The following is a 115,343-nucleotide window of genomic DNA, read 5'->3' as shown; positions in this document are numbered from 1 at the left end:
GAGGCGCTCGCCGAACCGGGTCGGCGGCATTGTGGCGGGATCCGGCGCGAGACGCGGGGCGACCTTGGCAACCGTGCCCGCCGGGGCCGCGGAGCTCGTGGCCTCGGCCAGGCGTGCGATGCGGTCGTATTCTGCGCGGCTGTCCGCGGAGATGACCACACCATTGTCGATGGCCAGCTGCAGCAGCGCGTCCGGCTTAATCGCCGCGGAGAGGATGATCCGGTCCCCCGGCACGTCGCGTGCGAGGACCTGGCGCAATTCGTTCTCGCTGGCCACGTCCACGCCGTTGCCGGTGTCGCGGGCGGTGTCGGCGAACAGGAGCGCCTTGTTAGCCTTGCGGGCGTAGAACACCTTCGTCTCCACGCCTGCGGCCGCACCGGCATCGACGAGCTCTGCGATGTTCGCGGCCATCGGCGAAGGATTGAGCACGTTGACGGGGCTGCCATAGGCGTCGATGAGGTCGCGGCACGCCGAAGGATCGCCCAGCAGGGCATCGGACCATACGAAACGCTTCGGCTCCAGCGGCGGCATGCCGTGCACGCGCTCCGGATCCGCCATCGCGGCGCGGCTGACACGGTCGGCCCACTGGTCAACCACGTCGTGCTCTGAGCGGCGCAGCGTGTCGTGCCCCAGGATCAGGCCCTCATTCATGCGGCCGGCGGCGGCGATGTGCTTTTGCCCAACCAAAGTGCCGTCGCGCTCAACGTGCAGGGCGTTCGTGTCTGCAAAGCGCTGGCCGATGCCTTGCTCCACCAGCCGGCCCACCAGCGTCCCCTCCACCACGCCGGGCGGGGCGATGACAGAATCGATGACCACGGTGGCACCGACCTCCTCGGCCAACGCGGCCAGGTCTTCGTTGCCGCGGGACATGAGGTCGGGGCGGATGCGGTGAGCGTCGACAAGCTCGAGCACCTCGCGCGCGGACTCCGGCGGCGGGCCGAACGCGACGCGCTCCATGGTGCGGGTGAATGCGTCGAACTTCGCAGCGCCGAGGGTCGAGCGGCCGCCGAACGACGCTCGTCTGACCAGCGCATCATACGTCTCGCGGAAGGCGATCCCCACCGCGAGTGCGGGAGTGAGCGGCCGCGTTCCCTCCGCCGCGGCCAGCGACAACCGCAGCTCCGCAACCGGGTCGCCCGTGAAGTCGGAGCCGTCCAACACCGCGCGGACATCCGCCTCGGTGCCTTCCCCCTCAGCGGCCCCCAAGACGGCGAACGCGCATTCGGCCAGGATGTCCTTGAGCTCTTCAAGGCCGCCGCAGCGCTCGATTGCACGGGAAGCACGCTCGATCGCGGGTGCCGCCCGGCGCGCCTGCTCCCCGCCCAGGTAGCCCTTGACCTCCATGAACCGCCCGGAGCGCGTGACCGGGTAGAACACGCGTGCTTTGGCGTAGCGCACGACGTCGATGAAAGTCAGAGCGGCGCCGCGCACGAGGGCGACATCGTCCTCCCCCACCGCGTCCAGTTGGCTCGCCGGGTACGCCGGCGCGATCACAGGCAGCCCAGCGATGTCCTTGCCGGCCAACGACCCTGGCCACGTGTGCGCATGGCCGGTAGTGATGAGAGCCTCGCCGAAACGCTCCCCGTGCACGTCTACCCCGCCGTCGACGGGCACTACGTCCGTGACGTCGAGCGTGCGGAAGTCCGCGCTGCACTGCGGCGGCAGGTGCTCCGCAAAAGCCTCCCAGGATGCCGCGAGGTGGCGTCCCACCGCGTTGCGCGGCACGAACTTCCCGCCGAGCGCGTCCTGCGGGTCCAGCGCCCCCAGTTGCGTTTCGACGATCGATTTCGGCGCGTTGATCAACCACCGATCCGGAAGCCCGGGCTGGAACGCCCCGCGGGCGGACACTTCCGTGAGCGGAGCATCGTTGAACACCGTGAGATCGATTGCCGCGCCGCGCTGCCGGGCGCGCTCCATGAGCGCTTCCGCCGCCCACAAACCGCGGGGGCCCGCACCGATGATGGCTACCTTCATGCTGCTACGCCTCCGTTCCCAGCTTGTCCCCGAGCTTGTCCGCGACCCACTCGTCGTTGTACACGGTGTCCAGGTACGCGCGTCCGTCGTCGTGGAAGATGGCCACAATCTCGCTGTGTGCTTCCTCGGCAACCAGCTGGTGCACTGCGTGCGCCACCGCGCCGCCCGAAGCTCCTGGGACGAAGCCGGTAGACCGGGCGAGATCGCGGGCGGCGTGCACGGCATCGGCAGCCTCAACGCGGATCACCCGGTCCGGGTGCACCTCCCGCGACAAGTCCGGTACTACGCCGGCGCCGTAGCCGGGGAGAATGCGCTGGCCACGGGAACCGTCGAAAAGCACGGAGCCCTGCGCATCCACCGCAACGAGCTTGGTGGTGAAGCCGTGCTCCTCAATGTGGCGCTGGCAGCCACCGATGGTGCCGGTGGTGCTCACCGCAATCACCAGGACCTCCGGCGCGTGGCCGAGCTGGTCCACAATCTCCGCCATCGTGCCGAAATTGTGGGCGTCAAACGCCGCGCGGTTGGAGTATTGGTCCAGGTTCACGGCGCCGAGCTCCTCCTTCAGCTCCGCGACCTTTGACCGGCGCGCCGCCAACCAGTCGCCGGTGGCCGGGTCCGGCTCCGTCACCGGGTGGAGGGTGGCGCCCAGCGCTTCGATCATGCGCAGCGTGGCGGCGTTTGTGCGCACGTCCACCACGCAGTGGAATTCCCACCCGCCAGCGACAGCTTCACGCGCGAGGGCGACACCTAAGTTGCCGCTGGAGGATTCCACGGCCACCGCGCCGGGGTAGAGCAGGCCGCGCTGCGTGGCATCTGCAACGAGCGCGCGGGCAGTGCGGTCTTTTGCGCTGCCGCCGGGGTTGAAGGATTCGAGCTTCCCCCACACGCTCGTGCTTTTGCCGGCGGTGGTGAAGCCGCGCGAGAGGTCAACGAGCGGGGTGTGGCCGATCGCGCCGAGCACACCGCCCACTGCATGGTCGGGTGCCGTGGATACTGGGCCGTCAAAACTCATGCAACCCAGCTTATGCGAAAGTTTGAACGGGCCGCGCTAGAAGAAGGTCACGCCCTCCCTGGCCATCCACGCGCCGCGGCCGGTGCTCGCGTCCCAGCACGTCACGCCAGTCTCTTCCACCGCGCACACCAGCGGGCCGTTGTGCACCACCGTCCCGTACGGCACCACCTCCGGCGCGATAATGCCGCCCTGGCCGAGGCGCCCCTCCATGTACAGCGGCACATCCCCCTTGGCAAAGGAGTTGTGCTCGCGCACGTCAATGAACCATTTTGGCCAGCCTGCTTGGTCGTACCCCAGCATGCCGTCGCGCTGGTAGGACTCCACCCCGCAGTGCAGCATCGGGTCCGCACCCTCCGGCGACAGCTCGCAACCAATGTTGCCGCTCGGGGTCACGAACATTGCCAGTTCGCGGCCGAGGAAGTCGATGTACTGCACCGACTTCACTGGCCGGGCGTTCGCCGGCACCGGGCCGCCGGCACCCGGGTACGCCAGCGGGGCTCCGGGCACCCCGCTTGACGACGCTCCCCTCCCAGCCGCCCCGCCCCCACCCCGCGCGGGGGAAGTCGGGGCAACCGTCTCGGTCACGGTGGATACCGTGGTGGATACGGCGGGCGATTCGGACGAGGACGCAGCGGACGCAGTTGACGCTGCGGCAGATGAGGTCGCGGCGGCAGTGCCCGCGCTGGTGGCGGGTTCGGGCATGCTCGACGTGGTGGACTGCGAGGAGCAGGCTGCGAAAGACGCGGCGCCGGCCGCGAGCACGGCGGCGGCGAGGAGGCGCTGGATGTTCACACCCGCGATGGTAGCGGGGTTTGGCTCGGCGGGGGGCGAGCCGCCGGCACAGCACAATGCCCCCGGCCCGAAGACCGAGGGCTTGTGTGGTACCCCGTACGGGATTTGAACCCGTGTTACCGGCGTGAGAGGCCGACGTCCTAGGCCGCTAGACGAACGGGGCGCGCTCGCGTTTTTGCGACTTGTTTACAATAGGGGACGCAAGCTGCAGCGCACAAATCCGCAGGTGCAGACCGGCATTGGGCTATTTCGAACTCCCCGCCGGGGAGCCTTTGCGCGCCAGGGGCTGAGGCGCCTCTGTCGTCGCCGGCGCGGAAGTCACGGGTGTTGAGCGCTGGAACGCCTGCACACCGAGCGCCGGCCCGATCACGCGCCAGCTCTCCCGCATCGACTTTTCAAAGAGCCCCCAGCTGTGCGTACCTTCGACCAGCTCGAACCACTCTACGTCCAGCCCCGCCTGCCGCGCTTGGTCCACGAAGTACTTCGAGCACGCGTAGGAAGCGGCTTCGATGACCACCGGCGGGCCAATGCGTTCCGACGAATGCTTCGACGCGTCAATCGCTCCCGGCACACCCTGCGCGGAGGACACGAACAGTGCCGTGCCCCGCAGCGCGTCGAGGTTGAGCACCGGCGAGTGCGCCGTCCACGCCTCGTTGCCGGGCAGCCCCCACATGCGCACCGGGTCCGCGCCATTCATCTTCAGCGCGGACGAGGTGTAGATGCCGCCGACCGCGCCGCTTGTCGCCGGGCAGCCGGAGTAGGAGGCCGCGGCTACGAACCGCTGCGGATCCTGGCTGGCGATGTTGATAGCTGGGCCGCCAGACATGGAGATGCCGGCGATGGCATCGCGGCCCGTGCCGTGGAAGAGCTCATCCATCAGCGGCGGCAGCTCGCGCGTGAAGTAGGTCAGCCATTTGTTCGTGCCCGTCTTCGGGTCGTCCCGGTACCAGTCCGCCTGCATGGAGGACACCGAGCCGATCGGGGTGACCACGTTGACCAGCTTGTCCTGGAAGAACTCCTGGTACTTCGAGGAGTTGCGCCACGACCAGCCGTTCGCCGCGCCATCTGCACCCATGAGCAGGTAAAACGTCGGCCGCGGGGTCGTGTTATCCGGCCCGCCGGGCAGGATGACCTCGTTGCGCACCTCCCGGCGCATCGAGGGCGACCACACGGTGACCTCGTACACATCGTTCTCAATGTGCTTGATGCCGCGGAACTCCGCCGGCGGCGCGTCCGGGTCCGGGAAGGTGGGGCTGGCGTCAGTCAACCCGGAACTCGCGGCGGCGCCGGAGCTGCCCACGCCCTCATACATCGAGGAACCGAATATTCCCCCGCCTAGAATGGCCAGCACCAGCGCGGGGATGGCGAAGATGGAGGTGCTGGAGAGCAGACTCGAGGCAGCCCCCGGCACGCTCAGCGCGTCCAGGATGCTCGACCCGGACCTGCTGGGTTGGCCGGTGAAGACGGAGGACAGCGGGTTCACCGACGACAGCGAACTCATCAACGAAGACAACGGGCGCGACATGGTGATCCGCGTTATTCCACACCCAGGGCCGCGCCCAGCGTTTCCCAGCTGGCCACCAGCTCCCGGCGGAACAGCCCGTAGGTGTGCGTGCCCTCCTCGAACTCGTAGAACTCCACGTCCACCCCAGCAGCGCGGGCTTCGCTGAGGAAGTGGAGCGTGCAGGTGTAAGCGAGCTGCTCATCCGGCACCAGGAGGGCCTTCGGCGAATCTTCCACCTCAACGTCCGTATCGGACGGCACGCCGCGCGACGCGGTGAGGAAGACCTTCTTGCCTTTCAACCCCTCCACGTTGAGCACCGCTGAGTGCGCTGCCCACGCCGGGTTCCACGGTTCGCCCCACATGCGCTTCGGATCGCCCTTGTAGAACCTGGTGCCGGAGGACGCGAACGCCTGGCCCACAAGCCCGGTTGTGGACGGGCAGGACGAGTAGGTGCCGGCGGCGATGAAGCGGTCATCCAGCATCGCCATGCGCAGCGCCGGACCGCCCGACATGGAAAGCCCGGCGATGGCATCCTTGCCGGTGCCGTGGAACATATCGTCGATAAGCGGGGGAAGCTCCTTCGTGATGTACGTGGTCCACTTGTTGGTGCCCAGCTTCGGGTCTTCCTCCATCCAGTCGGCCTGGTGGTTGCCCTTGGAACCCTTGGGCGTGACGACGTTCACCTGCTTACCCGCAAAGAACTCAGCCGCGCCGCCATCCTTCCACCACGGCGTCTTCTCGCCGCCGCCCGCGCCGCCGAGGAGGTAATACGTGGGGCGTGGCTGGGTGTTATCCGGGCCGCCCGGCGGCAGGATGATGTCGTTGACAATCTCTTTATCCATGGACGGCGAGTAGACGGTGAGGGACCACACGTTGTCCTGGATATGGGTCAGTGAGCGGAACTGCGCCGGTGCTGCGTCCGCAGCCGGGAAGGTCTTGTCCACGCGGTGGCTGGAGCCCAGCGCGGTGGACGCTTGGGAACTGGTCTCAAACGCGAACTGGCCGTAGGCGATGCGGCCGATAATGCCGCTCATCAGCACACCGATGAGCACGATGGGGATCGCGTCCAACCGCACGCCCTCAAGGCGAGAGCTCAGCGACACCCTATCCGGGTTGCGCACAAGGCCGAGTTCCTTGGCGTTGATCGTTCGAGCTTGGGCAACGGCTCCCGCATTGGCGACGGTGTCAGTGTTGGCGACGGGCTCAGCGGGCGCGGCGGGTGCGGCCTGGGCGACGGGGTCGGCTACGCCCCCAGCACCGGCGGCGCAGGCGAGGGCAGTGCACAGCGCGAGGCCGCGGCGAGTTGAGGTATGCATGGAGCGAGCATAGCGAAAACCTCCGGAGTAACTATGCGTTATTTCCGGAGGTTTTTAACGTTGTACCCCGTACGGGATTTGAACCCGTGTTACCGGCGTGAGAGGCCGACGTCCTAGGCCGCTAGACGAACGGGGCATTAGGACACAAAACCGTTTTCGCAGTCTTGCTGCTGGCCTACCTGGACTCGAACCAAGAATGACGGTACCAGAAACCGTAGTGTTGCCAATTACACCATAGGCCATCGTTTTTCAGCTTCTACCTGGGCTGTTTTGCCCCTGCGCTCTGCTGAACAACGTGGATTACTATAACCACGCCCCGCGCAGGCGACCAAATCGCCTGCTCACGGGGCGAATTACAGCACTGTGAGCTACTGCCAGCTACTTCGCTGTAGCCTCGAACGGCGTTGCTGCGCGTGCGGCACGCAGGCGAGCGAGCGTCGATTCGCGGCCCAAAAGCTCCATGGACTCGAAGAGCGGCGGGGAGACTGCCTCCCCGGACACGCCAACGCGAAGCGCACCGAAGGCGACGCGGGGTTTCAAGCCGAGATCGTCGATAAGCGCCTTGTTCAGCGCGGCCTCGATGTTGGCGGTGGCCCAGTCCTCCTCGCCGATCGCCTCAAGCGCCGCGATACCGGCGTCCAGGGGCTCGATCGCTGCCTCCTTCAGGTTCTTCTTGGCAGCCTTTTCCTCCAGCACAAGGTCCTCATCCGCGGTGACGAGGAATTTGAGCAGGCCGTAGGCGTCCGAAAGCACCTTGATGCGCGTCTGCACCAGGTCCGCCGCGATAGCGAACTTGTCTTCCGGGTAGTCCGCCGGGAAGTCGGTGTACTCGGTCAGGTACGCGCGCAGGCGCTGCTTGAAGTCCTCCGGCTCAAGCATGCGGATGTGGTCCGCGTTGATCGCCTCCAGCTTCTTCTGGTCGAAACGCGCCGGGTTGCCCAGCACGTCGCTGACATCAAAGGCGTCGATGAACTCCTGCACCGTGAAGATGTCCTGATCCGCGGAGAGCGACCAGCCTAGAAGGGCCAGGTAGTTGATCATGCCCTCGGGGATGATGCCGTTGTCGCGGTGATTGAACAGGTTGGATTCCGGGTCGCGCTTGGACAGCTTCTTGTTGCCCTGCCCCATCACAAACGGCAGGTGGCCGAACTCCGGCGTGAAATCCGTGATGCCGATGCGCTTCAGCGCCTCGTAGAGCGCCATCTGGCGCGGGGTGGATGCGAGCAGATCCTCGCCGCGCAGCACGTGGGTGATGCGCATCAACGCGTCATCCACCGGGTTGACCAGCGTGTACAGCGGCGCGCCGTTGGAGCGGGCTACCACGTAGTCCGGCTGGGTCTCCGCCTTGAACGTCACCTCACCGCGGACCAGGTCGTTCCACGTCCAATCCTGCTCCGGCATGCGCAGGCGCCACACCGGCTTGCGGCCCTCTGCCTCGTATGCGGCGATCTGCTCTTCGGTCAGATCGCGGTCGAAGTTGTCGTAGCCCAGCTGCGGGTCACGGCCGGCCGCCTTGTGGCGCTCCTGCACCTCCTCGTTGGTGGAGTAAGCGGGGTACACCTCGCCAGCGTCGATAAGCTTCTGCAGCACATCCTTGTAGATGTCCATGCGCTGCGACTGGCGGTACGGCTCGTGCGGCCCACCCGTGACCACGCCTTCGTCCCACGTCATGCCCAGCCACTCAAGCGAGTCGATGATGGCCTGGTAGGACTCCTCCGAGTCACGCGCCGCGTCCGTGTCCTCGATGCGGAACACAAACTCGCCGCCGCTGTGGCGCGCCTGCGCCCAGTTGAACAGGGCGGTGCGCACCATGCCGACGTGCGGGGTGCCGGTTGGCGACGGGCAAAAACGGACGCGGATCTTTCCAGCTTCAGTCATGCGCCTCATGGTAGCGCGTGCTTTTCGACGTTCGCTTACCTCCTCTAGCGGGAGGGTTGCTGGGGTTGTGGGCCCCTGGCTTCCGGCGCCGGGGTTGCTGGGGTTGTGGGCCCCTGGCTTTCGGCGCCGGGGTTGCTGGGGTTGTGGGCCCCTGGCTTTTGGCGCCGGGGTTGCTGGGGTTCGCGCTCTACGCTTGAACCGGGCCCTGGGACATTGTCCCCGCGCTTGAACCGCCGCCGGCACCTAGGCCCTCTGTGCCTAAGCCCAGCCCCGGAACCTTGGCACCCCTGTGCCTAAGCCCAGCCCCGGACCCGGGCTTTTCCAGATGGTGAGACCCACTGGGTGAAGTAGTCCTCAAAAGGGCCGATCTCACCTGTCAGGTCTCACCATGTGGGTTTCACCCAGTTGGTCTCACCGGCATGCCGCCGCGGACGCCCAGGTCACCAGGTCCCTGCCCCACACCACAGCCGAGGAGCCCCGTCACCCTGAGCGTCCTCGGCCGCTCCCCATCCCCACAACCCAAGCCCCATACCCACAACCCACAACACCTGCCGCCCCTCACCCCGCGGATACACTGTTCCACCGTGTCACCCACTCCCCCGAGCAATGCGAACGATCAGACGGCGCACGCACAAACCGCGTACCCGCAGCGCCCTGCAAGCGCGCCAGACTTTCTGCTCTCCCGCGCCGCGGGGTCGGTGCGCACGCAGGGATCGACAGCCACGTTCACGGACGCGCGCGCCGCGCAAGAGGCATTGAACAGGGGGAATGCGGAACTGATTGTCGGTGCGCTGCCATTCGACGCCACCAAGCCTGCCGCGCTTACCGCCCCGGCCAGCATCATCCGCGAACCGGGGACGCTGCACCCCCACCCCTATTACCGCGAGGGTCCGGGTGCCGAACTCAGCGCCACTCTGACAGGCGTTGACCCGCAGCCGGAGGAGCATCTGCGCCGCGTCGCTGAGGCAGTCCGGGCCATCAGCGAGGCCCATACCGAAGCAGCCCATCTGAAAGCAACCCATGCGGAAGCGACCCATGCGGAAGCGACCCAAACCCCCGCACCCGCCACCACCCCTTTAGGCAAGGTCGTCCTCGCCCGCGCGGTGGACATCGCGTTCGACCCTCCCGTGGACCCGCGCCTCGTCGCCGCCAGGCTGATTGAGCTTTCTGCCTCCCGCGACGGCTTCATTGCAGATCTCTCCCCCGCCGGCCCGAACTACCGCGGCCACTTCCTGGTCGGCAGCTCTCCGGAGGTGCTGGTCAAACGCCTGGGCACCACGGTCACGTCCTACCCGCTGGCCGGTTCTGCGGCGCGCATTCACAACGACCCCGCCGCGGACAAAGCTGCCGGCCAGAAGCTCGCAGCGTCCGCAAAAGATTTGGACGAGCACCGCTTTGTCGTCGACCACATCCGCGAGCTCCTTGCCCCCCTGTGCACCCACCTGGACATCCCGGATCGCCCGATCCTGGAGCGCACGAATGAGATGTGGCATTTGGCAACACCGATCGTCGGCACGCTGCGGGAGCCCGCCCCCAGCGCACTGGAACTCGCGTGCCTGCTGTACCCCACCCCCGCGGTGTGCGGCACCCCGCCGGGCAAGGCATTTTCGCTTATCGACGCTACCGAGACCGACCGCGGCTTCTACGCCGGCGCCGTCGGCTACTGCGACGCGGCGGGCGACGGCGAGTACATGGTGGCCATCCGGTGCGCCGAGGTGAATGGCGACGGGACCGCGGCCCGCGCATGGGCAGGCGGCGGCCTCACCGCGGACTCGGACCCCCAGGCTGAGCTCGACGAGACGACGGCGAAGCTGCGCACCATCCTCGGCGCGCTGGGCCTGTAACGCTGGGCCGGGACGCTACGCGCGCTCGACCGGGTTGCCCAGGCGGCCGATGCCCGGGATCTCCACCTCGATGAAGTCGCCCGGCACCATCTCAGCGGTACCCGCCGGGGAGCCGGTGGCCATAACGTCGCCCGGCAGCATGGTGAAGGACTGGGTAACCCACTCCACCATCTCGCCGATGTTCAGGATCATCTGGTTGGAGTTGGAGTCCTGCTTCGTCTCGGTCTTGCCGTCGTGCGTCAGGTGCGCCTTGATGGGCAAGTTAGTGAAGTCGAACTTGTCCAGGTCCGTCTCAATCCACGGGCCGAGCGGGCCGAAAGAATCGATGCCCTTCGCGCGCGCCCACTGGCCGTCGGCGAACTGCAGGTCGCGGGAGGACACGTCGTTGATAATGGTCACGCCGCGGACCACGGACTTCCAGTCCTCAGCCTTGACGTTCTTGCACGGCACACCAAACACGACGGCCAGCTCGCCCTCGAACTCCACGCCGGTGGCAAACTCCGGAATCTTGATCGGCGCGCCCGGGCCGATCACCGCGGTGGACGGCTTGATAAAGATCGTCGGCGGCAGGTGCTCCGCGGACTGCTTGAACACTTCGGCAACGTGGTCCGCGTAGTTGCGGCCCACGGCAACAATCTTGGTCGGCAGCGTCGGGGCGAGGAGACGCACATCCTCCAGCGCCCATTCCTTGCCGGTGTATTCCGGCTCCGTAAACGGGGTGCCCGCGATAGCTTTCGCGGTAGTCCCCTCCTCGTTGATAACGGCGAAGGTCATGCCCTCCGGTGTCGCAATTCGTGCAAAACGCATGTGCACGAGCATACATGCGCCAACGGGCGCATTCCGCACACTTGGGCACATTCCGCACACGGAACGTTGGGCGCACCGGGGCCTTTTGCTTATCGACGCTCCCCCTTCTGCGCCTCCAACGCCAAATACAGCTCTGCGCAGGCAATGGCGTCCGTCAGCGCATTGTGGTTTTCATAGCGTGGCAGGTTGTAGCGCTCCCGCACACGCGCCAGCCGCAGGTCCTCGCCGCGCGGGTACGTACCCATCCGCTCCATGTGGCGGCGCTCCAGCGCGAAGGTGTCCACAACCTCGCGCTCCGGCAGCTTCCACTTCTCTCCGCGCACGTCCCGGTACAACTTGGCCAGGAAGCCGGTCTCCATCTGCGCGAAGTGCGCCAACAGGGCGCGGCCCTCAAAGGCGCGCTCGAACGCATCCAGCACCAGCGCGGGGTCTTGGCCGAGGCGAGCAACGTCATCGTCCGTCACGCCGTGGATGGTGGCGGAGTCGCCCACACTCGCACCGGCGAAGACGTAATATTCCGCGCCGGAAAGGTCGATGACCCGCCCGTTGACCGGGACCCACCCGATGGAAACCAGCTGGTCCCGCTCCGGTTTGAGGCCTGTTGTTTCGACATCGACGGCGAGAAAGGAGTCGTCGATAAGCGTGCGCCCCTGCGTGCGCCTGAAAAGCCCGCCGAGCACGTCACACCGCCCGAGTGGGGTACTTGTTTGCCAGCGCGTTCTGGAGGGACTTGATCACGCCGAACGCGTCGCGCAGCGCCGCACGGTCGCGTTCCGGGAGCTGCTTCGGGTCGATGTGGTAGTTGGGGCGCTCGCCCGCGCGGACCTGCGCCACTTGGTGCCGCATGGTGAGGTTGGCCAGGTACTCGTACGCGTCCAGCAGGTCGTGCGCACCCTTCTCGGACACGGTGCTCCCCGCCGAGGCACGTAGCCGCGCGATGGTATCCACCTCGCCGCTGCCCGCCGTGATGGCGTAGAGGCGGGCCATCTGCACCACCGCAGCTGTGCCGCCCTTCTTGATGTCCAAGGTGGATGCGTACTCCCCGGAACGCTCCACCACCAGGCCGCGGAAGAAGCCGATCGGCGGCTCGCGGAACGTCGCCAGCGCGGCAAGATGCGTGTGCAGCCGGCGCGAGCCCTGCGCGGACACCAGCGCCGCGTTGTGCACACGATCCACCATGTCGCGCCACCCGTCGCCAGCGCCGAAGATGGCGCGAAAGTCGAAGAACACCTGCGCGTGCAGCAGCGCGTTGGGCTCCGGGTTAGTCACCCAGCCGTGGAAGGTCTGGTCCCACTGCGCCTCCGTCATCCGCCAGTCCGGGTTGGACGCCATCATGTCGCCCGGACACAACGCCTGCCCCGCGCGCGCGAGGCCCTGGCAGATGAATTCCGCCAGCTCGGCGAAGTACGCGCCGTGCGCCGCCTCGTCGTACTCGTTGGACAGCACCAGCGCGTTGTCCTGGTCGGAGGCTGGTCCCATTTCGCCGCGGGCCTGGGAACCCACGGCCACAAAAGCGAAGGGCACGGGCGGGGGCCCAAGCTTGTCGACGGCAAGTTGGTACAACCTCCTCGCCACCGAATCCGCGATGGAGGTGAGCAGGCGCTGTGTCTCCGCAGCAGAGGCGCCGCGCTCGAAGAAGCGCACCGCCACTTCCGCCGCACGACCGTATGCGCCCTCCAGCTCCTCGAGCGTGCTGGTATCTACATCCGCCGCAAGGTAGATCGGGTCCGTGTGCATCAGCCGCATAATGTCGGAGGAGGTGACCACACCCGCGATGCCGTCCGGCCCCTCCACCGGCAGGTGGTGGATGCCAAGCTCACTCATCACCAGCATCGCCTCGAAGACCAGCGCGTCGGCGGGGATGGTGCGCACCGGAGACGTCATCACCTCGGATACAGGGCGGTCCGGATCAACGCGGCGGGCCACCACGCGGGAGCGCAGGTCCCTGTCGGTGAGGATGCCGGGGTGCTCGCCGCCGTGGATGACCAGGCAGGTCACTTTGTGTTCATCCATTGCCGCCGCCGCGTCCGCGATGGTGACAGTGCCCGCCCGCGTAATCAAATCCCGGCCGGCAATCAGCTCGCTCAGCGGGGTGCGCAGCATGTCCGCGGAGCCGGTGTCGCGCACCTCCGCCGCGGCGGCGCTGACACGCCGCGAGGCCGTCTGGAAAAAGCGCTCCAGGTCCGGGTGTTCCGCAAGGAGCTCCGCAAACGCGTCGCGCGGGAGCATGAGCAGGACGCTGTCCTCCACCGCCTGCATGAGGTAGCGGGACTCCGGTTCCCCGACCAGGGTGGAGTAGCCGAAGTTCAGCCCGGCATCACGGCGGTCCAGCAGCATGTTGTCCTCGCCCACCACGTCGACCGCGCCGGAGCGGATGATGTACAAGGTGTCATTCACCTCACCGGGCGAGAAGATCGTCTCGCCGCGGCGCACGTAGGTGATACCCATTTTGGCGGGCAGGGTCTGCAGCGTTTCCGCGGGCAGGTGGCTGAACGGCTCGTGCCGGGCGATGAAGGTGTAAACCTCGTCCAGTTCGACTGACATGCACTCACCTTATCGTGAGCAATGCCACTGCCGGGGCGTTTTTACTGGTAGCTCACAAACCAGGGCTTCGGGTCAACCGTGGCGTAGGTACCCTCCGGCGTGAACGTCGGCGTGTCCTCATCGATGAAGTTCTTCCACGCCATGAAGAAGTTCGGGTCCAGGCCCTGGCGCAGCGCATCCCACGTCTCAAACTTCTGGCCCGGCACGCCGTGGCCGTCCGCGTGCAGCACCCACGCCAGCTCCGGCTGGCCGGTGGCAATGTTCTCCCGGTCCGGGTACATGGCGAGCTGGAACTGGTGCAGGATCAGCATCTTCTGCGGCAGGTTGTTGTCGCGCACCAGCTGGGCCAGCCAATCCGCCACCTCATTGATCTCTGCCGCGCTTGCGCTGCCGATGCGGGACAGCGGCTGCTCCCCCGGGTTCAACTTCCACTCCGCATCCAGGGCCAGGCCGACGTTCGGCCGCTTCAACAGCTCTTCGTAGATCCTCGCTTGCTCCAGGAAGTTGCCCTGACCCGGCTGGAGGTCGATGACGGCGTAGCCGCCGGCATCAATAATCGCGTCGATGTACGGCACCAGGTCTTCCGCCGGGGTCTCGTTGGAGTAGTTGCCGTCCTCGCCTGGGAACTCGGAAGCGACGGAGGCGATCACCTCAAACGCCGGAATCACGGGCTGCTGTTCCAGCGGCTGGTACCAGGAGGCGTACTCTGCAGCCAGCGCCGCCGCTTCAGCCGGACCCTGCTCCCCCATCATGCCCAGCTCCGGGCCGTAGGGGTGGCCGTAGAGCGCAATCATGCGCCGTCCCGGGAACACCAGCCCGCCGCCGCCGGGCAGCTCGCCGTTCCCGGCCAGCTGCACGCGCGCGCTGTATTCCTCGTTGCTCCCGAACTGCCGGCCGAGGGCGAGGGTGTCCTGCTCGGTGACGGCACGCATGCTTGCCGACGTCTCCCGTGGATCCGCAATGCCCAGCACCTGCACCTCAGCTCCGGCAGCGCGGGCAGTTGCCGCACCGGCGCGCGACGTTTCCTCGGTGGCCATCACGGGCGGGAGCACCAGGTCGATCGGCTGCAGCGCCTCGAGCGCCGCGATTGCTGCGACATCGGCTCCGGCCTCCGCGGCGACGGGTTCGGTCGACGCGATTTCGTTCACGTCTTCTTCGTCTGCGTCACCCGGCACCTCGATGACGCGCTTCGCCCCGAGGCGGGAAATCTCTTCCTCTACTGTCTCTTCGCTGCCGGCGTGGCGCACCAGCATCGGCGCGCCGAGCTTCACCGCCACCGCAGCGGCCTGGAGCTGCGACTCACGATCCGCGTCAGCGATCACCACAACGTCCGAGGACTCGAACAAACGCTTCGACACCTCAATGCCGGTGCCGTCCGGATCCTGGATGACCTCCGGGCCCTCCATCGAGAGCGTTTTGGGGGCGGCGGGGGCGCTGGACTTTGTACCGTCGCCAAGCGAAAGCCCCCCATCCCCGCAGGAAGCGAGCGTGAGCCCCGCCACCGCAATGAGTGCGGCGGTGCGGGTGCGCTGGCGGACTGGACGGGAAGATGAGGGGCGGTAAACCATGCAGGGCAGACTAGCGCAAGGCGGCCGCGATGCGGTCACCGACATCGACGGTGCGTACTGCAGTGTTCCCGCGGGAGGCGACATCTGCCTCGACAGCCTCCTCGATGCGGGCGGCGTTATCCTCATCGCCAAGGAAGCGCAGCATCATGGCCACGGACAGGATCATCGCAGTCGGGTCCGCAATACCCTGGCCGGCGATGTCCGGCGCGGAACCGTGGACCGGCTCGAACATGGACGGCATCTCGCGAGAGGCGTTGATGTTGCCGGAGCACGCCTGGCCCACGCCGCCGGCCACGGCACCCGCAAGGTCCGTGAGGATGTCGCCGAAGAGGTTGTCCGTGACAATCACGTCGTAGCGCTGCGGGTCCTGGACCATGTAGATGGTCGCGGCATCGATGTGGTTGTAGTCCACCTCAACCTCGGGGAACTCCGCCGCAACCTCATCCACCACGCGCTGCCACAGGCCGCCCGCGTTGACCAGCACGTTGGTCTTGTGCACCAGGGTGACCTTCTTGCGGCGCGTCATCGCCAACTCGAAGGCGTAGCGCACCACGCGCTCCGCGCCGAAGTACGTATTCTGGCTCACCTCGGACGCAACCTCGTGCACGGTGCCCTGGCGGAGGGTGCCGCCGTTGCCGGCGTACAGGCCCTCCGTGCCCTCGCGCACCACGACAAAGTCGATGTCGCCGGGGTTTGCTAGCGGGCTTATCGACGTCGGGTACAAGCGCGATGGGCGCAGGTTGACGTAGTGGTCCAGCTTGAAGCGCAGCGGCAGCAGGAGGCCGCGCTCCAGCACGCCGGCCGGCACGCGCTCCGGATCGCCCACAGCACCGAGCAGAATCGCGTCGTGCTCCTTCAGGCTGTCCAGATCCGCGTCCGTGAGCAGCTCGCCGTTGCGCAGGTAGCGGCGGGCACCCAGGTCATACTCGGTGGTTTCCACATCGTCGCGGACGGTGTGGAGAACCTTCAGGCCCTCCGCCATAACTTCGGTGCCAATGCCGTCGCCGGCGATCACTGCAATCTTCATGGCGTAGAAGCCTAGCAGCGCTTACTCGTGCTCGATGATGTAATCGATGGTTTCCTCGATCGCCGCGATGACATCGTCGTCCTCGTAGCCGAGCGCTTCCTTGGTCTCGGCCGGATCGATGGAGAGATCCATTGCGCGCAGCTCGCCGGCGAGCTCCATCTTGATGCCGTGTTCCTTGCCCTCAGACTCCGCGTGCTGGTCAAGCTGCGCCATCTGCTCGCGAACTGCGTCGTACGGCATCTCCATGAGCTTGGTGTCCAGGCCCATCTTGTCGATGAACATCTGGTAGAACTCCGTGAACGGCAGGTTGTACTCGCTGATGGCATAGGTGCCGCGGTGCTTGCCCCGCTCCGCTGCGCCCACGGCTGCCTGCGCAACCTGCTTGACGGTGACCGCTGCGGTCTTGCCGCCCGGGTGGACCGGGAAGACCTCAGTCTGCTTCATCTGGTCGGAGAACATCTTCCACAGCGGCATGCGGCCCGGCATGTGGCCGAAGATGTACGGCAGGCGCAGCGAGGTTACGTCCATTGCGCCGTCACCCTCTGCGAAAGCCACCTGCTCCTGCATGAGACGGGTGAGCGGGTAGCCCTCGTGGATGAGGTCGGTCTCGTGCAGGCGCTCAGCGAACTCTGCGAAGTAGGAGCCGTAGACCACGAACTTCTCAACGCCGGCTTCGCGGGCAAGGCGCGCGAGACGTTGAGTGGGCAGCACGTTCGCCTCGTAGAAGAAGCGGGTTGCCGGAGCATCCGGCAGCACGCGCTCATCCGCGCCGATGGCGTAGAACAGCGCGTACACGCCCTCGAGCTTCTCGCGGATCTCCTCATCCGTCATCTCGTTCACGTCTGCGATGACGGAGTGCACGCTGTCCTCCAACCCGGCAAACAAGTCATCCGACGGCATATCCAACGCGACGGAGTAGACATCGTAACCGCGCTGCGCGAGCTCCTGCACGGTAGCGAAGCCGAGCAGGCCGGTTCCGCCGAGGACAACAGCCTTCTTTGTAGCCATGGTGGTCTCCTTACATGGATTGAAAACATGGGTTCCACATCCATTGTGGGAAACTCAATGACGGTTGTCAGCGCGGCCAAGCCACGGTATAGCGGGGGTATGCGAAAAGGCCCGGCTGGTCTGAAACGACTCAACCGGGCCCTGTGGAAGGGTACTGATTAGTCCAGATCGATTTGGATGGACTGCGCACCGATGGACTCGGCGATTTCAGCCTCGAGCTCTTCCGATACCTCGGACTCAACGCGGAGAATCAGGACGGCGCCGTCGCCCTTGGCTGCCTGGGTCAGGGCCGCCGCCTCGATGTTGATACCGGCGTCGCCCAGCTTGCCACCGACCTTGCCCAGCGCACCCGGGGCATCGGTGTAGCGCAGGAACAGGTTGCGGCCCTCTGCGCGCATGTCCACGCCGCGGCCGTTGATGCGCACGATCTTCTCCACACCTTCGAGGCCGGTCAGCGCGCCGGCAACGGTGGCAACATCGCCGTTTGCGCCGACAACTTGGACCTCGAGTGCACTGCGGTGGGCACGTGCCTCGGTCTCGGTAGCCACGGAGTAGTCCAGACCGCGGGATTCCGCGATCTGCGGCGCGTTCACGAACGTGACCTGCTCATCCACAATGCCGGAGAACAGGCCGCGCACGGCGGAAAGCCCCAGGGACTCAACGTTCTCGCTGGACAGCTCGCCACGTGCGGTCACCTTGAGGGACACCGGGGCGTCGTCCAACAGGCGGCCAGCCAGAAGGCCGAGCTTGCGGGCGAGGTCCAGCCAGCGAGCAACCTCCTCCCCGACCTTGCCGCCGGTGACGTTCACGGCATCCGCCACAAACTCGCCGGCCAGGGCCTTGAGGACGGAGTCAGCAACATCAGTACCCGCGCGGTCCTGCGCTTCCACGGTGGATGCGCCGAGGTGCGGCGTCATCACAACTTCCTCGAGGGCAAACAGCGGAGAGTCCGTGCACGGCTCGGTTGCAAACACGTCGAAGCCGGCACCGCGGATGCGTCCTTCCTTGATAGCGTCTGCAAGTGCCTGCTCATCTACCAGCCCGCCGCGGGCGGCGTTGATGATGATCTGGCCCGGCTTGGCCTTGGCCAGGAGCTCGCGGTTGAACATGCCCGCGGTCTCCTTCGTCTTCGGCAGGTGAATGGTGACAAAGTCCGCGCGGGCCATGAGCTCTTCAAGCTCCACCAGCTCCACACCCAGCTGCGCAGCGCGAGCCGGGTTGGCGTACGGGTCATACGCGATGATGGTGGTTTCGAACGCGCTCAGACGCTGGGCGAAGAGCTGACCGATGTGGCCGAAGCCGACGATGCCGACGGTCTTGCCGAAGATCTCCACGCCCTTAAACGCGGAGCGCTTCCATTCGCCGTTGCGCAGGGTCTTCTCAGCAGCCGGGATCTGGCGGGCGGTGGAGAGCAGCAGCGCGATGGCGTGCTCGCACGCGGAGTGGATGTTGGAGGTCGGCGCGTTGGCCACCATCACGCCGCGCTCGGTCGCCGCAGCGATGTCGACGTTGTCCAGACCGACGCCGGCGCGGCCGATGATCTTGAGGTTGGGAGCAGCCTCGATGACTTCGCGGTCCACGGTGGTTGCGGAACGCACCAGCAGGGCATCCGCCTCGGGGACGGCGGCGAGGAGTTCCTCGCGGTTCGGCCCGTCTACCCAGCGCACCTCCACGGAATCTCCGAGCGCTTCGACGGTGGACTGGGCAAGCTTGTCTGCGATGAGGACAACCGGTTTAGCCACGGGACAAACATCTCCTGCATAAAGGGGCGAAAGGTTTCCTCGGTTACTCTACTGCGCACCCCTGCGAGTTTCGCTACTACTGGCCCAATAATTTTCTTCCGCTTGCATAATCCTCGAAGCAAGCTCCTCGTCCGACCCGAACTGCGAGCCCAGCGCGATCAGCGGCTCATCCGCAAGTCCAGCCATGGCGAACAGAGCTTGCTCTGATTCGCGCGGGTCCGCATGATCCACAATGGTCACGTCCGCGCCGAAACTGCGAGCGTTTGCAATCGAAGGGATTGAGCTCTCCCGTGTAGCCACCACCACCGGCGCCATATGCCCATCGCGGCGGGACATGATTGGGAACGGCTTGGCTTGCGCACCCGGCATCACGGCCGGATCTGCCCAGGCAGCGCGCGCCCATGTCGGCTCCCGCGGATCCAGTCCCGCGACCGCCTCGGCCGCATCAGACGGCGAAGGAACCTCAGCCACGTCGAACCGCACCGCCATCATGTCGCCCAGCGCCTCAAAACCGCCGGGGTCGCGGTACACGCGCACACGCCCGGAGGTCTGCGCGACATTGACGTTGCCAACGGTTAAGACGGTGTAGGCCTTCAATCGCTCGATCTCGTGAGAAATCTCCTGGTGGCGCGCCGGGTCGTACACAATCATCGGTGCATGCGCCGCCACAGCGATAGACGCTGCCCGCAGTTGCGCCGCAATCGTATCGTCCGAGACCACCAGCGTCTCCGAGTTGGGGAAGAAGTGGCGCAGGCTGAGGATGCCTTGAGAGTCCTCAATCACCAGCGGGTGCTCCTCAAAACGGGTATCCACGTGGCGAGACTCGTTGATGGCTATCGCCTGCCCGAGCGGGCCAGGTTGCTGTTCGGGCGCACACCCGGCGGCTGCAACACCTATACCCGCGCTTAGCAGAAGCATTGCAGCACGGCGGTTAGCTCTCCGCATCAACCTGGTCTGCCATAGTGGTCGCGCCCACTTCGCGCTCATCACGATGGGTCTGACCCAGGTGCCCCGGCAGATCCCGGATCACCGGCTTGCCCACTGCGTATTCAACCACGCCGAGGAAGCGCTCAAGGCGGTCCTCCAAGAACGCTTCCCAATCGGAGCTCAGCAGGTAGCTCGGCTCCATCTCGTGGCCCGCAATGATGGCGTCAAACTCGGCGTCGTCCAGGAGGGACTTCGACTGCAGGCGCGGCAAGTAGCGCTTCGGCGGGTTGTTCTCCATCACCACTTCGGTGCGGCGGCCCATTGGCGTGCGATTGAGCACAGAATCCGCCAGCAGCGGATCTGCCCCGATGGAGGCGCAAAACGCCGGCGGGAAAACAGTGTTAAAGGACGGCTGCAGCTCTGCGTACGTTTCGCGGTCGAAGGGCTTGCCGGTACGCCAATCTCGCGCCCCGCGGGCCATGAGCAATGCGTACATGCCGCGGTACACACCACTCTCGCTCGTTGCGCTGAGCAGGCGGGATGCCGCGAACTTGGCATCCTCTACCGTGCTGGGAACAGTGTCTGTCTCCCCCAGCACCCACGGCGTGACTTCGGTGACATCCAGCCCAGCGCGGATGGTCGGGGCATGCGCGCCGTAGAGCTCGCTGAAGACACCGGACCAGAACCAGCAGTTCAAACGGTCGCGGGAGCGCTCCTGCTCCAACGCGCCCGGGTGTTCCGCGAGTCGCGCCAGGATAGTCGCAAGAGGCACAAGCTGGGACGTGTACGGCACCTGATCCAGCGAGAAAATGCAACGCTCCTGCAAAAACTCGGCCACCTGCACAAACGCGCCGGTCACCTCGTCCGCGTGCGCACGGTATTCATCCAGAGAAATGGTGAGGATGTCACCGCGGTGGCCGGTTGCGCGGCCGCGACGGCTGGTGATCAGGAGCGCCAGTGCGCGCAGGTACTCGATGCGCCCGATGCGGTCGAGTGCGGGGTACGCGCGCAACTGCTTCTCGACGTCCGCCCAGTGATCCGCAAGCACAAAATCCGGGTCCTGGGAGGCGAACATTGCGGTGAGGAGCTCGAAGACGTCCATCTGCACGCCCGCGGAGTTCGCGTGCGCGAAGATCTGCCCCACGCCGATCCGCGTCGTATCCCTGTCCACGCGGATAACGGGAACGTCGTACGCCGGCAGCCACCGCAGCACCTTGTGGTGGAATTCCTTCACTGCCTCCCGCATCGCGGGGTCCTCTGCGCTCGCAGCCATATCCACCAGGAGATCATTGCCCTCCTGCCACAGCAGTGCAGAAACCGGAACCACGCCGTAGCGCAGCATGTCCTCGCGGTTGGAAATGCCGCCGTCAATGCCTGGGCCAAAGTGCGAGCGCACCCGTCCTTCCTCATCCACAGCGAAGACGGATTCCACGGGCATCGGGTCGGACGCGACTGCCGCGCGCACATCGACGAAGAAGCGGCGGTTGATCGGCTCGCCGAGATAGTCCACCGTCGGGATCAAGCCCTTGCCTTTGAACGCGTGATACAGGGAGGTCAACCTCTGCTGCCCGTCGAGAAGCAAAAGCCCCGGCTCTGCCCCACCGATGTCCAGCCCAGCCAGCGGGCGCGGCCGGAAGCGCACCGGGGAGTTGCGGGTGTCCAGCGCCAAGAAGGAGCCCACGGGGTAGCCGCGCAGCACGGAGGTAATGAGTGTGCGAATGCGGTCAACATCCCAGATATATTCTCGCTGGAAATCGGGCAGCTGCAGCTCGCCGCGCTCTGCCCTGGCGAAAAGATCGATCAGTGAATAACTCGGCGTGGTAAACCCCATGCCACAAACTGTAGATCAGTTCTGGCAAATGCTCTCGTGATGAACGTGCTCAGGGCGCTCGAACTGGATCGTGGAATGGTCGATGCCGAGCGCCTTGAGCTGGGCTTGGGCGGTGTCCAGCAGCGCACCTTCGTCGGTCCCCTCAGCGACAACGATGTGCACGGTGGCCAGCACCGAGACACCGTCGAGCGACCATAAATGCAGGTCATGGATATCTGCGACCCCGTCAAGCCCCAGGAGCGCGGGCGCAACCTTGTCCGCGTCGAAGCCAGACGGCACCTGTTCCAGCAGCACGCGCGTGGAGTCCCGCAGCAGCTGCCACGCGCGCGGCAGGACCATGGCGGCGATAAGCAACGAGGCCACCACATCCGCTGCGGTAAAGCCGGTGAGCGCGATGACCACACCGGCGATGATGACAGCGAGCGAGCCCAGCATGTCCACCACCACGTGCAGGAACGCGCCCTCCACGTTGATCGAACTCTCGCGGTGGCGCGACAGCACCCACGCGGAAACCACGTTTGCCACCAGGCCGATCACCGCAACGATCATCATCGTTTGCGTTTCCACCTCAGCCGGCGACCGGAGCCTGCGCACAGCCTCCACCACAATTAGCACCGCAATACCGATCACTGTCGCGGCGTTCACCAGCGCCGCGAGCACCTCCACCCTGCGGTAGCCGAACGTTGCGGTGCCTGATGCTTTACGACGGCCAGCGAGCACCGCAAAGACAGCAATGATCAGACCGGTCGCGTCCGAGAGCATGTGCATCGCGTCCGCCACCAGAGCCATCGAGCCAGAAATCCACCCGCCAACAAGCTCCGCGAAGAACACCACGGAGGTGATGCTGAGCGCGGTAACGAGAGCGCGCAGCGGTGCGGAGCCTGCGCCATGGCTGTGGCTGTGGCTGTGGTCATGGTCATGATGGTTGGCGCCGTGATGGTTGGCGCCGTGATTATGAGAGTGCGCGACGTGCATGCGACCGAGCTTAAAGAGACTGACCCCTTATTGACAATTTATTGAAAATAAAATCCAACTAAGGTTCAACGTGCGTGACGTGCGGAAACGAGGATTTTTCCACGAAACTCTCAATATTGACTTGAAGTTTTTGCTCCAAGATTTGGTACGGTCGATTGTCGTTGGCCAACTGGCCAGAAATTTAGAACGAAAGGACCTTTCCCGTGACTACCCCTAACCCGAACGATCCGAACCGCAACATCGATCCGAAGAACCTGGATCCGAAGCTGGACGCAACCCACGAGACCACTTCCCGTCGCGTGGAGACCACCCCGACCACCGAGCACGTGACCACCGAGCGCACCACCACTACTCAGCCGGCTCGCGCTACCTCCGGCTCCACCGCTGTGACCGAGGAGAAGAACGGCGGCGGCTGGTGGAAGTGGCTGTTGGGTCTGTTCGCCGCCCTGCTGCTGGTTTGGCTGCTGTTCTCCCTGTTCAACAACAACGATGACGCTGCTACCCCGGCGACCTCCACCACCACCGCTGCAACCGAGGTTGTCTCCGAGACCACCACCGTTGAGAGCGGCACCGTGACCGAGTCCCCGGCTGCTGACGCAACCGTTTCCGAGACCGCGGTTGTCTCCGAGTCCGCAGCGCCGGCTACCAGCTAGTCGCTAGCACCGCAGCGCGGATTCGCTGGCGCTGATTTTAAGCGCCGACCTCAGCCCTCCCCCTTCGATTTGAAAGGGGCGAGGGTTTTTGCGTGCCCGCGTATCGCGTGCGGGATTTCTGCGTGTCGCGTGCGGGATTTCTGCGGGATCTGCACGGGCCTGAACAACGAAACGCCCGCCACCCCAGTACGGGTAGCGGGCGCTTATCGCAGGTAACGCTGGCAGATCGCTTACGCGGTCTCGTCCAACGGGTTCTTGACCCAGCTCATCATGTCGCGCAGCTGTGCACCGGTCTTCTCAATCGGGTGCTCGGCGATCTTGGCGCGCAGGCCCTCGAGCTCCTTGTTGCCGCCCTCGACGTTGGCCACGAGGCGGTTGGTGAAGGTGCCGTCCTGGATGTCCTTCAGGATGTCGCGCATGCGGTCCTTCGCACCCTCGTCGATCACGCGCGGGCCGGACAGGTAGCCGCCGAACTCTGCGGTGTCAGACACGGAGTAGTTCATGTTGGCGATGCCGCCTTCGTAGATCAGGTCCACAATCAGCTTCATCTCGTGCAGGCACTCGAAGTACGCCATCTCCGGCTCGTAGCCAGCCTCGGTCAGCACCTCGAAGCCGGTCATGATCAGGTCCTCCAGGCCGCCGCAGAGTACTGCCTGCTCACCGAACAGGTCGGTCACGGTCTCCGCCTCGAAGGTGGTCGGGATGACACCCGCGCGTGCGCCACCGATGGCGGCAGCGTAGGACAGCGCCAGCTCGCGGCCGTTGCCGTTCGGGTCCTGTTCCACAGCGATCAGCGCCGGCACGCCCTTGCCGTCCGCGAAGGTGCGGCGGACCAGGTGGCCCGGACCCTTCGGGGCGACCATGGCAACGGTGATGTTCTCAGCCGGCTCGATCAGCTTGAAGTGAATGTTCAGGCCGTGGCCGAAGAAAAGTGCGTCGCCCTCGTTGAGGTTCGGCTCAATGTCGTTCTTGAAGATCTCTGCCTGGGAGGTGTCCGGAGCCAGCAGCATGATCACGTCAGCCCATGCTGCAGCCTCAGCGTTGGACTTGACCTCGAAGCCGGCCTCCTTGGCCTTCTCCGCGGACTTGGAACCGTCGCGCAGGCCGATAACAACCTCGACGCCGGACTCGCGCAGGTTCTGCGCGTGTGCGTGGCCCTGGGAGCCGTAGCCGATGATGGCCACCTTCTTGCCCTGGATGATCGACAGGTCTGCGTCACGGTCGTACAGCACTTCAATAGCCATGAGTGGAACACTCACCTTTCCTATAGGTTGGGACGGTTGTTTCATATTATGGCACACCTGGGTGCGCCGATTTGTAACTAGTTGTTCTTCTTCGACGGTGCCATCGTCTTAGATCCGCGGGTCAGGGCCACCTGACCGGACTGGATCAGCTCCCGGACGCCGAACGTCTCAATGACATCCAGGAACGCGCGCAGCTTTGCCGGCGTGCCGGTTGCCTCAATCACCACAGAGTCCGGGGAGACGTCCACCACGCGGGCGCGGAAGATGTTGGCAGTCTCCACCACCTGGGCGCGGGTCTGGTTGGAAGCGTTGACCTTCACCAGCATGAGGGAGCGGGCGATCGTCGTATCGTCCTCCAGCCGAAGCACCTTGATCACCTGGATGAGCTTGTTCAGCTGTTTGGTGATCTGCTCGATGGCGTACTCCGAAGCATCGACCACGATGGTGAGGCGGTTAATGCCCTCGGTCTCCGTCTTCGCGGACACCAGCGAAACCAGGTTGTACCCGCGGCGGGTGAACAGCGCGGTAACGCGGGTGATAATGCCGTCTACGTCCTGCACCAGGACGGAGAGGATATTGCGGGTGTGTTCGTCTTCGTGCGCCATGGCTACTTCTCCTCTTCGGTCTGGTGCTGGTGGTGGTTCTGCGCTTCCTGGATCGCCTCAACAGTTGCATCGATGGCATCCGGGGACTCGCCCGCTGACTCATCCATGTCAAAGAAAGGGCGCATGCCCAGTGCGTACTGCATGTCCGAGTTCGAGGTGCCGGCAGCAATCATCGGCCACACCTGGGCATCCTCGCCCACGATGAATTCCACGACCACAGGGCGGTCGTTGATCTCGCGAGCGCGCTCGATCGCGGGCACGACCTCTTCGGCCGTGGTGACGCGAATCGCCTCCGCGCCGAGTGCCTCGCTGAGCTTGACAAAGTCCGGTACGTAGGCGGATTCGCCGCCGAGCTTGGTGTGGGAGTAGGTGCCCTCGTAGAACAGGGTCTGCCACTGGCGCACCATGCCCAAGTTTCCGTTGTTAATCAGCGCGACTTTGAACGGGAAACCCTCCAAGGCGGCGGTGGTGATTTCCTGGTTAGTCATCTGGAAGCAACCGTCGCCATCCACCGCCCAGACTTCCTTGTCTGGGCAACCGGCCTTCGCACCGAGGGCTGCCGGGATGGCGTAGCCCATCGTGCCCAGGCCGCCGGAGTTGAGCCAGTGGCGCGGGCGGTCGAAGTCGATGAACTGCGCGGACCACATCTGGTGCTGGCCAACGCCCGCAACGTAGATCGCCTCCGGGCCCACCACGCGGGACAGCGTCTCAATGACGAACTGCGGGGAGAGGGAGCCGTCCGACTGCTCGTCGTACCCGCGGGGGAAGCGCTCCTTGAGGTCCCCCAGGCGTGCAATCCACGCATCGATCTGCGGCGCGGCGTTTCGCTTGGCATCCCGGAACGCGTCCGTCAACTGTGCAAGCACGCGCTTTGCGTCGCCCACGATCGGCACATCAACAGTGCGGATCTTGCCCACCTCAGCAGGGTCGATATCCGCGTGAATCGTCTTCGCCAGCGGTGCGAAGGAAGCGGTGTCGCCGGTCACGCGATCGTCGAAACGCGTGCCAATGGCGATGAGCAGGTCCGCCTCCTGCAGGGCGCCGACGGCGGGGACGGAGCCGTGCATGCCCGGCATGCCCATGTACAGCGGGTGGTGCTGCGGGAACGCACCCAGCGCCATCAGCGTGGTCACCACCGGGATGCCGGTGAGCTCCGCAAACTCCAGGAGTTCAAGGTGCGCATTCGCCTTCACCACGCCGCCGCCGATGTAAAGGACGGGGCGCTCCGCCTGGGAGATCATCTTCGCTGCCTGGGAGATCTGACGGTTATGCGGCTTCGTGTTCGGCTTGTAGCCCGGCAGGTCCACCTCCGGCGGCCAGACAAAGGCTGCCTCATTAGCCTGGACGTCCTTCGGAATATCCACCAGCACCGGACCCGGGCGGCCCGTGGAAGCGATGTGGAACGCGGCGGCAAGCGCCTTCGGAATGTCCTCCGTGCGCGTCACCATGATGTTGTGCTTGGTAATAGGCATGGTGATGCCGCGGATGTCCGCCTCCTGGAAAGCGTCCGTACCGATCAGCGGAGAGCCGACCTGACCGGTGATTGCCACGATGGGCACCGAGTCCAGATACGCATCCGCGAGTGCGGTGACCAGGTTGGTCGCGCCCGGGCCGGAGGTGGCGATGCACACGCCCACCCTGCCGGAGGCCAGCGCGTAACCTTCGGCGGCGTGGCCAGCGCCCTGCTCGTGGCGAACCAGCACGTGGCGCAGCTTTGTCGCGTGCGCCAACGCGTCATACAGCGGGAGCACCGCGCCGCCCGGCAAGCCGAATACCGTGTCTACGCCGAGCTCTTCAAGGCTGCGCACCGTCGCAGCGGCTCCGGTGATGATGTCGGGCTGATTGGCATCTGCGCCCGAAGGCGCGCCGGGTGCGGCGGCCGCCTGGGGCTTGGCTGTAGTTGCCACGTTACAAATCTCCTTGCGTTGAAGAAGGGTGTACCGCTAGGGGTGCGAACTGAAAAATCCAGATCTCAAAACAAAAGCCCCCGAGTGAGCTGGTGAGCTCTCGAGGGCGCTTGTTCTGACGGCTTGGCAGTAGTGCCTGTCCGTTACGGCAAGCGCCGCATCGGAATTACTACTACTGCAAGTCGCATGCTGATCATGCGCTAGATCATACACATCACACAGCTGCGTGGAAGTAACTCGCCTAGTGTTTTATGCACTATGCCGTTGTCCTACATCTTCCAAGAAGTGTGGCGTTGGTTCGCCGACACCGGAATCAACCTTGTTCTGCTTCTCCTGCTGGCGCTTCTGGTGCCTAGGGCGGGCCGTTTTACCAAGCGCGTCCTGGCGCGGCGCGTGCGCGAGACCTCGGACCCGAACGAGGGGAAAACCCAGCTGGCCGTCACCGGCGTGGGCGTGTATATCCTGCAGCTGATCGCGTATTTCCTGATCTTCATCTTCTTCCTGCAGCAGGTGGGCTTCTCGCTTGCGGGCGCAGCCATCCCCGCCACCGTAGTCTCCGCCGCGGTTGGTTTTGGCGCGCAGAACATCATCGCGGACTTCCTGGCCGGCTTCTTCATCCTCACCGAACGGCAGTACGGCGTGGGCGACAACGTTACGTTCAAGGGCAACGGCCTGGACATCAACGGCGACGTCATCCAAATCACCATGCGCGCCACCCAGATCCGCACGTTGAACCAGGCGACGGTGACCATCCCGAACTCCGCCGCGCGAATCTACATCAACCAATCCAACTACTGGGTGAACGCGTTGGTGGTCATGCCTGTGCCCCTGGAGGGTTCCACCGGGGCCGAGGACGCGATCTCCCGCGCCGAACGCGCCACCCGCCGCGCTCTGGCCCGTCCGGACATCCATCACAACATCACGGGTGAACTGCAAGTGCACCCCGCCGTGGAAGTCAATCCGCCCACCGCCGCCGGTCTGCCGTGGACGGTGGACATGCGCTTCATGGTGCGCGTGGAGCCGCTGAGCCAGTGGATGGTGGAGCGCGCCATCCGCGTTGCCATCCTGGACGAATTCTGGGATGAATACGGCAGCGCCCGGGGGCTTCTCCCGCTTGCCGACGGCACTTCAAACCAGCGCCCAACCCCGTACGACCCCGCCTACCCGCCGACCGAGCGGATGGCACCCGTAGCGGGGCCCGAGACGGGTTCCGGCGCGGCGGATTCGGCGCCAGAAGATTCGGTCTCGGGAAGCTCGTCCGGCGGCGATCCCGCGGCCAGCGAGGACGATCCCGCTGAGACGGATGAGCCGCGCACCGTGTTCAACGGTTTGATGCGGATCAGCACAATGTGGTTGATCGTGGGGTTCACGGTAGCCCTCGTAGTCCGCGGCATGATGCTCGCGCCCGATGCGGACGACGCCGCCAATTCCGGCGTGCTGGCTCCCCCGCCGCGCACAACGGTGGCAACGTCGGAGGTGGGTGAAACGAACGTCGTCACGCAAACGCCCCGGAAGCAGACCCCGACGGTAGCGGAGACCTCCCCCACCCCGGCACCCAGCGCAACGACGGAGCCGAGCTCGAGCGCTACTAGCGCGACAGAGACGGCGACAGAGACGGTGCCGGAAACGAGCCGGGAGGCAGGGGCCGCCGTCCGGAGCCAGAACCCGTAACCCCGGGTACTAGCATGGAGCGCATGAGCGACGCGTCTACGGTTTTCCGCCCATCGAAAGAGCATGTCATCGCGATTGTGCTGATGACCGGCATCGCGCTCATCGGTATCGCCTGGGCCCCGCTCGTGCTCGGCTGGTTGCTTATCTTCCCGATTCTCGCGCTGGTGTGGGTATACAAGGCCACCACCACCGTCGGCGAAGACGGGGTGTCCATGCACTACGTGTTCCGCAAGGACGCGTCCGTGACATGGGAGGACCTAGCGGGCGTGAGCTTCCGCGGGTCCAAGGCACTCGCTACCACCAAGAATGGGACTGAGTACCCGATGCCGGGCGTGACGTTCAACTCGCTGCCCGAACTGGCTGAAGCATCCCGCGGGCGGATCACCGACGTGATCACCCAGGCTGAAGAAGCGGCGGACGGCAAGTACGAGATTATTGATAAGGAAGGCCGCGGCGTACTGCTCTCCCGCGAGGAGTACGACGAATATTTGCAGGCGCACCCGGATACCCCGGGCCCCCGCCCATCCAAGCCCACTGAAGGAGACAACCTGTGATCCCGCTTCGTTCCCGCGTCACCACCGTCGGCCGCCAGGCGGCAGGCGCCCGCGCACTGTGGCGGGCAACCGGCACCGAAGAAAAAGAGTTTGGCAAGCCGATTGTGGCCATTGTGAACTCCTACACCCAGTTCGTTCCCGGCCACGTGCACCTCAAGGAAGTGGGCGACATTGTTGCTGCCGCGGTGCGCGCGGCAGGTGGCGTGCCCAAGGAATTCAACACCATCGCTGTGGACGACGGCATTGCCATGGGTCACTCCGGCATGCTCTACTCCCTGCCCAGCCGCGAGATTATCGCGGACTCCGTGGAGTACATGTGCAACGCCCACACGGTGGATGCGATGGTGTGCATCTCCAACTGCGACAAGATCACCCCGGGCATGCTCAACGCGGCGATGCGCCTGAACATCCCGGCCGTGTTCGTCTCCGGCGGCCCGATGGAGGCCGGAAAGGCAATCAACGCCGGCGGTGTGGTCAAGCCGAAGTCCGACCTCATCGACGCGATCGCCCTTTCCGCGAATGATGCCGTGAGCGATGCCGAGCTTGACGATATTGCCAACCACGCATGCCCTACCTGCGGGTCCTGCTCCGGCATGTTCACCGCGAACTCTATGAACTGCCTCACCGAGGCTTTGGGCCTTTCCCTGCCGGGTAACGGCACGACGCTTGCCACCCACACCGCCCGTCGTGCGCTGTTCGAACAGGCTGGCACGAGGGTTGTGGAGCTGTGCGAGCGCTACTACGGCCAGGGCGACGAGGCTGTGCTCCCCCGCTCCATCGCCACCACAGAGGCATTCCAGAACGCGATGGCGTTGGATATGGCCATGGGCGGCTCCACCAACACCATCCTGCACATCCTGGCAGCTGCCCAGGAAGGCGAGGTGGACTTCGACCTCACCGACATCGACGAGCTTTCCCACCGCATCCCCTGCCTGTCCAAGGTGGCACCGAACGGCGAGGCCCACGTGGAGGACGTGCACCGCGCCGGCGGCATCCCCGCCATCTTGGGCGAGCTGCACCGCGGCGGCCTGCTGAACACCGGAGTGCACACGGTGGCGTACGACTCCTTGGACCAATGGCTGAGCGATTGGGACATCCGCGGCGGCAGCGCGTTGGACGAGGCAATTGAGCTCTTCCACGCCGCTCCGGGCGGTTTGCGGACGACGGAAGCATTTTCCCAGTCCGCCCGCTGGGAGTCCTTGGATACTGATGCTGCGAACGGCGTGATCCACGACGTTGAGCACCCAATCACGTCTGATGGCGGCTTGGTTGTCCTGCGCGGCAACCTCGCCCCGGACGGCGCAATCTTGAAGACCGCCGGTGTGGAAGAGGGGCTGTGGGAATTCTCCGGCCCCGCCCGCGTGGTGGATTCCCAGGAACAGGCAGTGTCCATGATCCTCGCCCGCGAGGTGCTGGAGGGCGAGGTTGTAGTGATCCGCTACGAAGGCCCCTCCGGCGGCCCGGGCATGCAGGAGATGCTGCACCCGACGTCCTTCCTCAAGGGCGCTGGCTTGGGTAAGAAGTGTGCCTTGATCACGGACGGCCGCTTCTCCGGCGGCACCTCCGGCCTCTCCATCGGCCACATCTCCCCTGAGGCTGCGCACGGCGGGCTGATTGGCCTAGTGCAAAACGGCGACACCATTTCCATCTCCGTGTCCAACCGCTCGCTGACGCTGGATGTGGATGAAGAGGTATTGGCTCAGCGCCGCGCCGAGATGGAGGCGTCCGAGAACCCATGGACACCGAACCGCGTCCGCGAAGTGTCCAAGGCGCTGCGCGCGTACGCCAAGATGGCGACGTCCGCGGACAAGGGTGCCGTCCGCCAGGTGGACTAAAGCGCCAGGGCTGAAAGCACCAGGGCCTCCAGCTAGGTAGTTCCTAGTTGGAGGCCCTGAACAGTGGCGCTGAGAAGATCGGTTGCTATACCAGTGGCGCGACCGGGTTGATGCCGGTGCCGAACCACCACACCACACCGGCAATGGCCAGGCCAACCACCAGCCAAATCCAGGAGGACGCAAGCGGGCGGCGCGCCCAGCTGCGGCCGCCGTCCACGCCGTAGAGGCCCGGGCCGGTGAACTGCAGCACGACGGCGATGGCGAAGAGCAGTACCGGCAGCCAGATGCCCGGGTTCCAGGTGAGCACATTCCACCCGATGCCGGAGGCGACAATGGCGTGCAGCGCCATAAACGCCGTCACTGCGACGGCAACTGCGGCTGCGACTGGGGTGAGCAAGCCGAGCACCAGGAAGACACCCGCCGCCAGCTGCAGCGTAGGCACCATAATGGCGAGGCCGTTGGCGTACGGGTAGGCCGCGAATGCGGTTTCCAAGCCAGCGATGCCGTCAGAGCCGCCGAAGCGGAAGAACGTGGTCAGCGCAGCAAGAATCAGGTATCCACCGAATGCCAGGCGGAGCAGAAGCAACCCGAGGTCGATGGTGCCACGCTTGGCTGCGGCAGTGTCCGCCGCCGGCTCGCTGACCACAGCAACCTCTTCGTAGGTTGGCTCAGCCGGTGCGATGTATTCCGGCTCAGCCGGCGGAATATACATCGGCTCACGGTCAAGCGCCACCGTCTCGCTCGTGGCAGCAGGCGTTGCCGCAAAGCTTGAGGTGTCCACACGGTCCTCAAAATTCACTGCTGTGGAGCCGCCAGTGGAAAGGACCTCGGTAGGTTCATTCACCCCAGCGCCGGACTGGGCCCCAGTCGGGGGCTGGTACGTGGGAACGTCAAATGCGTCAAAATCATCAGGGCGAGCGTCGCGCGTATTTCGTGCCATGCCTAGCAATCTATGCGAGTCTCGCGCTGCCTGCGTGGAAGGCTTTCGGCGCGCCCGTGGAGAAGTGCGCCAAGCTGAAGGTGTTCGGCCGGATTAGGACCCCAAAACCTGCAGTGCCTCACCGTCAAGGCGCATGGTGGACCAATCCCCCATGTCGTTGGCGCCGATCGAGGTGTAGAACCCGATCGACGGGGTGTTCCACTTCAGCACGGACCATTCCACCCGGCGGTAATCGTTTGCTACCGCAATCCTGGCCAACTCCTTCAGCAGCGCGGTGCCCAGACCCTTCCCGCGGGCTTCCTCGCGCACATAGAGGTCTTCGAGCCAGATGCCGTGACGGCCCTGCCAAGTGGAGTAGTTGAGAAACCACAAGGCCATGCCCTCAATGCGGCCGTCCACAACCGCAACATGAGCGAATACCTTCGGGTTGTCCGCAAAGAGGTGCTGACGCACGTCTTCCTCCGTAGAGGTGACATCCTGGGGTTGCTTCTCGTACTCGGCGAGCTCGTTGATCATACGGAAGATCTCGGGCACATCGGCTTCGGTCGCCGGGCGGATTGTCGTCATAGGTGGAAAGAATAGTGCTACAGGTCGTGGGATACAGTTTCACCCATGGAGCGCTTTCATTGGCTTGATGAGCATGATGCGGACGTGTGGGTGACCCTCTGGGATTTCATCACCTGGGTGCCGTCCCACCTGGATGAGTACCTGAAGCACACCGAAAAGATGGCACTCGTTGACTACCTGACCATGCTCGCCATCGCTCAGTCCGAGAATCGCCGCACCACCATGTCGCGCCTAGCCAACGCAACGCGGATGTCCCCGTCCCGGCTCTCCCATGTCATGGACCGGCTAGAAGAACGCGGGCTGACTGAAAGGTCCCGCAGCACAGAGGACAGGCGCTCCACCTACGCCTCGCTTACCCCCGAGGGTGTGGAGTTCATGGTGCGCGCCACCCCGAATCTGATTAACCGTCTGCGTACATCAATCTTTGAGGCTGTCACCACCGAAGAAGCCGATCAGCTCAAGGCAATCATGGGCAAGATCCTCGCGGGCGCGAAATAGTTCGAAAACCCTTTTCTGCCCCCACCGCGACCGTCCCCGGGGCGAGTCCTTCACCGCAAAGTGTTACCATCGGGCCCGTTTGAGACATCAACGTACGGGAAGGACCGCATCCGCATGAGCAAAACACTGAAGGTGGCGCTCGCCCTCGTTGGCCTCACGGTCGGCGCGGGCTTCGCTTCCGGCCAAGAAGTTCTCCAATACTTCCTCTCCTTCGGATACTGGGGTATCGTCGGCGCCGCCGTCGCTGGCCTTGTCATCGCAATTTTCAGCGGCTGGGTCTACCAGCTGGGTTCCTACTACCTGGCAGATGACCACAGTGCCGTGTTCAAGAGCGTGTCCCGCCCGTGGGTGGCGCGCTACATGGACGTTGCGACCATGTTCACGCTGTTCTGCATCGGCTTCGTCATGGTGGCTGGCGCCGGCTCGAACCTAGAGCAGCAGTTTGGTACGGCCACGTGGGTCGGCTCCGCGATCATGACTGTACTGTTGCTGCTTTCCGGTTTCCTGGACATTGACAAGCTGACTAACGTCATTTCCTTCATCACCCCACTGCTCATCATCTGCGTCCTCGGGGCGTTTGTGATCACGCTGATGAACATGCCGGAAACTTTCGAGGGCATCAACGAGCTCGCACAGACCAACCCCAGCGCATCGGGCACGTTCAACAACTGGCTCATTACCGCGCTGAACTACGCCACCCTGGTCCTTATCATGGACACCTCCATGATGCTGGTGTTTGCCGGCTCCCACATGAACCCGTCCCAGGCCGGCCGCGGCGGCCTGCTCGGCGGCATCATGTTCTCGGTGCTGCTGCTGATCCTGGTGTTCATCCTGTTCACCAACATGGAGCACGTTATCGGCGCGGACTTCCCGCTGCTCATGGTCTTTGACAACATGCACCCGACAATCGGCACCGCCGTCTCCATTGTCATCTACCTGATGATCTACAACACCGCGGTGGGCATGTTCTACGCGCTCGGTCGCCGCCTGAGCCACGACAAGGCGAACAAGTTCCGCCCGTACTACTTCGCCGTCGTCCTCGTAGGCTTCGCGCTGTCCTTCATCGGCTTCGCTGACCTAGTCGGCTGGGTCTACCCGGTGCTGGGTTACCTGGGCGTCATCCTCGCTGTGGTCATGGGTGTCGCGTGGTACCGCGACCGCCACAACATCAAGGACGAGACCGAGCGCCGTGAGCGCCTCGCAGAGCTCGCCGAGACGCAGCTCGACCCGGCTACGGGCGACCTGACTAAGTCGGAGCGCATCGAGGTCGAAGAGCTGGTCTCGGATTCCCACGTAGCAGACCAGGATCTTTGGCAGTCCGTGCAGGAAGAGGTCGCAGCTGACCTCCACGCGGATTCCTCCAGCGACTTCAACTTGAAGGATGTCCCCGCGCTCGATCCGGAGGCGAAGGAGTACGACGGCGCACCGGATACTTCCGGCGATGCAATCCACTGGCAGGCGTACGACGAGATGTACCGAACCGGTGAATTCCCTGCGGTTCAGCCGGACCAGGCACAGCCGAAGCAGTAGGGCTTTCGCCCCTCGGCCCAGCCGGCCGAGCCAGCCGGCTGAGAAACACCAGCGCCCCGGGAACCTATCCAAGGTTCCCGGGGCGCTGCTGGCTTCTTGCAGCTTACTGCGCCAGCTTCTGGGCGATGAGTTTGTTCACCTGGCCCGGGTCAGCCTTGCCCTGCGTGGCCTTCATCACGGCGCCCACAATCGCGCCGGTGACCTTGGTGTTGCCGGCGCGGTACTTCTCCACAATGTCGGGGTTGGCGGCCAGCGCTTCGTCGACGGCGCGTTCAATTGCGCCGTCGTCACGCACGACCTCGAGCCCGCGGGAGGCAACGACCTCGTCGACGGTGCCCTCGCCCGCGATGACACCGTCGATGGCCTGGCGGCCGAGCTTGGTGGTCAGCTTGCCTTCCTTGACCAGCTCAACGACGCGGGCGACGTCAGCCGGAGCAACGCCCAGCGCGTCGAGGTCCTTGCCCAGCTCATTGGCCTTGCCGTTGATGTAGCTCACCCACCACGCGCGGGCTTCGTCCGGGGTGGTGCCGGCTTCCACGGTGTCCACGATGAGGTCCAGCGCGCCTGCGTTGACCAGATCGCGGAACTCCTTCTCCGGCAGCTGCCACTCCTCCTGGATGCGCGCGCGGCGGACCCACGGCAGCTCCGGCAGGGTTGCGCGGATTTCCTCGACCCACTCCGGCTTGGCAATCACCGGCGGCAGGTCAGGGTCGTTGAAATAGCGGTAGTCGGAGGCCTCTTCTTTCGGGCGACCCTTGGAGGTGGTGCCGTCCTTCTCCTGGTAGTGGCGGGTCTCCTGGACAATTTCCTCGCCGTTCTCCAGCGCGGCGGCCTGGCGCTGCATCTCAAAACGCACGGCCTGCTCGACGGACTTCAGGGAGTTGATGTTCTTCGTCTCGGTGCGGGTGCCAAACTTCTCCTGGCCGATCGGGCGCAGGGACACGTTCGCGTCGCAGCGCATGGAGCCCTGGTCCATGCGGGCGTCGGACACGCCGAGAGCCTTCACCAGCTCGCGCAGCGCGCCAACGTACGCCTTGGCAACCTCGGGTGCGCGCTCGCCAGCGCCGATGATCGGCTTGGTCACAATCTCAATCAACGGAATACCCGCGCGGTTGCAGTCCACCAGGGAGGCGGTTGCGCCAGTGATGCGGCCGGATGCGGAGCCGAGGTGGGTCAGCTTGCCGGTGTCCTCTTCCATGTGCGCGCGCTCAATCTCCACACGCCACTCGGTGCCGTCCTCCAGCACCACGTCCAAGTACCCGTCGTACGCAATCGGCTCGTCGTACTGCGAGATCTGGTAGTTCTTCGGCTGGTCAGGGTAGAAGTAGTTCTTGCGCGCAAAGCGGGAGGACTCGGCGATCTTGCAGTTCAGCGCCAAACCGATCTTGATGGCCCACTCCACACCCTTAGCGTTAACCACCGGCAGCGCACCAGGCAGGCCGAGCGACACCGGGTCGATGTTGGAGTTCGGCTCCGCACCGAAGTGCGCGGAGGAAGTGGAGAACATCTTGGTCTCCGTGGCTAGCTCGACGTGCACCTCAAGACCCATCACGGGGTCGTACTTTTCCAGTACCTCGTCGTAATCCATCAGGTCGTACGCAGTCATGCTGGCCAGTCTACTTCCCCGCCGAACGCGCCCGCGCTACAGCTCGCCGCGCCGCGCTACCCACACGTACGCCGCAATCTTCTCGCGGCCCACAGCGAGGGCGTTGCCTATCGACGGCCCGTTACCCGCGTGAATCGTCCCCCACAGCGTGTCTCCCGGTTGGGCCGGCAATTCGTCGCACAGCAACTGCATGACCGCCGGGGCGAGGCCTTTCCCGCGAGCGTGATCGTCCAGCAGAAACTCGTACACCTGGAACCCACGCATACCCTTCGCATCGTCGCGTGCCGCGGCGATGATGCCTGCACGCTGACCGTCGACCTCCACCGCGCGCAGCGCGCCAGTTTCCGCGCAGCGCTCCAGCTGCTCCCGGGTCGCCGCCTCCGTCCATTCGTTGACGTCGGGATTGCTCTTGACCACGTTCGCCAGCACCTCGTCCGCGTACTCCGCAATCTTCTTAGGCTCCGCCGGGGTCAGACGCACCCGGTCTTGCTGCGGGCGCCGGGGACGCTCGCGCAACTCCGACACCAACCCGGCAATAATCCACTGATCCACATCCATATCCGCGGGTGCGTCCGCGTCAACCGGCAGGTCAAAACGGATCGCCAGCGGGCCGAATGCGGCGTACTCCCGATGCAGCTCCTCCGCGTATGTGTCCAAACCTCCGAGCTCCGGCGGCACCGATGTCGCAGCCACGTGCACAAACGGCTTCTTCGGATCCAAACCGAGGAAGCGGATGCCGCACACGCACCAGTTTCCGTCCTTGAACTCCACGCGCCGGTTTGCCCACGCCACCGCGTCCGGTACGACTGGCCCACCGAGCTCTGTCAGCAGATCACGGAACTCGGATCCGAATTCCTCGCTGCCTACGTGCTCCGCCTGCGGCCGCATCTCTTCCGTGGCCAGTACACGCCGCTCCTCCGGCCCGTACCACTCGCGCAGCCTGTCCGGCATCCACGCCTCGTACGCCTGCGCCATCTCATTCACCACGTCATTCGTTGCCATGCGTGCAAATCTAGCGCCCCCTTCCCCGCCGCCGCGGATACGGTGGGGGCACATGCTTGACGACGAAAGGTTCCACCCCAATGCTCAACCCCGAAACCACCAAGGCACTCATCCGCCTCGGCCTCGACGAGGACTTTGCCCACGGCCCGGACGCCACAACGGTTGCCACCATTGACGAAGATGCGCAGCTCACCGCCAATTTTGTACCACGCAAACCAGGTGTCGTCGCTGGGTTGGAGGTGATTGCGTGGACGATGCACGAGGTCTCAGAAGACATCCAAGTAACAGTCCAAGCAGCTGACGGTGATCGCGTGGAGCCGGGCGACATCCTCGCCACCGTCAGCGGCCCCGCCCGCGACATCCTGAGCGCAGAGCGCACGGCGCTGAACTTGCTCACCTACGCCAGTGGCATTGCCACTCAGACGTACCGCTGGACAGAGGCGCTTGCCGGCACCAACGCGCGGGTGCGCGATTCCCGCAAGACCCTGCCCGGCTACCGCGATCTTGCGAAGTTCGCCGTGCGCTGCGGCGGGGGCGTAAACCACCGCATGAGTTTGGGGGATCAGGTGTTGATCAAGGACAACCACGTGGCTTCCGTCGGCAGCATTGCAGAGGCGTACCGCCGTACCGTGGAGCAGTTCCCCGACATCCCCCGCGAGGTTGAGGTTGATGACTTAGCGCAGCTGCGGGCGGTGCTGGAGTTCTCCCCGGAACTCGTCATGCTGGACAACTTCTCGCCGGAGCTCACCCGCGAGGGCGTGGCGCTTCGCGACGAGCTCTCCCCCACCACCCGCCTAGAGTCCTCCGGCGGGCTCACCCTCGACGTGGCCCGCGCGTACGCGGAGACCGGTGTGGACTTCCTAGCCGTGGGCGGGCTCACCCACTCAGTCAACATCTTGGACATCGGCCTCGACGCCGTCGACTAGCGCTAGCGAGCCCGGTGGGAAGGCGGCTAGCGGGAGAGACGAGCCTCGAGCCCAGTCTTCACCTCGGGCCACTCCGTATCCAGGATCGAGTACACGCACGTGTCGCGCACGAGGCCGCTGGCCAGGATTTTGTGTCGGCGCAGCACACCGTCGAGCTTCGCTCCGAGTTTCTCGATTGCGCGCCGGGACTGCTGGTTCATGTAGTGCGTCCGAATCTCCACGCGCAAACAGCCGAGCTCTTCGAAGGCCCGGGTGAGCAGGAGGAGTTTCGCCGCCGGGTTGATGCTCGAGCCCTGGTGCTGGGCACCAACCCAGGTCGAGCCGATCTCCAGATTTCGGTTCTTCGAGTCGAGGTGCAAGTAGGTGGTCACGCCCACGGCGCGTCCGTCTGGGGCAACAATTGCCCATGCAACTCGGTCCTCCTCGGCGAGGAGGCGATCAATGTAGCCGGGCATCTCTCCCGCGGTGGGGACGTGGTCCTGGTACCACAGCGTGTGCAGGTCTCCCACCGCCTGGGCCAGATCTGGAGCGTGGTCCGGCGCGATCGGCTCCAACCGCACCCACTGGTTTGCTAATGAGGGGGCGGCAAAAAATTCGCTGCTCATCGCCTACGCAACCGTACCGGCTGCGGTGTTTCGGGTCCGCTGGTCCCTGGCGCGGAAGAACATCGCCAGCACCGCGCCGGAGAGGTTGTGCCAGACGGAGAACACGGCGGCGGGCAGCGCCGCCAGCGGGGTGAAGTGGGCCGCGGCCAAGGTGGCAGCCATACCGGAGTTCTGCATACCCACCTCCACGGCCATTGTGCGCGACGCAGTCTCCGGCTGACCGGTGAGCTTGCCCGCGAAGTAGCCGAGCACGTAGCCAAAGACGTTGTGCAGCATGACGGCGAAGAGGACGATCAGGCCAGCCTGCACAAGCTTGTCGCGGGAGCCGAACACCACGTTGGCAACGATCATGGAGATCGCGATCACGGAGATCCACGGCAACGCAGGCAGGATTGCCTCGACGAACTTCGGGGCGAACACGTTGATCAAGATGCCGAGGGTGACCGGGACGAGCACCATCTTCACGATGGAGATGGCCATCGCGCCCGCGCTCACCTCCATCTGCTGGCCGGCGAGCCACAGGGTAAGCAGCGGGGTCATGATCGGGGCGAGCAGCGTGGACACAGCCGTCATGGTCACGGACAAGGCGACGTCGCCGCGGGCCAGGTAGCTGACGACGTTCGAAGAAGTGCCGCCCGGAGCGCAGCCGACCAGGATGACACCGACTGCGAGCTCCGGCGGCAGGCGCAGAATCCACGTGATCAGCAGCGCCAGCAGCGGCATGATGACGAACTGGGCGATGACACCGATGAGCACGGGCAGCGGGCGCTTAGCAATAAGCGCGAAATCGCTGGCTTTCAGTGTCAGGCCCATGCCGAACATGACGATGCCGAGCAGCCAGGTGGTCCACCCGGAGATCGGCTCGATCACCGCGGGGGCGAAGTAGCCGAGCAAGCCGCCGATGATGACAAGGATTGGGAAACCGAGCGTGGCGACGAACGCCGAGCGGTCCTGTGCAGTTTGCGTATTATCCACGCCGGGGCATATTACACGGCATTTTGGGTGAGCGCGTCATAGGCTTCGCGGTAGCTTTGTGCGAGCGACGCCACGGTTTCGTGCGCGTTCAACCCCGAGGGATTGCCCACCACCCACACCCGGGTTGACCCGATCGGTTCTTGGGGGCCACGGGCTGCCCGCGGCCGTCGAAAAGCAGTCCTGTAGGCCCCAATACCTGCAACCATGAGCCCAGCGGGTTGGAAGTGCCGCACCTTGCCCAACAGCGCCTCGCCGCCGGCGCGCAGCTCGTCGTTGCTCAGCTCGCTCGCGCGGGGCGTGAACCGGTCCACGATGTTGGTGAAGCCGATGCCGGCAGCAGCGAGCATCGCCTCATCCTCCGGCGACAAACCCTCGGCGGCGTTAACCAGGTACGGCGTGATGCCGGCCTGGTGGAGGGCCGGCCAGAATCGGTTGCCGGGGTGCGCGAAGGGTGCGTCGACGGCCTCGGAGCGGGCGCCGGGGTTGATGCCCACGATCCACACCGCGGCGTCGGCCAAGTTGCGGTCGTGCACTTAGCCGAACATGCTGCGCGCGGTCTTGTACCTGGCCTCCGGCACCTGCTTGAGGTGGGCGACGGCGGATTCCAGCGGAACCAGGTCGATGTCCTCGCCGTGCAGCGCCACGCAGGTGTCAAAGTTGCCCTCGTGCGCCGCGCGGGCAGCGTGGACGCCGTAGCGGGTGGCTAGCACGCGGTCATACGCAGTCGGGGTGCCGCCGCGCTGGATGTGGCCGAGGACGGTCGTGCGGACGTCGTACCCAGTGCGCGCCTTGATCTCGTTGGCGATGATCTGGCCCATGCCGGTGAAGGTTTTGTGCCCGAACTCGTCCTCCTCACCCAGGCCGGCATCCATCGTTCCTTCCTTGGGCACTGCACCTTCGGCGACGACGATGATGCCGTACTTCTCGCCCATCTGGAAACGGCGCTCCATAGCTTTGCAGATGTCCGCGATGTCGAACGGCTCCTCCGGGATCACGGTGTAGTGCGCGCCGCCCGCCATGCCCGCGTGGAGCGCGATCCAGCCCACGTGGCGTCCCATCACTTCGACGATAAGGATGCGGTTGTGCGATTCCGCGGTGGTGTGCAGGCGGTCAATCGCATCGGTGGCTACAGACACAGCGGTATCGAAACCGAAGGTGTAGTCCGTCGCCGCAACGTCATTGTCAATGGTCTTCGGCACACCGACGACTGGGATGCCGTTGTCAGAGAGCCACTTCGCCCCCTTGAGCGTGCCCTCGCCGCCGATGGCAATGAGCGCGTCAATCCCAGCGTCGTGCAAATTCGCCTTGATCTGGTCGATGCCAGCCTTGAACTTGTCCGGATGTAGGCGGCCCGTGCCCAAGATGGTGCCGCCGCGCAGCAGGATCGAGTCAATGTACGCATCGTCATAGAGATCGACGCGGCGATCCTCCATCAGGCCGACCCAGCCGTCGAGGTAACCGACAACGGTCGATCCGTATTCTGCATTCGCCGTCCGGACAATACCGCGGATAACGGCATTCAGGCCCGGGCAGTCACCGCCGGAAGTCAACGTGGCAAGTCGCATAACTGCCAGCCTAGCGCTTGACCCCGACACTCGCCCGAGACGGCAGCAGCGCCGCGGACACAGCGCCGAGCACCATCGCCGCCGCGGGCACGACAACTGCAATCGGAGCAGTGGTTGCTACCTCGCCAGCTGCTAGCACCGCACCTGTTGCGGCCACCCCGAGGACGCTGCCAACCTGCCGGGCGGTGTTGTACAGCCCGGATGCGGCACCTGCGTCCGCGTCCGGGATGCCACCCAAGGTGAGCGCCGCGTTGGGCGCCCAGACGAAGGCGCTGCCCAGTCCGATAATGGCCGTCGCTCCGGCAAACCACCACGGACCCATGCCCAGAAACATCATGCCGGCGACTAAGCCAAGACCAGCCGCCTGGAGCACAAACCCGGCGACGCAGAGTGCTCGCGGGTCCCCGCTGTCGGTGAGCCTGCCGGCCACGGGCGTAGCAATCATGGCGACAACGCTCATCGGCACCGTGACCATCCCCGCACGCGAAGGCGTGGCGCCCGCGACAGTTTGCAACCAGTACATGAGCGGAATGAACATGCTGGCCACCGTGAAACCCATCGCAGTCACGCCGAACGTCCCCAGGGCGAACGTCCTGTTGCGCAGCAGCGCCAGCGGCAGGAAGCCCCGGTCGGTGCCGTTGCGGGCGGCAAGCACTAAGACCGCAAGGCCGATCGCGCCGATGAGGATGCCGGACCAGCTGCCGAACTGGATGCCGTGCACCAGCGCGCCGAGTGAGCCAAAGGACAGCGCCATGCCGATGACCGGCACGTTTGCAGTGCCTCGCCCACGCTGGGGCACCCAGGCCGCTGCCGCCACCAGCGACACCGCGCACAGGAACGCCTGGACAAAGAACCCAGCGCGCCAGCCAGCGCTGCCCACGATGGCGCCACCCAGCACCGGCCCCAACAAAGACGCGGCGGAGCCCACTACACCCCAGACGGCGAAGGCGCGGCCGTGCAAGCGATCGTCGAAAAGCTGGGGAATGAGCGCAAACGCCTGCGGGAGGAAGAGCGCGACTCCCGTGCCCTGGACGGCGCGGGCGACAACCAGGGAGCCGAATGACCATGATGCGCCAGCCAGGAGGAGGCCAAAAGCAGCGAGGCCGAGGCCGAGGAGGAAGAGACGGCGTTGACCGTACGCATCACCCAGTCGTCCTGCCGCGGGCATGGGTGCTACGGAACAGAGCAGGAAGATGCTGGTCAGCCAGACCGGGCTGTTGACCTCATATGGCAACAGCGGGGTGACCACGGGCATGAAGCCTTGGTCGAAGAGGACACAAAAATACCCCGCAGCAAGCGCCGCGAGGGTATTCCAGGGGTTGGCCTTAGCCTTGGCCACGTCCGGCCTCGAATGCGGCACCCACGCGGTAAATCCGATCGTCCTCGAACGCCGGGGCGATGAGCTGCAGGCCAACCGGCAGCCCGGTGTCCGGCGCCTTACCTGCCGGCACGGACATGCCGGGCAGGCCAGCCAGGTTCAGCGGCAGGGTGAACAGGTCGAAGTTGTACATCGCCAGCGGATCGTCCACCTTCTCCCCCAGCTTGAACGCGGTGGACGGGACGGCCGGGCCGGCAATGACATCGACCTGCTCGAAGGCGCGGGCGAAGTCCTGCGCGATGAGGGTGCGCACGCGCTGCGCCTGGAGGTAGTACGCGTCGTAGTAGCCGACGGAGAGCGCGTAGGTTCCCAGGATGATGCGGCGCTTCACCTCGGCACCGAAGCCCTCGCCGCGGGTAATCGCCATGACCTCCTCGGCGCTGTGCGTGCCGTCGTCGCCCGCGCGCAGGCCGTAACGCATGCCGTCGAAGCGCGCGAGGTTCGAGCTCACCTCAGACATCTGGATGATGTAGTAGGCGCCCATCACATCGTCGAAGCTCGGGCAATCCACCTCAACGATGGTTGCGCCCTGGCGCTCAAACTGAGCAAACGCTGCGTCGATGACTTCCTTCACGCCGTCCTGCGTACCAGGGCGCTCGAACTGCTTGATGCGGCCGATCTTCACACCGCTCAAATCGCCCTTCGCACCCTCCCGAGCGGCGTCGGCAAGCGCGGGCACAGGCTTATCGACGCTCGTAGCATCAAACTCATCATGCCCCGCGATGACCTCGTGGAGCAGCGCGGTATCCAGCACCGTGTTGGCGCACGGACCGACCTGGTCCAGGGAGGACGCGCAGGCGATGACGCCGTAGCGGGACACGCCGCCGTAGGTCGGCTTCACGCCGACGGTGCCGGTGAGCGATGCGGGCTGGCGGATCGAGCCGCCGGTGTCCGTACCGATGCCCAGCGGGGCCTGGCCGGCAGCCAGCGCCGCCGCGGTGCCGCCGCCGGAACCACCCGGCACGCGTTCCAGGTCGTGCGGGTTCTTCGTCTTCTTGTACGCGGAGTTCTCGGTGGAGGAACCCATCGCGAACTCGTCCAAGTTGGTCTTGCCCAGGATCGGGATGCCGGCCTCGCGCAGACGCTTAACGACGGTCGCGTCATACGGGCTCATGTACCCCTCCAGCATCTTCGACGCGGCGGTCGTCGGCGCGTCGGTGGTGACCAGGAGGTCCTTCAGCGCCAGCGGCACGCCGGCAAGTGCCGATGCCGGCGCCTCCCCGGCCTTGACCTGCGCGTCCACAGCGTCGGCAGCGGCGAGAGCTTCCTCGGCGCCGACGTGCAGGAACGCGCCGAGCTCACCGTCGGTCTCGGCGATGCGGTCCAGGAACGCCTGGGTGACCTCGCGGGAGGTGACCTCACCAGCCTGGATCATGCGGGCGAGCTCGTGCGCCGGCTTGGACACCAGGCCTTCAGTTGGCAGCGTGTACTCGGTCACTTACTCTCCACCCTCTCCAAGAATCTGCGGGACCACAAAGCGATCTTCCTCAACCGCCGGGGCTTGGTCGAGCGCCTGCTCCTGCGTCAGGGTGTCGCGCTTGACGTCCTCGCGCATCCCCGCCTCGATGGAGTGCGGGTGGCTCATCGGCGTCACACCCTCGGTATCGACCTGCTGCACCTTCGACACCGCATCAATAATAGTGTCCAGCTGCTGGGCGATGTTGTCGAGCTCGTCCTCATTCAGCGCGATGCGCGCCAGCCGGGCGATGCGCGACACCTCGTCGCGTGAAATCTCAGCCAATGTGATTCCAATCTCCTCGCATGGTTTGTGGCAACGGCTCTATATTACGGCACGGCTCCGGCGGCAGCTTCGAGCCCTGGGGCGGAGACGGATGTTATAAAAGGAGCCATGTCGTACCTGATCCGCGTGTCCCTCCCGGACGTTCCCGGCAGCCTCGGCGAGTTGGCCGAAGCGTTTGGGTTGGTCGGCGCGAACATCCAATCCGTCGACATCGTGCAAACCACCCCGGACGGCAGCCAGGTCACCGATGACATTGTGGTTGCCCTGCCCACCGGCACGATGATTGACACTGTTGTCACCGCCGCAGCCTCCATCGAAGGGGTGGAGGTTGATTCCATCCGCCCGTTCACGGGCCGGGTGGACCGCCGCGGCCAGGTGAAGATGCTGGCGCGCGTTGCGGCGCAGGCCAACAACCGCGAAAACGCCCTGGAAGAGCTGGTGGCAATGATGCCCCGCACCATGACATCTTCCTGGGCAGTCATCCTCCGCAACACGGCGGAGGGCATGGTGCGTGTCGCCTCCTCCCCTGCCGCGCCTGGCGACGACGGCTCGAAACCTCCCCGGCTGGAACTCGCTGGCCCGCGCGTACTTGATCCGGAGACCGAGGAATGGGTGCCCGAGGCCTGGGGCCTGTTGGACACCGCCCTGTGCTCCGCTCCCCTGCCCGGCACCGACCTCGTGCTGGTGGTCGGCCGCGTTGGTGGCCCGGATTACCTGGCCTCCGAGGTCACGCACATCGGCGATCTGGGCGCGATTATCGGCGCGATGCTGAGCTAGGGGTTGCCCAGTTCAGCTACAGCCGCCCCGGCTACTGCAGCGCCTCTGGGCCGCCGCTGAGAAGCGCCTTGAACTGCTCCTCGTTGAGGATGGGGCGGCCGAGTTCCTCCGCCTTCGCTGCCTTGGAGCCGGCGTTCTCCCCCACCACCACGTAGTCGGTTTTCTTGGAGACGCTGCCCGCCGCCTTGCCGCCGCGGGAGAGGATCGCCTCCTTGACCTCCTCGCGCGTGAAGTCCTCGAGCGTGCCGGTGACCACGACGGTCAGGCCGTCGAGGGTCTGCGGAAGGTCCTCGCCCGCCTCATCCTCCATGCGCACGCCTGCGGCGGCCCACTTGCGCACGATCTCCTGGTGCCAATCAACCTCGAACCAGTCCTTGAATGATTCGGCGATGATCGTGCCCACGCCGTCGGTGTCGGCGAGGTCCTCCAAACTGGCGTCGACAAGCGCCTGCATGCTCCCGAAACGAGCCGCAAGGGCGCGTGCCGCCGTCGGTCCCACGTGCCTGATGGAAAGGGCGACGAGGACGCGCCAGAGTTCTTTCTCCTTGGCGGATTCCAGGTTGGCAAGCAGCTTCTTGCCGGCGGCGTTGACCTGGCCGTCCTTTCGGGTGTAGGCCTGGGATTTTTGCAGGTCATCCTCGGTGAGGTCGAAGAGGCAGCCCTCGTCCTCGAGCACGCCGGAGGCGATGAGGTCGCGCGCGCCCTTCTCGCCCAACGCTTCGATGTCGAAGGCGCCGCGGGAGGCGAGGTACTCCAGGCGCGCGCCGAGCTGCGCCGGGCACGAGCGGGTGTTGGGGCAGCGCCAGTCCGCGTCCCCCTCCTTGGCGGGGGCGAGCTCGGTGCCGCACACCGGGCAGTCCTTGGGGAAGACGAACTCACGCTCGGTGCCGTCGCGCAAATCCGCCACCGGGCCGAGGACCTCGGGGATGATCTCGCCCGCCTTGCGGATGACCACCGTGTCGCCGATCAGCACGCCCTTGCGCTTGACCTCGTGCTGGTTGTGCAGGGTGGCCATGGAGACGGTGGAGCCGGAGACGAACACCGGCTCCAGCACTGCGAACGGGGTGGCGCGGCCGGTGCGGCCGATGGAGACAGCGATGTCGTTGAGCTTGGTGGTCACCTCCTCCGGCGGGTACTTGTAGGCCACCGCCCAACGCGGGGCGCGCGAGGTGGCGCCCAGCTCCCGCTGGGCGGCGATGCTGTCCACCTTGATCACCAGGCCGTCCATCTCGTGGATTGCGTCGTGTCGGTGGTCGGCCCAGTAGGCGACGGCTTCCTGCACCTCCGCGGCGGTCTCCGCCCGGCGCGTGTACTCGGAGACGGGAAAGCCCCACGCGGCCAGGGCCTCGTATGCCTCGTGCTGCGTTTCCGGTTCGAAGCCCTCGCGGGCGCCGATGCCGTGGCAGATCATGCGCAGCTTGCGCTTTTTCACGTCCTCCGGGTTCTTTTGACGCAGGCCGCCGGCGGCCGTGTTGCGGGGGTTGGCGAAGGGCTTGCCGCCTTCGGCGATACGTTGCTCGTTGAGCTCCGGGAAGTCCTCGGGGCGGATGAATACTTCGCCGCGGACTTCGACCAGCGGTGGGTAGTTGCCCTCGAGCTTGTGCGGGATGTCCGGGATCACCTTGGCGTTAGCGGTGATGTCCTCGCCCACGCGGCCGTCGCCGCGGGTGGCGGCGCGGGTGAGCTGGCCGTTTTCATAGATCAGGTCGATGGAAAGCCCGTCGATCTTCAGCTCGGTGAGGTACGGGCCCGGGGTTTTGTCCAGCCACTCCTGCATCTCCTCTTCAGAGAAGACGTTGTCCAGGCTCATCATCCGCTCGAGGTGGGTGACGTCCGCGAATGCGTCGCTGACCGGTGCGCCGACCTCCATCGTCGGCGACTCCGGCACAGCGAATTCGGGGTGCGCCTCTTCGAACTCCTGCAGGCGGCGGAAGAGCTCGTCGAACTCCGCGTCCGAGATGACGGGCTGCCCGTTGTAGTAGAGGTCCCGGTGGCGGCGCACCTCTTCCGCCAGCTCGTCCCATTGGCGGTGGAGGTCCTGGAGTTCTTCGCTCATGGGGAGCAAGTGTAGGGGCCTACTTAAGCAAAGAGCGCGAACACCCGAGAGGTGATGCTCGGCGCACCCTGGATGTTGGCGGGGCCGACGACGATCACGGCGCCGGTCGCGGGCACCTGGTCCAGGTTGTTCATCACCTCAACCTGGTAAATGTCCTGCTCTAGGATGTACAGCTCGCCGTAGAGGAAGCCCTTTTCTGCCGCTGTCACGCCGGCATCCGTATCCAGCGTTTCGTGGCCTACCGCGGCCACCTTGCGCTCCTCCACGAGGAACTTCAGAGCATCGAGAGACCAGCCGGGGGTGTGCTGCACCCCGTTTTCGTCGTGGTTCACAAACGCGGCGGGGTCATCCCAGCGGGAGTGCCAGCCGCTGGAGAACGCGACGAAGCTGCCTTCCGGAATTTCGCCGTGCTCCGCTTCGAATGCCTGGATAGCCTCCACGGTCACCTCATAGTCCGGGTTGCTCTCCACCTCGCTCTCCAGGTGCAGGACAAACAGGGGAAGGATGAGTTCGTCGGCTCCGATGGCGTCGACAAGCCTCTTGCCCTCGGCGAAGTGCCCGGGTGCGTCGATATGCGTGCCGTATGGGGTGGCAAAGGTGTATTCCTTGGCCCAGAAGCGGTGCTCCGCGATGGTGTTCACGGTGCGTTCCCGCATCGGCTCGAACGCCGGGAAACGGGGAATCTCCGCATGAACCTGGTGGGTGAGGTCCACACGCTGCGCGCCGAGGACCGTCTGCTGGAAGCTGTTCAACGTAGTCATACGTCTGACCATCCGCCAGCGCCGGCGGGCCGGGCAACCTTTGTATTCACCGGGGGCGGGCTCTTGCGCGGTGGATAGAATGGTGCGCATGGCTACCGCAGTAGGCTTCGATGCCTCACGCATGCTCTCGTTCGACCTCGAGACCACCTCCGCAAACCCGCGCGAGGCACGCATTGTCACGAGTGCGCTCGTGCGTATCGACGGTAGAGAGGTCCACGCCACCGAGACCATGGCGGACCCGGGGGTTGAGATCCCGGCTGAGGCAGCTGCGGTGCACGGGATTTCTACGGAGCGGGCTCGCGCCGAGGGGCGTCCACACGAGGAAGTGCTGCGGGAAACGGTGCAGGCAATTAAGGCTGCCTGGGACGACGGCCTGACCCTGATCGTGTTCAACGCGCCGTACGATCTGACGGTGCTGCGCCAGCTCACCGGTGATTTCACCGTGACTGGGCCGGTGTATGACCCGCTGTTGATTGACCGCGCGAAGGACCGCTACCGCAAGGGGTCGCGCCGCCTGGGCGACATGTGCGAGGTGTACGGCGTGCGGATTGATACCGCCCACGAGGCCACATCTGATGCCATGGCCGCCGCCCGCATCGCGTGGAAGCAGGTGCGCCAGTGGCCTGAGCTGACGCAGATGGATACCGGCGCGCTGATGGAGTTTCAGGCCGTCGAGCACTACAAACTGCAGGAGGACCGACGCCGCTACCTCGAAGGCCGCGGCAAGGATGCGTCCAACTGCTCCCCCAGCTGGCCGATGATTGGGTAGCGTCGGGCGTCAGCGGATCCCCTCCGCCATCTCGCGGGCGGCGCGGTAGCTCGTGGCGGTCTCGGCCAGGGTTGTGCCAGCCGTCGCGTATACATCGAGCGCACACTCCGCCGGGTCGAGCTGCAGCTCGTCGAACAGGCGCAGAAACGTGGCACGCGGCATGGCTGGGAACGCCACGCGGGATCCGCGGTCGAGCAAACGCGCGAGCTGATCTAGGTGCTGGTTGTCCGGGTGCTTGGCGGTCTGCCAGGGAACGTCGATAAGCAAAGGTGCGTTGAGCAGCGCCTCGAACGGTGCAAGCCGCTCCTCCGGCTCCGGGAAAGCGGGGATGGTTTCGAACTCCGTGGTGCCGGGCAGGGTGCCGCGCATGATGTCGGCCAGGCGCGGCTCGTCCAGCTGGAGCACGGTCGGGGCAAGACGCTTTTCGACGCTCCTTCGATGCGCCGCAACCGCCTCCACCAGCGCCTCAGTGATATCGCGGAGCGCGCCGGGGTCTGTGATCATGCGGTGGCCGTTGGCCATTTCGATCTCCGCTGCAAGCGTCCACGGGCCGACCAGCTGGGTTTTTACCTGCGTGGTTTTGCCCGCCCAGAGTTCCTCGAGGATGTCCAGGTCTCTCTCCAAGCGGTCCGTGTACATCGCGCGAGTGGACGGGCGGGGTGCGACGCGCCAGCCGCGCGGGCCCCGGTCGATCGGGATATCCAGCAGCGCCGCCGTGCGACCGACGGCATCCGAGCCGACCCCGCGTGCCGGAAGCTGTGGGATGTGCGGCAGCGGGGTCTCAGAGAGGATGATGTCCGCCGCTTCCTCGAAGTCCGCGGGCGTGGTGCCGGGGACCGGTCCGAGGCCGAACGCGAGCGGGGTGTGGCCGGTTGTTGGGGTGCGGCCGGTTGGTGGGGTGCGGCCGGGGGCTGGGGTGTGGGGTGCTGACACGGTTCGGATTCTACCGGTTGTGGTTTACGTTTCGCTTAAACACAATATGAGCGATCCGCCAGACTATGGACGCCCATTACCTTTGCCGGTCCGAGCGTTTTGTTACCCTTTTGTTACACATTTGTGATTGCGTTAGTGTCGGTTCTCCGAATAGGGTGGTCTTCAAACGCAGGAAGGGAGGTGGAACCATGAGCATCACGCAGCTTGTCGACGACGCACTGGCAGCAATGCGCGCGCTCGCAGACGCCATGGACGACCCCTCCAACCTGCATTTCGACGAGATACATGAGGATCTTGAAAGGTTTGAGAGCGTCACATCCCTCAAAGCTGCTACCGATGTGAGTTTTGCGTTTATCTGCGACAGAGACGGTGCAGGCAGACATGTCGGTGCCACCTACCCGAACGAATATCTGAAGCGAAAGCTGGGCCTGTCCAAGGCCGAGGCAGCCAGCCGGCTTAGCCGCGCACGGGACATGTACGGCCCGGAACCCGTTCCGGAGCCGGAGTCCGAGCCGGATGACCCCGCCACGCCGGGCGAGGAAACCACTGATCCGAACGAGGAAACGCCGTCTCAAGAGAAGTCGGACGAGGATCCGCAACCCACTAGCAAGGCGAAGACCCGTCGCAAGTCCCGGTCGGTGAGCGAGGAGAAGCAGCGCATCATCAACCGCGCGCTCGTTGACCTCACCGATCGCGCAGCGTGCGAGCGCCACCGCATTGTCGGCGAAGCTATGGCGTACGCGATTGATCACGCCCCCGAGGATGTCCGCCGCTTCACCGAGCGCCTGGTCAAGCAGGCGAATGCCGCGCACGCACCGATCGACCCCAACGCGACGTGGGACGCGCGGAGCATGAGCCAGCTGCGCGAGCGTTACGACGGCACCTTCGAGGGCACCGTCATCTTGCCGCCGGGCGACGCCGCACTTTGGGCCGCGCTGACCGAGTCGGGCAACGCGCCCGGCATCAACTTCGACGGTCCCTCCCAGGAGGATTCCCGCACCCCCAACCAGCGTCGTTATGACCAACTGCGCGCCATCTTGCAGTCGTACGAGAATGCACGGCAGTCCCAGCACCGCGGCGCGGCTTCGGTAGTCCTGTCTATCACGATGGACGACCTCGAAGATGCCACCTCCGACACCGCGTTTCCGACGAATACCGGCATCGACCTCACGGCTACCGACATTCTTCGTCTGGGGCTGAACGGTACGGACTTCATCGTCCAGTTCGACCGTGTGACCAACCTGCCGCTTTCCATGGGCAAGACCCGGCTTGCCACCGTTGCGCAAAGGATAGCGTTGCTGGCGATGCAGGGAGTGTGCGCGTGGACCGGGTGTTCCAAGCCATTCACCCAGGCAGAGATCCACCACATCATCCCCTACATCGAGGGCGGACCAACCGACATCGACAACCTCATCGGGTTATGTCGCCAACACCACGGCCATAACAACGACAGAAGGGATGGATCGGACGGCAGGCACCATGTGGACCGAGATCCCGAAAGCAATCGCGTCGGCGTCGTGGCACCGGACGGATCAATTGAATTCAACGATTCTCTGGGTACGCATGATTCGGCGGGCCACAAGCTACGGCAGCGCGCCGCGACTCGCCAACGCCCCGCGCCGACCGAGCCCGATCCACCGCTCTTTCCCGCACCGCCACCACCCGCGGCGCGTGGTCAGCATCCCCATGGCCCGAACACCCGGCACCCCGCGCATGTAGGCGGACAACCTGCATCTGCAGGGACCCCCTACTTTGACGACGAACCAATACCCGAACGCCCACCCGGATGGCCGTTCTAGCAGACGACCCGCAGCACCGGGCGCAGACGTGCCTTGGTTACGCGGTGCTGTGCTGCGCCGTGCTGCGTTGAATGGTGCCGTGGATCGAGTCCTGGCAACGGGCGCTTTCTCCCCCGTTCTACCCCTCCCCGGGGCGAACACTCAAACTACGCCGTGCCGCAGATTGTGCCCGAACCGAGCACGATATCACCCAGCCCGTCCGGGTCCGGCAAGTACAGCACCGCCGCCTGCCCGCGGGCCACGCCCTCGAGCGGTTCCTTCAGCTCGAGCACCATCTCGCCACCGTTGCCTGCCGCCACATCGACGGTCGCGGTGCAGCCGACAACCCCGCCGTGGGCGCGAATCTGGACCAGGGCCTTAAACCGGGTAGCCTCGCCCGTCCCAGCTCCAGCATCCGTCCCCGCTCCAGCATCCGTCCCAGCTCCAGCCTTCGTGCCCGCACTCGCGCCAACACCCGCACCCGCGCCCACCATCGCGGGGTGGAGGACTTTGAGGCGGTCGGCGGCGATCGTCGTAACGCGGAGAGCTTCGCGGGGACCGACGGTGACGGTGCCAGTCGAGGCGTCGACATCGGTGACGTAGCGCGGCTTGCCGTCGGCGGCCGGGACCCGGATGTTCAGACCCTTACGCTGGCCGATCGTGTACTGGAACGCGCCGTCGTGCTCCTTGAGCTCGCGGCCCTCCTGATCCACCACCATGCCCGGGCGCAGGCCGATCGAGCGGCCCAAAAACGCCTGGGTGTCGCCGTCCGGAATGAAGCAAATGTCGTAGGAGTCCGGCTTCGACGCGGTGCTAAAGCCGTAGCGCGCCGCTTCCTCCCGGATCTGCGGCTTCTCCGTGTCGCCGACCGGGAAGATGCAGTGGTCCAGCTCCTCGCGGGTCAGCACACCCAGCACGTAGGACTGGTCCTTGAGAGGGTCGGTGGAGCGGCGCAGGTGGCCGTCCGAGTCGATGCGCGCATAGTGCCCCGTCGCCACAGCATCGAAGCCGAGGGCGAGCGCGCGGTCCAGCAACGCAGCGAACTTGATCTTCTCGTTGCAGCGCAGGCACGGGTTCGGAGTCTCGCCGCGGGCGTAGGACCCGACGAAATCGTCGATGACGTCCTCTTTGAAGCGGTCCGAAAAATCCCACACGTAGAAGGGAATGCCCAGCTTGTCGCAGACGCGGCGCGCGTCGGCAGCGTCCTCGAGCGAGCAGCAGCCGCGGGCGGACTCCCGGGTCTGGCGCGCGTCCTTCGACAGGGCGAGGTGCACGCCGACGACGTCGTGGCCGGCCTCCACAAGGCGCGCGGCAGCGACGGAGGAGTCCACTCCCCCGCTCATCGCCACCAAAATTCGCATGGCAGCGCAGTGTACGCTGGGCAAACCATGGCGGCAAAAAGCGAGTTTCACGAGATCGATACCGGTGTCGCCGAGGTGCTGCACGAACCGGACGGCTCCATGGTGCTGCTGGTCAACGGGGTGCCCAGCTCCCACATCGTGCCCGGCGACCCGGAGCGGCTCGATTTCGAGTACATGCGCTGGATCGCCGACTTCCTCGACGCGGCCTACCCGGCCGGTGCCCGCCCGAAGGCGCGCCTGACCCACCTCGGCGGCGGCGCCTGCACCCTCGCGCGCTACTTCGCGCACGCGTGGCCGGGTTCGCGCAGCACCGTGGTGGAGATCGACTCGGAGCTGGCCATCCTCGCTCGCACGCTTTTCGACGTTCCCCGGGCACCCGCCGTGAAAATCCGCACCGCCGACGCCCGCGAGGCAACCGACGGCTTCAAACCCGCCACCCGCGACGTGATCATCCGCGACGTGTTCACCTCCGCCACTACCCCGCGCTCCCTGACCACGGTGGAGTTCTACCGCGCCGCGCGCACGAGCCTTGCCGACGACGGCTTCTACCTCGCCAACTGCGGCTCCCACGCCAACTTGAAGGAGGCCAAGGATGAGCTGGCCGGCATGTGCGAGGTCTGGCCGCACGTCGCAGCCATCGCGGACCCGCCCATGTTGAAGGGCCGCCGCTACGGCAACATCGTGCTCATCGGGGCGAACCGGCCGCTGGAGGCCTCGCCCGAGCTGACCCGGAACCTGCTTAAAGGCGCGGTGCCGGCGAAGTTCGCCCCCGAGGAATGGTGCCGCGCGCTGGCCAGGCAGGGCACGGCCCGCGGGGATGAGGGGGCGGCAAAGGGAACGTCGTAAAGCGAAAAGCCCCTACTTCGCGGCGTTGTCCAGGAGGATCAGCAGGTCGCCGATCTGGTACTGGCCCGCGATCATCTTCGCCAGGTCCTCGAGCGGCAGCTCGCCGCGGTTGGCCAGCTGCTGGACCAGGCCCGCGATGTTGCCGGCGTCGGTGGGGTTGAAGCCGGCTTGGGAGGCGGCGTCCGCAAGCTGGGAAAGCCCCAGCACGCCCGCGGCGAGGCCCAGAATAGCCAGCACGAGTTTGGTGTTGTCCTGCTCGAGCACGCGCAGCTCACCCGAGTCCGGCACCTGGAAGGTCTCCAGCACGCCGCCGCCCGCGCGCAGGTTGCCGGCCGCGAAGTCGCCCAGCTGCGCCGCGTTGCCGTTGAACAGGTTCATGTCCACCGGGGTGTTGATGCCGGCCACGCGCCCGGAGTCGCTGCGCTGCCAGAAGGAGAGCTTGTCCCATCCGCCCACCGGCCGCGGCGGCTGGTTCTGGTAAGCGGCGAGCCACAGCGGGTACGAGGTGAACGCGTTGGTGTTGTTCATGTGCTCGTACCAGAAGTAGCGGTAGGTGTAGATCATCGGCCGCTTGCCCGTGCGCAGCTCCAGCTCGTTGAGGAACACGGTGGTCCAGGCGGCGAGCGCGATGGGGCCGAGGCCCTCGTCTACCTCCAGGTCCAGCACCGGGGGCAGCGTGAGCGCCGGGCCGGCGTTGATCACGTCCGCGAAGTAGCGGGCCTGCGCGATCGGATCCTCCATCGGGCGCGCGTAGTGGTAGGCACCGACCTGCATCCCGGCGTCGGCGGCGGCGCGGGCGTCCTCGTCGTAGAACACGTTCTTCCAGCCCACGCCCTCGGAGGCCTTCACAAACGCGAACTGCTGCCCGCCCGGGCCCGCAACCGAGCGCCAGTTGATCGGCGCCCCGCCCGGCCGCTGGTGCCCCGCCACGTCCACCCCGGACACCAGCCCCGGCAATGTCAGCGCCGGCAGCGCCTCCGCGCGTTGCGGGACGACGGCCGCTACCAGCGCCAAGGTCGCTGCAACAAGCGTTGCGACGACAGCTTGAACACCACGAGGCAAGGAGAAAGAAGGCGATGAGAGGGCACGCATGGTCAGGAAGTGTAGTGCGCCGCCGTCCCATCATTCACATGCGACACACGCGTCACACGAGTTTCGCGTTCGCGCGGGTGGTGTGCGCTACAACCGCCCCACGGCGCGCGCCCGTTCCACCACCGCCGGCAGCTCGGCCACCAGCCGGTCCACGTCCGCCTGCGTCGTGGTGCGGCCCAGCGTGAGCCGCAGCGCGCCCATGCCTTCCTCCTCACCGATACCCATCGCCTCGAGCACCGGGCTGAGCTGCACCACACCCGCGGAGCAGGCGGACCCCGCCGAGGCCTCGATCCCCAACCCGTCCAAAAGCATCAGCATCGCGTCCGCATTCGCGCCGGTGAACATGAAGTGCGCGTGGCCGTCCAGCGCGGGCTCCGCGGTAGTCAAGGTTGCGCCCTGGATTTCCGCTCGCACCCGCGCTACCAAGTCGTCCCGCAGCCCTCGCACCCGGGCACGCTCCGCCTCCATTTCGCTCACCGCTTCAGCCAGCGCCGCCGCCGTCGCCGCCGCGGCCGCCACGTCCACCGTGCCGGAACGCAAGCCCCGCTCCTGGCCGCCGCCCACCACCAACGGCTGCGGCCCCGGCGATCGCTTCGCTAACAACCACATCAGCGCGGCCACCGCGGCCGGCCGATCCAGCGCGGCAAGATCCGCCACGTGCCCGTCCCGGCCCGCATCCACCGGAACCTTGCCCACGGCCTGCACCGCGTCGACGTGCAGCGGGGTGCCTGCGGCCGCGGCGCGCTCGGCGGCCTGGGCAACGGGCTGGATCGCGCCCGTCTCGTTGTTCGCCCACATCAGCGCGGCCACCGCGGCCGGCCGATCCAGCGCGGCAAGATCCGCCACGTGCCCGTCCCGGCCCGCCTCCAGCCACGCAACCTCCGCGCCGGCAGCCTCCAGCGCCCGCACCGACTCCAGCACCGCTGGGTGCTCAATCGTGCTGGCCACCACGCGCTGCGGCGCGCCCGCAGCCACCCGCGCCGCGTAAAGACCGCGCACCGCGATATTGTCCGCCTCGGTGCCGGAGCCAGTGAACACCACCTCCACCGGGTCCGCGCCCAAAAGCTCCCCCACCTGCTCGCGCGCCTGCTGCAGCACGGCGTTCGCGGCGCGCCCCGCGGCGTACTGGCTGCCCGGATTCACGGCGCGGGCGTGCTCCACCCAGGCGTCGATGGCGCACTGGCGCATGGGGGTGGTGGCGGCGTGGTCGAGGTAGGTGGGAGTGTCACTCATGCCATCAGCCTAGACCCGCTGGCAAGCGCTACCCCGGCAGGCAAGCGTCACCCCGCCTTCCCCAACCCCGCCTGCCGCTACCCCGCCCCCGCTGGCACGTGCACCCGGGCCCCGCACACGTGCGCCACCGCGGCGTCGCCGATGCGGGCGATCACCACCGCCATCGGCCTGCCGCCCTTCTTCAGCTTCAGCTTCGGACGCAGCTTGTCCGGGTCCACGTCCACACCGCGCACGAGGATCTCCACGCTGCCCGCCCCGTGCGCGCTCAGCGCCGCCTTCAACCGCTTCAGCGGCACCGCCTCAATAAACGGGAAACCGCTGTAGCCCGCCGGCACCGCGTCGCCGCTCAGGAACGCGATGTGCTCATCCAGCATCCACAGCCCGTGCCGCGCCGCCCACTGCCGCACCAGCCCTGCGCGCACGATGGCCCCGTCGGGCTCCACGATGAACGGGCCGGGTTCGGCGACGGGTGCGCTGTCCGGATCCGTCGATAAGCAACGCTCCTCGAACCCATCCGAGCGCAACACCACGGCCTCCCGCCCGCGGCCCGCGATGCCGGGGGTGTACAGGCAGGCCTCCTTCACCCCGCCGTCGAGGGAAACGACACTGACCAGGCCCTCCCACTCGCTGTAGTCAATGCCCGGCGCGCACTTCACCGCCAGCTCGCGCCCCGCGTGCGCCGCCAGGAAGTCAGGCAGCGGCGGGATCAGCTTCGCGGGGTCGGTGATGCGGCGGCCGTCCGCACGCCGGGCCGGGTCCGCCACCACCACCGGCGCCGCTGACACCGGGGCAAGGGCATCGGCGCAGGCCAGCCAGGCATCGGGGCCGAGGTTGTGGCGCGCCATCGCCAGCCTCGAGCGGTCCAGGTCCGAGCCCAGCCAGCCCACACCGGCCGCCGCAAACGCCGGCGCCTCCGAACCGACGGAGCATGTCACGTCATGCACCCACTGCGCGCCCGCCGCCGCCACGTGCCGCGCCCGCACATCCGCCACCGCGCGCGGGGTGGCCTGCTGCGCGGCGTCATAATCCGTGAGCCAGGAGCTCGGATGCTTGCCGACGCTCACCCGCTGCGCCGCCACCAACACCGACACCGCCCTGGCGTACTCCGGGCCGAATTTCCGCTCGAGGAGCGCCCGGTCCGCGAACACCGTCTGCTTGGTCAGCGCGATCTCCGGCGCAACGGCCGCGATGCGCTCCGCGTTGGCGGCGAGGAACGCGACCTCTTCCAGGGTGAAACTCACAGATGTCGCCCAATCCGGTCTTTCGGGGCGCGGTGAAAATATTCCTCCATGTGTTCCTCATCCACCGGGTCGCCGATGATCGGGGCGATGGTGCGCCCGTCCGCGGCCTTGAGCGCGGCTGCGACGGTGTCGTGCTCCGCGAGCTCCTTGAGCTGGCACCAGGTGGACGGGGCGAAGCGAACTAGGCCGTGGCGCCAGCCCTCGATGAGGAGGCTCGGCGGGAACCAGTTTGCGTCGTCCGCCTCGCCAGTGTTGCCGTCCGGTTCTTGGCCCTCCGGGTTGGCGGCGAGGAAGCTGAAAGTGTCGAACCAGGTGCCGCGCTCCGATTGGCCGATCCAGCGGCCGAACGGCAAAAGCAGGTCGCCGCTAACCTGCAGGTCGTTGTGCTGGAGCACGTCTGTGAGCGAGAGCGTGTGGGACTCAAGTGCCAGGCGGTGCTCGTGGTAGATGCTCGCGTCGTCCAACAGGTTGCCGTAGTGGTCAACCGCCATGAAGATGCCGGTTTCCTCGAACAGCTCCCGTACCGCGGCGAACATGATGGCGTGCGCCTTATATTTGGTCAGCCCCAGCTGGCGGGCCAACGAGATGCCGGAGCGGCCCGTCCACAGCTCGCCGTCGTCCCACGAGCGGCCCGGGAAGTCGCGGGTGTCCACGCCGCCGCCGGGGAACACGGTGATGCCGGGGTAGTTGGGCATGGACAGCACACGCTCCTGCATCCACACCTCGATGCCGTCCGCGCCGTCGCGCATGAGGATCACGGTGGCGGACAGTCGCGCGCCACCGAAGCCGCGGGTCTCGGTGACGTCGATGGCATCGCCCGCGTCGGCCGACACCGCCCCCGTGGTGCGCTTAGCCCCGGTACCCGCAGTACCCGCCGCACCCGCAGTACCCGCCGTGCCGTGAGTACCCGCAGTACCCGCCGTGACCTTTCGCACTTCCCCGATCACCTCCCTCCGGTGTTGCTCCGCAGCGCCCTAGCAGCGCCCTAGCAGCGACTGCCCCGAAACTACCTCCGGTGCGCGCCGGAACGCTTGGCGCGGGCGCGGCGGGCGGTGAAGCGGCCGTCGTCGTAGCTCACCTCAATCGGCTGGTGGTACGCCTTGGTCACGTTCTCCGAGGTCAGCACGTCCTCGATCAACCCTTGCGCCACCACGGAGCCTTCGTCGAGAAGCATTGCGTGCGTAAAGCCGTAGGGAATCTCCTCCAGGTGGTGCGTGATCATCACAATCGCCGGTGCATCCGGATCCAGCGCCAGGTCCCCCAGGTAGGCGATCAGGTCCTCGCGCCCGCCGAGGTCCATGCCCGCGGCCGGCTCATCCAGAATCAACAGCTCCGGATTGGTCATCACGGCGCGGGCGACAAGGACGCGCTTCTTCTCGCCGTCGGAAAGCGTGCCCCAAGTCCGGTCCACCAGGTGCATGGCGCCAACCTGCTCAAGCACCTCGACAGCCTGCTCATAATCGGTCTCGTCGTACTCCTCGCGCCAGCGGCCCACAATCGCGTACCCGGCGGAGACGACAAGGTCGCCCACCTTTTCGTCGTCAGGCACGCGCCCCGCAAGCGCCGAAGAGGTCAGGCCGATGGAGGCGCGCAGGTCGCGCATGTCGGTGCGGCCCACGCGCTCCCCCAGCACAAACGCCACGCCTGAGGACGGAAACTCCTGCGCCGACGCCATCCGAATCAGCGTGGTCTTGCCGGCTCCGTTCGGGCCGATGATCACCCAGCGCTCATCCAGCTCCACCTGCCAGTCCACCGGCCCCACCAGGGTTTTCCCTCCCCGGATGAAGGAAACCCCCTGGAAGTCAATCAACAGGTCTTCGTCCGTGGTCGGCTCCGCGATCTTTTCCGTATTCACCCCTCCCATTGTGGACTATTTGCCCGCCCTTGTGGTGAAGCTGAAATTTCGGCGGGTCTGAGGTGGCGGGCTTGGCTACGCTGGAATTGATATCGGCGATACCCTCACGAACCACTGCAAAGAGGTAACCATGGTTGCACGCTTCGGCATTGATGATGTCCGCCCCCAGATCTCCGGGCGCACCCTGCCTTCCAAGGCGGTGGTCGGCGAAGTGGTGCCCGTGTCCGCCCTGGTGTGGCGCGAGGGCCACGACGCGATTGCCGCGACGCTCCTGCTCACGTCCCCGAGCGGCGAGCAGTACTCCGTGCACATGCAGCAGGAGGTGTCTACCGCCCCGATTACGTGCACGCCGTGTTCGTGCCGGATGAGCAGGGCCTGTGGCGCTTCCGCGTGGACGCATGGAGCGATGTCATGGCCACCTGGCGCAACGCAGTGTCCAAGAAGCTCAACGCCGGCCAGTCCGCGGCCGAGATGGCGAACGACATCCACCACGGCGTCGCGCTCTTCGCAGCCGCCACGGAGCAGACCCCCGAGGGCGCGCGCGAAGTGCTGGAGCAGGCCGGGGCCACGCTTGCCGACGATTCTTTGGACCTCCAGACCCGCATCGAAGCCGGCCTGGCAGATGAGGTACGCGAGGTGCTCGATGCCTACCCGCTGCGGGAGCTGGTCTCGCACGGTCCGATCTGCGACGTGCTGGTTGAGCGTCGTAAAGCACTCGTCAGCTCCTGGTACGAGCTGTTCCCCCGCTCCACCGGCGGCTGGGACGAGAACGGGGAGCCGGTCCACGGCACCTGGGCGACCACGGCGGCGGCACTGGACCGCGTTGCCGCGATGGGCTTCGACACCGTGTACTTCCCGCCGATCCACCCGATCGGCGAGGTGAACCGCAAGGGCCGCAACAACACGCTCACCCCGGAGGCGCACGACGTGGGCTCCCCGTGGGCCATCGGCTCCGCGGCCGGCGGGCACGACGCCTTCCACCCAGAGCTGGGCGGCGAGGAAGAGTTCCTGGACATGCTGGACCACGCGGATGAGCTGGGACTGGAGGTTGCGCTGGACCTGGCGCTCCAGGCCGCGCCGGACCACCCGTGGGCGGCGGCGCACCCGGACTTCTTCACCGTGCTGGCGGACGGCACCATTGCGTACGCGGAGAACCCGCCGAAGAAGTACCAGGACATCTACCCCATCAACTTCGACAACACGCGCGAGACCATCTACGAGGAGATCTACCGCGTGGTCATGTACTGGGTGGACCTGGGCATTACCACCTTCCGCGTGGACAACCCGCACACCAAGCCGGTGGACTTCTGGCACTGGCTGATTGGCAAGGTGCACGAGACGGATCCGGACGTGATCTTCCTGGCGGAGGCGTTCACCCGCCCGCCGCGCATGTACGGCCTGTCCAAGGCGGGCTTCAGCCAGTCCTACACCCACTTCACCTGGAAGACCACCAAGGCGGAGTTGACGGACTTCGCCCAGCTCCTGGTGGATGTGGCCGACGTGAGCCGCCCCAACCTGTTCGTGAACACCCCGGACATCCTGCACGAATTCCTGCAGACCGGCGGGCCGGCCGCCTTCGCGCTGCGCGCGACCCTCGCTGCCACCATGAGCCCGCTGTGGGGCGTCTACTCCGGATACGAGCTCTACGAGCACGAGCCGGTCGCCCAGGGTTCGGAGGAATACCTGGATTCGGAGAAGTACCAGCTGCGCCCGCGCGACTATGCGGCGGCGCTGGAGCGCGGCGAGTCCCTCGAGCCGTACCTCACCCTGCTCAACCGCATCCGCCGCGATAACCCGGCGCTGCAGCAGCTGCGCAACATCCACTTCCACGAGGTGGCGAACGAGAAGCTGATCGCCTACTCCAAGGTCGACGCGGTGACCGGCAACGCCGTGCTTGTGGTGGTGAACCTGGACCCGTTCTTCACCCAGGAGGGCATGCTACGCCTGGACATGAACGAGCTGGGTCTCAACCCGGGCGAGCCCTTCGAGGTGCACGACCAGATCACCGGCGAGCGCTACACCTGGACTTCGGGCGAGAACTACGTCCGCCTCGCACCGCAGGTCAACGTCGCCCACGTGTTCCGCCTGCCGGACGTTGCCCCGGAGCGCCGGGAGGCACTTGCTTTCCGACGCATCTCTGACCACGACTACCGCCCCTAAGCCGCGCCCCCGACGGTTGAGTGCTGCTGTTTGAGTGCTGCTGTCTGAGTACTTGGGTACCGTTGGGGAATACCCTGCGCTGGACCAGCCTGCGCAGGACACCCGATACAAATTTGTCTGTGATTCAAAGGACGCAAAACCCATGACCTCGCCCTCCACGCCCGAGATTGACCCAACCCTGCTCATCGGCGAGCAGGACCGCCAGCGCCTGGTGGAGTGCAAGCACCACGCGCCGCACGACTTTTATGGTTGGCACGCGGTGACGGGCGGCGGCTCTGGCTCCGTCGTACGCACCCGCTTGCTCGGCGCCGAGGATGTCACCCTGGTGCTGGAGGACCGCGAGGTTGCCATGCAAGCGGCGGGCGACGACATCTGGGTTGCCGGCCTGGACACTGAGCGCGCCCCCGATTACCGCCTGAAGGTCACCTACCCGGGCGCAGAGCCGCAGGTCATCGCAGACCCGTACCACTTCTTGCCCACGCTTGGTTCCCTGGATCTCCACCTGATCAGCGAGGGCCGGCACGAGCGCCTCTGGGACGTGCTGGGCGCCAACGTGCGCACCTACACCACCGCGATGGGCGAGGTTGAGGGCACCGCGTTCGCTGTCTGGGCCCCGAACGCGCAAGGTGTGGCCGTGGTGGGCGAGTTCTGCGAGTGGAACGCCAACCAGTACCCCATGCGCTCCCTCGGCTCCACCGGTGTGTGGGAGATCTTCATCCCCGGCATCACCGCCGGCACGGCCTACAAGTTCGCGGTGCAGACCGCAGACGGCGTGCGCGTGGACAAGGCGGACCCGCTGGCCAAGCAGACCATGACCCCGCCGGAGACCGTCTCCGTGGTGGCCGGCGCCAGCACGTACGAATGGGGCGACGACGAATGGATGCGCAACCGCCCCGGCGTCGACGCCACCAACGCGCCGATGAGCATCTACGAGTGCCACATCGGCTCCTGGAAGCAGGGCTCCAACTTTGCCACCATGCGCGAGGAGCTCGTGCCGTACCTTGTGGAGAACGGCTTCACCCACGTGGAGTTCCTCCCGGTGGCGGAGGCTGGGGCACCCCGGATGAGTTCCGCGCTGTGGTGGATGCGTGCCACGAGGCTGGCATCGGCGTCATCGTGGACTGGGTCCCGGCCCACTTCCCCAAGGATGCGTGGGCGCTCGCGCGTTTCGACGGCACCGCCCTCTACGAGCACCCCGACTGGCGCCGCGGCGAGCAGAAGGACTGGGGCACCTACGTGTTCAACTTCGGCCGCGCCGAGGTCCGCAACTTCCTGGTGGCCAACGCACTGTACTGGTTCGAGGAGTTCCACCTGGATGGCCTGCGCGTCGATGCCGTGGCCTCCATGCTTTACCTGGACTACTCCCGCGAGCCTGGCGAGTGGTTGCCCAACCAGTACGGCGGCCGCGAGCACTGGGAGGCCGTGCAGTTCCTCCAGGAGATGAACGCCACCGTGCAGCGCGCCCACCCGGGCGTGCTCACCATCGCGGAGGAATCCACCGCCTGGCCGGGTGTCACCGCCCAGACCGAGGCGGACGGCCTGGGCTTCAACCTGAAGTGGAACATGGGCTGGATGAACGACACGTTGGAGTACTTCTCCCTCGACCCCATCTACCGCGCCTTCCACCACAACGAGATCACGTTCTCCCTGGTCTACGCGTTCTCGGAGCGCTACGTGCTGCCGTTCAGCCACGACGAGGTGGTGCACGGCAAGGGTTCGCTGTGGCAGCGCATGCCTGGCGACGATTGGAACAAGGCCGCCGGCCTCCGCGCCCTCTACGGCTACATGTTCTCCCACCCCGGCAAGCAGCTGATGTTCATGGGCTGCGAGTGGGGCCAGACCACCGAGTGGGACGAGGCGCACTCCATCAACTGGGACAACGTCGGCGACAGCTGGGGCCACGAGTTCCACCGCGGCGTCCAGCGCCTGGTGCGCGACCTCAACTTTGTCTACCGCGACAACTCCGCCCTGTTCTCCCGCGATAATTCCCCGATGGGCTTCCAGTGGATCAAGGGCGACGACGCGCAGAACAACCTTCTCGCCTACACCCGCAGGGGTGCCGACGGTAAGCCGCTGGTCGCGGTGGTGAACCTCTCCGGCAACACCTACCAGTCCTACCGCCTGGGCCTGCCGGAAGGCGGCGAGTGGCGCATGCTCATCAACACCGACAAGGACATCTACGGCGGCGCGGGCAACGACCTGCCGGAGACGATCCACACCGAGCCAACCGCGTGGGACGGCTGCGACCAGTCCGCCGCGCTGACCATCCCCGCACTCAGCGTGCAGTGGTACACCCCGGCGCGCTAAGTTCGCAGCCCCCCGCTCGCGGTGTTTACCCCGCTCGCCGTGACTAGGCGCTAAAACAGCGCGCTGGCGAGCTGGGTGCGCGCCGCCTTCACGCGGGTGTCGCCCGGCTCGAACAGAGTGAACAGCTCCAGCAGCCGCGCCTTCGCGGCCGGCTCCGCCTTCACCAGCGGCAGGAGCCGCGCGAACGCGCCCTCCGGGTCTCCGGATAGCACTTCTACGTCCGCCGCGAGCATTTGCTTCTCGACGTTCCCCTTATCCGCCTCAGCCTCCCCCACCAGCGCAGCAATAGGGTTAGCGCCGAGGCCAGCGCCGGCCATGGCGTCAGAGCCTGTCTCCGCGGCAGGGTTCTTCGCGGTACCTGAGCTGGACGCCCCGCCCACGCGCTCGGCGACCGCGGCGTCCACACGCTCCGCCACCGTCACGGCGGCATTGCCGCGCGCCGCGGCGGCCTTCAGGTCGGTGGGGGCTTGGGGGTCGGCAGAGATGGCGTCGTAAAGCGATCGAGCCTGGGCAAGGTCCCCGCCCTGCAGCGCGGCGGTGGCGGCGGCGAGGCGCGGGTCGGTATCCGGCTCAGCGGTGTCGGTGCCGGCGTCGTTGCCCGCGGAGTCCAACCCCCGCAGCTGCGGTCCAAGCTGGGTGACCAGCGCGTTCACCCACGCCTCGAGCTGGTCGGCGGGTTGGCCGCCTTCGAAGCTGGTGACGGGGCGGCCGCCGGCGAGCGCGATCACCGTCGGAATCGCGCGCACCCCGATGGCCTGCGCCAGCTGCGGCGACGCGTCGGTGTCCACATACGCCACCGCGAAGCCCTGCTGCCCCGCCGCGAGCCGCTCAAAATCCGCTTTCAGCACCTCCGACTCCGCAGAACGCGCGCTGCCGAAGAGCACCACAACGGGGATCTGGAGGGAGCGCTCGAAGGCGTGGGTCTCAATCGTTGCGTCGTCGACCGTGTAGAACGGCACGAACTCGGTGCCGGCGAGCTCGCGGCGTGCCTCCGCCTGGCGGGCCACCTCCCCGAGATCGACCGCCCCGCCGGTAAATGCCTGATTGAAATCTGCCATGGTCTACGCCTCCGCCTTGTTCGTGCTCATCTTTGCGTCTGTGTCAGTGCCCGCGCCGCCGAGGTGCTTCTCCAGCGACGCCATCTTCTGGTGCAGCATGTCGTTATAACCGGGCCGAATGTCCGCCTTGATGACCAAGGAAACCCGCGGGGAGACCTCGGCCACCGCCTCGGTGGCGCGCTTGATCACGTCCATCACCTCGTCCCACTCCCCCTCGATGGTGGTGAACATGGCCGTGGTCTCATTGGGCAGGCCGGATTCGCGCACCACTCGCACTGCGCGGGCGACGGCCTCCGACATCTCGGCGTTCGCGCCCTCGGTCACCGTCGGCGCGACGGAAAATGCTGCAATCATGCGCTCCAGCGTAGCCACGCCTGCTTACCGACGCTCCCAGCAGTGCCGGTGCCAGTGCCTGCGCTCATCCACACCACGCCCCGTGTCCCGCGGCCACGCCACCACGTGAGCCAGCCCCGGCGGAATGTTCTGGTTGCACCCCGGGCACACGTAGAACTTCGTCGCCGCGGAGGAGCCGATCTGGCGCACCTTGTAGATCTCGCCGTGGGTCCAGCTCGGGCCCTCGACCTCCTGGGTGCCGATGAACGTGGAACCGTCCCGCGGCAACACGTAGGACGGCGTGACGTTCATCCGCCTGTTCTTCCTGCCCACGCAGCACCACCAATCCTTGCTAGAACAACCGCAATTCGTTGGACTCGATGCCGCGCAGGGCATCATAATCCAAGGTCACGCAGCGGAAACCCCGGTCCTGAGCCAGGGTGCGCGCCTGCGGCTTGATCTCTTGCGCGGCGAACACACCCACCACGGGCCGCAGCAACTCGTCGCGGTTCAGCAGCTCCACATAACGGGAAAGCTGTTCCACGCCGTCGATGCCGCCGCGGCGCTTCACCTCCACGGCCACCGTCACCCCGGTTGCGTCCCGCGCCAAGAGGTCCACCGGACCAATCGCCGTCGGGTATTCGCGGCGGACCAGGGTGTAGCCGTCGCCAAGCACCGCGATGTGCTCGGCCAACAGTTCCTGCAGGTGCGCCTCCACCCCGTCTTTGACCAGGCCAGGGTCGGCGCCGAGTTCGAAACTTTCGTCGGAAAGCACCTCGGCGATACTGATCCGCAGCTGCTCCCCCTTCGGATTCTCCACGATCCAGAGCTGCTCGCCCGTGTCAGAGCCGTCGATGTCCACCACGCGCTCCTCGCGCACGGTGCACGGCGGTGTCATCCAGTTCAGCGGCTTGTAGGCGCGGTCATCCGCGTGGATGGACACCGAGCCGTCCGCCTTGACCAGGATGAGGCGCAGCGCCTCCGGCAGGTGGGCATCCAGCCTGCCGACGTAATCCACAGAGCAACGGGCGATGACAAGGCGCATGGGGCACTAGCCTACCCCCTCGCGCTGCAGGCGCTAGCGCTGCAGCCCCCACAGCTGCTGCCTCCTCGCGCTGCAGGCCCTAGCGCTGCGTCCGCCGCCCCCGGTTCGCCCGCTCCGCCAGCGCGTTCATGTCCTCGCGCTGCGTGCGGCTGTCCCCCGGTTCGCCCGCTCCGCCAGCGCGTTCATGTCCTCGCGCTGCGTGCGGCTGTCCGGCGCCGACTCCACCCAAGAAATCAGGGCCATCTCCACCGGCCGCGACCCCGCGAACTCGAAATCCCCCTCCGGGCCGCTGAGCTGCAGCACAGACTCGACATCCGGCATGATCTCGCGCTCCGCCTCCGTCACCTCGCGCATCCCGTTGAAGGTGACCTGGCGGCGGTCAATCGCCCGGTCATAGTTGAACGACAGCGAGCGCAGCTTGTAAAACCGCGCCTCTTCTCCCACGTAGCGCACCACCCCGTGGCGCCAGCCGTGCACCCCCTCAGCAGGCAAACTGCGCACCAGCCCCTGCGCCCCCGCGTCGCGGAACATCGTGAACCGCCACACGCCCGCGAAACCAGCGAGCGCGCACAACAACACAAGCAGGTAGCCGACAATCTCCATCTACATGCCCTCCGGTCAGCGCGTTTCGGTTTAGCTTAGTCCTCCCCGGCGCTGGTTCGGGGCTTTTCGCTTTACGACGTTCGTCGATACGCAAACTGCCCCCGACCCAGCGTGACACTGGGCGGGGGCAGTCCGCGAAAGATGAGGCAGTCGAAGGGCCTACTTGGAGGCGCGGCGCACCGCGGCAAGCTCAGCTTCGGAGCGTGCTTTGGTCACCTCGTCCTCGTCGTTCAGGCCGCTCTCCGCAGCAGCGGAATCGACCTCGCTGGCGAAGACCGCGTAGTCCGCGAGGACCGTGACGCGGTCGCCCTGCACTGCAAGGAACCCACCCTGCACGGCGGCGACAATGCGGTCGCCGTCGAGCGGGCGGATGGTCACCACACCATTGTCCTTGAGCTGGCCAAGGAACGGCTCGTGACCGGGCAGGATGCCGATCTCACCTTCGGTGGTCTGCGCGGTGACAATGCTTGCCTGGCCATTCCAGAGCATGCGGTCAACCGCAACCAGTTGAGCGGTAAGTTCAGCCATGGTTTACTCCTACGCTTCCTGCAGCTTCTTGTAAGCCGCCTCGACATCGTCGAGACCGCCGAGGTTGTTGAACGCCTGCTCCGGGTAGGCGTCGAACTCGCCGGAGGCCAGCTTGTCGAAGGCCTCGATGGTCTCCTCGAGCGGCACGTAGGAGCCCTCGTCGCCCGTGAACTTCTTTGCAACGAAGAAGTTCTGGCCCAGGAAGCGCTGGATCTTACGTGCGCGCATAACGGTGATCTTGTCCTCTTCGGACAGCTCATCCATACCGAGGATGGCGATGATGTCCTGCAGCTCCTTGTTCTTCTGCAGGATGGCGATGACCTTCTGAGCAACCTCGTAGTGGCGCTCGCCCACGATGCCCGGCTCCAGGATGCGGGAGGTCGAGGTCAGCGGGTCCACAGCCGGGTAAATACCCTTGGAGGCGATGGAACGGGAGAGCTCGGTGGTTGCATCCAGGTGGGCGAAGGTGGTCGCCGGTGCCGGGTCGGTGTAGTCATCCGCCGGCACGTACACGGCCTGCAGGGAGGTAATGGAGCGGCCCTTGGTGGAGGTAATGCGCTCCTGCAGCACACCCATCTCGTCTGCCAGCGTCGGCTGGTAACCCACGGCGGAAGGCATGCGGCCCAGCAGGGTCGACACCTCAGAACCAGCCTGGGTGAAACGGAAGATGTTGTCGATGAACAGCAGCACGTCCTGGTTCTGCACATCGCGGAAGTACTCCGCCATGGTCAGGCCGGACAGGGCCACGCGCATACGGACTCCTGGCGGCTCATCCATCTGGCCGAAGACGAGGGCGGTATCGGGCAGCACGCCCATGTCCTCCATCTCCAGGAACAGGTCCGTACCTTCACGGGTGCGCTCGCCCACGCCGGCGAACACGGAGGTACCGGAGAACTCACGCGCGATACGCGTAATCATCTCCTGGATGAGCACGGTCTTACCCACACCAGCACCGCCGAAGAGGCCGATCTTGCCGCCCTTCACGTACGGGGTGAGCAGGTCGATGACCTTAATACCGGTCTCAAGGATCTCGGTCTTACCCTCGAGGTCCTTGAACGCCGGCGGCTCGCGGTGGATACCCCAGCGCTCGCCGTCCTGGCCCACCGACGGGTCGTCCAGGCACTGGCCCAGTGCGTTGAACACGTGGCCCTTCACCTGGTCGCCCACCGGCACGGAGATCGGGTTGCCGGAGTCCGTCACCTGTGCGCCGCGGACAAGGCCGTCGGTCGGCGCCATGGCGATGGTGCGCACGAGGTTGTCGCCCAGGAACTGGGCAACCTCGAAAATGATGTCGCGGGACATTTCGCCGAGGTCGATGTGGACCTCGAGTGCGTTGTAGAGCGCAGGCAGCTCGCCGCGCGGGAACTCCACGTCGACGACTGCACCGATGACGCGGACGACGCGGCCGTTCTCAGAACCGCGCGGGTTCTGAGTGTTCTCGACGCGTGCCTCAGCGACCTGGACCTCAGCCTGAGTCGTGGCCTCGCCCGCCGCCTCATCGTTGCGCTCAGCAAAGTTGTGAGCAGTAGTCATGATTTAGTCACTTTCTTCGCTACCGGACAGCGCGCCAGCGCCGCCGATAATCTCGGTGATTTCCTGGGTGATCTTTGCCTGACGGGCTTGGTTAGCCTCACGAGACAGGTTGTTTGCCAATTCGGTCGCGTTATCGGTCGCGTTCTTCATGGCCGTACGACGGGAAGCGGACTCCGATGCGGAAGACTCCAAGAAGATGGAGTACAGCGAACGGGACACGTACACCGGAAGCAGCTCATCCATGAGGGTGTCCGGGTCCGGCTCGAAAGCCATATCCGGCGCGACGCCCTCGTGCGGGGTGAGCATGCTCTCGTTTTCGTACTCGAACTCTTCCAGCACCGGCTCGATCGGCAGCAGCTGGTGCACACGCGCCTCCTGCGACAGCATGGAGACGAACTCGGTGTACACCACGTGCACCTGGTCGAAGCCGCGGACTTCCTGGCCCTCGGCACCGGTGATGCCCTCGCGCCACTTGGTGGTGCCCTCGGAGCCAGCCATGAAGCCGTCGATCATGTGGCGGCGCACGTCGTGGGTGGTCTCCCACGCCGGCTGCTGGGACCAGCCGGTCCACGCACCTGCGATGTCCATGTCGCGGAACCGGTAGTGGGTGACACCCTTGTTACCGGTCACGTACCGCACAACCTCATACCCTGCGTCGGTAAGCATGCGCTCAAGCTGCGCAGCCTTTTTCAGCACGTTGTGGTTGTAGCCGCCGGCCATACCGCGGTCAGAGGTGACCACGAGGATTGCTGCGACTCGGCCGTTCTCACGCTCGTGGAGCATGGGGTGGTCGAGGGAACTCGCAGCCGCGAGGCGTTCCATGACGTCCTTCAGCTCGTCCGCGTACGGCTTTGCCGCGGCGACGCGCTGCTGGGCCTTGGTGATCTGCGAAGTCGCGATCAGCTCCTGGGCCTTGGTGATCTTCTTCGTGGAGTTGACGGACATTCGGTCGCGCAATTCGCGAAGCGTTGCCATGGGTTACTTCCTCCCTTCCTTTATGTTGGGTTCCTTCATCTGTTCAGCAAACTGCGCAGACTTAGGAGCGGGCGACGACGTTGAGCTGGTTCTTGGACACCTGGCGGGAATCCAGCGCCTGTGCCTCCGGCTCGCGCACGATGCGCTCGCCAGACGTTGCCTGGAAGGTGCGGGCGAAGTCCTCGTTTACGCGCAGGATTGCAGCCTGGGACTGCTCGTCGAGCGCCTTGCCGCCGGCAATCTGCTCGTACACCTCAGGTGCGGTGGCACGGATCTGCTCCTGCAGCTCGCGCTCGTAGCGACGCACGTCCTCGACGGGAACGGGATCGAAGACGCCCTGGTTGGCTGCCCAGATGGAGACGATCTGGAACTCAACCGGCTGCGGGGAGTTCTCGGGCTGCTTGAGCAGCTCGACGAGGCGCTGGCCGCGCTCAAGCTGCTTCTTGGAAGCAGCATCGAGGTCGGACGCAAAGGCTGCGAAGGATTCGAGGTCGCGGTATGCGGCCAGGTCCAGACGCAGGTTACCGGCAACCTTCTTCATGCCCTTGGTCTGTGCGGCACCACCAACACGGGACACGGAGATACCCACGTCGATAGCCGGGCGGACACCCTGGTTGAAGAGGTCGGACTGGAGGAAGACCTGGCCGTCGGTGATCGAGATGACGTTGGTCGGAATGAAGGCACCGACGTCGTTCGCCTTGGTCTCGATGATCGGCAGCGCGGTCAGGGAGCCGGCGCCCAGCTCGTCGTTAAGCTTGGCGGCGCGCTCCAGGAGGCGGGAGTGCAGGTAGAACACGTCACCCGGGTAAGCCTCGCGGCCCGGCGGGCGGCGCAGCAGCAGGGAGATCGCACGGTAGGCCTCAGCCTGCTTGGTCAGGTCATCGTAGATAACCAGGACGTGCTTGCCCTGGTACATCCAGTGCTGGCCAAGGGCGGCGCCGGTGAACGGTGCGAGCCACTTGAAACCTGCGGAGTCGGATGCCGGAGCCGCCACGATGGTGGTGTACTCCAGGGCGCCTGCCTCCTCGAGGGTCTGGCGCACACCTGCGATGGTGGAGCCCTTCTGACCCACGGCGACGTAGATGCAGCGCACCTGCTTCGACGGGTCACCGGTCTCCCAGAACGCCTTCTGGTTCAGGATGGTGTCGATGCAGACTGCGGTCTTGCCGGTCTTGCGGTCACCAATGATCAGCTGGCGCTGGCCGCGGCCGATCGGGGTCATGGCGTCGATAGCCTTGAGGCCCGTCTGCATCGGCTCCTCGACCGGCTGGCGGTCGAGCACGCCGGCGGCCTGGAGTTCCAGGGCACGCTCTTCGTTGGACTCGATCGGGCCGAGGCCGTCGATCGGCTGACCCAGGGGGTTGATCACGCGGCCGAGGAAGTTCTCCCCAACCGGCACGGACAGGACTTCGCCCGTCCTCTTGACTTTGTCGCCCTCGTGGAGGGACTCGAAGTTACCTAGGACCACGACACCGATGGAGTCGGTCTCAAGGTTCTGCGCGACGCCGATGACGCCGTTCGGGAACTCGAGCAGCTCGTTCGTCATGCAACCTGGCAGCCCGGAAACCTGGGCAATACCATCTGCAGCCGAAGTCACCACGCCGACCTCCTCACGGGAGGCCTCCGCGGAGTAGCTCGAGGTGTAGTTCGCTATCGCGCTACGGATCTCATCGGAGGAGATCGTCAGCTCCGCCATGTTCTTCCTGCTCTCGGTAGATTCTTCCAGCATGTGTTCTTAGTATTGGGTCGTTGTCGTGGCGAGGTCGGTCCGCAGGCGCGCGATCTTGCCGCGCGTGGAACCGTCGATCTCCTCGTCGCCGACCCGGACGATCATCCCGCCGAGGAGGCTGGGGTCAACCTCGGAATGGATGGCCATCTCGCGACCGTAAATGTTCTCAAGCTTCTGTGCGAGGGCCTCGCGCTGGGAGGAGGAAAGCTCCTCCGCTGCGACGACGCGCGCCACGGTCTTGCCTCGAAGCTCTGCAACCTGCTCTGCGAGCGCTGCCAGATCATCCACCGGGTGGTGCTCGGGGCGACCGATCACCTGCAGCGCAAGCGCCTCGGTGAACATGGTCACCTTGCCGTAGATCACGCTGGCCAGAAGGCCGCGCTTCTGGGCTGCGGTTGCGGTGCGGTCGGACAGGAGCTGGGTGAGCTCCTTCTCCTGTTCAAGCAGGACGGAAAGCTCGTACAGCTCGTCCTCGACCTGCTCCAGCTGCCCCTGCGCCTCAGCGCCGCGCAGCAGTGCGCGGCGGCCCAGGTTGACCAGGCCAGCGCGGAACTCGCGCGGAGTGGACCACTCCTGCGCAGCAGCGGCGGTGATGATCTGCTTCGTTGGCTCGGCGACCTTCGCGCCGAAGACGTCCCCGATAATGCCTTCACGCTGGGAGGCCTCCAGGGAGGTGTCTGCGACAGCGACACGCAGCGAGCGCTCGGCGTCGAGCTGGTCCACGATGAGGAACAGTTCGGTGCCGACCTGCGCGGCAACGGCGACGGCGTTGTCGGAGTTCTGGATCAGCTGATCGAGCTGATCTGCAACGTGCGTCTGTGCTTCGCGACTAGCTGCCTTCATTTCGCCTACTTCCTCGTCGACACGTTGTCGAGCTCAGACAGGAAGTCGTCGATCGTGTTGGAGCGGCGGGTGGAATCCGACAGTTCGGTGCCCAGCAGGCGCTCGGCCAGGGTGATCGAGTTCTGTCCCATCTCGTTGCGCAGCTCGGAAACAACCTGCTCGCGGGATGCAAGCAGCTGCTTCTCGCCGGCCTCGATGATGCGGCGGGACTCTTCCTCGGCGCGTGCGCGGGACTCGGCCTCGATCTCCTTGCCACGTGCGCGCGCGGCCTCGCGGATCTCAGCCGCCTCGGCGCGTGCCTCGGCGAGTTCGGCGTTGTTCTTCTCCAGGGCAGCCTTTGCTTCCTTCTGGGCGACCTCAGCACGCTCGATGCCGCCCTTGATCCGGTCTTCGCGCTCCGCCAGCACTTCCTGGAACTTCGGAAGGACGTACTTCCAGAAGAGCAGGAAAACGATGAGGAAGACGACAAGAGACCAGACCACGTCGTACGCGGCCGGCAGGAGGATCGACGGCGTCGTCTCCAGCGGCAGCGTCTCGTGGCCCTCAGCGGCCACGATAAGTGCGTTGACGTTAGTCATAGGGTGCTCCTGATCTAAAAAGGGTTACGGGTTTAAAAGCGCGTGGTTCTTTTAGAACAGGAAGCCGGCAACGAGGCCGATGAGGGCGAGCGCCTCGACGAAGGCGATACCCAGGAACATGGTGGTACGGAGCTGGCCGGCCATCTCCGGCTGGCGTGCCATACCCTCGACGGTCTTGCCAACGAGCATGCCGATGCCGATGCCCGGGCCGATGGTGGCGAGGCCGTAGCCGATGGTGCCGAGACCGTTGTACTGGTTCACGGTGTTCACGGTGTCAGCTGCCTGAGCAAGAATGATGTCGTTCATGTGAAAGTCGTTCCCTTTCTTGGTGCGCCGCGGCTGTCAGGGTGTGCACCCTAAGCGGTTTTGAAAAAGTGCCGCATGCGCGAGTGACAGTGTGTGGGGTTATTCAGTTTGGCCGGTAGGTCGCGCTTTGTTAGTGCGCATCTGCGTGCAGCGATAGTTCGATGTACACCGCCGTCAGGAGGGCGAAGATGTACGCCTGCAGGAAGATGATGATCAACTCGTACAGGGTGAACAGGATCGCTGCGATCAGGGTCAGGCCACTTACCGCCGTCCAAGCGTTGAGCTGCCAGAAGAAGAAGTTCGTGGCGGAGTACAGCAGGACGAGGATGATGTGGCCGGCCAGGAAGTTCGCCATGAGACGAAGAGCCAGGGTGACCGGGCGCAGAATGAAGGTCGAGAAAATCTCGATGGGCACCACCAGAAGGTGGAGTGCCGGGGGCAACCCCGGAATCACAACCGAGTGCTTGAAGTAGGCCAGGCCGTAGCGCTGCACGCCCGCGTAGATCATCGCCACGTACGCAACACCCGCCAGCACGATCGGCATACCGATACGCGCGTTCGGCGAGATGTTGAGGCCCGGGATGATCGTGGCCGCATTCATGAACAGGATTGTGAAGAAGACGGTGGCGATCACCGGAAGGAATCGCTTGCCATCCTTCTTGCCCAGCGTGTCTTCGGCGATGTGGACGCGGACAAAGTCCACGCCCAGCTCGGCGAAGTTTTGCAGACCCTTAGGAACCAGCTGCGGCTTCCTAAAGGCGATAACAAAGAGGAGCACCAGGATGGCCGCCACGAACAGGCGGACAATCATGATGCGATCCAGCGCGAACCAACCATTGGCAAAGTTTTCACCAATGAACTGGCCGTACGTGTGCCCCGGGAAAAATTCTGGACCAAGCTGGGGTGCGTGGAAACTACCCTTCATGGCCAAAGTTGTAACGCTCAGCGTTCTCTCCCGTTCTCGGGCCGCATCCGAGTGAGAATGCGGTGCGATGGACGTCTTCACGAAGACTGTCTCCGCGGCGGACTCCGTCGCACATCTGCTACCGCGGGACAGGGGATGTTTCTCTCGGCGGCGCTGCCCGTAGCGTCGGGCATCCCCTTCCTCAAGTAAACCCAGCGGATAGCCTAACAGGTGAGGCCCATTTTTCCCGTTTTAGGGGGACTTCCCACGAGCCCCAGCTCACCCCCACCGGCGCCCGCCGCAAAGTCGGCAGGTACAGGCCCCTTTTACGGTTCTGTTATCTCAATCACAGGCGCACTTCGGGGGCCTTTTGCTTGACGACGCTCCCCCGAACCTACGACCCGATATACGCCGTCCGCGAGGTGATTACACCCCATGTCTCGGCGGCGAGTGCAACGACGAGTGCGGCGATCGTTGTCACGCCGAACGCGGTGCCGTCGTAAAAGCTGTACTGCTTCAGCCAGAGCAGCAGCAGGACCAAGATCACCATCTTTACCAGCCAGCCGCCCAGCACCACCGCCATAGTCGCGGTGGGCGAAGAGTTGGAGGTGGCCAGCACAGTCAGCGCCGTAGCCAGCACAAAGCCGCCGCCGATGCCAACGCCCATCAGCACACCCCAGATGCCGGGCAGGTCCCGCGCGGCGCCCCACCCCATCAGCGAGAGCACCGTGAGCACCACCAGCGCCCACCCGCCGAACTTCAGCGCGCGCTGAAGCGGCAGGCGGTGGTCCTCAAACTCCGCGGTGTCACGCACGGTGAGATCGGGCGTGGTGGAATCCTGCTCAGGGTTCGTCATGGGCGTTTATCCTACCCGCGGCCCGATCTTGCCCTTCGCCAACGGCACCAGGGTGGCAATGAAGGCGGTGAGCAAAGCAAGCGTCGTAAAGCCCAGTGCGTAGCGGGTGGGCACGACGGAGAAGCTCACGGCGCCGAGTGCCACGGCGGAGATCCACATGTAGAGCACCAGCACGGTGCGGCGGTGGGTGTGGCCGAGCGCCAGGAGGCGGTGGTGGAAGTGGCCCGCGTCCGCCTCCCACGGCCGCTGCCCGCGGGCCAGGCGGCGCACCACGGCCCACAGCAGGTCCAGCACCGGCAGGGCAATTGCGGCAAGCACCACAATGACCGGGCTCATCAACGCCACCAGGTCGGCCGCGCCGTACAGCGACATGTTGATCTTGCCGGACGCGGAGACGGACGCCGCGGAGAGCATGAGCCCGATGAGCATCGCGCCGGAATCCCCCATGAAAATGCGGGCCGGCTCGAAGTTGTGCGGTAGGAACCCGGCGCAGATGCCCACCAAGGTCGCGCAGATGATCGCGGGCGGGTACGCGGAGACGGCGCCGCCCTGGTCGTGGAGCACGGTAAGCGAGAACAGCAGGATCGCGGAGCCGGCAATCATGCCCAGCCCGGCCGCCAGGCCGTCGATGCCGTCCACGAAGTTCACGGCGTTGATCAACATCACCGTGAACAGTGCGCTCAACGCCACCCCCTGGACTTGGTCCAGAATCAGGGTGGTTCCGCCGCCAAACGGCAGGTAGAAGACGGTGAACACAATGCCCAGCAGCGCCATCAGTACCGCCGCGAAGCACTGCCCCACCAGCTTCGCCAGCGCGCCGAGCTCATAAAGATCATCCACCACGCCCACCAGGACTATGGCGAACGCGCCAGCGACCACCGCCGTCATCTCGGGCGTAACCGGCTCGAATCCGCGGGTCAAGGCTGGAAGCTGCTGCGCCAAGAAGATCGCGCACACCATGCCGGTGAACATGGCCACCCCGCCCACGGACGGCGTGGGCTGCGTGTGCACATCGCGTTGGCGAATCTCCGCCACCCGGCCAGTACGCACCAGCACGGAACGCACCAGGCCGGTGCACAGGTAGGTAATCGCGGCGGCCACAAGCAGCACGAGGCCCAGCTCGCGCATTGGCACGCCGGCGCCGCCCACCTACTTCCTCCGCAGCTGCTCGGGGTCGAGGCCCAGCACCTCGCCGATCCGCTCGGCGGGGATCGCGCCTTCACGCAGAATCACCGGCGCGCCGGAGGAAATGTCCACGATGGTGGAGGGCTCGCCCACCTGCGCCGGACCGCCGTCAAGATACACACCCACCGCGTCGCCGAACTGCTGCTTCGCCTCCGCGGCGGTGAGCGCCGGCGCGTTGCCGGAGATGTTGGCGGAAGACACGGCCATCGGGCCCGTCTCCTGCAGCAGCTCAATGGCCAACGGCTGATTCGGCATCCGCAGCAGCACCGTGCTGCGGGTGTCCCCCAGGTTCCACGGCAAGCTGGGCGCCTCCGGCACGATGATGGAAAGCCCGCCCGGCCAAAACGCCTCCACCAGCGTCTTCGCGGTGTCGTTGAACTCGCGCACCAGGCCCTGGATGGTCACCCAGGAGCCCACCAGCACCGGCACCGGCATGTCCGGCCCGCGGCGCTTCGTGGCCAAAAGCTGCGCCACCGCGTCGTTGTTGAACGCGTCCGCGCCAATGCCGTATACGGTGTCCGTGGGCAGAACCACGCACTCCCCCGCGCGCACTGCGTCCGTGGCGGCGCGCAGGCCGTCCTCGCGGCCCTGCGGGTTCAGGCAGTTAAAGATCGTGCTTGCCATAGGGGCCAACCTTACTCGCCGTGACAAACCGCGCCCTGTCCGTGAGGTCGTTCAGGGGCGAGACGCCGGTGAAGTGGCCGTCGGCAAGTAGCAGCTCCTGGGTGGCAAGGGAAGTGGTGTCGTCGTGCTCGATGCCCAGCCAGCCGCCGGGCGCGAGCAGGCGCGCGGCCACCGGCACGAGCCCGCGGATCGCCTCCATCCCGTCCGCGCCGGAGAACACGGCCTCGTGCGGGTCGCGGTACACCTCCGGCTCCAGCTCCCCCGTCTCCGGCACGTACGGCGGGTTCGCCACAATCAGATCCACGCGCCCATCCAGCTCGCGGAGCAGCTCGGGGTCCGTCATGTCCCCGGGCACAATGCTTATCGACGTTCCATTTCCCGCCGCATTACCCTCCGCGTAGTGTCTCGCCGTTTCGGAGCGCTCGACGGCGATGACCTGGGCATTCGGGTGGGCCCGGGCGATGGCGATGGCGAGCGCGCCAGAGCCGGTGCCTAGGTCGACGACGGTCGGCCGCGCGGTGAAAATTTCGGCGCCCATGCCGGTTTCCATGCCGGCAAGCCGTTCAATCGCCCACGCCGCCAGCACCTCAGTTTCGGGACGCGGAATGAATACGCCGGGGCCCACGGTGAGCGTAAGTTCGCCGAAGGGCGCGGTGCCGATGATGTGCTGCAACGGTTCGCGATGCGCGCGGCGGGCGATGGCGCCGTCGAAGTCCCGCGCAAAGCGCTCCGCTGCCTCACCTTCCGGTTCCGTGAACGCCACCTCGAGGGGGCGCACGCCCAGAAGGTGGGCGGCGATCAAGCGAGCGTCGACAAGCGGGGTGGGCACCCCGGACTCCGTGAGCCTGGCAGCGGCGGCCGCCACCAGCTCGCGCGGGGTGCCGGGCCTGCTATTCGGCCTCAAGGCGCTCCTGGCGCTCGTGCGTCTGCAGCGCGCCGATCAGATCATCCATGTTGCCGTCCAACACCGAGTCAAGGTTGTTGGCCTTGTAGTTGATGCGGTGATCCGAAATGCGGTTCTCCGGCCAGTTGTAGGTGCGGATGCGCTCGGAGCGGTCCATGGTGCGCACCTGGGACGCGCGGCCCTCAGCCTCGGCGGCCTCGGCCTTCTCGCGCTCCAGCTGGTCCAGGCGGGCCTGCAACACCTGCATGGCGCGGGCGCGGTTCTGGATCTGGGAACGCTCGTTCTGGCAGGTCACCACAATGCCCGTAGGCAGGTGGGTGATGCGGACAGCCGAGTCGGTGGTGTTCACGCCCTGGCCGCCCTTGCCGGAGGAACGGTACACGTCGACGCGGAGATCCTTCTCGTCGATGTTCACGCTCTCCACCTCGTCCGGCTCCGGGAAGACGTAGACACCGGCGGCGGAGGTCTGGATGCGGCCCTGAGACTCAGTCACCGGGATGCGCTGCACGCGGTGCACGCCGCCTTCGAACTTGAGCTTGGACCATGCGCCGTCGCGCGACGGGTTCTTCGACTTCACAGCCACCGTCATGTCCTTGACGCCGCCGAGGTCGGACTCAGCCACGTCCAGCACTTCCCAGGTCAGGCCATTCTTCTCGCAGAACTTCTGGTACATGCGGGCGAGGTCGCCGGCGAACAGCGCAGCTTCCTCGCCGCCGGCACCGGCCTTGAGCTCCATGATGATGTCATCGCCATCGTGCTCGTCGCGCGGGGCCAGCAGGTCAGCGAGTTCCTCCTCGAGGCGGACGATCTCGCCTTCCAGGCGAGTCGCCTCCTCGGCGAACTCCTTGTCCTCCGCCGCCATCTCGGCCGCGGCCTCGTGGTCCTCGCGAGCCTGGTTCAGCTCGGTGTTGACCTTAATAATCGGCTGCAGCTCCGCGTAGCGCTTGGACAGTTTGCGGAACTGGTCCTGATCCGCGGCCACATCCGGGTCGCCCATCTGGGCCTGGATGCCCTCGTACTCCGCGACGTAATCGTCAACGAGGGAGACGTTCGATGCGCCAGCCATTAGACGTAGTCCTCCTCAGTCTGGCTAGCCACCATCGGCGCGGAGTTGGCCACACCCATGAGGAACTCGCCGTTGGTCTTGGTCTTCTTCAGCTGCTTGATCAGCATGTCGATGGACTGCTGCGGGTCAAGCGCGGAGAGAATACGGCGCAGCTTGTGCATGATGCGCGCCTCCTCCGGGCTCATCAGCAACTCATCCTTGCGGGTACCGGACGGGTTGACGTCCACAGCCGGGAACACGCGGCGCTCCGCGATCTTGCGGTCCAGCTTGAGCTCGGCGTTGCCGGTGCCCTTGAACTCCTCGAAGATCACGGTATCGCCCGCGGAACCGGTCTCCACCATGGCAGTTGCGATGATGGTCAGCGAGCCGCCCTCCTCGATGTTGCGGGCCGCGCCCAAGAAGCGCTTCGGCGGGTACAGCGCGTTGGAGTCCACGCCGCCGGAAAGGATGCGGCCGGATGCCGGCGAGGAGTTGTTGTACGCGCGGCCCAGGCGGGTGATGGAATCCAGCAGGACCACTACGTCCTGGCCCATCTCTACGAGGCGCTTCGCGCGCTCAATGGCCAGCTCCGCCACAGCGGTGTGCTCTGACGGCGGGCGGTCGAAGGTGGAGGCAATCACTTCGCCGCGCACGCTGCGCTGCATGTCGGTGACCTCTTCCGGGCGCTCATCCACCAGCACCACCATGAGGTAGCACTCCGGGTTGTTGGTGGCGATCGCGTTGGCGATGTTCTGCAGGATCGTCGTCTTACCGGCCTTCGGCGGGGACACGATCAGGGCGCGCTGGCCCTTACCAATCGGCATGACCAGGTCGATCACGCGGGTGGTCAGGATGTTCGGCTCCGTCTCCAGGCGCAGGCGCTTGTTCGGGTACAGCGGCGTGAGCTTGTGGAACTCCTTGCGCCCCTTCGCCTCCTCCGGCGTCATGCCGTTGACGGAATCCACGCGCACCAGCTGGTTGAATCGCTGGCGGTTGCGGCCGTTGCCGTGGGAGTGGCCTTGGCCGTTGGCGCGCACTTGGCCGACGACGGCATCGCCAGAACGCAGACCGTTCTGGCGGACCAGCTTGTTGTTCACGAAGACGTCAGCGGAGTTCTGGCGGTAGCCCGTGGTGCGGATGAAGGCGGTGTTGTTGTCCACCACGTCCACGATGCCGGCGACTTCCTGCAGCTCCTCCGGCTCGAAGTTCTGGTTGTCGCCCTGGTTGTCGCGGGAGTTGTTGTCCCGGTTGTTGTCGCGCCCGCCCTGGTTATCACGGTTGCGGTTGCGGTTGCGGCGCCCGCGGCGACCGCGGCGGTTACCGCCGTCATTGTCGTCGCGGTTGTTATCGCGGTTGTCCCGGCCGTCGCGGTCGCGGTTGTTGTCGCGCCCGTCACGGTCTTCACGGTCCCCGTCACGGTTGTTATCGCGGTTGTCGCGGTTATCGCGGTTGCTGCGGCCACGGTTATCGCGGTCGCGGTTGTCTCGGCCGTCTCGGTCGCGGCCCCCATTGCGCTCACGGCCGCCGCGGTCGGCATCGCCGCCGTCGTGACGCTCGTCCTGCTCGGAACGCTCAGTGTGCTCCCCCTCGCGCTCGTCACGGCGCTCGTCACGGCGCTCGTCCGGACGCTCGGCACGCTGACCGCGGGTTTCACCCTGCTCGCGCGGCTCACGCTCCTCGCGTGTCTCTGCGGTCTGCTGCGTGTCCTCGCCGCCCTCTTCATGCTGAGCGCGGGAGCGGTTGCGGCGCGCGCGGCGGGCGGCAGCGCGGGATTCGTGGCGCTGTTCCGCCTCGGAGGACACCTCCGAGGCGCCGTTCTCGGAAGCACCGCTGTCGCCAGCACCGCGCTCCTGGCCGCCCTCGTGCGCGGCAGCCTCGCGCGCACCGGCCTGGCGCGGCTCGTCGTTACCAGCCGGCGCCCCAGCACCGGCAGCGGTACCCGCCCCAGCCTCAGCCTCGCGGGCTGGTTTAGCCGCGGCCTTCGCCGGTACCTGGCCGGTGGTAATTGCTTGAATCAGTTCACCCTTGCGCAGGGTGGATACCCCCTTCAGCCCCTGCTCAGACGCAATCTTGCGGAGCTCTGGAAGCTTGAGTGCAGCGAGGTCGCGGCCGTTAGCCGCGTTGCCCGTTTCGGTCACGGATGTCCTTTCGTCGCCACCCCGCGGGGCCAAGCTGCCCTCCCCGGGGCCGGTCGGGATTGTATTCCCGCGCCGGAGGCGTTCGTGTGCAAAAGTCTGTGCAAATTGTCATTTCCCCGCGAGCCGCGTCCACGACGGCGCAATCGCCACCGGCAACGGGTGTGAATTCACAGGGGCGGATCTCGCCGCGCGCATCCCTCGCTGCGGGAGGCGGGTCGCGTCCGGGGCCGCTGGCGGCGGCTTCCACAGACCCCGCAGGTTTCCGCAAAATCTCGGTGCGGGGATCCTGCCGGACACTATAGCGCACCCTGCCAACTTTCCTACTGCTACCCCGGCAACCCCACCGCGTGTCCCCGAACGCCGCGTGTCCCCGAACACCGTCCGCGCTCGGGCTAAAGTGTGGCTCATGCTTTCAACGATGCAGGAGGTGCCGTTTTCCGTCGCCAGGATCCTGGAGTACGGGTCCACCACGCACGGTCAAACCAAGTGCACCACCTGGCGCACTGGCGGGGCGGAAGAGACCACGTTTGCCACCATCGGCGCACGTGCGGGGGCTTTCGCGAACGCGCTGCACGATGAGTTGGGCATTGACGGGGACCAGCGCGTAGCCACGTTCCTCTACAACTGCTCCGAGCACGTGGAGGTGATGTTCGCCGTCGCGGCCAAGGGCGCCGTGTTCACGCCGCTGAACATCCAGTTGATGGAGGACCAGATCGCCTACATCGTCAACCACTCCGAGGCGAAGGTGATCGTGGCGGATCCTCGTCTGGCAGAGAAGCTGGGCCGTGTGCTCGAGCGCTGCCCCCAAGTTGTAGCGGTGGCGTTCACCGGCTTGGAGCCGGTGGAAAAACTAGCGCAGGCGCTTCCGGCAAACGTCGATACGCGCAGCTATGAGCAGCTGCTGGACGGGCGCTCCACGATTTTCGCCTGGCCCACCCTGCCGGAAACCACCGCGGCGGCGCTGGTGTACTCCACCGCGACCACGGGCGCGCCGAAGGGTGTGGCCTACTCGCACCGCTCCCTGTGGCTCGAGGCGATGAGTCTGCGCGCGACGGATTCGCTGGCGGTAGCGCACGGCGAGTCTTTCCTGTGCTGCATTCCCATCTACCACGTGCTCAGCTGGGGCGTGCCATTCGCGGCGTTCCTCGCGGGCACCCCGCTCGTGCTCCCGGATTCGGACGTGTCTGCGCCGACGCTGGCCAAACTCATCGCTTCCACCCACCCGCGTGTGGCGCACGGCGTGCCCACGCTGTGGATCCAGCTCATGGTGCACTACCTGCACAACCCGCCGGAACGCATGAGTCTCCAAGAGATTTACGTCGGCGGCTCCCCTGCCCCGCCCGGCTTGATCAAAGTGTGGGAGGAACGCTACGGCGTGGATGTGGTGCACGTGTGGGGCATGACCGAGACCTCCACCGTGGGCACCGTGTCCAGGCCCCCGTCGGGCGCTGCAGGTGAGGCGCGCTGGGCGTACCGCGTGTCCCAGGGCCGTTTCGCCCCCTGGCTGGAATACCGCGTGGTCAACGACGGACGCGTGATGGCTGCGAACGACCTCACCCAGGGCGAGATCCAGGTCCGCGGCAACCTGGTGGCCAAGGAGTACTACCACTCCCCCACGCAGGAAGCGGGCCAGTTGGCCAGCGAGTTCAGGGGTGAATCCATCACGGACGAGCGGGAGCACTTCACCGCGGACGGCTGGCTGCGAACCGGCGACGTGGGCACCGTGACGCACGACGGGTTCATGACGCTCTACGACCGCGCCCGCGACGTCATCCGCTCCGGCGGCGAGTGGATTTACTCTGCGCAGGTGGAAAACCTCATCATGGAGTCCGACATGGTGATCGAGTGCGCCGTGATCGGCATTCCGGACAAAAAGTGGGGAGAGCGCCCGCTGGCTGTGACTGTGCTGCACCCGGAGTTCGAGCCGACGGAGGAGACTGCGGCGGCGCTCCGCTCCGGCTTGGCGGATGTGCTGCCGCGCTGGATGGCACCGGAGTACTGGACGTTCGTGCGCTCCATCGACAAGACCAGCGTGGGCAAGTTTGACAAGAAGGACCTGCGCAAGCATCTCAAGCGCGACGAGTTCGACATCATCGCCCTGCCGGGCCCGGGCAACCGCTCGCGGAAGGTGGAGCCGGAGGGGGCCGCGGAGGCCTCCTCCCCTGCGCAGGCGCCGGAGGGGGCCGCGGACTAACGCCACCGGCCGCGCCCCGCCTATCATTGGGCGCACTATGGCTCCGAAGGCACCATCCACCCTCGTTGACTCGTACGGCCGCACCGCGCGCGACCTGCGCGTCAGCCTCACGGACCGCTGCAACCTCCGCTGCACGTACTGCATGCCCGCAGACGGACTGGAGTGGCTGCCCACGGAGCACACGCTTGACGACGGCGAGGTGATCCGCCTCATCCGCATCGCCGTGGAACAGCTGGGCATCCGCCAAGTCCGCTTCACCGGCGGCGAGCCGCTTTTGCGCCGCTCCCTCGAGGACATCGTTCGGGCGACGAAGGGCTTGCGTGCCGACGACGGCTTGAACCCAACCACCGCGCTCACCACCAATGCGCTGGGGTTAGACCGCCGCGCTGCCGGTTTGGCCGCCGCTGGGTTGGACCGCATCAACATCTCCTTGGACACCGTGGACCGCGAGCAGTACGCGGCACTGACCCGGCGCGACCGGCTCCCCGATGTGATTGCGGGCATCGATGCCGCGCTGGCCGCGGGGCTCACGCCTGTGAAAATCAACGCCGTGGTGATGCCGGGTGTGAATGAGGACGCGGTGTGCGACCTGGCAGACTTCGCCCTTGTCCGCGGCCTGGAGCTGCGGTTCATCGAGCAGATGCCGCTTGGCCCCCGCGAGAAGTGGGACCGCACGAACATGGTCACCGCTGAGGAGATCCTGGGACGGTTGAAGGAACGTTTCGACCTCTCCCCGGCCGCCGAGCCACGCGGTGCCGCTCCCGCCGCACGCTGGGACATCGCAGACCCCGCGACCGGCCGCCGCGGCCGCGTGGGCATCATCGCATCTGTTACCCACCCTTTTTGCGGCGCGTGCGACCGCACCCGCCTGACCACCGACGGCGCCGTGCGCTCCTGCCTCTTCTCCGCCGCCGCGGACGAGGTCTCCCTCCGCGACGCCATGCGCGCCGGCGCGAGCGACGATGAACTCGCTGCACTGTGGGCGGGCGCGATGTGGGCGAAAAAGCCCGGCCACGGCATCGACGATCCGGGGTTCTTGAAACCGGAACGCCTGATGAGCGAGATCGGCGGCTAAGCCCCGTGACCCCGCGCTCCATTGCCGAGCACACAGCCCCGCGCACCATCGCCGAGCACGCCGCCGCGGTCCTCGCCCTCGCCGGCCTCGCCCGCCCCGGCACGCAGCGCCTCCCGCTTTTCGACGCCGCAGGCCTCCACCTCGCCGCCGACGTGCCAGCACGCTTCGCTGTGCCACCCTTCGACAACGCCGCGATGGACGGCTTCGCTGTCCATGCGTCTGATGTCGCCGGAGCGACTGGCGACACCGCCGCAGGTACACCGGTCACCCTCCCCGTCGCCGGCGACATTCCCGCCGGCGCGCATGCGGAATCGTGCCCGCCGGGCAACGCGGTCCGCGTGATGACGGGCGCGCCCGTCCCACCCGGAAGCGACATCGTGGTCATCCCTGTCGAGCAGACTGACATCCCCCGCGGCCCCGTGCCGCTGCCTGCGGAAGTCACTATCCAGGACGTACAGGCCGGTCGGGACCACATCCGGCGGGCGGGGTCGAACGTGGGGGTTGGGGGGATCGTCGCAAGGCAAGGTGCCCTTGTGGATGCCGGCACCCTCGCCGCGCTGGTAGCTACCGGCGTGCGGGAGGTGAAGGTGACGGCGAGACCGCAGGTGGCCGTGATCTCGACCGGGGACGAGCTCGTCCCCTGGCCCGGCGAGATCCAGGGCGCGCAAATCCCGAACTCGAACCTGCCCATGCTGGCCGCCATCGCCCGGGCTGCGGGCGCGGAGGTCACCCAGCTGCACGCCCGCGACGGCGCGGCAGAGTTCCGTTCGCTTTTGGGCAGCGCCTGCGCGGAGCACAACTTGGTTGTCACCTCCGGCGGGGTGAGCGCCGGCGCGTTCGACGTGGTCCGGGAGGTGCTTGAGGGTACAGACGCGGCGGGCAGCTCCGACGGCGCAGCCTGGTTCGGCCACGTCGCGCAACGCCCCGGCGGCCCGCAAGGTCTGGCAACGTGGCGCGGCACCCCGGTGGTGTGCCTTCCCGGCAACCCGGTGGCGGCGTTCGTCTCCGCGCACCTCTACCTCGCCCCGCTTATCCGCGCCGCCGCGGGCGAGACTCGCGGCCTGCTCCCCCACGAGCGCCCGCGAGTGCGCGCCAGCGTCGCCCCCGACTTCCCTCGGCCCAAGCCCGGCACCACCCTCCTCGTGCCGGTGCGGCTGGACTACGGTGAAACAACCCCGCGGGCCGAGGCGCTCTCCCCGCTCGCTCCGGGCTCCCACATGGTTGCCACGCTGGTGGGTTGTGACGGGGTGGCGGTCCGGGAAGCGTCGTCAAGCATGGGCCCCGAAGTGGACGTGCTGCTGATCTGAGGCCGCAACCCCTGCTTGCCGTAGGAGAGGCGGCGGTGCAGGCGCTCGAACGGGCCGGGCTGGCCGGCGAGTTCGAGCAGGCAAGCGGCGACCAGGGTGAGCGCCCAGACCAGCACGCCCAGCCACATCTGCTGCGGGATGGTGAGCGCGAGCAGGGTGGACGCGGGGACGGTGAGCAGGATCGGCACCATGATGAGGGATTGGCCCACGTAGCCGCTCATCGAGCGCTTTCCGAGTGCGACGAACGGCCACAGCCACCACGGTGTACCCGCGCCGGCCGCGACGCGGCGCTGCACCGGTTCCAGCGCAAGCGCCACGGCGGCGACGATGCCTGGGCCGGTGAGCAGGCCCATGACCACGTTGGCGGAGTGCAGCGTGGCCTCCCACTCGTAGGGCAGCACCCCGATCGCGGACAGGCCCCACGGTAAACCGATGAGCAAGATCACCGCGGCCGCACCCCACGTCCACCTCAGCAGCATCCGCCGGTGGGCTGCCACCTTACCCAGCACCCCAGCGCGGCCCCAGGTGAAACCGACCAGGACCGGCGGGAGCAGCATGACCGCGAGGAACGGGGCGGCGATCGCAGTTTCCAGCACTAAGCGCAAGTTGCTCACCAGCTGAGGGAGGTTGGTGGGCGCGTCAATGGGCAGCGTGCCAGCTTTATCCGCCATGGATTCCGGATCAGCCCCCGAGGCGAACACGGAGATCGCGTTGCCGAGGAACATGATGCCGAAGCAGATGCCGGCGATCCACAACAACACCTTGTCGTTGCGCGTGAGCAGGAATGCCACGATGATGCCCAAACAGCCGTAGGTGAACATGATGTCGAAACTGAAGAGCAGCGTGATGTGCACGGCACCAAGTGCGAGGAGCCAGGCGTAGCGCCGGATTATGAGCCGACGGGCTTCCTTCGCCGTGTACCCGCGCTGAGCCAGGCTGACAGAGATCATGCCGATGCCCACACCCAGCAGCGTGGAGAACATCGGCAGCCCGCGGGCATGCACGAACATGGCTTGGAAGACAATCAGCAGCTGTTCCGCCAGCGTCGGCGCGCCGCTGTACCCGCCGAATTGCTCCGCGTGCTCCACACCGAAGTGGGGCAGCCAGGCTGTGGGGATGTTCGCCAGGATGATGCCCAGAAGCGCCATGCCGCGCGCCACATCAGGGGCGAGATAACGGACGGTCGTGGCGGAGCGTTGCCTTTGGGGCTGGGGTTGGAGCTGGCGCGTTTCCATACCTCTATTACACGCCTGCCCGCTGACCACCGGCGAGGGGGATGACCCTGATTCGCACCCTGATCTTTGCCCCGGTGATGTTCGCCTCCGTGATTATTGCCGCAGTGCCGTAGTGTCTGCCCCATGGAATTCACGCACCTGAACGGCGGCGGCGAGGCCTACATGGTCGATGTCACCGCGAAGCAACCCACGGTCCGCGAAGCCACGGCGCAGGGCGAGGTCGCCTGTTCCCCCGAAGTCATGCAGGCGCTTCGCGACGGTACCGTGCCCAAGGGCGATGTTTTGGCCGTCGCCCGTGTGGCGGGCATTGCGGCGGCGAAGCGCGTGCCGGAGCTGCTTCCCCTCGCCCACACCATCGGGGTCCACGGGTGCGCGGTAGAGCTGGCGCTGGAGAGCGACCACGTGGCAATTACCGCAACCGTGCGCACCGCCGACCGCACCGGCGTGGAGATGGAGGCGCTCACCGCCGTGAGCGTCGCCGCCCTCAACGTGATCGACATGGTCAAGGGTGTAGACCGGACAGCCTACGTCCGCCGCATGGCATCACCGCGAAATCCGGTGGCCGCTCCGGTGACTGGTCCCGCGAGCTGCCGCAGTGACCTCCCCCATCGGCGTAATCATCCTCGCCGGCGGCCGCTCCTCCCGCATGGGCGCGGACAAGGCGCAGGTGCGCGTCGACGGCTCCCGGCTTATCGACGTTTGCTCGCACCACCTCCCCGCCCACTGGCCCCGCGTGGTGGTCTCCCCGCAGAACTTGGACCTGGACCCGGCCGTAGCGCCCACCGTGAGCGAAGACCCGCCGTTCGGCGGGCCGGTGGCCGGCATCGCCGCGGGCCTTGCACGGCTCACCGGCGTGGACGGTGCGGACGGCGTGGACGGGGTGGACCTCATCGCCGTTGTCGCCGTGGACGCGCCGCGCTCCGGCACCCTGATTCCCCGCCTCGCCGAGGCGCTGGACGCTGCGGGCCCAGGCGCGGACGCCGCCTCGATCGTCTCCGCCGACGGCCGCATCCAACCCCTCTGCGCGCTGTGGCGGCGCAGGGCTCTGGAAGACGCCCTTGCTGCGGTGGATCCCCGCGGCGCCCCGGCCATGGCGCTCCTGCGCCGGGCGCGTGCGGCGGGCAGGCTGGTCACCGTGCCCGGCGACGGCGCGGAGACGGATTACGACACTCCGGAGGAGCTCGCGGCGCTGGGTAGGGTGGACCTGTGAACAACACCCAGCGCACCGCTGCCGCGCTCGCAGCCGCCGCCGGCCTCGCTGCCTGCGGCGCACCGGCGCCGCAGGACTTGACGGTGTTCGGGGCGGCGTCGACACGCGTGCTCAACGAGGACCTGCAGGCTCTATCGGACCCGGAGCTGGTGTTTGTCAACGCCGGCTCGGCTGACCTGCTGCAGCAGCTCGCGGCGGGCGCACCCGGCGATGTCCTCATCACCGCGGACGCCCCCACCATGGAAAGGGCCGTCGCAGCCGGCGTAGCCGAGAACCCGCGGGTGGTTGCAACGAACACGCTGGTCTTGGTGGTACCGAAGGGCAACCCGGCCGGCATCGCCCGGGTGGAGGACGCAGCCGGCCCCGGCGTGAGCCTGGTGATCTGCGATGCGCAGGTCCCCTGCGGCGCCCTGACCCGCACGCTGGCGGCCGCGAACAACCTGCAGCTCAATCCGGTCTCGCTGGAACACAGCGTGACAGACACCCTGGGCAAGGTGGTTTCTGCTGAAGCGGACGCGGGCTTCGTCTACGCCACTGACGCGGCCGCCGCCGGCGACGCCGTCGAGGTCATCGAGATCCCCCACGCCGCCGAGCATCGCAACGAACTGGTTGCCGCCATAGCCACCACCACCGACGACCGCGCCGCCGCCGAGGCCTTCGTGGAGCTGTTGCTTTCCGACGCCGCCCGCAACATCTGGTCCTCCCACGGCTTCACCCCGGCTGGCTAACCGCGCCCAATGCCTGAAACCGCCCAGCGAAGCACCGCACCAACCCGCATTCAGCCGCGGGTGCCGGTTGCCGTCGCGACGCTGGCCGCGGTAGCGCTGGCCACCATCGTGCTGCCCATCGCGGCGCTCGGCCTGCGTGTGCCGTGGGCTGGGCTCGGCGCAATAGCCGCGGACCCCGCCACGAGCGAGATGCTGCGCGTAACGCTCGCGTCCGCGCTCTTGGCCACGCTCCTGTGCTTGCTGCTCGGGCTGCCGCTGGCGCTCTGGATGCAGCGTGGCCGGAACACCGCCCACCTCGCGCGCCTGCTGGTGCTGCTCCCGCTCGCGCTGCCGCCCGTGGTGGCCGGCCTCGCGCTCACAGCACTCCTGGGCAACCGCGGGGCGCTGGCGCCGCTACTCAACGCCACCGGGATCACCTTCGCCTTCGCCTTCCCCGGCGTGGTTGCCGCGCACACCTTCATCGCGCTGCCGTTTGTGGTGATCACCCTGGACACCGCCCTGCGCCAGCTGGATCCGGAGGTGGTTGATTCCGCCCACGGCGTGGGGCTCAGCCCGGCCACCACCATCCGGAAGGTGGTGCTTCCCGCTATCCGCCCCGCGCTGGTTTCCGCGGCGGGGCTCGCGTTCGCGCGCTCACTCGGCGAATTCGGCACAACACTCACGTTCGCGGGATCAATGCCGGGCACCACCCGCACCATGCCGCTTGGCATCTACCTCGCCCGCGAGATAGACCAAGACTTGGCCTACGGCCTCGCGGCAATCCTCGTCGCACTGGCCCTGGCTACCCTCGCCCTGTCGCTCCTCCCGACGCTGCTGCACCGCGACCCCGCGCCCCAAGCCCGCGAAACCGGCAGCATCGACATCACCGGCCTCGCCGAGCTGACCCGCCCCGCCGCGGAACCACCGGCCATCACCGCCGGAACCTCGACATTCCCGGCGGGCACCGTCACCGCCCTCATCGGCCCGAACGGCGCCGGCAAGACCACCCTCGCCGGCCGCATTGCCGGCAGGCTCACCGGTCTGACCATCGCCATCGGCGGGCGCACCCTCCAAGACGACACCCGCACGCACGTCCCGCCGCACCAACGCGGCGTGGTCCTACTCACCCAGAACCCGGGCCTGCCGCCCACCGCCACGGCGCTCACCGCGGTCGAGATGGTCGCGGGCACCGACCGCGCACGCGAACTCCTCGCCGCGGCGGGCCGCAGGGCCTGGCCACCTGGCGCGGCACCCCGGTGGTGTGCCTTCCCGGCAACCCGGTGGCGGCGTTCGTCTCCGCGCACCTCTACCTGAGCCCGCTCATCCGCGCCGCCGCGGGCGAGACTCGCGGCCTGCTCCCCCACGAGCGCCCGCGAGTGCGCGCCAGCGTCGCCCCCGACTTCCCTCGGCCCAAGCCCGGCACCACCCTCCTCGTGCCGGTGCGGCTGGACTACGGTGAAACAACCCCGCGGGCCGAGGCGCTCTCCCCGCTCGCTCCGGGCTCCCACATGGTTGCCACGCTGGTGGGTTGTGACGGGGTGGCGGTCCGGGAAGCGTCGTCAAGCAAGAGCCCCGAAGTGGACGTGCTGCTGATCTGAGGCCGCAACCCCTGCTTGCCGTAGGAGAGGCGGCGGTGCAGGCGCTCGAACGGGCCGGGCTGGCCGGCGAGTTCGAGCAGGCACGCCGCGACCAGGGTGATCGCCCAGACCAGCACGCCCAGCCACATCTGCTGCGGGATGGTGAGCGCGAGCAGGGTGGACGCGGGGACGGTGAGCAGGATCGGCACCATGATGAGGGATTGGCCCACGTAGCCGCTCATCGAGCGCTTTCCGAGTGCGACGAACGGCCGCAACCACCACGGTGTGCCCGCTCCAGCCTCCACGCGGCGCTGCATCGGCTCCAGCGCAAGCGCCACGGCGGCGACGATGCCTGGGCCGGTGAGCAGGCCCATGACCACGTTGGCGGAGTGCAGCGTGGCCTCCCACTCGTAGGGCAGCACCCCGATCGCGGACAGGCCCCACGGCAAGCCGACCAGGAGGATCACTGTAACCGCAACCCACACCCAGCACGTGAGCTCGCGGCGGTGGTCCGCCACATTGCCCAGTACCCCGGCGCGGCCCCAGATGTAGCCGACCAGCACCGGCGGGAGCAGCAGCAGTGCGAAGAACGGGGTGGCAATGACAGATACCAGCACCGTACCCAGGTTGTTCAGCAGCTCGGCGCCGGTTGTGGGCGCGTCTACGGGGATGGTGCCCACTTTGTCCGCGAGAAGGTCCGGATCACCCCCAAACGTGATCACAGGGGTTGCGGTGCCCAGCGCCATGAGGGCGAAGCACACTCCGGCAATCCACCGCAGCGCCGTGTCGCTGCGCCTGAGCAGGAAGGCGACGATGATGCCAAGGCAGCCGTAGGTGACCATGATGTCGCCGCTGAACAGCAGCGCCATGTGCACTGCCCCCAAAGCCAGCAGCCACGCGTAGCGCCGGATCATGAGGCGCCGGGCCTCCTTCGGCGTGTACCCGCGCTTGGCCAGGCTGACCGCGATCATGCCGATGCCCACGCCCAGCAGCGTGGAGAACATCGGCAGCCCGCGCACGTGCACGAACATCGCCTGGAAAACAATGCACAGTTGCTCCGCCAGCGTGGGAGCTCCGCTGTACCCGCCGAAGTGCTCCGCGTATTCCGCGCCGTAGTGCGGCAGCCACGCGGTGGGGATGTTCGCCAAGATGATGCCCAAAAGCGCCATGCCGCGCGCCACGTCGGGGGCGAGATAGCGGACGGTCGTGGCGCTGCGCTGCGGCCGGGGTCGCCGCGGGGCCGGCTGGGGCGGACGGTGCAGGGGTTGGAGCTGGCGCGTTTCCATACCTCTATTACACGCCTCGGCGGCACCCGCCCGCGAGGGGGATCACCCTGAACCGCACCCTGATTCTCCGCCGCAGTGGTGTTCGCCTCCGTGATTATTGCCGCGGTGCCGTAGTGTCTGCCCCATGGAATTCACGCACCTGAACGGCAGCGGCGAGGCCTACATGGTCGATGTCACGGCGAAACAACCCACCGTCCGCGAGGCCACGGCGCAGGGCGAGGTCGCCTGCTCGCCCGAGGTCATGCAGGCGCTTCGCGATGGCACCGTGCCCAAGGGCGACGTGCTGGCCGTCGCGCGGGTGGCGGGTATCGCGGCCGCCAAGCGCGTGCCCGAGCTGCTCCCCCTCGCCCACACCATCGGGGTCCACGGGTGCGCGGTGGAGCTCACGCTTGCCGACGATCACGTGGCCATCCAAGCCACAGTCCGCACCGCCGACCGCACCGGCGTGGAGATGGAAGCGCTCACCGCCGTGAGCGTCGCTGCCCTCAACGTCATCGACATGGTCAAGGGCGTGGACCGGACCGCTTATATCCGCCGCATGGGCATCACCGCAAAATCCGGCGGCCGCTCCGGCGACTGGTCCCGCGAGCTGCCGCAGTGACCGCCCCCATCGGCGTAATCATCCTCGCCGGCGGCCGCTCCTCCCGCATGGGCGCGGACAAGGCGCAGGTGCGCGTCGACGGCTCCCGGCTTATCGACGTTTGCTCGCACCACCTCCCCGCCCACTGGCCCCGCGTGGTGGTCTCCCCGCAGGACTTGGGCTTGGACCCAGCCGTAGTGCCGACTGTGAGCGAGGAGCCGCCGTTCGGTGGTCCGGTGGCCGGCATCGCAGCGGGCCTTGCACGGCTCACCGGCGTGGACGGTGCGGACGGCGTGGACGGGGTGGACCTCATCGCCGTTGTCGCCGTGGACGCGCCGCGCTCCGGCACCCTGATTCCCCGCCTCGCCGAGGCGCTGGACGCTGCGGGCCCAGGCGCGGACGCCGCCTCGATCGTCTCCGCCGACGGCCGCATCCAACCCCTCTGCGCGCTGTGGCGGCGCAGGGCTCTGGAAGACGCCCTTGCTGCGGTGGATCCCCGCGGTGCCCCGGCCATGGCGCTCCTGCGCCGGGCGCGTGCGGCGGGCAGGCTGGTCACCGTGCCCGGCGACGGCGCGGAGACGGATTACGACACTCCGGAAGAGCTCGCGGCGCTGGGTAAGGTGGACCTGTGAACAACACCCAGCGCACCGCCGCCGCGCTCGCAGCCGCCGCCGGCCTCGCTGCCTGCGGCGCACCGGCGCCGCAGGATTTGACGGTGTTCGGGGCGGCGTCGACACGCGTGCTCAACGAGGACCTGCAGGCTCTATCGGGCCCGGAGCTGGTGTTTGTCAACGCCGGCTCGGCCGACCTGCTGCAGCAGCTCGCGGCGGGCGCGCCCGGCGATGTGCTCATCACCGCGGACGCCGCGACCATGGAAAGGGCCGTCGCCGCCGGCGTAGCCGAACATCCGCGGGTGGTTGCAACGAACACGCTGGTCTTGGTGGTGCCGAAGGGCAACCCGGCCGGCATCGCCCGGGTGGAGGACGCAGCCGGCCCCGGCGTGAGCCTGGTGATCTGCGATGCGCAGGTCCCCTGCGGCGCCGCCACCCGAACGCTGGCGGCCGCGAACAACCTGCAGCTCAATCCGGTCTCGCTGGAACACAGCGTGACCGACACCCTGGGCAAAGTGGTTTCTGCTGAAGCGGACGCGGGCTTCGTCTACGCCACGGACGCGGCCGCCGCGGGTGGTGCCGTCGAGGTCATCGAGATCCCCCACGCCGCCGAGCACCGCAACGAACTGGTTGCCGCCATAGCCACCACCACCACCACCGACCGCGCCGCCGCCGAAGCCTTCGTGGAGCTGCTGCTTTCCGACGCCGCCCGCAACATCTGGTCCTCCCACGGCTTCACCCCGGCTGGCTAACCGCGCCCAATGCCTGAAACCACCCAGCGAAGCACCGCGCCAACCCGCATTCAACCGCGGGTGCCCGCTGCCGTCGCAGCGCTGGCCGCGGCGGCCCTGGCTGCGATCGTCCTGCCCGTCGCGGCGCTCGGGCTGCGCGTGCCCTGGGCCGACATCGGCGGCATCGCGACGGATCCCGCCACGCGCGAGATGCTGCGGGTCACGCTTGTGGCCGCGCTCTTAGCAACGTTGTCGAGTCTCGTGCTCGGGCTGCCGCTGGCGCTCTGGATGCAGCGTGGCCGGAACACCGCGCATCTGGCCCGCCTACTGGTGCTGCTCCCGCTCGCGCTGCCGCCCGTGGTGGCGGGTCTGGCGCTCACCGCGCTCATCGGCAAACGCGGGGCGCTCGCCCCGCTTCTGGACGCTACCGGCATCACCTTCGCCTTCGCCTTCCCCGGCGTGGTTGCCGCGCACACCTTCATCGCGCTGCCGTTCGTCGTCATCACCCTTGACGCCGCGTTGCGCCAGCTGGACCCAGAGGTGACAGACTCCGCCCAGGGCGTGGGGCTCAGCCCGGCCACCACCATCCGGAAGGTGGTGCTTCCCGCTATCCGCCCCGCGCTGGTTTCCGCGGCGGGGCTCGCGTTCGCGCGCTCGCTGGGAGAATTCGGCACCACGCTCACCTTCGCCGGCTCGATGCCGGGCACCACCCGCACCATGCCGCTTGGCATCTACCTCGCCCGCGAAATCGACCAGGACCTCGCGTACGGCCTCGCGGCAATCCTCGTCGCGCTGGCTCTGGCTACCCTCGCCCTGTCGCTCCTCCCGACGCTGCTGCACCGCGACCCCGCGCCGCAAGCTCGGGCGACGCACCCCCTCGACATTCAACGCCTCGCCGAGCTCACCCGCCCCGCCGCGGAACCACCGGCCATCACCGCCGGAACCTCGACATTCCCGGCGGGCACCGTCACCGCGCTGATCGGCCCGAACGGCGCCGGCAAGACCACCCTCGCCGGCCGCATTGCCGGCAGGCTCACCGGCCTGACCATCGCCATCGGCGGGCGCACCCTCCAAGACGACACCCGCACGCACGTCCCGCCCCACCAGCGCGGCGTAGTCCTGCTCACGCAAAACCCGGGCCTGCCGCCCACCGCCACCGCGCTCGGTGCCGTCGCCATGGTTGCCGGCACCGGGACGGCCCAAGCGCAGCGCGCACGCGCACTCCTCGCCGCGGCGGGCCTCCAAGAACTCGCCGACGTTCCCGTCCCCGCCCTCTCCGGCGGACAGGCCGCACAGGTGGCGCTGGTCCGCGCCCTCGCAGCGCGCCCCGCGGTGCTGATTCTGGACGAGCCCCTCGCCGCCATCGACGCCCAAGCCGCAGCCCAGTGGCGTCGATTCCTCCAGGCCACCAAGCACCACCGCACCACGATCCTGATCACCCACGCATATACGGACATCGCCACGCTGGCCGATCACGTCGCCGTCATGGAGCGCGGCGAGGTGATTGCGCTGCGCCCTGCCGCCGAGGAGCTGCGCGCCCCCTCCAGCGCCTTCAGCGCGCGGCTTGCCGGGACGAACTGGCTCCCCGGCACCCTCGACCCGCAAGCCCAGGCGCTGGTCACAGACTTCGGGGCTATGCAAGGAAGCGTCGATAAGCATGGCCCCGGTGCCGCGGTGTTTTCCGCACGCGACGTGCGCCTCGCCCCGGCCGGCTTCGCGCGGGCGGCAACCGTCGCCTCAGTCGATGCCCTCCCGACAGGCGAGATGGCCGTCGAGCTCGCCGGCGGCAACGGCGTGCTCATCGCCATCGCAGATCGCCCTTACACCCCCAGCGAGGCCGTGACCTGGGACGTCGACCCCGCCCGGGTCACCCTCCGAGCGCTCTAGCCGCCCGCGAACGGCGGCAACACATCCACGCGCGCAGCCCCCTCGAGCGATGCGGACGGCTCTGCCCGCAGACCGTCCACCAGGAACGAGCAGCGCGGCAGGATTGGCTGGAGTGCGGGGTGGTTCGAGGAAGCGTCGGCAAGCAACAGCTCCAGCGTCGGGTACTGGCCAACCTCCTCCTCGCTCACCCCGGCGGCGGCGCGGGCGGCGGCGAAATAGTTGATGCGCATGGGGCTAGAGTAGCTGCCATGCAACGCACGCCCGAAGCCCACCTCGCCGCCGTGCGCGAGCTCGTCCCCGCGCGTGAGCCGCGGAGCACCTTGCTTTTCGACGCTTCCTTGCACCACGCCACCCTCACCGAAGACGTGGTGGCCACGGTGGATTCGCCGGCGTTCGACAACTCGCAGATGGACGGGTACGCGCTCGGGTTCGTGGAGGCCGAGGAGGCGCAGGTGGGACCGACGGTGCCCGCGGGTGTGGACCCGGAGGCGTTGTATCCGGCCGGGCTCGGGTCGCTTGCGGCGCCGGTGATGACCGGGTCGAAGCTGCCCCGCGGCACCGTGCGCGTGGTGCCGGTGGAGGCGTGCGAGCCGCCCCAGTTCCAGGCGGAAGGCGAAACCGTGCGCGTCCCACCCGGGGACGCGGGCCAGTTCGTGCGCCCGCGCGGGGTTGATGTGGCAGCGGGCGACGTGATTGCGCCCGCCGGCACCCGTGTCGGACCTGCGCTGGTGGCGACGCTAGCCGCGCAGGGCATCGACAAGGTGGCGGCCCAGCGCCCCGCGCGGATCCTGCTGGTCACCGGCGGGCGCGAGATCGGCAGCGCGGGCGCGGCGAGCATCCCGGATTCGAACGGGCCGATGCTGCGCGCCCTGGCCGCACGCGCCGGTATTGAGGTGGCGGGCCACGTGCGCACGGACGACGACCCTTCGGTGCTTCGCCAAGCCGTCAGCGATGCGGTTGCCGGTGCGGTTGCGGCAGCCGCGGACTGCGGTGTGGACTGCGGCGTGGACGCGATTGTCACCTCCGGCGGCATCAGTCACGGCAAGTTCGAAGTCGTGCGCCAGGTGTTCAGCGATCACGCCTGGTACGGCCACGTGGCCCAGCAGCCCGGGGGTCCGCAGGGCGTGAGCACTTTCGACGGCATCCCCGTGATTTCGCTGCCCGGCAACCCGGTGTCCACGCTGGTGAGTTTCCGGCTCTACGTCGCGCCGGTGCTCGGCCACGCGCCGGAGCCGGTGCGCGTGCCGCTGGCGGCGTCGGCGGGCGACGTGCGCGGGCTCGACGGCAAGGACCAGTTCCTCCGCGGCCGCATCGAGGACGGCTGCGCGCTGCCCGTCGGCGGCGCCGGCTCCCACTTCATCGCCCAAGCCACCGCTTCGACCTGCCTCATCAGGGTTCCCGCCGGCGCCGCGTTCCACCCCGGCGACCTGACTACGGTCTACCCGCTCTAGCATGGGTGCGGTTATGAGCACTTCGCCCCGCACCGCCTCTCGCCCCTACACCGCCCGCGTCATCGTCGCTTCCACCCGCGCCGCCGCCGGCCACTATGTTGATCGCTCCGGCCCCATCGCCGTGGACTTCCTCCGTGGTGCCGGTTTTGACACCCCCGACGCCACCGTGGTGGCGGACAAGGATGTCGATGCCGCCGTGCGCGCCGCCCTCGCCGCCCGCCCGGACGTGGTCATCACTTCCGGCGGCACGGGCATTACAGCCGACGACCGCACCGTCGAGGCCGTCTCTCCCCACCTCACCCAGGAGATGCCCGGCGTTGTCCAGGCGTTTTACGCGCTCGGGGTGCAGAACACGCCCACCGCCGTGCTCTCCCGCGCCGTGGCCGGCATGGCCGGCCCCACCTTCGTCTTCACAGCTCCCGGCTCCCCCGGAGGCGTGCGCGACGCGTGTGCGGTCCTCGCCCCGCTGCTAGACCACATCGTGGAACTGGCGCCCGCGCCCCAAACCCCTGCGCCCGCGCCCATCAGCCCCGCGCCCGCGGACCCGGCGTACGTTGCGGAGCAGACGGGTCGGGTGCTGGGGAACGTCGTCACGCATGAGCCCCTGGATGCGGACGCGCTCGCGGCGCAGACGGTGACCACGGCGATGGGGGCGCTCGTGCGGTTCGAGGGCATCGTGCGCGACCACGACCACGGCGAACGCGTAGCTACCTTGACCTACGAGGCGCACCCCACCGCCGAGGCCGAGCTCGCTCGCGTGCTCGAGGAGGTCGCAGCCTCGCTCCCCGTCCGCATCGCGGCGGCGCACCGCACGGGCCCGGTGCCCATCGGGGAGCTCGCGTTTGTGGTGGTCGCTGCGGCCGCCCACCGCGGCGACGCGTTCGCCGCCTGCCAGACGGTTGCCGACCGCGTGAAGGCCGAGGTGCCTATTTGGAAGGAGCAGGCGCTCGCCGACGGCACCACCGAGTGGGTGGGCATCGATGGATAGGTACGCGCGCCAAACCGCCCTCATCGGCCCCGCCGCGCAGGCCCGCATCCGCGCCGCCCGCATCGCCGTCATCGGCGCAGGCGGGCTCGGCTCCCCCGCACTGCTCTACCTCGCCGGAGCTGGGGTTGGGCACATCACGCTTATCGACGACGACTTCCTCGACCTCTCCAACCTCCACCGCCAAATCATCCATTCGAGCGCCGATGAGGGTCGCCCGAAGGTCGATTCCGCCGTCGACCGGCTGGCCGGGCTGAACCCGGACGTTGAGGTGGAGGCGGTTCGCGAGCGTTTGGCCTGGTCGAATGCCGTGAATCTGTTGGAGGGCGCCGACGTCGTTTTGGACGGCTCCGACAACTTTGCCACCCGGCATGTGGTCTCCCACGCCTGCGCCCGGTTGGGTGTGCCGCACGTGTGGGGGTCCATCCTGGGCTTTGAGGCGCAGATGAGCGTGTTCTGGGCCGGCCGCGGACCTGTCTACGAGGACCTCTATCCCGCCCCGCCCCCACCCGGGTCCGTGCCTTCGTGCGCCCAGGCCGGCGTGCTCGGCCCGCTGGTGGGCGTGGTGGGCGCCGCCATGGCCGGCGAGGCGTTGAAGCTGGTCACCGGCCTCGGCGAACCCCTTGTTGGCCGCCTTGGCTACTACGACAGCCTCGCCGGGACGTGGGAGTACCTGCCCCTTGTCTCCGACCCAGCCGTCACCGAGCGGGTGTCGGTTTCAGACCCGCCGGGGGCGGACTTTGCCGTCCCGGAGGTTTCCCCGGCCGACCTCGACGTGCCGCCCGCCCCCTCGGCCGTCCCGGAGGTGTCCCCGGCCGACCTCTCCCCCGCGACCCCGATCATCGATGTCCGCGAGCCCCACGAGTTCGCCACCTACCACCTCCCCGGATCCGTGAACGTCCCCCTCGGCGAGATTCTTGCAGGTCAGATGGGTACCGAACCTCCCGCCGGCACTGTGTTCGTCTGTGCGTCCGGAGTGAGGTCAGCCCAAGCCGTGGCCGCCCTCCAAGCCCGCGGGTTCACTGGGTTGGCCAGCCTCCGCGGGGGATTGGGCAGCCTCCAGGACTCTGAGCTGCCCTAGACGCAGCCCCGGCACCCGCTGACAGCTGCCCTGGCAGCCGCCGGCCCCCGCCCCGGGAGCCAAAGTTTGCCAAGTTCCGCACCCACCAGGATTTTTAGGGGCCCGGGAGCGGCATTCGGCAAACTTTGGCGCGGCGGCAGCTCCCAGCGGAGCGTCGCGAGCTCCCAGCGGAGCGTCGCCGGCGAGAGAATCGTCCCGGGATCGCACCCACCTGGTCTTTTAGAGGCCTCGGCGAAGGAATCGGTGGATTCTTTCGCCGGGGGCAGCTCGCAGCGCCGCTGGCGGCAACCCCGGAGACTCTCAGCGCCGCCGGGGGCAGCCCCGGAGACTCTCAGCGCCGCTGGCGGCAGCCCCGGAGACTCTCAGCGCCGCTGGCGGCAGCCCCGCACCCTACGCGCCGGTGACCTCGGCGGTGACGGGACCGGCAACGTCAAGTTCGTGGACTTTGAGGCCGGCGGAGCGGGCGTCGTCAAGCAGGGCCCGAAGCTTATCGTCGGTGTCGCCGGTAAGGAGCACCATCGCGGTCGGGCCGGCGCCGGAAAGGTACGCAGCGTAGCCGCGGTTGCGCAGGCGGTTGACCCACTCGGCGGTCACGGGGAGCACGTCGGCGCGATAGGGCTGGTGGAGGCGGTCGCGGGTGCCCTCCCAAAGCAGCTCGGGGTGGGACTGTAGGGCGGCCGTCATCACCGCGGTGCGGGAGACGTTGAAGCGGGCGTCCACGTGCGTGACGTGGGACGGCAGCACCTTGCGCACCGCGTTGGTGGAGGCGTGGAAGTCCGGCACCAGGGCGATGGCGCGGATGGAGGAATACACCGGGATGCGCACGGCGCGGTACACCGGCTTAGAGCGCCCATCCACCGGGATGTCCGTCCAGCTCACCACCGCGCCACCGAGGGCAGACGCGCCGGCGTTATCGGGGTGGCCCTCGAACTCGGAGGACAGCTGCACCACGGCGTCGCTATCAAGCGGGAAGCCCGCCAGCGCGTTCGCCGCCACAACACCCGCGACCGCGGCGGCTGCGGAGGAGCCCAACCCGCGGGACTGCGGAATGGAGTTGTGGCACACCACCCGGAGGCCGGGCGCATCCACGTCCGCGGCCTTGAGGCCGGAGCGGATCGCGCGAACCACCAGGTGGGAGCCGTCGCGGGGCAGGTCGTCCGCGCCCTCGCCGAAGATCTCCACCTCGAGGCCGCTGGAGGTGACCTCAACCTCAACCGTGTCGTAGATCCCCACGGCCAAGCCGAGCGTGTCAAAGCCCGGGCCCAGGTTCGCGGAGGAACCCGGCACCTTCACCGTCGCCTTCAGGCCAACAGGCAGATCAGTTGCCACAGTCAATCCTCCTTTACGCGCCGAGGCGGATCACGGAGTTGACGCTGCGGACATCCTCGTGGCCCTCGAGCCTCTCGACGATCTCCTGCAGGTTGCGCTCCTGCGCGGCGTGGGTGACCACGATCAGGTGGGCGCCGTCGCCGGATTCCTCCTGGCGCACGGCGGACAGAGACACGTTCGAATCCGCGAACTGCCGTGCCAGATCTGCCAGCACACCCACGCGGTCATTCACCGTCATGTTGATGTGGTAGCGCGTCTCCACCTCCTCGAAGCCCACAACCGGGTAGTTCGCGTACAGGTTCTCCGCCGGCGCGCGCCCGCCGTGCACCTTGTTGCGCGCGGCACCAACCAGGTCGCCCAGCACGGCGGACGCAGTCGGGGCACCGCCGGCGCCGTTGCCGTAGAACATCAGGCGGCCAGCAGCCTCGGCCTCGACGAAGATCGCGTTGTAGCTCTTGTCCACCGTGGCCAGCGGGTGATCGTTGGGCACCAGCGTCGGGTGCACGCGCGCGTTGACGGCGCGGGTGTTGCCGTCCTCGTCCAAGAGGCGCTCGCAGATGGCCAACAGCTTGATGGTCTGGTTCGCCTTCTTGGCGGCGGCGATATCGTCCGCAGTAATCTGCGTGATGCCCTCGCAGTGCACGTCGTCAAAGGTCACGCGGGTGTGGAAGCCCATGGACGCCAGGATCGCAGCCTTCGATGCCGCGTCGTGCCCCTCCACGTCCGCCGTCGGGTCCGCCTCCGCGTAGCCCAGGCGGGTGGCCTCCGCCAGCGCTTCCTCGTACGTTGCGCCGGTGGTCGCCATCGCGTCGAGGATGAAGTTCGTGGTGCCGTTGACAATGCCGGAGATGCGCTGCACCTGGTCACCGGCCAGCGAGCGGCGCAGCATGCCCACAACCGGGATCGCCGCCGCCACCGCGGCCTCGTAGTACAGGTCCACGCCGGCCTCATTCGCCGCGTCCGCCAGCTCGGAGCCGTGCGCCGCCACCAGCGCCTTGTTCGCGGTGACCACGGACTTGCCGGAGCGCAGGGCCTTGAGCACCAGCTCGCGCGGGTAATCGATGCCGCCGATCACCTCAACAACAACGTCCACGTCGTCGCGCTCGATCAGCTCGTGCGCGTTGTCCGTCAGGTACAGGCCCTGGACTTCCGGGGCATTCTTGTGCTTATCGACGTTCGCAACAGCCACGCCCCGCACCACAATCGGCCCGCCAATTCGCTGCTCCAGGTTGTAGGAAAACTCCTTAAGCAGCTGCAGCACGCCAGTGCCCACGGTGCCCTTGCCCAGAATGGCGACACCGACAGGCTCGCCGACGCCCTTGCCGGGGTAGTTACCGTTGCTCTCGGGGCTGGTCATCAGATCCTCGTTTCGTTGCAAAAGTCGCAGTACCGTGCCGTCAACCGGCACAACTGCGCGCTAGTCTAACTGGTCCCCCAGCACACCCGCCCTCTAGTATTCGCGGGCCAGGATGTCCTCCACCGTCTCGCGGCGCACCATCGGTGTGACGCGGCCAGCGCGAACGCTGACCACCGCCGGGCGGCCGAAGGAGTTGTAGTTCGACGCCATCGGATAGCAGTAGGCACCCGTCGCTGCCAGCACAATCAGGTCGCCCGGAGCGATGTCGTCGGGCCACTTTACGTCCTCGATAAGGATGTCGCCGCTCTCGCAGTGCGAGCCCACCAGGCGCGTCGCCGTCGGCGTGCCCTCGGTGAAGCGGTTGGCCACGCGGGCGTCGTAAAGAGCCCCGTAGAGCGAGGGGCGGATGTTGTCGCTCATGCCGCCGTCGACGGCGATGTAGCGGCGCGACGTGGTGTAGGAGGTGTCCACGTCCTTGATCACGCCGGCGGTGTAGACGGTCACGGCGGCGGGGCCGGCGATCGCGCGGCCCGGCTCAACCACCACGGTCGGTGCGGAAATACCGAGCTCATCCGCCGCTTCCTGTACGGCGCGCAGCAGGTCCTGCGCCACAAGTGCAACATCCAGCGGCTCCTCGCCCGGCATGTAGGCGATGCCGTAGCCGCCGCCCAGGTCCAGGTAGTCCAGGGCCACGCCGCGCTCGTTGAAAATCTGGGCGTAGAGGCCAAGCACGCGCTCGGCGGCCAGCTTGAAACCCTCCGCGTCGAACACCTGGGAGCCAACGTGGCAGTGCAGGCCGGTGAGCTCTAGGTGCTCCGCCTCGATGGCGGCCACCGCAGCGCGGTACGCTTCGCCGGAAGCCAGCGAGATGCCGAACTTCTGGTCCTCGTGCGAGGTGGCGATGAATTCGTGCGTGTGCGCGTCTACACCAGGCTTGACGCGGATGAACACGTCCTGGCTCGCACCAAGCTCACCCGCTACTGCCTCCAGCTGCGCAAGCTCCTGGTGGGAGTCAATCACCACGTGTCCCACGCGGGACTCCACGCACAGGCGCAAAAACGCCTCGGACTTGTTGTTGCCGTGCACCGTGATGCGCTCCGGCGGGAAATCCGCAGCCAGCGCAATGCGCAGCTCATTCTCGCTGGCAACGTCCAGCGCCAAGCCCTCTTCTTCGACCCACTTGGCTACGCGTCGCGTGAGGAACGCCTTAGACGCGTAGTGCACGTTGCCGGCGCCGCGGAACGCCTCGGCCATGTCCCGGCAGCGGGAGCGGAAATCATCCTCATCCACCACCATCACGGGCGTGCCGTACTCTTCGGCGATCTCGGTCAGCGGCACCCCGGCGATGGTGATCACGCCGTCCTCCTCGCGCTTGGCGCAGCGCGGCCAGACGTGGGCAGGCAGGTCGTTGAACGTGCCGGCATCCTCCCCGTACGGGGTAGAGATAAATACAGTCATGCTCTAAGAACCCCTACATCCGCTCCGGCGCGGACACACCGATCAGGCCCAGCGCGTTGGCCAGTACCTGGCGCGTGGCGCGGGCCAGCTCAAGGCGCGCGGCGTGGATCGGCTCCGGGTCCTCGCCCTGCTTGGGCAGGATCTGGCAGGAGTCGTAGAACTTGTGGAAGGCACTCGCCAGCTCCTCGGCGTAGCGGGCGATGCGGTGCGGCTCTCGCAGCTCCGCCGCGGCCTTCACCACCGCCGGGAACTCGCCGAGGGTGCGGATCAGGTCGCCCTCCTTCTCGTGGTTCAGCAGGCCGTAGTCCACATCGCCCGACCCGTCAGCGGCCTTTTCGCCGCCAACACCAGCCTCCGCCGCGCGGCGCTCGATGGAGCACAGGCGCGCGTGCGCGTACTGCACGTAGTAGACGGGGTTGTCCGAGGACTGCTTGGTCCACAGGTCCAGGTCAATATCCAGCCCGGAGTCCACGGAGGAGCGCACCAGCGCGTAGCGCGCGCCGTCCACGCCGATCGCGTCCACCAGGTCCTCCAGCGTGATCACCGTGCCGGCGCGCTTGGACATCTTCACGGCCTCGCCGTCGCGCACAAGGTTCACCAGCTGGCCAATCAGCACCTCCACGGCCGCCGGGTCATACCCCAGCGCCTGGGCGGCGGCGCGCAGACGCGCGATGTAGCCGTGGTGGTCCGCACCCAGCATGTAAATCGCCAGCGTGTGCCCGCGGTCGAACTTGTCCGCCACGTACGCGATGTCGCCGGCAATGTACGCCGCGTTGCCGTCGGACTTAATCACCACACGGTCCTTGTCGTCGCCGAAATCGGTGGAGCGCAGCCACCACGCGCCCTCGGCCTCGTACAGGTTGCCGTTGCCCTTCAGCGTCTGAATCGCCTTGTCCACCGCGCCGGACTCGAACAGGGAGTTCTCGTGGAAGTACACGTCAAAGTCCACGCCGAATTCGTGCAGCGACTGCTTGATCTGCGCAAACATCATCTCCACACCCTCGGCGCGGAACAACTCCTGCACCTCGGCCGCGTCCCCCTCGACAGCTGCAGGGCCATGCTTATCGACGATCGCCTGCGCAATCTCCCTGATGTACCCGCCGCCGTAGCCGTCCTCCGGGGTCGGCTCGTTCTTCGCGGCCGCCACGAGGGAGCGGGCGAAGCGGTCGATCTGGCCGCCGTGGTCGTTGAAGTAGTACTCGCGCGTCACCTCTGCGCCGGAGGCCTCCAGCACGCGGCCGAGCGAGTCGCCCACCGCAGCCCAGCGTGTGCCGCCCAAGTGGATCGGCCCGGTCGGGTTGGCGGAAACGAATTCGAGGTTGATCTTCTGACCGTCGTAAAGCGAAGAAGCCCCGTAGGCGGCACCCTGCTCCAGGATCTGCGCAACGAGCTGCCCCTGCGCGTCGCTGGCCAGGCGCAGGTTGATGAAGCCCGGGCCGGCGATCTCGGCGGATTCGACTGCGGGGTGGTTCAAAAGCGCGTCGGCAAGCAGCTGGCCCAGCTCGCGCGGGTTCATGCCCACCTTCTTCGCCACCTGCAGCGCAACGTTGGTGGCGTAATCGCCGTGTTCCGGGTTGCGAGGGCGCTCAACGGTGACCACCTCCGGAACCGCGTCGGTGTCCAGGTCGCGTGCGCGCAGCACGTCCACGGTGATCTGCCGGATGGTGGATGCAAGGTCCGCTGGTGTCATGGGGGCCAAGTGTAATTCAGCTTTTCCCGGCCTTCTCCATGCCCTCTCCCCACCCCCGGACCAACCAGATGGTTACCCCCGCAAAACGATAAAACACCAGCTATACGTGCGCGGAGAAAAACGTGGCCCAAATCTCGTTGCCCAAAGTGGCAGATAAGTATGAATAGCATTCGCACAATGTCATAATTCGCTGTGGATCACAGAGCCGTGCATGCATGATGTGCCCCACACAGACGCGTTCCGGCCGGCCCTGATTTCCGTAGCTTCAGTCCCCGGGCGCGCGTCGCGTCGCGCGCACCTCCCGACTCGCTTACAAGGAGCGTGTTCATGAACCAATTCCAGGTGTTCACCGATGCTGTCGGGGGCAGCGTCGGACTCTCAGCGCTGGTATCCACCCTGCCGCTGATCACCTTCTTCATCATGCTGCTGGGCGTCAAGGCCCGCGCACACACCTCGGCACTTGTCGCCCTGGCAGTTGCCATCCTGGTGGCCATCTTCGGCTTCCACATGCCCACCGCCATGGCCCTGTCCTCCGCGCTGCGCGGCGGCCTCTACGGCCTCTTCCCCATCGTGTGGACCATCCTCAGCGCGATCTGGTTCTACCAGATCACCGTGGCCTCCGGCCGCTTCGAGGACCTGCGCCTGGTCTTTGACAAGATGGGCAACGGCGACGTACGCATCCAGGCCATGCTCATCGCGTTCTGCTTCGGTGGCCTGCTTGAAGCCCTCGCCGGCTTCGGCGCCCCGGTTGCCATTACCGCAACGATGATCCTCACCCTGGGCATCCCGCCGCTGCGCGCCGCTACCATCGTGCTGCTTGCCAACACCGCCCCGGTGGCCTTCGGTGCCGTGGCTATCCCGATCACCACCGCCGGTGACGTGGGCGGCCGTACCCTGGAGCAGACCCAGAACATCGCCGCCATCGTGGGCCACCAGACCCCGTTCCTGGCGTTCTTCGTGCCGTTCATCATTGCCTTCCTGGTCGACGGCTGGCGCGGCGTGAAGGAGACCGCCCCGGCGGCCTTCGTCATCGGCCTGTCCTTCGGTATCGCGCAGTGGTGGACCTCCAACTTCTTCCAGTACCAGCTCACCGACGTGGTGGCCTGCATCGTGGCACTGGGCGCCGCCTTCGTGCTCCTGCGGTTCTGGAAGCCGGTTGGCGTGCCTGAGCTGCGCCAGCGCCTGGGGCTCGAGGTGGAGGGCCACTCCTCCGACGAGATCCACCTGCCGGCCAACCGCGTGTGGATGGCCCTGCTGCCGTACGCCATCGTGGTTGTCATCTTCGGTATTGCCAACCTGGGCACCACCATCCCGAACTGGCTGAAGAGCTTCAAGATCTCCTTCCCGTGGCCGGGCATTGAGACCGGCAAGCTGCTCAACGCCGCGGGCGGCGATGTGAAGACGGACTACTCCTTCGCCTACATCAACAACCCGGGCACGCTGCTGATCATCTCCGGCCTGATCGTGACCATCATCTACATGATCTGGGACGAGAACGGCCGCTACAAGCTCACCTGGGGCCAGGTGGGCAAGGAGTTCACGGACACCGCGTACCGCATGCGCTGGTCCGCAGCCACCATCTTCCTGGTCCTGGCGCTGGCGTTTGTGATGAACTACTCCGGCCAGACCGTGACCATCGGCGAGTACTTCGCCAACCTCGGCCCGGCCTTCGCCTTCCTCGCGCCGGTCCTCGGCTGGGTGGGCGTGGCCGTCACCGCTCCGACACCTCGGCGAACGCCCTGTTTGCAAACCTGCAGGTCACGGCGGCGGACCGCCTGGGCCTCAACCCGGACCTCATGCTGGCCGCCAACACCACCGGTGGTGTTGTGGGCAAGATGATCTCCCCGCAGTCCCTTGCCATCGCCGCCACCTCGGTGAACATGGAGGGCAAGGAGTCCGAGATCTTCAAGAAGGTCGTCCCGTGGTCCTTCGCCTTCCTGCTCGCCGTCTGCCTGATGGTGTTCCTGCAGACGAACGTCCTTTCCGGCCTCGCACCGGTTGTCCCGTAGTAAAATCACACCTGTACCACTGGAGTCCCGCTGACCAGTTGGTTGGCGGGGCTTCTGTGTATCGCTTGACCGCATAACCGCTGTTTACCTACCCCCCTTTTAAGGAGCCCACATGCGAGTAGCGCTGTTCTCTACTTGTATCGGTGACGCCCTCTTCCCCGACGCGCACAAGGCTTCCGCCCTGGTGCTTTCCCGCCTCGGATTCGAAGTAGTGTTCCCGGAGTCGCAGACCTGCTGCGGCCAGATGCACGTCAACACCGGCTACCAGGAGCAGGCTGTGCCGATCATTGAGACGTACGTCGACACCTTCTCCGACCCGTCCATCGACTACGTGGTTGTCCCCTCGGGCTCCTGCACCGGCGCCGTGCGCGAGCAGCACGTGCGCATTGCGGACCGTTACGGGAGCAAGGCGCTTGCCGACGGCGCTGAGAAGACCGCCAAGAAGACCTATGACCTGTCCGAGTTCATCGTGGACGTGGCCGGCACTTACGACGTGGGTGCGTTCTTCCCGCACCGCGTGACCTACCACGCTTCCTGCCACTCCAAGCGCTTCATCAAGGTGGGCGAGCGTCCGAAGGACCTGCTGCGCGCCGTTGAGGGCCTGGAGCTGGTGGACCTGCCGAATGAGGAGGAGTGCTGCGGCTTCGGCGGCACCTTCGCAGTGAAGATGAGCGAGGTCTCCGCCGCCATGGTGTCGGACAAGACCCGCCACATCAAGGACACGAAGGCGGAGTACGTCACCGCGGGTGACTCTTCCTGCCTGATGAACATCGCGGGCGCGATGAGCCGCCAGCACAGCGGTATCCGCGCCGTGCACATGGCTGAGATCCTGGCTTCCACCAAGGAGCACCCGTGGACGCCGACGTCGGCCGCTTACTCGAAGGAGAAGATGCTGTGAAAGTTGCACTTGGCAAGCCCACGATGCCGCCGCACGCCGTCGGCCCGAACCACCTGCGCGGCAGCGAAAAGTTCCAGAAAGCGGCCCACCGCGAGCTGGACAACGTAACCAAGCGCCGCAATCTCAACTACGCCACCACCACCATCCGCGTGAAGCGCCAGGGCGTGGTGGATGAGGTCGCGGACTGGCAGGATCTGCGCACCGCCGGCTCCACCATCAAGCAGGACGTTGCTGCGCGCATGCCGGAGCTGCTGGAGGAGTTTGAGCGCAACGTCACCGCCCGCGGCGGCCACGTGCACTGGGCCCGCGACTCCAAGGAGGCGAACGAGATCATCGCCCGCCTCATCGAGGAGACGGGCGAGAAGAACGTGGTCAAGATCAAGTCCATGGCCACCCAGGAGATCGCGCTCAACGAAGAGCTGGAGAAGCGCGGCATCTTCGCCCAGGAGACCGACCTGGCGGAGCTGATTGTCCAGCTGGGCGAGGATTTCCCGTCCCACATCCTGGTGCCGGCGATCCACCGTAACCGCGCCGAGATCCGCGACATCTTCGTGGAGAAGATGCCGAACACGGATGACACCCTGACCGCCAACCCGCCGGAGCTGGCCGAGGCTGCGCGCTCCTACCTGCGCGAGCAGTTCATGAAGGCCAAGGTGGCCATCTCCGGCGTGAACTTCGGTATCGCCGAGACCGGCACCGTCTCCATCGTGGAGTCTGAGGGCAACGGCCGCATGTGCCTGACCCTGCCGGAGACCCTGATCTCCGTCATGGGCATTGAGAAGCTCTTGCCGACGTACGACGATCTCGGCGTGTTCCTCCAGCTCCTGCCGCGCTCCTCCACCGGCGAGCGCATGAACCCGTACACCTCCCTATGGACTGGTGTGACGGAGGGCGACGGCCCGCAGAACTTCCACATCGTGCTGATCGACAACGGCCGCACCGCTGCCCTGTCCAGCGAGATCGGCCGCGAGGCACTGAAGTGCATCCGCTGCTCCGCCTGCCTGAACGTTTGCCCGGTCTACGAGCGCGCAGGCGGCCACTCCTACGGCTCCACCTACCCGGGCCCGATCGGCGCCATCCTCACCCCGCAGCTGACCGGCATCGACTCCACGGATGACCCGAACGGCTCCCTGCCGTTCGCGTCCTCCCTGTGCGGCCGCTGCGACGAGGTGTGCCCGGTGCGCATCCCGATCACGGACATCCTGCTTGGAGCTGCGCCACCAGAAGGTGAAGAATGAGACCCCGTTCCTGGAGTCCAAGGCCTTCGGCATGATCAGCCTCCTGTGGGGCAACGCTGGTCTGTGGAACCGCGCCGTGCGCATGGTTGCCCTGGGCCGCCTCCTTGGCGGCGGCAACGGCGAGATCAGCACCATGCCGCCGCCGATCAGCGGCTGGACCGAGTACCGCGACGTGGCTGTGCCGCCGAAGAAGTCTTTCCGCCAGTGGTGGGATACGGACGAGGCGCAGGACCTTTTGGCTGAAGCCCGCCGCGAGGGCATCCCGGGCCGCGGCCCGGGCATCGGCTTGGACCCGAACAACGCAACTGACCGTCTCGCCGGACCGAATGAGGAGTTGTAGGCAATGACCAGCAAAGTAACCGCCGGCGGCGCGGCTGGCGCCGACCGCGCAGGCAAGTTCGGCTCTTTCGGCGACGATGAGCGCCGCAACGCCGACGCGAAGAAGGAAATGCTGAAGCGCATCCGCAACGCGCAGCAGCTCTCCAACGCCCCGGCGCACGTCGAGGCAATCCGCAACTACCGCACCGAGTCCGACCTGAACGCCGAGGAACTGCGCGAGATGTTGATCGACCGCCTCCTGGACTACAAGGCCACCGTGGTGGAAACCACGGAGGAGACCTTGGGCGAGGACATCGCGAAGATCCTGGCGGAGCGTGAGGCGACCGACATCGTCTACGCCCCCGGCATGGACGCCGCGCTTTTCGACGCTTTCCAGGGCGAGGCGCGTGCCGACGATCCTTCGAGCGACCCCCGCGACCTCGGCCCCATCGGTGCCGCGGTCACGGATTCCAAGGTGACCTCCGCGCAGACCGGCACCATCGTGCTGGAGGCCGGCCCGGAGTGCGGCCGCCGCGCACTGTCCCTGGTGCCGGACCGCCACGTGGTCATCGTCCGCCCGGAGACCGTGGTCTACGGCGTACCGGAGCTGATTGCCCGCCTAGACCCGGAGAAGCCGACCACCATGATTTCCGGCGGCTCCGCTACCTCCGACATTGAGCTCGTGCGCGTCGAGGGTGTCCACGGCCCGCGCGACCTGATCGTGATGGTTGTGCACTAGCCGCCACTCGCACCCGGCTAGCCGCCGCGAACCGCCGAAGCCGGCCGCCCCCTCCCACGGGGTGCGGCCGGTTTTTTGCGTGTCCGAAAGGAAAATCCAAGCGGATTCCAATGTTTTTCCATACACTTTCCTCGGGCAAGCAGAAAGGATCCGCCGTGAAATCTTCCACCTCTCCTCTCCGTCTGTGCACCGCAGTTGCTGCCGGTGTGGGTCTTGCTTTGGCGCCGGTCGGGGCGGCGTCGGCAAGCGAGAACAGCTCCATTACGTGGGAGCCGTGCCCGGTGCACGTCACCGCCAAGGGTGCGCAGTGCGGGCGTGTGGAGGTGCCGATGAACTACGCCAACCCGGACGGGGAGAAGATCACCGTCGGGTTCGTGCGCGTGCCGGCGAAGGACCAGGCTGCGCGCCGCGGCGCGGTGTTCACCAACCCGGGCGGCCCGGGTGTGGACGCGTACGGCTACGTGGGCACCGAGGACGGCAACGCGCTGTGGCCGAAGGAGCTGCTGAACCAGTACGACCTGATTGCGGTTCAGCCGCGCGGCCTGCGCCACTCTACCCAGCTGGAATGCGCGGACCCGGATCTGTCCACCCCGCAGGGCATGCTGAAGACGCAGTTTGATTCCACGGTGACCCCCGGCCGCCTGGTGCGCGACCTGTGCGATCAGAAGCGCCCCGGCTACGTCAACACCATTACCACGGAGTCCAATGTGCGCGACTGGGAGCAGGTGCGCCAGGCGCTGGGCGAGGAGCAGATTTCCATCATCGGCGCGTCCTACGGCACGTACCTCGGCTCCGCCTACGCCACCGCGTACCCGCAGCACACCGACCGCGTGGTGCTGGATTCGGCGGCGGACCCGGAGTTTTTCTGGACGCGCATCGGCGCCAGCCAGGAGCTGGGCTACCAGAACGCGTTGTACGACTACTTCGCCTGGGTCGCGGAGAATGACGCAACGTACCACATGGGCGACACCCCGCTGAAGGCCTACCAGTACTGGTACAACACCATCCTGGCGGAGACGGGGACGAACCCGACTGTCGCTCCCCCGCCGGCGCGCATCGGCGACCTGCCGCCGGGCCTGGAATTCACCGGCCAAGCGGGCGCAGACTTCATCACCTCCACCGGCAAGGCCCGCGTGGAGGCGGAGGGCGCCGCGTCCCGTCTGCGCAACCCGGGCGCGAACCAGGCGAACTCGGAGCTGCTGCTGATGACGCACCAGCTGCTCCCCGTCCCGCTGGCGTGGGACACTATCGCCCGCACCACCAACGGCTCCCTCAAGGCCGAGGTTGAGGCGGCGAAGGCGGAGATGGAGCAGCGCGGCGAGACGATTCCGCAGCCGGATCCGAAGCTGGTCGAGGAGGCCGAGGGCCAGGCTGAGGCCCGCGCAATCCTGATGTCCGTGCAGTCCTGCAACGAGAACGTCGCCCCCGGCGACCCGCGTCTCCTGCCCAAGGCGCTCTGGGCCAGCCACACCGGCGACGTCTTCTCCCTCCCGTTCGCAGCCCTGGGTTCCGGCCTGAGCTGCAACGGCGTCGCCCCCATCGCGGGGCTCATGCCTATCGACGGCTCCCAGCTAGCCACCCAGCCCCTGCAGATCAACGGCACAGGCGATCCGCAGACCGTGTTCCAGGGCCGCCACGCCATCGCGGACGCGATGAATTCCCACCTGGTCACCGTGCACGGCCCCGGCCACGCCCACGTTGGCTCCGGCAACCAGGTTGTGGACCAGGCCGTGGTGGACTACCTGGTCAAGGGCATCTTCGGCCCGCTCGACCTGCCGGGCTTCTTCCAGCAGCCAGCGATGCAGGCTGTCGAGGCCGGCAACGCAGAGGCGCCTGCTGCGGAGGGTGAGGCTGCCGCTGAGGCTGGGGCTGCTGACGAGGTGCCCGCCGCAGAATAGGTTCGCCCCGCGGGCGCACCTGCAGCTACTGTTGCCGAGTAGGTTCACGGCATGAGAAAACCGGCTGGTGCCGTACCAGCCGGTTTTTGGTGCTCAGAAGGGCCTTTGATTACTGCTTGATGCCGGAGCCCTCGATCTCGATCTCAACCTTCTCGCCCACCAGCATACCGCCAGAGTTCAGCGGAGCCTGGAAGTCGATGCCGTACTCGGTGCGGAGGATGGAGGTCTTTGCCTCGAAGCCGATGCGGGTGTTGCCGAACGGATCCTCCTCCACGCCGAAGGTCTCAACGTCGAAGGTGACCGGCTTGGTGGTCGCCTTGATGGTCAGATCGCCGGTGACGGTGCCGTTGCCAGCAGCGTCGACATCGAAGCTGGTAGCGGTGAAGGTCATCTCCGGGTACTGCTCGACGGCGAAGAAGTCGTCGCCACGCACGTGCGCGTCGCGGTCCTCGTTGCGGGTATCAATGCTGGCGGTGCGAACGGTGCCGGATGCGGTGCTCTCCGCCGGGTTCTCAGCGATGGTGATGGTGGCATCGAAGTCGGAGAACTCGCCGCGCACCTTGGTCACCATTGCGTGACGGACGATAAAACCGATGGAGGTGTGTGCCGGGTCGATGTTGTAGGTGCCGGTCAGGTTAGCCATGTTGAGCCTTTCGTTAGTTTGTTGATATGCCACATAAGTGGCTTGCGGCCCGATGCTAACACCAGCTTGGGGGCCCGTCAACAGTTTTTGGACGTTCCTGCCGCACGGCGAACCCTGGTGCCCCGCCCGCCACACCTGCGCTCTTGCCGCTGAGGCCTACACCCCTGTAGGCCTCACGGAATCCAAGTCACACCAGCAACACGCGACCAGCGCTTTTCCGGTAGGCCTCAGTGCTCAAGGCCGCTGAGGCCTACACCCCTGTAGGCCTCAAGAGCACTGCAGCGAAATCAGTACGGTGGGAGGTATGTCTTTGAAGCGAAAGATTTGTGCAACCATGTCCGCTGTCCTGGCCGCCGCACTGCTTTCCGCCTGCTCCACAGCTACACAGCAGGAACCGGTGACTGCGACACCGAGCGCGCCGGCCGCAGAGTCTGTCGCACCGGCGACCGCCGCCCCGAGCGATGCGCCCGCTTCCGCCGCCCAGGCCGGCCCTGCAGCCGACCTTCCCGCGGCCGTCACTGGTTACACCGGTGAAGCACGCGAGGAAATGGCCGACGACAACGTCACTGAGGCGGATGTTGCCGCCGCCTTGGAAGCAGCCCGCAACGGAAACGCCGAGGTTTCCTGGGATGACGACGGCTACTGGGAGATCGAGTGGAACGACATCGACATTGACATCACCCCGGAGGGAATGGTGCTTGAGGCCGATCGCTAGAACACCGAAGACTCACCAGCAAGGAGGACCATGAACCGCGAGTTTGTGTTCATAGTTTACGTCTCGGATATCGACGCCTCGGTCGCCTTCTACCGCGACCTTCTCCAGCTCCAGATCGACTTCGTCTCCCCTCGCTACGTCACCTTTGGGCTCGGCGATGGGGTGTCGCTTGCGCTGTGGACCGGCAACGCAGAGGCCCTCGATGGGGCGACGAACCGAACGACGGAAGTGTGTCTCAATGTTCCCGCCGAGCAGGTCATTCCCACCTACGAGGAGTGGGCGGACAAGGGAGTCAGACTATTCCGCGAGCCGTACGAGGAAGTCTTCGGCACCACGTTTGTCGTCGCCGATCCCGACGGCAACCTGATCCGAGTGGCCCCGATCGACTAGGCCCCTGGCGGCTAGAGAACGACTACGTCCTTATTACCCGCTCACTCGCGGTGCTTCTTATCCCATCGATGCTTGCGGATGTAAAAGATGGGCAAAATGAAGATGTAGTACCCACCTAGGGACCAAGCGACTGGGATGAGCAAGTTTTCTAGGGTGAAAATGCCGGAATCCTTATCAACGGGAAACACGACATACATTGCGATGAATCCGAGAGGCACGATAACGAAACTCTGCCACCACGGCGGCACCCATGGCGCGCCATTCTCGTCCCGCGCGGCAAGCGCCCCTGCGAAACCCATTTCGAACCTAGATCCCATTTCGAAACTCCCTAGCCAACTCGCTTAAGACGAGGCAAAACCCTCCGGGTAACCCTCAGCGCAAAAATCTCGAGACACCGTAGAAACGCAAAACCCTCGACATCGGGACTTTCACGAAACCTCCTTACCTGTTATATCAGGTCCACGGTTACACCCCGGTTACACCGGGTTTCGCCCCCGGTTACACGACAGAAGTCAATTATATGACGTGAACAGGAGCGCTCCTTGGAACGGGAAGTCAGGAAATTCCGCTTCCGCCTCTTCCTGCCTCTCGGCAAGCTCCACGCTCCACCGTGAACGCTCGACAAGTTCGTCAAAGGTGAGCACCTCCGGTGACTTACGGTTCGAGCGGAAACTTTCAAACCTACGGAACTTCTAGTCAATTAGGTTGCCTTCGGCGCGGCACAAATCGCACATGGGCCGATCACCAGAAACGAGCGTGGTTCAACCAAGTATGCACCGTCGCCAATGTTGTCTCTCGTTGCCCTTCTCGGCAATCCATCCGGCAAGGCTCTCCTTGGCGGCGCGAACCGTCGTCGAACCCCGAGGTGCCCCCTTTGCAAACGGGAATCGAGTCTAGGCTGCGGATGAGGTAGATAAGTTTGGTCGAGCCTTCCCGGTTCAAGATGATGAGGCCATCGAGAGTTGTCCCGTTCGGGGCATTGCTTGGGGCCTGAAAACGGATCTCGCGAACTACGCCAGGCTCGTGCGCAACTTGAATCTCGAGCTGGCGACGCTGTTTTCGCAACTTTGCCGGAATCTCTGCCATCTCTGCTACTTCCACTGTCTCTTGAGCAGCACACACAGTTGCACCGCTACCCGGAACTTGACTAGTTCAGTGATCGCTGTATAGTTCAGCACATGCTGACTATTGCTTCGCGTCTCGACGTGATGAACCGCCTGGGTCGTGCACTGGCCGACCCCACTCGATCCCGGATCATCTTGACCCTGCTCGACCATCCCGCCTACCCGGCGGAACTGTCCCGCGATCTGGACCTGACACGCCCGAACGTGTCCAACCACCTGGCATGCTTGCGCGATTGCGGGATTGTCGTGTCCGAGCCCGAGGGGCGTCGGACGCGATACGAGATCGCCGATCCGCACCTGGCGCAGGCGCTGACTACATTGGTCGATGTCACCTTGGCAGTAGACGAAGACGCCCCATGCATGGATCCCGCCTGCACGCTTCCCGGATGCGACGTAGCTGGGGAGGGCGCGTAATGCTCACCACGGTCTTGCAGGCGATAGGCCTGTTCGCAGTTACCAACATCGACGACATCATCGTGCTCTCCCTCTTCTTCGCGCGAGGGGCAGGCCAGAGCGGCACCACCGCCCGTATTCTGGCCGGCCAGTACCTCGGATTTGCCGGCATCCTCGTCGCCGCGATCCTTGTGACCATCGGCGCCGGAGCATTTCTGCCCCCGGCAGCCATTCCATACTTTGGTCTCATACCACTGGGCCTCGGCCTCTGGGCCGCATGGGAGGCCTGGCGCGGAGACGATGACGACGATGACGACGAG

General features: G+C 66.5%; 97 protein-coding genes, 3 tRNA genes and 7 pseudogenes (2 of these 107 cut by a window edge). 38 read left to right on the top strand and 69 right to left on the bottom strand.

What is annotated here, in order from left to right; all coding sequences use genetic code 11:
* The 9 genes from JZY91_RS04675 to gltX form a co-directional block, all read right to left on the bottom strand.
* A protein-coding gene (locus JZY91_RS04675; protein ID WP_234948785.1) for an FAD/NAD(P)-binding protein crosses the window boundary here: on the bottom strand, positions 1-1,974 show its 5' portion. Its footprint begins 897 nt before the window's first position; the window shows 1,974 of its 2,871 coding nt (coding positions 1-1,974); it begins with the start codon at positions 1,972-1,974; its stop codon lies off the left edge, out of view.
* A 4-nt stretch (positions 1,975-1,978) separates the two neighbouring features.
* A complete protein-coding gene (locus JZY91_RS04670; protein ID WP_234948784.1) occupies positions 1,979-2,986 on the bottom strand; it encodes a pyridoxal-phosphate dependent enzyme in 1,008 nt (335 codons plus the stop codon).
* Between the two features lie 36 nt (positions 2,987-3,022).
* Complete coding sequence (locus JZY91_RS04665) at positions 3,023-3,778, bottom strand: hypothetical protein (protein ID WP_234948783.1); 756 nt, start codon at positions 3,776-3,778, stop codon at positions 3,023-3,025.
* Positions 3,779-3,865: 87 nt separating this feature from the next.
* Positions 3,866-3,941, bottom strand: a tRNA-Glu gene (locus JZY91_RS04660).
* Between the two features lie 81 nt (positions 3,942-4,022).
* Entirely contained in the window at positions 4,023-5,303 is a 1,281-nt protein-coding gene (locus JZY91_RS04655; RefSeq protein ID WP_234948782.1) for an alpha/beta hydrolase family protein, read from the bottom strand.
* Between the two features lie 11 nt (positions 5,304-5,314).
* A complete protein-coding gene (locus JZY91_RS04650) occupies positions 5,315-6,598 on the bottom strand; it encodes an alpha/beta hydrolase family protein (protein ID WP_234948781.1) in 1,284 nt (427 codons plus the stop codon).
* A 63-nt stretch (positions 6,599-6,661) separates the two neighbouring features.
* Positions 6,662-6,734, bottom strand: a tRNA-Glu gene (locus tag JZY91_RS04645).
* A gap of 34 nt (positions 6,735-6,768) precedes the next feature.
* Positions 6,769-6,840, bottom strand: a tRNA-Gln gene (locus tag JZY91_RS04640).
* A gap of 136 nt (positions 6,841-6,976) precedes the next feature.
* On the bottom strand, positions 6,977-8,476 hold the full coding sequence (gltX, locus tag JZY91_RS04635; RefSeq protein ID WP_370639266.1) for a glutamate--tRNA ligase: 1,500 nt from the start codon (positions 8,474-8,476) through the stop codon (positions 6,977-6,979).
* A gap of 584 nt (positions 8,477-9,060) precedes the next feature.
* Between gltX and JZY91_RS04630 the strand changes: the two genes are divergently transcribed.
* Complete coding sequence (locus JZY91_RS04630; RefSeq protein WP_370639265.1) at positions 9,061-10,320, top strand: isochorismate synthase MenF; 1,260 nt, start codon at positions 9,061-9,063, stop codon at positions 10,318-10,320.
* A gap of 15 nt (positions 10,321-10,335) precedes the next feature.
* On the opposite strand, the gene JZY91_RS04625 is transcribed toward JZY91_RS04630, so the two are convergent.
* The 10 genes from JZY91_RS04625 to JZY91_RS04580 all read right to left on the bottom strand — a co-directional run bounded on the left by JZY91_RS04625 (position 10,336) and on the right by JZY91_RS04580 (position 22,749).
* Positions 10,336-11,127: a fumarylacetoacetate hydrolase family protein gene (locus JZY91_RS04625; protein WP_234948779.1), complete on the bottom strand. Its 792-nt coding sequence runs from the start codon at positions 11,125-11,127 to the stop codon at positions 10,336-10,338.
* An 89-nt stretch (positions 11,128-11,216) separates the two neighbouring features.
* Entirely contained in the window at positions 11,217-11,807 is a 591-nt protein-coding gene (locus JZY91_RS04620) for an exonuclease domain-containing protein (RefSeq protein WP_234948778.1), read from the bottom strand.
* Between the two features lies 1 nt (position 11,808).
* A complete protein-coding gene (locus JZY91_RS04615; protein ID WP_234948777.1) occupies positions 11,809-13,671 on the bottom strand; it encodes a DUF294 nucleotidyltransferase-like domain-containing protein in 1,863 nt (620 codons plus the stop codon).
* A 41-nt stretch (positions 13,672-13,712) separates the two neighbouring features.
* On the bottom strand, positions 13,713-15,239 hold the full coding sequence (locus JZY91_RS04610) for a cell wall-binding repeat-containing protein (RefSeq protein WP_234948776.1): 1,527 nt from the start codon (positions 15,237-15,239) through the stop codon (positions 13,713-13,715).
* A 10-nt stretch (positions 15,240-15,249) separates the two neighbouring features.
* The gene (locus tag JZY91_RS04605) at positions 15,250-16,266 is read right to left on the bottom strand and encodes a 3-isopropylmalate dehydrogenase (protein ID WP_234948775.1); all 1,017 of its coding nucleotides are present in this window, start codon (positions 16,264-16,266) and stop codon (positions 15,250-15,252) included.
* Positions 16,267-16,287: 21 nt separating this feature from the next.
* Positions 16,288-17,274, bottom strand: a complete 987-nt coding sequence (locus JZY91_RS04600; RefSeq protein WP_234948774.1) for an NAD(P)-dependent oxidoreductase — start codon at positions 17,272-17,274, stop codon at positions 16,288-16,290.
* Between the two features lie 158 nt (positions 17,275-17,432).
* On the bottom strand, positions 17,433-19,016 hold the full coding sequence (gene serA, locus JZY91_RS04595) for a phosphoglycerate dehydrogenase (protein WP_234948773.1): 1,584 nt from the start codon (positions 19,014-19,016) through the stop codon (positions 17,433-17,435).
* 48 nt (positions 19,017-19,064) lie between these two features.
* Positions 19,065-19,829: a hypothetical protein gene (locus JZY91_RS04590; protein ID WP_234948772.1), complete on the bottom strand. Its 765-nt coding sequence runs from the start codon at positions 19,827-19,829 to the stop codon at positions 19,065-19,067.
* A 118-nt stretch (positions 19,830-19,947) separates the two neighbouring features.
* The gene (locus tag JZY91_RS04585; RefSeq protein ID WP_234948770.1) at positions 19,948-21,774 is read right to left on the bottom strand and encodes a DUF262 domain-containing protein; all 1,827 of its coding nucleotides are present in this window, start codon (positions 21,772-21,774) and stop codon (positions 19,948-19,950) included.
* Positions 21,775-21,789: 15 nt separating this feature from the next.
* Positions 21,790-22,749 carry a cation diffusion facilitator family transporter gene (locus JZY91_RS04580; protein ID WP_234948769.1) on the bottom strand — a complete coding sequence of 320 codons (960 nt, stop codon included), beginning with the start codon at positions 22,747-22,749 and terminating at the stop codon, positions 21,790-21,792.
* Between the two features lie 203 nt (positions 22,750-22,952).
* On the opposite strand from JZY91_RS04580, the gene JZY91_RS04575 reads away from it, so the two are divergent.
* A complete protein-coding gene (locus tag JZY91_RS04575; RefSeq protein ID WP_234948768.1) occupies positions 22,953-23,402 on the top strand; it encodes a hypothetical protein in 450 nt (149 codons plus the stop codon).
* A 230-nt stretch (positions 23,403-23,632) separates the two neighbouring features.
* On the opposite strand, the gene ilvC is transcribed toward JZY91_RS04575, so the two are convergent.
* The 3 genes from ilvC to JZY91_RS04560 all read right to left on the bottom strand — a co-directional run bounded on the left by ilvC (position 23,633) and on the right by JZY91_RS04560 (position 27,158).
* Positions 23,633-24,646, bottom strand: coding sequence for a ketol-acid reductoisomerase (ilvC, locus tag JZY91_RS04570; RefSeq protein WP_234948767.1), 1,014 nt, complete (start codon positions 24,644-24,646; stop codon positions 23,633-23,635).
* A gap of 77 nt (positions 24,647-24,723) precedes the next feature.
* On the bottom strand, positions 24,724-25,251 hold the full coding sequence (gene ilvN / locus JZY91_RS04565) for an acetolactate synthase small subunit (protein ID WP_234948765.1): 528 nt from the start codon (positions 25,249-25,251) through the stop codon (positions 24,724-24,726).
* Positions 25,252-25,253: 2 nt separating this feature from the next.
* Entirely contained in the window at positions 25,254-27,158 is a 1,905-nt protein-coding gene (locus JZY91_RS04560) for an acetolactate synthase large subunit (RefSeq protein WP_234948764.1), read from the bottom strand.
* Between the two features lie 258 nt (positions 27,159-27,416).
* Between JZY91_RS04560 and JZY91_RS04555 the strand changes: the two genes are divergently transcribed.
* Genes JZY91_RS04555 through ilvD form a run of 3 tightly spaced genes read left to right on the top strand, consistent with a single transcriptional unit; the run spans position 27,417 to position 31,218 of the window.
* Complete coding sequence (locus JZY91_RS04555; RefSeq protein ID WP_234948763.1) at positions 27,417-28,829, top strand: mechanosensitive ion channel family protein; 1,413 nt, start codon at positions 27,417-27,419, stop codon at positions 28,827-28,829.
* 23 nt (positions 28,830-28,852) lie between these two features.
* Positions 28,853-29,383, top strand: coding sequence for a PH domain-containing protein (locus JZY91_RS04550; RefSeq protein WP_234948762.1), 531 nt, complete (start codon positions 28,853-28,855; stop codon positions 29,381-29,383).
* Positions 29,380-31,218 (top strand): dihydroxy-acid dehydratase, encoded by a 1,839-nt coding sequence (gene ilvD, locus JZY91_RS04545; RefSeq protein ID WP_234948761.1) that lies wholly within the window; start codon positions 29,380-29,382, stop codon positions 31,216-31,218. The genes JZY91_RS04550 and ilvD overlap by 4 nt, the downstream gene beginning before the upstream one ends.
* Before the next feature lie 85 nt (positions 31,219-31,303).
* Here ilvD and JZY91_RS04540 read toward each other — a convergent pair whose 3' ends face one another.
* A complete protein-coding gene (locus tag JZY91_RS04540) occupies positions 31,304-32,158 on the bottom strand; it encodes a DoxX family protein (protein WP_234948760.1) in 855 nt (284 codons plus the stop codon).
* Positions 32,159-32,251: 93 nt separating this feature from the next.
* The gene (locus tag JZY91_RS04535) at positions 32,252-32,725 is read right to left on the bottom strand and encodes a GNAT family N-acetyltransferase (RefSeq protein ID WP_234948759.1); all 474 of its coding nucleotides are present in this window, start codon (positions 32,723-32,725) and stop codon (positions 32,252-32,254) included.
* A gap of 45 nt (positions 32,726-32,770) precedes the next feature.
* Here JZY91_RS04535 and JZY91_RS04530 point away from each other — a divergent pair, with 45 nt between their 5' ends.
* The gene (locus JZY91_RS04530) at positions 32,771-33,223 is read left to right on the top strand and encodes a MarR family winged helix-turn-helix transcriptional regulator (protein ID WP_234948758.1); all 453 of its coding nucleotides are present in this window, start codon (positions 32,771-32,773) and stop codon (positions 33,221-33,223) included.
* Between the two features lie 114 nt (positions 33,224-33,337).
* The gene (locus JZY91_RS04525) at positions 33,338-34,753 is read left to right on the top strand and encodes a hypothetical protein (RefSeq protein WP_234948757.1); all 1,416 of its coding nucleotides are present in this window, start codon (positions 33,338-33,340) and stop codon (positions 34,751-34,753) included.
* Positions 34,754-34,856: 103 nt separating this feature from the next.
* On the opposite strand, the gene gatB is transcribed toward JZY91_RS04525, so the two are convergent.
* Together gatB and JZY91_RS04515 are read right to left on the bottom strand one after the other, a co-directional pair.
* Positions 34,857-36,359 (bottom strand): Asp-tRNA(Asn)/Glu-tRNA(Gln) amidotransferase subunit GatB, encoded by a 1,503-nt coding sequence (gatB, locus tag JZY91_RS04520; protein ID WP_234948756.1) that lies wholly within the window; start codon positions 36,357-36,359, stop codon positions 34,857-34,859.
* Positions 36,360-36,395: 36 nt separating this feature from the next.
* On the bottom strand, positions 36,396-37,361 hold the full coding sequence (locus tag JZY91_RS04515; protein ID WP_234948755.1) for a GNAT family N-acetyltransferase: 966 nt from the start codon (positions 37,359-37,361) through the stop codon (positions 36,396-36,398).
* An 80-nt stretch (positions 37,362-37,441) separates the two neighbouring features.
* On the opposite strand from JZY91_RS04515, the gene nadC reads away from it, so the two are divergent.
* Positions 37,442-38,287 carry a carboxylating nicotinate-nucleotide diphosphorylase gene (gene nadC, locus JZY91_RS04510; RefSeq protein WP_234948754.1) on the top strand — a complete coding sequence of 282 codons (846 nt, stop codon included), beginning with the start codon at positions 37,442-37,444 and terminating at the stop codon, positions 38,285-38,287.
* Between the two features lie 26 nt (positions 38,288-38,313).
* On the opposite strand, the gene JZY91_RS04505 is transcribed toward nadC, so the two are convergent.
* The 7 genes from JZY91_RS04505 to gatC form a co-directional block, all read right to left on the bottom strand.
* A complete protein-coding gene (locus tag JZY91_RS04505) occupies positions 38,314-38,892 on the bottom strand; it encodes a GNAT family N-acetyltransferase (RefSeq protein ID WP_234948753.1) in 579 nt (192 codons plus the stop codon).
* 3 nt (positions 38,893-38,895) lie between these two features.
* Positions 38,896-39,867: a bile acid:sodium symporter family protein gene (locus JZY91_RS04500; protein WP_234948752.1), complete on the bottom strand. Its 972-nt coding sequence runs from the start codon at positions 39,865-39,867 to the stop codon at positions 38,896-38,898.
* Positions 39,868-39,878: 11 nt separating this feature from the next.
* Complete coding sequence (locus tag JZY91_RS04495) at positions 39,879-40,400, bottom strand: mismatch-specific DNA-glycosylase (RefSeq protein ID WP_234948751.1); 522 nt, start codon at positions 40,398-40,400, stop codon at positions 39,879-39,881.
* Positions 40,401-41,432 (bottom strand): ATP-dependent 6-phosphofructokinase, encoded by a 1,032-nt coding sequence (locus JZY91_RS04490; RefSeq protein ID WP_234948750.1) that lies wholly within the window; start codon positions 41,430-41,432, stop codon positions 40,401-40,403. It abuts the gene before it with no gap.
* A 10-nt stretch (positions 41,433-41,442) separates the two neighbouring features.
* Positions 41,443-42,771 carry an MFS transporter gene (locus tag JZY91_RS04485; protein ID WP_234948749.1) on the bottom strand — a complete coding sequence of 443 codons (1,329 nt, stop codon included), beginning with the start codon at positions 42,769-42,771 and terminating at the stop codon, positions 41,443-41,445.
* Positions 42,758-44,185, bottom strand: a complete 1,428-nt coding sequence (gene gatA, locus JZY91_RS04480) for an Asp-tRNA(Asn)/Glu-tRNA(Gln) amidotransferase subunit GatA (RefSeq protein WP_234949053.1) — start codon at positions 44,183-44,185, stop codon at positions 42,758-42,760. The genes JZY91_RS04485 and gatA overlap by 14 nt, the downstream gene beginning before the upstream one ends.
* A 63-nt stretch (positions 44,186-44,248) precedes the next feature.
* Entirely contained in the window at positions 44,249-44,551 is a 303-nt protein-coding gene (gene gatC / locus JZY91_RS04475) for an Asp-tRNA(Asn)/Glu-tRNA(Gln) amidotransferase subunit GatC (RefSeq protein WP_234948748.1), read from the bottom strand.
* A 108-nt stretch (positions 44,552-44,659) separates the two neighbouring features.
* Here gatC and JZY91_RS04470 point away from each other — a divergent pair, with 108 nt between their 5' ends.
* Positions 44,660-45,328, top strand: coding sequence for an amino acid-binding ACT domain protein (locus JZY91_RS04470; protein WP_234948747.1), 669 nt, complete (start codon positions 44,660-44,662; stop codon positions 45,326-45,328).
* 31 nt (positions 45,329-45,359) lie between these two features.
* Here the strand turns inward: JZY91_RS04470 and ligA are convergent, their stop codons facing one another.
* The gene (ligA, locus tag JZY91_RS04465; protein WP_234948746.1) at positions 45,360-47,384 is read right to left on the bottom strand and encodes an NAD-dependent DNA ligase LigA; all 2,025 of its coding nucleotides are present in this window, start codon (positions 47,382-47,384) and stop codon (positions 45,360-45,362) included.
* 23 nt (positions 47,385-47,407) lie between these two features.
* Complete coding sequence (locus JZY91_RS04460) at positions 47,408-48,145, bottom strand: cyclase family protein (RefSeq protein ID WP_234948745.1); 738 nt, start codon at positions 48,143-48,145, stop codon at positions 47,408-47,410.
* Between the two features lie 88 nt (positions 48,146-48,233).
* Here JZY91_RS04460 and JZY91_RS04455 point away from each other — a divergent pair, with 88 nt between their 5' ends.
* Entirely contained in the window at positions 48,234-48,914 is a 681-nt protein-coding gene (locus tag JZY91_RS04455) for a 3'-5' exonuclease (RefSeq protein WP_234948744.1), read from the top strand.
* A 9-nt stretch (positions 48,915-48,923) separates the two neighbouring features.
* Here the strand turns inward: JZY91_RS04455 and JZY91_RS04450 are convergent, their stop codons facing one another.
* The gene (locus JZY91_RS04450) at positions 48,924-49,847 is read right to left on the bottom strand and encodes a methionine synthase (RefSeq protein ID WP_234948743.1); all 924 of its coding nucleotides are present in this window, start codon (positions 49,845-49,847) and stop codon (positions 48,924-48,926) included.
* A gap of 188 nt (positions 49,848-50,035) precedes the next feature.
* Here JZY91_RS04450 and JZY91_RS04445 point away from each other — a divergent pair, with 188 nt between their 5' ends.
* Positions 50,036-51,646 carry an HNH endonuclease signature motif containing protein gene (locus JZY91_RS04445; protein WP_234948742.1) on the top strand — a complete coding sequence of 537 codons (1,611 nt, stop codon included), beginning with the start codon at positions 50,036-50,038 and terminating at the stop codon, positions 51,644-51,646.
* Positions 51,647-51,792: 146 nt separating this feature from the next.
* Here JZY91_RS04445 and mnmA read toward each other — a convergent pair whose 3' ends face one another.
* Positions 51,793-52,986: a tRNA 2-thiouridine(34) synthase MnmA gene (gene mnmA, locus JZY91_RS04440; RefSeq protein WP_234948741.1), complete on the bottom strand. Its 1,194-nt coding sequence runs from the start codon at positions 52,984-52,986 to the stop codon at positions 51,793-51,795.
* Between the two features lie 27 nt (positions 52,987-53,013).
* Here mnmA and JZY91_RS04435 point away from each other — a divergent pair, with 27 nt between their 5' ends.
* Positions 53,014-53,832: a spermidine synthase gene (locus JZY91_RS04435; protein ID WP_234948740.1), complete on the top strand. Its 819-nt coding sequence runs from the start codon at positions 53,014-53,016 to the stop codon at positions 53,830-53,832.
* 12 nt (positions 53,833-53,844) lie between these two features.
* On the opposite strand, the gene JZY91_RS04430 is transcribed toward JZY91_RS04435, so the two are convergent.
* The 5 genes from JZY91_RS04430 to JZY91_RS04410 all read right to left on the bottom strand — a co-directional run bounded on the left by JZY91_RS04430 (position 53,845) and on the right by JZY91_RS04410 (position 59,253).
* The gene (locus tag JZY91_RS04430; RefSeq protein WP_234948739.1) at positions 53,845-54,924 is read right to left on the bottom strand and encodes a glycoside hydrolase family 25 protein; all 1,080 of its coding nucleotides are present in this window, start codon (positions 54,922-54,924) and stop codon (positions 53,845-53,847) included.
* Between the two features lie 87 nt (positions 54,925-55,011).
* Positions 55,012-56,157, bottom strand: coding sequence for a cysteine desulfurase family protein (locus tag JZY91_RS04425; RefSeq protein WP_234948738.1), 1,146 nt, complete (start codon positions 56,155-56,157; stop codon positions 55,012-55,014).
* A 77-nt stretch (positions 56,158-56,234) separates the two neighbouring features.
* Positions 56,235-57,398 carry an SAM-dependent methyltransferase gene (locus JZY91_RS04420; RefSeq protein WP_234948737.1) on the bottom strand — a complete coding sequence of 388 codons (1,164 nt, stop codon included), beginning with the start codon at positions 57,396-57,398 and terminating at the stop codon, positions 56,235-56,237.
* The gene (locus JZY91_RS04415; protein ID WP_234949052.1) at positions 57,395-58,231 is read right to left on the bottom strand and encodes an NUDIX hydrolase; all 837 of its coding nucleotides are present in this window, start codon (positions 58,229-58,231) and stop codon (positions 57,395-57,397) included. The genes JZY91_RS04420 and JZY91_RS04415 overlap by 4 nt, the downstream gene beginning before the upstream one ends.
* Positions 58,232-58,404: 173 nt before the next feature.
* Positions 58,405-59,253 carry an ABC transporter ATP-binding protein gene (locus JZY91_RS04410; RefSeq protein ID WP_370639264.1) on the bottom strand — a complete coding sequence of 283 codons (849 nt, stop codon included), beginning with the start codon at positions 59,251-59,253 and terminating at the stop codon, positions 58,405-58,407.
* Positions 59,254-59,383: 130 nt separating this feature from the next.
* Between JZY91_RS04410 and JZY91_RS11835 the strand changes: the two are divergent.
* The 3 pseudogenes from JZY91_RS11835 to glgB all read left to right on the top strand — a co-directional run.
* A pseudogene (locus JZY91_RS11835) lies at positions 59,384-59,531 on the top strand (maltotransferase domain-containing protein); the annotation flags it as partial.
* Between the two features lie 67 nt (positions 59,532-59,598).
* Positions 59,599-61,413 (top strand): annotated as a pseudogene (locus JZY91_RS04405) (maltotransferase domain-containing protein); the annotation flags it as partial.
* Positions 61,414-61,555: 142 nt separating this feature from the next.
* Positions 61,556-63,720: pseudogene (gene glgB, locus JZY91_RS04400) on the top strand (1,4-alpha-glucan branching protein GlgB).
* A gap of 50 nt (positions 63,721-63,770) precedes the next feature.
* Here the strand turns inward: glgB and JZY91_RS04395 are convergent.
* The 19 genes from JZY91_RS04395 to rho all read right to left on the bottom strand — a co-directional run bounded on the left by JZY91_RS04395 (position 63,771) and on the right by rho (position 80,907).
* The gene (locus JZY91_RS04395) at positions 63,771-64,778 is read right to left on the bottom strand and encodes a tetratricopeptide repeat protein (RefSeq protein ID WP_234948735.1); all 1,008 of its coding nucleotides are present in this window, start codon (positions 64,776-64,778) and stop codon (positions 63,771-63,773) included.
* A gap of 3 nt (positions 64,779-64,781) precedes the next feature.
* The gene (locus tag JZY91_RS04390) at positions 64,782-65,132 is read right to left on the bottom strand and encodes an MTH1187 family thiamine-binding protein (RefSeq protein WP_234948734.1); all 351 of its coding nucleotides are present in this window, start codon (positions 65,130-65,132) and stop codon (positions 64,782-64,784) included.
* 24 nt (positions 65,133-65,156) lie between these two features.
* Positions 65,157-65,444: a hypothetical protein gene (locus JZY91_RS04385; protein WP_234948733.1), complete on the bottom strand. Its 288-nt coding sequence runs from the start codon at positions 65,442-65,444 to the stop codon at positions 65,157-65,159.
* 19 nt (positions 65,445-65,463) lie between these two features.
* The gene (gene nucS / locus JZY91_RS04380) at positions 65,464-66,156 is read right to left on the bottom strand and encodes an endonuclease NucS (protein ID WP_234948732.1); all 693 of its coding nucleotides are present in this window, start codon (positions 66,154-66,156) and stop codon (positions 65,464-65,466) included.
* A gap of 126 nt (positions 66,157-66,282) precedes the next feature.
* On the bottom strand, positions 66,283-66,759 hold the full coding sequence (locus tag JZY91_RS04375; RefSeq protein WP_234948730.1) for a DUF2550 domain-containing protein: 477 nt from the start codon (positions 66,757-66,759) through the stop codon (positions 66,283-66,285).
* A gap of 159 nt (positions 66,760-66,918) precedes the next feature.
* Entirely contained in the window at positions 66,919-67,287 is a 369-nt protein-coding gene (locus tag JZY91_RS04370; protein WP_234948729.1) for a F0F1 ATP synthase subunit epsilon, read from the bottom strand.
* Positions 67,288-67,296: 9 nt separating this feature from the next.
* Positions 67,297-68,820 carry a F0F1 ATP synthase subunit beta gene (gene atpD, locus JZY91_RS04365; RefSeq protein WP_234948728.1) on the bottom strand — a complete coding sequence of 508 codons (1,524 nt, stop codon included), beginning with the start codon at positions 68,818-68,820 and terminating at the stop codon, positions 67,297-67,299.
* Between the two features lie 3 nt (positions 68,821-68,823).
* Complete coding sequence (locus JZY91_RS04360) at positions 68,824-69,795, bottom strand: F0F1 ATP synthase subunit gamma (protein WP_234948727.1); 972 nt, start codon at positions 69,793-69,795, stop codon at positions 68,824-68,826.
* Positions 69,796-69,856: 61 nt separating this feature from the next.
* Positions 69,857-71,524, bottom strand: a complete 1,668-nt coding sequence (gene atpA / locus JZY91_RS04355; RefSeq protein ID WP_234948726.1) for a F0F1 ATP synthase subunit alpha — start codon at positions 71,522-71,524, stop codon at positions 69,857-69,859.
* Positions 71,525-71,530: 6 nt separating this feature from the next.
* A complete protein-coding gene (locus JZY91_RS04350) occupies positions 71,531-72,367 on the bottom strand; it encodes a F0F1 ATP synthase subunit delta (RefSeq protein ID WP_234948725.1) in 837 nt (278 codons plus the stop codon).
* Positions 72,368-72,372: 5 nt separating this feature from the next.
* Positions 72,373-72,945: a F0F1 ATP synthase subunit B gene (locus tag JZY91_RS04345; RefSeq protein WP_234948724.1), complete on the bottom strand. Its 573-nt coding sequence runs from the start codon at positions 72,943-72,945 to the stop codon at positions 72,373-72,375.
* Between the two features lie 51 nt (positions 72,946-72,996).
* Entirely contained in the window at positions 72,997-73,251 is a 255-nt protein-coding gene (locus tag JZY91_RS04340) for an ATP synthase F0 subunit C (RefSeq protein ID WP_234948723.1), read from the bottom strand.
* Positions 73,252-73,381: 130 nt separating this feature from the next.
* Positions 73,382-74,176, bottom strand: a complete 795-nt coding sequence (atpB, locus tag JZY91_RS04335; RefSeq protein WP_234948722.1) for a F0F1 ATP synthase subunit A — start codon at positions 74,174-74,176, stop codon at positions 73,382-73,384.
* Positions 74,177-74,549: 373 nt separating this feature from the next.
* Positions 74,550-75,011 (bottom strand): hypothetical protein, encoded by a 462-nt coding sequence (locus JZY91_RS04330; protein WP_234948721.1) that lies wholly within the window; start codon positions 75,009-75,011, stop codon positions 74,550-74,552.
* A 6-nt stretch (positions 75,012-75,017) separates the two neighbouring features.
* A complete protein-coding gene (locus tag JZY91_RS04325; RefSeq protein ID WP_234948720.1) occupies positions 75,018-76,160 on the bottom strand; it encodes a glycosyltransferase family 4 protein in 1,143 nt (380 codons plus the stop codon).
* Entirely contained in the window at positions 76,161-76,820 is a 660-nt protein-coding gene (locus tag JZY91_RS04320; protein ID WP_234948719.1) for an L-threonylcarbamoyladenylate synthase, read from the bottom strand.
* A complete protein-coding gene (prmC, locus tag JZY91_RS04315; RefSeq protein ID WP_234948718.1) occupies positions 76,801-77,724 on the bottom strand; it encodes a peptide chain release factor N(5)-glutamine methyltransferase in 924 nt (307 codons plus the stop codon). The genes JZY91_RS04320 and prmC overlap by 20 nt, the downstream gene beginning before the upstream one ends.
* On the bottom strand, positions 77,711-78,790 hold the full coding sequence (gene prfA / locus JZY91_RS04310) for a peptide chain release factor 1 (protein ID WP_234948717.1): 1,080 nt from the start codon (positions 78,788-78,790) through the stop codon (positions 77,711-77,713). Before prfA ends, prmC begins: the two co-directional genes overlap by 14 nt.
* Positions 78,790-80,907, bottom strand: coding sequence for a transcription termination factor Rho (gene rho / locus JZY91_RS04305; protein ID WP_234948716.1), 2,118 nt, complete (start codon positions 80,905-80,907; stop codon positions 78,790-78,792). Before rho ends, prfA begins: the two co-directional genes overlap by 1 nt.
* A gap of 406 nt (positions 80,908-81,313) precedes the next feature.
* On the opposite strand from rho, the gene JZY91_RS04300 reads away from it, so the two are divergent.
* From JZY91_RS04300 to glp, 3 genes are read left to right on the top strand one after another with little or no spacing between them, the layout of a single operon-like run.
* Complete coding sequence (locus JZY91_RS04300) at positions 81,314-83,101, top strand: long-chain fatty-acid--CoA ligase (RefSeq protein ID WP_234948715.1); 1,788 nt, start codon at positions 81,314-81,316, stop codon at positions 83,099-83,101.
* Between the two features lie 37 nt (positions 83,102-83,138).
* Positions 83,139-84,176, top strand: a complete 1,038-nt coding sequence (moaA, locus tag JZY91_RS04295; RefSeq protein ID WP_234948714.1) for a GTP 3',8-cyclase MoaA — start codon at positions 83,139-83,141, stop codon at positions 84,174-84,176.
* A 5-nt stretch (positions 84,177-84,181) separates the two neighbouring features.
* Positions 84,182-85,483: a gephyrin-like molybdotransferase Glp gene (gene glp, locus JZY91_RS04290; RefSeq protein ID WP_234948713.1), complete on the top strand. Its 1,302-nt coding sequence runs from the start codon at positions 84,182-84,184 to the stop codon at positions 85,481-85,483.
* Positions 85,484-85,509: 26 nt separating this feature from the next.
* Here glp and JZY91_RS04285 read toward each other — a convergent pair.
* A pseudogene (locus JZY91_RS04285) lies at positions 85,510-86,040 on the bottom strand (DUF418 domain-containing protein); the annotation flags it as partial.
* An 801-nt stretch (positions 86,041-86,841) separates the two neighbouring features.
* Between JZY91_RS04285 and moaC (JZY91_RS04280) the strand changes: the two are divergent.
* The 4 genes and pseudogenes from moaC (JZY91_RS04280) to JZY91_RS04265 all read left to right on the top strand — a co-directional run bounded on the left by moaC (JZY91_RS04280) (position 86,842) and on the right by JZY91_RS04265 (position 89,949).
* A pseudogene (gene moaC / locus JZY91_RS04280) lies at positions 86,842-87,317 on the top strand (cyclic pyranopterin monophosphate synthase MoaC).
* Complete coding sequence (locus JZY91_RS04275) at positions 87,314-87,928, top strand: molybdenum cofactor guanylyltransferase (RefSeq protein WP_370639263.1); 615 nt, start codon at positions 87,314-87,316, stop codon at positions 87,926-87,928. Before moaC (JZY91_RS04280) ends, JZY91_RS04275 begins: the two are co-directional and overlap by 4 nt.
* Positions 87,925-88,656, top strand: a complete 732-nt coding sequence (gene modA, locus JZY91_RS04270; protein ID WP_234948712.1) for a molybdate ABC transporter substrate-binding protein — start codon at positions 87,925-87,927, stop codon at positions 88,654-88,656. The genes JZY91_RS04275 and modA (JZY91_RS04270) overlap by 4 nt, the downstream gene beginning before the upstream one ends.
* A 9-nt stretch (positions 88,657-88,665) precedes the next feature.
* Positions 88,666-89,949 (top strand): ABC transporter permease subunit, encoded by a 1,284-nt coding sequence (locus tag JZY91_RS04265; protein WP_234948711.1) that lies wholly within the window; start codon positions 88,666-88,668, stop codon positions 89,947-89,949.
* A gap of 136 nt (positions 89,950-90,085) precedes the next feature.
* Here JZY91_RS04265 and JZY91_RS04260 read toward each other — a convergent pair whose 3' ends face one another.
* The gene (locus JZY91_RS04260; RefSeq protein WP_234948710.1) at positions 90,086-91,498 is read right to left on the bottom strand and encodes a DUF418 domain-containing protein; all 1,413 of its coding nucleotides are present in this window, start codon (positions 91,496-91,498) and stop codon (positions 90,086-90,088) included.
* A 124-nt stretch (positions 91,499-91,622) separates the two neighbouring features.
* Here JZY91_RS04260 and moaC (JZY91_RS04255) point away from each other — a divergent pair, with 124 nt between their 5' ends.
* The 4 genes from moaC (JZY91_RS04255) to JZY91_RS04240 are packed head-to-tail and all read left to right on the top strand — an operon-like array spanning position 91,623 to position 95,307.
* Positions 91,623-92,099 carry a cyclic pyranopterin monophosphate synthase MoaC gene (gene moaC, locus JZY91_RS04255; protein ID WP_234948709.1) on the top strand — a complete coding sequence of 159 codons (477 nt, stop codon included), beginning with the start codon at positions 91,623-91,625 and terminating at the stop codon, positions 92,097-92,099.
* Positions 92,096-92,710 (top strand): molybdenum cofactor guanylyltransferase, encoded by a 615-nt coding sequence (locus JZY91_RS04250; protein ID WP_370639262.1) that lies wholly within the window; start codon positions 92,096-92,098, stop codon positions 92,708-92,710. The genes moaC (JZY91_RS04255) and JZY91_RS04250 overlap by 4 nt, the downstream gene beginning before the upstream one ends.
* A complete protein-coding gene (gene modA, locus JZY91_RS04245; RefSeq protein WP_234948708.1) occupies positions 92,707-93,441 on the top strand; it encodes a molybdate ABC transporter substrate-binding protein in 735 nt (244 codons plus the stop codon). The genes JZY91_RS04250 and modA (JZY91_RS04245) overlap by 4 nt, the downstream gene beginning before the upstream one ends.
* A 9-nt stretch (positions 93,442-93,450) precedes the next feature.
* The gene (locus JZY91_RS04240; RefSeq protein ID WP_234948707.1) at positions 93,451-95,307 is read left to right on the top strand and encodes an ATP-binding cassette domain-containing protein; all 1,857 of its coding nucleotides are present in this window, start codon (positions 93,451-93,453) and stop codon (positions 95,305-95,307) included.
* On the opposite strand, the gene JZY91_RS04235 is transcribed toward JZY91_RS04240, so the two are convergent.
* On the bottom strand, positions 95,304-95,537 hold the full coding sequence (locus tag JZY91_RS04235; protein ID WP_234948706.1) for a MoaD/ThiS family protein: 234 nt from the start codon (positions 95,535-95,537) through the stop codon (positions 95,304-95,306). The two genes, JZY91_RS04240 and JZY91_RS04235, sit on opposite strands and share 4 nt — an antisense overlap.
* Before the next feature lie 18 nt (positions 95,538-95,555).
* Here JZY91_RS04235 and JZY91_RS04230 point away from each other — a divergent pair, with 18 nt between their 5' ends.
* The 3 genes from JZY91_RS04230 to JZY91_RS04215 are packed head-to-tail and all read left to right on the top strand — an operon-like array spanning position 95,556 to position 98,824.
* The gene (locus JZY91_RS04230) at positions 95,556-96,758 is read left to right on the top strand and encodes a molybdopterin molybdotransferase MoeA (RefSeq protein WP_234948705.1); all 1,203 of its coding nucleotides are present in this window, start codon (positions 95,556-95,558) and stop codon (positions 96,756-96,758) included.
* A gap of 13 nt (positions 96,759-96,771) precedes the next feature.
* On the top strand, positions 96,772-97,746 hold the full coding sequence (locus JZY91_RS11830) for a molybdenum cofactor biosynthesis protein MoaE (RefSeq protein WP_370639261.1): 975 nt from the start codon (positions 96,772-96,774) through the stop codon (positions 97,744-97,746).
* Positions 97,739-98,824, top strand: a complete 1,086-nt coding sequence (locus JZY91_RS04215; protein ID WP_234948704.1) for a ThiF family adenylyltransferase — start codon at positions 97,739-97,741, stop codon at positions 98,822-98,824. Before JZY91_RS11830 ends, JZY91_RS04215 begins: the two co-directional genes overlap by 8 nt.
* 390 nt (positions 98,825-99,214) lie before the next feature.
* Here JZY91_RS04215 and thrB read toward each other — a convergent pair whose 3' ends face one another.
* The 4 genes from thrB to argS all read right to left on the bottom strand — a co-directional run bounded on the left by thrB (position 99,215) and on the right by argS (position 104,658).
* On the bottom strand, positions 99,215-100,153 hold the full coding sequence (thrB, locus tag JZY91_RS04210; protein WP_234948703.1) for a homoserine kinase: 939 nt from the start codon (positions 100,151-100,153) through the stop codon (positions 99,215-99,217).
* Positions 100,154-100,166: 13 nt separating this feature from the next.
* The gene (locus JZY91_RS04205; RefSeq protein WP_234948702.1) at positions 100,167-101,510 is read right to left on the bottom strand and encodes a homoserine dehydrogenase; all 1,344 of its coding nucleotides are present in this window, start codon (positions 101,508-101,510) and stop codon (positions 100,167-100,169) included.
* Between the two features lie 93 nt (positions 101,511-101,603).
* A complete protein-coding gene (gene lysA / locus JZY91_RS04200) occupies positions 101,604-102,968 on the bottom strand; it encodes a diaminopimelate decarboxylase (protein WP_234948701.1) in 1,365 nt (454 codons plus the stop codon).
* A 13-nt stretch (positions 102,969-102,981) separates the two neighbouring features.
* Positions 102,982-104,658 carry an arginine--tRNA ligase gene (gene argS / locus JZY91_RS04195; RefSeq protein ID WP_234948700.1) on the bottom strand — a complete coding sequence of 559 codons (1,677 nt, stop codon included), beginning with the start codon at positions 104,656-104,658 and terminating at the stop codon, positions 102,982-102,984.
* Positions 104,659-104,985: 327 nt separating this feature from the next.
* Between argS and JZY91_RS04190 the strand changes: the two are divergent.
* From JZY91_RS04190 to JZY91_RS04170, 5 genes and pseudogenes are all read left to right on the top strand, one after another.
* Positions 104,986-106,667: pseudogene (locus JZY91_RS04190) on the top strand (L-lactate permease).
* Between the two features lie 112 nt (positions 106,668-106,779).
* On the top strand, positions 106,780-107,565 hold the full coding sequence (locus tag JZY91_RS04185) for a (Fe-S)-binding protein (protein WP_234948699.1): 786 nt from the start codon (positions 106,780-106,782) through the stop codon (positions 107,563-107,565).
* Positions 107,562-109,143: pseudogene (locus JZY91_RS04180) on the top strand (LutB/LldF family L-lactate oxidation iron-sulfur protein). The gene JZY91_RS04185 and the pseudogene JZY91_RS04180 overlap by 4 nt, the downstream one beginning before the upstream one ends.
* Before the next feature lie 108 nt (positions 109,144-109,251).
* Complete coding sequence (locus JZY91_RS04175) at positions 109,252-109,860, top strand: LUD domain-containing protein (RefSeq protein ID WP_234949048.1); 609 nt, start codon at positions 109,252-109,254, stop codon at positions 109,858-109,860.
* Positions 109,861-110,015: 155 nt separating this feature from the next.
* Positions 110,016-111,758 (top strand): alpha/beta fold hydrolase, encoded by a 1,743-nt coding sequence (locus JZY91_RS04170; RefSeq protein ID WP_234948698.1) that lies wholly within the window; start codon positions 110,016-110,018, stop codon positions 111,756-111,758.
* Between the two features lie 109 nt (positions 111,759-111,867).
* On the opposite strand, the gene JZY91_RS04165 is transcribed toward JZY91_RS04170, so the two are convergent.
* Positions 111,868-112,401, bottom strand: a complete 534-nt coding sequence (locus JZY91_RS04165) for a YceI family protein (protein WP_234948697.1) — start codon at positions 112,399-112,401, stop codon at positions 111,868-111,870.
* A gap of 334 nt (positions 112,402-112,735) precedes the next feature.
* On the opposite strand from JZY91_RS04165, the gene JZY91_RS04160 reads away from it, so the two are divergent.
* From JZY91_RS04160 to JZY91_RS04145, 4 genes are all read left to right on the top strand, one after another.
* Positions 112,736-113,116, top strand: coding sequence for a hypothetical protein (locus JZY91_RS04160; protein ID WP_234948696.1), 381 nt, complete (start codon positions 112,736-112,738; stop codon positions 113,114-113,116).
* Positions 113,117-113,146: 30 nt separating this feature from the next.
* Positions 113,147-113,506 (top strand): VOC family protein, encoded by a 360-nt coding sequence (locus JZY91_RS04155; protein WP_234948695.1) that lies wholly within the window; start codon positions 113,147-113,149, stop codon positions 113,504-113,506.
* A 1,178-nt stretch (positions 113,507-114,684) separates the two neighbouring features.
* Positions 114,685-115,044 (top strand): helix-turn-helix transcriptional regulator, encoded by a 360-nt coding sequence (locus JZY91_RS04150; protein WP_234948694.1) that lies wholly within the window; start codon positions 114,685-114,687, stop codon positions 115,042-115,044.
* A protein-coding gene (locus JZY91_RS04145; protein WP_234948693.1) for a cadmium resistance transporter crosses the window boundary here: on the top strand, positions 115,044-115,343 show its 5' end (the start). The gene runs 300 nt beyond the window's last position; only the first 300 of its 600 coding nucleotides appear in the window; the start codon lies at positions 115,044-115,046; its stop codon lies off the right edge, out of view. Before JZY91_RS04150 ends, JZY91_RS04145 begins: the two co-directional genes overlap by 1 nt.

The sequence above is a fragment of the Corynebacterium sp. CNCTC7651 genome, assembly GCF_021496665.1.
GTDB lineage: Bacteria > Actinomycetota > Actinomycetes > Mycobacteriales > Mycobacteriaceae > Corynebacterium.
The sequence above is the reverse complement of the archived record's forward strand: the minus strand, read 5'-3'. Positions and strand labels throughout refer to the sequence as shown.

Excerpts from the sequence above, each read along its gene's own strand:
- JZY91_RS04150 (WP_234948694.1), top strand. The coding sequence starts at position 114,685 with ATGCTGACTATTGCTTCGCGTCTCGACGTGATGAACCGCCTGGGTCGT.
- JZY91_RS04540 (WP_234948760.1), bottom strand. The coding sequence starts at position 32,158 with ATGGCACGAAATACGCGCGACGCTCGCCCTGATGATTTTGACGCATTT.
- JZY91_RS04230 (WP_234948705.1), top strand. The coding sequence starts at position 95,556 with ATGCAACGCACGCCCGAAGCCCACCTCGCCGCCGTGCGCGAGCTCGTC.
- ilvN (WP_234948765.1), bottom strand. The coding sequence starts at position 25,251 with ATGGCGCACGAAGACGAACACACCCGCAATATCCTCTCCGTCCTGGTG.
- JZY91_RS04490 (WP_234948750.1), bottom strand. The coding sequence starts at position 41,432 with ATGCGACTTGCCACGTTGACTTCCGGCGGTGACTGCCCGGGCCTGAAT.
- JZY91_RS04425 (WP_234948738.1), bottom strand. The coding sequence starts at position 56,157 with ATGAGTGACACTCCCACCTACCTCGACCACGCCGCCACCACCCCCATG.
- JZY91_RS04610 (WP_234948776.1), bottom strand. The coding sequence starts at position 15,239 with ATGGTTTACCGCCCCTCATCTTCCCGTCCAGTCCGCCAGCGCACCCGC.
- JZY91_RS04460 (WP_234948745.1), bottom strand. The coding sequence starts at position 48,145 with ATGACTACGTTGAACAGCTTCCAGCAGACGGTCCTCGGCGCGCAGCGT.
- JZY91_RS04505 (WP_234948753.1), bottom strand. The coding sequence starts at position 38,892 with ATGAGCAGCGAATTTTTTGCCGCCCCCTCATTAGCAAACCAGTGGGTG.
- lysA (WP_234948701.1), bottom strand. The coding sequence starts at position 102,968 with ATGACTGTATTTATCTCTACCCCGTACGGGGAGGATGCCGGCACGTTC.
- JZY91_RS04580 (WP_234948769.1), bottom strand. The coding sequence starts at position 22,749 with ATGCACGTCGCGCACTCTCATAATCACGGCGCCAACCATCACGGCGCC.
- JZY91_RS04155 (WP_234948695.1), top strand. The coding sequence starts at position 113,147 with ATGAACCGCGAGTTTGTGTTCATAGTTTACGTCTCGGATATCGACGCC.
- JZY91_RS04320 (WP_234948719.1), bottom strand. The coding sequence starts at position 76,820 with ATGGCAAGCACGATCTTTAACTGCCTGAACCCGCAGGGCCGCGAGGAC.
- JZY91_RS04340 (WP_234948723.1), bottom strand. The coding sequence starts at position 73,251 with ATGAACGACATCATTCTTGCTCAGGCAGCTGACACCGTGAACACCGTG.
- JZY91_RS04260 (WP_234948710.1), bottom strand. The coding sequence starts at position 91,498 with ATGGAAACGCGCCAGCTCCAACCCCTGCACCGTCCGCCCCAGCCGGCC.
- nadC (WP_234948754.1), top strand. The coding sequence starts at position 37,442 with ATGCTCAACCCCGAAACCACCAAGGCACTCATCCGCCTCGGCCTCGAC.
- JZY91_RS04215 (WP_234948704.1), top strand. The coding sequence starts at position 97,739 with ATGGATAGGTACGCGCGCCAAACCGCCCTCATCGGCCCCGCCGCGCAG.
- atpA (WP_234948726.1), bottom strand. The coding sequence starts at position 71,524 with ATGCTGGAAGAATCTACCGAGAGCAGGAAGAACATGGCGGAGCTGACG.
- JZY91_RS04345 (WP_234948724.1), bottom strand. The coding sequence starts at position 72,945 with ATGACTAACGTCAACGCACTTATCGTGGCCGCTGAGGGCCACGAGACG.
- gatB (WP_234948756.1), bottom strand. The coding sequence starts at position 36,359 with ATGACTGCGTACGACCTGATGGATTACGACGAGGTACTGGAAAAGTAC.
- JZY91_RS04375 (WP_234948730.1), bottom strand. The coding sequence starts at position 66,759 with ATGGAGATTGTCGGCTACCTGCTTGTGTTGTTGTGCGCGCTCGCTGGT.
- JZY91_RS04395 (WP_234948735.1), bottom strand. The coding sequence starts at position 64,778 with ATGGCAGATTTCAATCAGGCATTTACCGGCGGGGCGGTCGATCTCGGG.
- mnmA (WP_234948741.1), bottom strand. The coding sequence starts at position 52,986 with ATGCGAATTTTGGTGGCGATGAGCGGGGGAGTGGACTCCTCCGTCGCT.
- JZY91_RS04175 (WP_234949048.1), top strand. The coding sequence starts at position 109,252 with ATGCTGAAGCGCATCCGCAACGCGCAGCAGCTCTCCAACGCCCCGGCG.
- JZY91_RS04205 (WP_234948702.1), bottom strand. The coding sequence starts at position 101,510 with ATGACCAGCCCCGAGAGCAACGGTAACTACCCCGGCAAGGGCGTCGGC.
- atpB (WP_234948722.1), bottom strand. The coding sequence starts at position 74,176 with ATGAAGGGTAGTTTCCACGCACCCCAGCTTGGTCCAGAATTTTTCCCG.
- JZY91_RS04370 (WP_234948729.1), bottom strand. The coding sequence starts at position 67,287 with ATGGCTGAACTTACCGCTCAACTGGTTGCGGTTGACCGCATGCTCTGG.
- JZY91_RS04535 (WP_234948759.1), bottom strand. The coding sequence starts at position 32,725 with ATGACGACAATCCGCCCGGCGACCGAAGCCGATGTGCCCGAGATCTTC.
- gltX (WP_370639266.1), bottom strand. The coding sequence starts at position 8,476 with ATGACTGAAGCTGGAAAGATCCGCGTCCGTTTTTGCCCGTCGCCAACC.
- JZY91_RS04650 (WP_234948781.1), bottom strand. The coding sequence starts at position 6,598 with ATGCATACCTCAACTCGCCGCGGCCTCGCGCTGTGCACTGCCCTCGCC.
- JZY91_RS04160 (WP_234948696.1), top strand. The coding sequence starts at position 112,736 with ATGTCCGCTGTCCTGGCCGCCGCACTGCTTTCCGCCTGCTCCACAGCT.
- JZY91_RS04455 (WP_234948744.1), top strand. The coding sequence starts at position 48,234 with ATGGCTACCGCAGTAGGCTTCGATGCCTCACGCATGCTCTCGTTCGAC.
- argS (WP_234948700.1), bottom strand. The coding sequence starts at position 104,658 with ATGACACCAGCGGACCTTGCATCCACCATCCGGCAGATCACCGTGGAC.
- JZY91_RS04265 (WP_234948711.1), top strand. The coding sequence starts at position 88,666 with ATGCCTGAAACCGCCCAGCGAAGCACCGCACCAACCCGCATTCAGCCG.
- nucS (WP_234948732.1), bottom strand. The coding sequence starts at position 66,156 with ATGCGCCTTGTCATCGCCCGTTGCTCTGTGGATTACGTCGGCAGGCTG.
- JZY91_RS04235 (WP_234948706.1), bottom strand. The coding sequence starts at position 95,537 with ATGCGCATCAACTATTTCGCCGCCGCCCGCGCCGCCGCCGGGGTGAGC.
- JZY91_RS04600 (WP_234948774.1), bottom strand. The coding sequence starts at position 17,274 with ATGGCTACAAAGAAGGCTGTTGTCCTCGGCGGAACCGGCCTGCTCGGC.
- JZY91_RS04445 (WP_234948742.1), top strand. The coding sequence starts at position 50,036 with ATGAGCATCACGCAGCTTGTCGACGACGCACTGGCAGCAATGCGCGCG.
- JZY91_RS04390 (WP_234948734.1), bottom strand. The coding sequence starts at position 65,132 with ATGATTGCAGCATTTTCCGTCGCGCCGACGGTGACCGAGGGCGCGAAC.
- JZY91_RS04515 (WP_234948755.1), bottom strand. The coding sequence starts at position 37,361 with ATGGCAACGAATGACGTGGTGAATGAGATGGCGCAGGCGTACGAGGCG.
- JZY91_RS04615 (WP_234948777.1), bottom strand. The coding sequence starts at position 13,671 with ATGTCAGTCGAACTGGACGAGGTTTACACCTTCATCGCCCGGCACGAG.
- prfA (WP_234948717.1), bottom strand. The coding sequence starts at position 78,790 with ATGGCTGGCGCATCGAACGTCTCCCTCGTTGACGATTACGTCGCGGAG.
- JZY91_RS04585 (WP_234948770.1), bottom strand. The coding sequence starts at position 21,774 with ATGGGGTTTACCACGCCGAGTTATTCACTGATCGATCTTTTCGCCAGG.
- JZY91_RS04470 (WP_234948747.1), top strand. The coding sequence starts at position 44,660 with ATGTCGTACCTGATCCGCGTGTCCCTCCCGGACGTTCCCGGCAGCCTC.
- moaC (WP_234948709.1), top strand. The coding sequence starts at position 91,623 with ATGGAATTCACGCACCTGAACGGCAGCGGCGAGGCCTACATGGTCGAT.
- JZY91_RS04655 (WP_234948782.1), bottom strand. The coding sequence starts at position 5,303 with ATGTCGCGCCCGTTGTCTTCGTTGATGAGTTCGCTGTCGTCGGTGAAC.
- JZY91_RS04625 (WP_234948779.1), bottom strand. The coding sequence starts at position 11,127 with ATGCGTTTTGCACGAATTGCGACACCGGAGGGCATGACCTTCGCCGTT.
- JZY91_RS04240 (WP_234948707.1), top strand. The coding sequence starts at position 93,451 with ATGCCTGAAACCACCCAGCGAAGCACCGCGCCAACCCGCATTCAACCG.
- ilvC (WP_234948767.1), bottom strand. The coding sequence starts at position 24,646 with ATGGCTATTGAAGTGCTGTACGACCGTGACGCAGACCTGTCGATCATC.
- JZY91_RS04605 (WP_234948775.1), bottom strand. The coding sequence starts at position 16,266 with ATGAAGATTGCAGTGATCGCCGGCGACGGCATTGGCACCGAAGTTATG.
- gatA (WP_234949053.1), bottom strand. The coding sequence starts at position 44,185 with ATGATCCAGGCTGGTGAGGTCACCTCCCGCGAGGTCACCCAGGCGTTC.
- JZY91_RS04360 (WP_234948727.1), bottom strand. The coding sequence starts at position 69,795 with ATGGCAACGCTTCGCGAATTGCGCGACCGAATGTCCGTCAACTCCACG.
- JZY91_RS04350 (WP_234948725.1), bottom strand. The coding sequence starts at position 72,367 with ATGAAGGCAGCTAGTCGCGAAGCACAGACGCACGTTGCAGATCAGCTC.
- JZY91_RS11830 (WP_370639261.1), top strand. The coding sequence starts at position 96,772 with ATGAGCACTTCGCCCCGCACCGCCTCTCGCCCCTACACCGCCCGCGTC.
- JZY91_RS04330 (WP_234948721.1), bottom strand. The coding sequence starts at position 75,011 with ATGACGAACCCTGAGCAGGATTCCACCACGCCCGATCTCACCGTGCGT.
- JZY91_RS04300 (WP_234948715.1), top strand. The coding sequence starts at position 81,314 with ATGCTTTCAACGATGCAGGAGGTGCCGTTTTCCGTCGCCAGGATCCTG.
- moaA (WP_234948714.1), top strand. The coding sequence starts at position 83,139 with ATGGCTCCGAAGGCACCATCCACCCTCGTTGACTCGTACGGCCGCACC.
- JZY91_RS04550 (WP_234948762.1), top strand. The coding sequence starts at position 28,853 with ATGAGCGACGCGTCTACGGTTTTCCGCCCATCGAAAGAGCATGTCATC.
- JZY91_RS04530 (WP_234948758.1), top strand. The coding sequence starts at position 32,771 with ATGGAGCGCTTTCATTGGCTTGATGAGCATGATGCGGACGTGTGGGTG.
- atpD (WP_234948728.1), bottom strand. The coding sequence starts at position 68,820 with ATGACTACTGCTCACAACTTTGCTGAGCGCAACGATGAGGCGGCGGGC.
- JZY91_RS04670 (WP_234948784.1), bottom strand. The coding sequence starts at position 2,986 with ATGAGTTTTGACGGCCCAGTATCCACGGCACCCGACCATGCAGTGGGC.
- JZY91_RS04165 (WP_234948697.1), bottom strand. The coding sequence starts at position 112,401 with ATGGCTAACCTGACCGGCACCTACAACATCGACCCGGCACACACCTCC.
- JZY91_RS04185 (WP_234948699.1), top strand. The coding sequence starts at position 106,780 with ATGCGAGTAGCGCTGTTCTCTACTTGTATCGGTGACGCCCTCTTCCCC.
- JZY91_RS04525 (WP_234948757.1), top strand. The coding sequence starts at position 33,338 with ATGAGCAAAACACTGAAGGTGGCGCTCGCCCTCGTTGGCCTCACGGTC.
- JZY91_RS04555 (WP_234948763.1), top strand. The coding sequence starts at position 27,417 with ATGCCGTTGTCCTACATCTTCCAAGAAGTGTGGCGTTGGTTCGCCGAC.
- JZY91_RS04430 (WP_234948739.1), bottom strand. The coding sequence starts at position 54,924 with ATGCGTGCCCTCTCATCGCCTTCTTTCTCCTTGCCTCGTGGTGTTCAA.
- JZY91_RS04435 (WP_234948740.1), top strand. The coding sequence starts at position 53,014 with ATGGCGGCAAAAAGCGAGTTTCACGAGATCGATACCGGTGTCGCCGAG.
- ligA (WP_234948746.1), bottom strand. The coding sequence starts at position 47,384 with ATGAGCGAAGAACTCCAGGACCTCCACCGCCAATGGGACGAGCTGGCG.